The organism is Teichococcus coralli (genome assembly GCF_009829925.1).
Classification (GTDB): domain Bacteria; phylum Pseudomonadota; class Alphaproteobacteria; order Acetobacterales; family Acetobacteraceae; genus Pseudoroseomonas; species Pseudoroseomonas coralli.
Genome location: NZ_SNVJ01000013.1, coordinates 57,672 through 145,128, shown reverse-complemented (window position 1 = coordinate 145,128; position 87,457 = coordinate 57,672). Strand labels below are relative to the sequence as shown.

Here is an 87,457-nt window from a genome sequence, read left to right as displayed (position 1 = left end):
CGGAACGGCTGCCGGCGCGGCCGCGGCGGGTGCGGCGGCGGGCGCCGCCAGCGAGCCCGCGCCGCCGGCCTCGCCCGCCCCCACCCCGCGCGAGCTGGAATCGCCGAATGTCGGCAGCGTCACCGGCCTGCCGCTGCCCCGCTTCGTTTCGCTGCGCAGCGACGAGGTGAACCTGCGCATCGGGCCGGACACGCGCTTCCCCATCGAATGGACCTTCCAGCGGCGCGACCTGCCGGTGCAGATCCTGCGCGAATACAACAACTGGCGCCGCATCCGCGACATGGACGGCACGGAAGGCTGGGTGCACCAGTCCACCCTGGCCGGGCGCCGCACCTTTCTGGTGCGTGGGCCGCAGGAGCATATCCTGCGCAGCAGCGAAGGGGACGCGAGCGGTGTCGTTGCCAAGCTGATGCCGGACGTGGTCGGGCGCATCCGCAATTGCCGCGCGAACAGCAACTGGTGCGAGGTGCAGGTGGGCGACTATCGCGGCTACCTCAAGCGCGGCGAGGTGTGGGGCGTCGCGGCCGATGAGGAGGTGAACTGAGGCCGGCCGGAGTCCGGGGCTGCGCCGGGGTTCGTGGCCGAAGCCAGGTCGGGGGAGGGAACGCCCCCCGGGCCCCCTCCTTCCTCTGTTGGCTCTTCGCTGGCGCCTGGCGGCGAAGGGGAGGGCCGGCAGGCGGGGCCGCCGGTCAGTGCAGGCGCTGGCGCAGTTCCGCCGCCATGACGCGGGCCCGCTCGGCTGCCTCGCCCCCGGGCACCAGTTCCAGGAAGCGGTCCAGGCAGGCCAGCGCGGCGCCGATTCGGTCGAGCCGCTGGTTCATCAGCGCCGCCTCGCGCCAGAGCGCCGCGGTGTCGGGGGCCAGGCGCAGCATGTCCTGCGTGCAGACCAGGGCGCCCTGGAGGTTGCCCGCGCGCAGGCGGCGCAGCTTGATGTTGTTCTGCAGGCGCAGCAGCACGGCGCGCTTGCCGACGGGCGTCAGGAATTCGGGGCGCAGCTCCGCCTGCGGCCCCTGCACGCCCTTGAGCAGGGCGCGCAGCTCCGGCGCTTCCAGCGGGCGGCCGAGCTGGAACGGGTCCACCACCGCGGCGCCATGGCTGCCCTCGATGCCCAGCAGGAAATGGCCGGGAAAATCGAGCCCTGAGGCGCCCCAGCCCGCCGCCTCCGCCGCGTGCAGCCAGAGGATGCCGAGCGCCACCGGCAGGCCGCGCCGCCGCTCGACCACGCGGACCAGGTTGGCGTTCTCGGGCGCCTCGTAGGTCTCGGTGTCGCCGGCATAGCCGAACTGGTCCTGCATCACGCGGCGCAGCACCGCGGTGCGGCGGAGGCCATCGCCCGCATCGGCCGCGGGATCGGCGGCGGCGGCGGTGACGGTGGCGCGGGCCAGTTCCGAGAGGTGCTGCGCGGCCGCGCCCCAGTCGGCCTCCGGCGCGTCGATGCGCGCGAACTGCAGGGCGACGGAGGCGAGGTCCAGCTCGGCCTCCGGCAGCCGGCCGGCGGCCTCCAGCGCGGCGCGGGCCTCGGCCTCGGAGGTGGTTTCGGTCATGCCCTCTGGATGGCGACGCGGCGCGGCGCGATCAAGGGCGGCGCGGCCTCAAGGCTCCGACAGCATGGGGCCGAGCGCGCGGCCGCCGAAGATGTGCACGTGGAAATGCGGCACCTCCTGCCCGCCATCCGGCCCCATGTTGGTCAGCACGCGGTAGCCGGGGCCTTCCAGGCCGAGCTGGCGGGCCACCTCGCCGACCGCGCGCCAGAAGCCCGCCACCGCCTCCGCCCCGGCCTGGGCGGAGAAGTCGGCCACCGAGACGTATTCGCCCTTCGGGATCACCAGCACATGCACCGGCGCCTTGGGGGCGATGTCGTGGAAGGCCAGGGCGTGCTCGTCCTCGTAGATCCTCTTGGCGGGGATCTCGCTGCGCAGGATGCGGGCGAAGACGTTGCCGGGGTCGTAGGGCGGCAGGCCGGAGACGGGCATGGCGGTCCTCCTTACAGGGAAGCTTGCCTCAGGGCAGCTTCGTGGTCTCGGCGGCGCGCAGGATGGCCTTGGGCCGGGACGCCTTCTCGGCGATGCCGGAAATGCCCTCGCGCCGCACCAGCTCGGCCCATACTTCCTCCGGCCGGATGCCGGCGTCCACCCACAGGACGATCAGGTGGTAGAGCAGGTCGGCGCTCTCCAGGATGGTGGGCTGGCGGTTGCCGAGCGTCGCCTCGATGACGCATTCCACCGCCTCCTCGCCCAGCTTCTGCGCCACCTTGGCGGTGCCGCGCGCCATCAGCCGGGCGGAGTGCGAGTGGGTGGCGTCCCCGGCGAGGCGGCGGGCCTCCACCGTTTCCCACAGCCGGCGCAGCACCGCGATATCGCCGGCGGCGGGCACTTCCAGCGGCGCCAGGTGCCGCGCCTCGGCCCTCAGCACCCGCTTGCGCGGCCCGGCGGCGACGGGCAGGTCCGGCGGCGCCGGCAGCGCGGCGCGCAGGGCCTTCGGCTTGGCCACCTTCTTCACGCCTTTCTTTGCGACCGGCTGCTTGGCCTTCAGCGGCTTCTTCTTCGCGTCCTTGCCCATCAGACTCAGGCTGCCTCCCGGAGGGGGTTGGGGCGCACCGGCAGGCCGGCCGCGGCCAGCGCGGCCTTGGCCTCGCCGATCCGCATCTCCCCGTAGTGGAACACACTGGCGGCCAGCAGGCCGGTCGCGCCGGCCTGGGCCCCCTCGACGAAATGCTGGGTGGTGCCGACGCCGCCCGAGGCCACCAGCGGCAGCCGCACCCGGCTCCGCAGCGCGCGCAGCAGGTCCAGGTCGAAGCCGGACTTGGTGCCGTCGCGGTCCATCGAGGTGACCAGCAGCTCGCCGGCGCCGAGGGCGGCCATGCGCCCGGCCCAGTCCAGCGCGTCGATGCCGGTGGCGCGGCGGCCGCCATGGGTGAAGATCTCCCACTTCCCCGGCGCCACCGCGCGGGCGTCGATGGCGACCACGATGGCCTGGCTGCCGAAGGCCTCCGCCGCGCGGCGCACCAGGTCGGGGTCGGCGACGGCGGCGCTGTTGATGCTGGCCTTGTCGGCGCCGGCCAGCAGCAGCTTGCGCACGTCCTCGACGCTGCGCACGCCGCCGCCGACGGTCAGCGGGATGAAGACCTCGGCGGCGGTGCGCGAGACCACGTCGTACATGGTGTCGCGGTTCTCGTGGGTGGCGCCGATGTCGAGGAAGGTGATCTCGTCGGCGCCCTCGGCGTCATAGGCGCGGGCCTGCTCGACCGGATCGCCCGCGTCGCGCAGCGCGACGAAGTTGACGCCCTTGACGACGCGGCCTTCCTTCACGTCCAGGCACGGGATCACACGCAAGGCCAGCATGGCGGCGCCTCCAGACCTTTGACTTCCACAGTAAACGGGGGCGATGCGCCGGGTTGCGGCCGGGGTCAAGAGCGGTTGTCGCGAAGGTTGCCGGTGAAAAGGCCGGGGGGAATGAGGACCTGTCCTCGAATCCGCCCAGGGACGGCAGTACGGGCAAAACTGGGGGAGAATGAATTCTCCCCCAGGCCCCCTCTTCTTTCTTTTCCATCCAACTGTTGCGCCGGTGGGGCGGATCGCCGGCGGGACCCTTGCCTCAAGGCGGAGCCGGAAACTGACGGAAAAAGGGAGGGGGTATGAATTTCCCCCGGCCCTTTACTTCAGCGTCACGCTCACCGCGACCGGCTTCTCCAGCAGCCCCGTATAGGTGACGGTGTAGGTGCGCCCGGCCTCCGCCGGCAGCGCGGGGGAGAAGCCGCCGAGCGAGATCAGGTCGCCCGCCTTCAGCGCCGTGCCGCGCGCCTTCAGGTCCTTCACCAGCCAGGGGATGACGTTCAGCGGATGGCCGAGCAGGGCGGTGCCGGGGGCGGTGGCCAGTTCCTTCTGCTCGGTGGCGAAGCGCACGCTCATGCTGCCGAGGCGCCTGGCGAAATCCTCCGTCGCTTCCGGGGTGATCGGATCGCCCACCACGCCGAGGCGGGCGCCGACGCCGATGGCCAGCAGGTTCGGCCCGTCCATCTGCTTGAGGTCGGCCAGCGCCCGGTCGGGCAGCTCGATGAAGGGGATGACCTGGTCGAGGTGCCGCAGGATGGCGACGTGGTCCTCGCCGGCCTCGGCGATGCCTTCGTCCTTGACGCGGACGATCAGGTCGGCCTCGGCCACCGGCACGGCGGCGAAGTCGGCCGGCAGGGTGTCGCCGGAATGCGCCTTGACCGTGGCCTGGTAGATCGGACCGGCGAGCGGGTGGTCCACGCCGAAGCGCTTCTGCGCCGCCTCGTTGGTCAGGCCGACCTTCCAGCCGACCACCGGGCCGAGCTGCTTCTCCATCGCCGGCACCAGCTTGCGCTGGGCGCAGAGCCCGTCCGCCAGGCTCAGGCTGCGGCCGAAGGGCTGCACCGGCGCCTTGGCCAGCAGCGAGGCGGCGAGCGCCTGCATGGCGGCGTCGTCCGGGCAGGTGGGGGCGGCGGCGGGGGTGGGCGCGGGCGAGGCGGGAGCGGCCGCGGCGGCGCCGGCCAGCGGCAGCAGCAGGGCGACGGCGGTCAGGGCTCGGCGCATGGGCGGGCATTCCTCCAGGGCTTCGGGGAAGGATGCTAGCGGGGGAGGCGCCGGCGCGACAATGCGCCGCGTCCGGGCGGGCGAAGGCTTCCCCTCCCCCGCCCGGCCGGGGGTTCAGTCCAGGCTGGCGCCGGACTCGGCGACCAGCTGCTTCCACACCGCTTCCTGCGCGCGGATGTAGTCGCCATAGGCCTTGGGGGTGGCGTCCACCACGGTGGTGAAGCCGTTCGGCTCCATCTTCGCGCGGAACGCCGGGGTGTCCACCACGCCCACGATCGCCTTGTGCAGCAGGGCGATGCGGTCCTCCGGCGTGCCGGCGGGCACGTTGACGCCGTACCAGGACTGCATGTCGATGCCGGAGCCGGGCAGCAGCTCCTTCATCGCCGGCACGTCCTTCAGCTCCGGCGCGTAGGTCACGCGGTCGGCGCTGGCGGCGGCCAGGACGCGCAGCCGGCCCTCGCGGACATGCGCCATGGAGAGCGGGATGACGTCGAACATCATGTCGATGTTGCCGGCGATCAGGTCCTGCAGCGCCGGGGCGCCGCCGCGGTAGGGGACGTGGGTGATGTCGGCGCCGGTCGCCTTGCAGACCTTGCTGATCGTCAGGTGGCTGATGGTGCCGGTGCCGGAGGAGCCCATGGTGAGCTTGCCCGGATCCTTCTTCGCCGCCGCGATGACCTCCTGGAAGGACTTGTACGGGCTCTTGGCGTTGACCGTCATGAACACCGTGCCGGTGGTCACGCGCGTCACCGGAGCCAGGTCGGTGACCGGGTCGATCGGCATGGACTTGGCGTAGAGGAACTTGTTCGCCGCCAGGATCGAGGCGGAGCCGAGCAGCATCGTGTACCCGTCCTTCTCGGAGCGGGCCGCCTCGGCGGCGCCGATGTTGCCGCCGGCGCCGCCGCGGTTGTCCACGATGACGCTCTTGCCCAGCACGGGCTCCAGCATCTGCGCCATCAGCCGCGCGGTCATGTCCACCGAGCCGCCCGGCGCGTAGGGCACGACGATGCGCAGGTTGCGGGCGGGGAAGGCCTCCTGCGCCCGCGCGGCATGCGGGGCGAGGAGCGCCGAGGCGGCGGGAAAGGTGGCGGCGGCACCGAGCAGGGTGCGGCGGCGGAGCGTCATGGTCTTGGGAGCCTCCGGTTGGGTCCGGGGCGGGTTCTGATCGTTCCGGGACAGGGGGGCAAGCCCCGCGCGGCTTCTTTACACCCTTGCGCCCAGGCTGTGCATCAGCACGGCCGCCGCAACCGAAACGTTCAGGCTTTCCACCGCGCCCGAGCCGGGCAGCGTGACCCGCGCCGCGCAGGCGGCGACGGTCGCTTCCGGCAGGCCCTGCTCCTCATTGCCCAGCACCAGCGCCACCGGGCGGCCGGTGGGCAGCGCGGCGGGAGGCACGCCCTCCCGCGCCACCGCGGCCACGGTCAGGTAGCGGGCGGAAAGGCGCCGCAGCGCGGCCGGCAGGTCGGCGGCGCGGAAGAGGGCCAGCGCCTCCAGCCCGCCCTCGCTGGTGCGCCAGGCGGCGTCCGACAGGCCGGCCTGGCGCGGGTCGCCGGAAAGCAGCATGGCCCGGCAGCCGAAGAAGGCGGCCGAGCGGGCGATGGCGCCGAGGTTGTGCGGGTTGCCGATGCCGTCCAGCACCGGCAGCAGGCCGGGCGGCAGCGCCTCGGGTCCCGGCAGCTCGGGGATGGTCCGGGGCGTGGCGATGGCGACGATGCCGCCATGGTGCGCGGTGCCGGCGACGCGGGCCAGCTCCTCCGGGGGCACCTCGCGGTAGGGCTTCCGGGCGCGGGCGAGCTGGGCGCAGAAGGGACCGGCCTCGGCGCGCCGGGCGGCGACGTAGAACAGCCGCAGCACCGCCTGCGGGCGGTGCGCGAAGGCGGCGGCCACGGCGGCGGGGCCGCAGAGACGGTCGGGTTCGGGCTGCGGCGGGCGGGGCGGTCTCATGCGGCAAGGCAAGTAGCGCCGGGGAAGGGCCGGGGGAAGGCGTGGCGGGTGCGGGCCGGGATGGCGCTGGAGGGAAATGGATTCTCTCCCAGGCGCCCTCTGCTGTTTTTCCGCCGGCTTTTGCGGCGCTGGCGGCATGCGCCCGCGCCGGAGCGGGCGCCGTCCTCGGCCACGAGCGCGGCCGCGACCTGCGGAAAAAAGAAGGGGGGGTCGGGGGAATTCCTTCCCCCGACCTTGTCGTCCCGATCAGCCGGCTTCGGCGAGGCTCTGCCGCTCGCGCTCGCGCAGCCGCGCCGCCGGCTCGTCGTAGAGGAAGGGCAGGAAGGCGTAGCGCCGGCCCTGCGTCACCGGCCGCACGGCGTGCAGCAGCGAGCAGGAGAAGACCACCGCGCCGCCGGTCGGCGCGCGGTAGGTGCGCGGGCCGAATTCGGGGAAGTTCAGCTCGCCGCCCTCGTACTCGCCGGCGTTGAGGTTGACCGTGACGGCGAAGCGGCGGTGCGCGGTGGCGGGGGTGGTGTTGTCGCGGTGGGGGCGGAAATGGCCGCCCTCCGCGGCGTCGTAGCAGGCGACGACGTAGCGCTCGATGCGCGTCGCCTGGAACTGGAAGGCCCAGCGCAGCGCCGGCGCCACCTGGGCGGCCAGGCGGTGGCGGAGCGCCTCCAGCAGCGCCGGGTCGCGCAGGGCGAGGTCGGAGCGGCGCTTGTGCGCGGGGTCCTGCACCAGCACGGTGCGGCCCTCCACCGCGCGCATGAAGCCGGAGGGGCTGCCGCCGGCGGCCTCGTAATGGGCGATCAGGCGGCGGCAGAGGGCGGGCTCCAGCACGCGCGGCAGCACCAGCACGGGGGCCGGCGCCTCGATGCCGGCATGCCGCTCCGGCGGCGGCAGCGCGGCGAGGCGGGCCAGCAGCGCCGCCGCGCCTTCCAGCGGGGCCACCTCCAGCACGCGCAGCATGGGGTCGAGCAGCAGCAGGCCGCCGCGCTCCGGCAGCAGGCCGCAGGCGGCGAAGGCCGCCCCCTCCGGCGCGGCCAGGACGCGCAGGCCGGGGAGCTGGTCGCGCAGGCCGCCTTCCGCCAGGTCCTCCACGCGCGGCGTGACGAGGAAGAGCGCGGCGTGGCGGTCGTCCAGCCGGGCGCGGTGCGGCGCCAGCGCCGCCTGCAGCGGGCCGGCCGCGCCGGCCACGGGCAGAAAGGCCAGCAGCAGCCAGCGGCCGGCGGCGATATCCAGCACGTAGTGCGGGTTGGCGGCGCTGCGCAGCGGCAGCGGCGGCAGCATGGCGCCCGCCGGCAGGCCGCCGCCGGGGCGGGCCTCCGTCGCCGGGAGCGGGTTGTCTGGGAGCATGGGGTGCGGGTGCCCTTCGGGGCGGCGTGGGAGGGTCGTCCCGTCGCGGTCGCGCGGGCGGGGCCGGCATGATGCCGCAGCGGCGATGACCATTGTCTGAACGCCGGACCTGAACGCCGGACCTGAACGCCGGACCTGAACGCCGGACCTGAACGCCGGACCTGAACGCCGGACCTGAACGCCGCCGCGGCCGATTTGGCACCCACCGCCGGCGGGCCTAGGGTGCGGCGCGGCCACAAGACCTGGAGGAACCCGCCCCATGAACCTCGCCCGCTTTCCGCGCATCCGGCTCGGCCACCTGCCGACGCCGCTGGAGCCGATGGAGAACCTTTCGCGTCATCTCGGCGGCCCCGGGGGCGGCCCGCGCCTCTGGATCAAGCGGGACGACGCCACCGGCCTTTCCACCGGCGGCAACAAGACCCGCAAGCTCGAGTTCCTGATGGCCGAGGCGCTGGCGCAGCAGGCCGACACCGTGATCACCCAGGGCGCCACGCAGTCCAACCACGCGCGGCAGACGGCGGCGGCGGCGGCGAAGCTGGGGCTGGCCTGCCACATCCTGCTGGAGGACCGCACCGGCGACCACAGCCCGGCCTATGCGCAGTCCGGCAACGTGCTGCTGGACAAGCTGCACGGCGCCAGCATCGCCCGCCGGCCCGGCGGGGCGGACATGCAGGCGGAGATGGAGGCGCTGGCCGCCGAGCTGCGCGCCAAGGGCAAGCGGCCCTACGTCATTCCCGGCGGCGGCTCCAACCCGGTGGGCGCGCTGGGCTACGTCAATGCCGCGCTGGAGCTGGTGAACCAGGCGGCCGAGATGGGGCTGCGCATCGACCACGTGGTGCACGCCACCGGCAGCGCCGGCACCCAGGCCGGGCTGGTGGCCGGCCTCGTGGCGCTGAACAGCGGCATTCCCGTGCTCGGCATCGGCGTCCGCGCGCCGCGCGAGAAGCAGGAGGCGAACGTGCTGGCGCTGGCGCAGCGCACCGCCGAGCATCTCGGCCTGCCCGGCATCGTCAAGGCGGAGCACGTGGTGGCCAACTGCGACTATGTCGGGCAGGGCTACGGCATCCCGACCGAGGGGATGGTCGAGGCCGTCAAGCTGCTGGCGGAGAAGGAGGGCATCCTGCTCGACCCGGTCTATTCCGGGAAGGGCATGGCCGGGCTGATCGACCTGATCGGCAAGGGGCGCTTCGGCAAGGACGAGAACGTGGTGTTCCTGCACACCGGCGGCGCCGTCGGGCTGTTCGGCTACCCGGACGCCTTCGGGGTGGCGCAGGACTGAGGGCGGGACAAGGCCGGGGGAGAATGAATTCTCCCCCGGACCCCCTCTTCTTCTTTTCTATCAGTTCGGTCGCGCGTCCTGCACGCGCTCGCGCCGGGACGGAAACCGCCCCGGCGACGGCCAACGACCAGCCACCGGGCGAGGCGCCGCGGCTGGCGGAACCTGAAAACTGGCAGAAGAAGGAAGGGGTTCGGGGGAGTTCCCTCCCCCGCTCTTTCCGCCGCCTGCCGCCCTTCAAACCGGCGGCGAGGCGTGCCACTCTCCGCGCCCTCCGTTGCAAAAGGGAAGGAGAGTTCTCCATGGCGGGCGTCTTTTGGCACGACGGCAAGTGGATGACCGAGGAGCCGAAGGTGCTCGGCCCGATGGACCACGCCTTCTGGCTGGGCTCGATGGTGTTCGACGGCGCGCGCGCCATCCGCGGCCTGGTGCCCGACCTCGACCGGCACTGCGCGCGGGTGATCCGCAGCGCCGAGGCGATGATGATGCAGCCGACGCTGGCGGCCGACCGCATCGAGGCGCTCTGCCGTGAGGGCGTGGCCAAGATGCCGGCCGATGCCGAGCTCTACATCCGCCCGATGTTCTTTGTCCGCCGCGGCATCGGCGCCGCCTTTCCCGACCCGGCGAGCACCGAGTTCATCCTCTCGGTCTATGACGCGCCGCTGCCGGACGTCTCGAAGGGCTTCTCGGCCTGCCTGGTGCCGTTCCGCCGCCCGGCGGCCGACATGGCGCCGACCGACGCCAAGGCCTCCTGCCTCTACCCGAACTCCTCGCGCGCCGCCGCCGCCGCCCGCGCCCGCGGCTTCGACAACGCCGTGCTCTGCGACTTCGAGGGCAATGTGGCGGAGTTCGCCACCTCCAACATGATGCTGGTGAAGGACGGCGTGGTGATGACGCCGGCCGTCAACGGCACCTACCTGGCCGGCATCACCCGCTCGCGCGTGCTGACGCTGCTGCGCGAGGCCGGCATCGAGGCGCGCGAGTGCGTCGTGACGCCCGCGATGCTGCGCGAGGCGGACGAGATCTTCGCCACCGGCAATTTCGGCAAGGTGCAGTACTGCACGAACTTCGAGGGCCGCACCCTGCCGATCGGGCCGGTCGCGCAGAAGGCGCGGCAGCTCTATTTCGACTGGGCCGAGCGCACCAGCCGGATGCTGCCCAAGGCGGCCTGACCTTTCCGGGGGCACTGCCCCCGCCACCTTGTCCCGGGACTCCTGTGATGGGAGATCCAAGAACCTCAGGTTCTTGGCGGGGAGAGTTTGAGAGGGGCGGCGCCCCTCTCAAGATCCTCCTGCAAACCGACGCGGTGCTGATCATCGACAAGCCCGCGGGCCTGCCGGTGCATGCGGGTCCGCGCGGCGGCCGCAGCCTGGAGGATCTCCTGCCGGCGCTGGCCTTCGGCAAGCGGCGCCTGCCGCAACCGGCCCATCGACTGGACACCGACACCGCCGGCTGCCTCGTGCTCGGCCGCACCAAGCCGGCGCTGGCGGAGCTTGGCGCCCTGTTCGCCGCCGGCCGGGCGCGCAAGACCTACTGGGCGGTGGTGCAGGGCGGCCCGGCGGCGCAATCCGGCCGGATCGACCTGCCCTTGCGCAAGGTGAGCAGCGCCGCCGCCGGCTGGCGCATGGAGCCGCACCCGGAGGGCCAGCCCGCCCTCACCCGGTGGCGGGTGAGGGGGCGCGGCGAGGGGCTTGCCTGGCTGGAGCTGCGCCCGGAGACCGGCCGCACCCACCAGTTGCGCGTGCACTGCGCCAGCCAGGGCTGGCCGATCCTCGGCGACCCGCTCTACGGAAAAACCGCGCCGGCCGGGCTGCATCTGCTGGCGCGTGCCATTGTTCTGCCGCTGGCTTCGCCGATTGAGGCCACGGCCCCGGTGCCGGAGGCCCTGCGGCCGGCCTTCCGCGCCTGCGGCTGGAAAGAAGAGTGAGGCGATGACCCCGATCCACCGCTGGCTGCGCCGGCGCTTATCCGTTCCCTGGCGCAAGGCGGTGCGGCAGACCGAGCTGGGCATCCTGGGCCTCGGCGTCGTGGCGGGCGCGGCGAGCGGGGTGGTGGCCTCCCTGCTCGGCCTGGCGGCGAAGGGGCTTCACCTGCTGCTGTTCGGCGCCGACAGCGAGCATGGGCTCAGCGCGCTGCGCGACGCCGACCCGCTGGTGTTGCTGCTCTCCCCCGCCGTGGGCGGCCTGCTGCTGGCGCTGCTCGGCATGGCGCTGGCGCGCTGGTGGCCGCGCCAGCCGATCGACCCGATCGAGGCCAATGCGCTGCATGGCGGCCGCATGTCGCTGATCGACGGCATCGTGGTGGGGATGCAGAACCTGCTCTCCAACGGCTTCGGCGCCTCGGTGGGGCTGGAGGCGGCCTATACCCAGGCCGGCGGCGGCGTGGCCTCGCGGCTCGGGCGCGCCTTCGGCCTGCGGCGCGGCGACCTGCGGGTGCTGGTGGGCTGCGGCGCCGCCGGGGCCATCGCCGCCTCCTTCCAGGCGCCGCTGACCGGCGCCTTCTATGCCTTCGAGCTGGTGATCGGCGCCTATTCCATCGCGCAGCTCGGGCCGGTGGTGGCGGCGGCGGTGGCGGGCACGGTGGTGGCCCGGGCGCTGGGCGGCACCACGCCGGTCTTTTCCGGCGGCATCGCGCCGCCCGACTGGAACGACGGCCTCACCGCCCTGTTCATCGGCCTGCTCTGCGGCCTGGCGGCCATCGCGCTGATGCGCGGCGTCACCCTGGCCGAGGCGGTGATCCGCCGGGTGATTCCCTGGAGCTTCCTGCGGCCGGCGACCGGCGGGCTGATGGTGGGGGCGCTGGCGCTGGTGACGCCCGCGGTGCTTTCCGCCGGGCATGGCGCGCTGCACCTCACCTTCGTGGTGGAGGGCTCGGCCGTGCCGGTGCTGATGCTGCTGCTGCTTAAGGCGCTGGCCTCGGCCATCTCGATCGGCAGCGGCTTCCGCGGCGGGCTGTTCTTTGCCTCGCTGCTGCTGGGCGCGCTGTTCGGCAAGCTGCTGGCGGTGCCGGCGAACTGGGCCGGCTTCGGGGTGGACCCGCTGCTGACCGCCGTGGTGGGCATGAGCGCCTTCGGCGCCGCCATCATCGGCGCGCCCTTCGCCATGACCTTCATCGCGCTGGAGACGACCGGGGACTTCGCCGTGGCGGGGGTGACGGTGGCGGCCGTCATCGTCTCCTCGACCACGGTGCGGCGCCTGTTCGGCTACTCCTTCGCCACCTGGCGCTTCCACCTGCGGGGCGAGGCGATCCGCAGCGCGCACGACATCGGCTGGCTGCGCGAGCTGACGGTGGGCAAGCTGATGCGGCGCGAGGTGCGGACGGTGAAGACCGACCTGCGCATCTCCTCCTTCCGCCGCGACTTCCCGCTGGGCTCCGTCACGCATGTCGTCGCGCTCGACCAGGCCGACCGCTACGCCGGGCTGATCCTGGTGGCCGAGGCGCACGCGCCCGAGGCCGCGGAGAACGACACGGTGGCGACGCTGGTGCACCTGCCGGACAGGGTGCTGCTGCCGGCGCAGAACGCCAAGCAGGCCATGGCGATCTTCGACGCAACCGATGCCGAGGCGCTGGCGGTGGTGGACAAGGGCGACACCTCCCGCGTGCTCGGGCTGGTGACGGCCTCCCACCTGCTGCGGCGCTACAGCGAGGAGCTGGACAAGCGGCGGCAGGACGAGCTGGGCATCATGCCGGCCTGAAGCCCCCGGGAGGGGAGGCAGGGCGACGGAACCGGGAGGACAGGACCGGGAGGACGGAACTGGGGGAGAATGAATTCTCCCCCGGACTCCCACTTCTTTTTTCTTTTTTCTCCGTTCGATGCGCGGGCGGCGCCCCGGGCGCTGGAGCAGCCCCGGCGACCGTTGTCACGCGGATCGCCGGCGGTGCCGGAAGGCGACGGAAAAGGAGCGGGGTCCGGGGGGGAGTTCGCCCCCCCCCCGGGGCCTTTCTCGCCGGCCGGGCGAAGCCGACGGGCCGGTCACAGGCTGGCAACAGACCTCTCGTTAGCGTGAGCCTCCCGGCCGGAAACAGCCCGGCCGGCGGGCAGCAAGGGCAACGAGAGCAGGACCATGCGCTATTCGGAGCAGGCGGGAGCGGAAGCCGAGCTGGACTACGCGATGGGCTTCGTTGAGCGGGGCTTCGGCGCGGAATCGCCGGAAGCGCGCTTCACCACCCTCTGCGTCATGGCCGTGATCGTCTCGCGCTACGCGCCCGGGCCCTGGCAGGAGGAGGCGGAGGACCGGCTCGCCGCGCTGGCCGGCTAGGTGCCGCTCGCGCCGGAGGACCTGGCCATCCTGCGCCAGTTCCGCGCGCACGGGCTGCGGGTGGACCCGCGCCAGGTCCGCCGGCGGATGGCGCAGGCGGCGCTCACGGCGCCCGCGTCCCGCCGGGAACCCAGAGCACGTCACCGCCGGCATTGAGCGCGCGCGACAGCACGAAGAGGTGGTCCGAGAGGCGGTTGAGGTAGCGCAGCGCCGCCGCGTTGACCGCCTCGGCCGCCGCCAGCGCCACCACCACCCGCTCGGCGCGGCGCGCGGTGGTGCGGGCGAGATGCGCATGCGCCGCCGCCGGCGTGCCGCCGGGCAGCACAAAGGAGCGCAGCGGCGGCAGGGCGGCGTTCATCGCGGCGATCTCGGCCTCCAGCCGGGCGCACTGGGCGTCGGTCACGCGCAGGCGGTCCCCGGCCTCGTCGCCGGGCACGCAGAGGTCGGCGCCAAGGTCGAACAGGTCGTTCTGGATGCGCGCCAGCATGGCGTCCACCTCGGCTTCCGTGTGCAGGCGGAGCAGGCCGAGCGTGGCGTTCGCCTCGTCCACCGCGCCGATGGCCTCGACGCGAAGCGCGTCCTTGCGCACGCGGCTGCCGTCGCCGAGCGAGGTCTCGCCGCGGTCGCCGCCGCGGGTGGTGATGACGTCCAGCCTGACCATCGGATGCAGCCCCTGCCCTAGAGCATATCCCGATCAGGTGGAATCACCTGATCGGTGAAGATGCTCGTCAAAACAAAAGTCTAGAGCGGCTGAAGTGAGCCCATGCGAACGGAAGCCGCGCTAGAGCACCAGCACGCCCTGGTGCTTCGCCTTCATCTCCGGCTCCACATGGATGGTGATGACGGTGGTGCCAAGCATCCCCTTCAGCGCCGCCTCGATGCGGTCGCAGATCTCGTGCGCCTCGGCCACGCGCATGTCGCCGGGAACGACGAGGTGGAACTCCACAAAGGTGGTGCTGCCGGAATGGCGGGTGCGCAGGTCATGCGCCTCGATGGCGCCGGCCGCCTCCTGCGAGACCAGGGCGCGGATGCGGTTCAGCAGCTGCGGCTCCACCGCCTCGTCCATCAGCCCGCCGACGCTCTCGCGCATCAGCCGCCAGCCGGAGAACAGGATGTTCAGCGCCGTCAGCGCCGCCAGCAGCGGGTCGAGCCAGAGGATGCCGGTGAGCGCCACCGCGCCGACGCCGACCACCACGCCGGCCGAGGTGACGACGTCCGACAGCAGGTGGCGCGCGTCGGCCAGCAGCGCCGGGGAGCGCAGCCGCCGGCCGGCGCGGAACAGCAGCCAGGACCAGGTGCCGTTGGCCGCCGTGGCCAGCGCGGAGATGGCGAGGCCGGTGGTCGGCAGGTCCGGCATGTGCGGGTTGCGCCAGGCCTGCCAGGACTCGTTCAGGATCAGCAGCGCCGCGACGACGATCAGCGCCCCCTCCAGCACCGCCGAGAAATATTCCGCCTTGGCATGGCCATAGGGATGGTTGGCGTCCGGCGGCGCGGCGGAGAGGCGGACGGCCAGCAGCGCCGCGAGGGCGGCGGCGACGTTGACGATGGATTCCAGCGCATCGGCCAGCAGCGCCACGCTGCCGGTCAGCCACCAGGCCAGCGCCTTCAGGCCAAGCACCGCCACGGCCACGCCCACACTGCCTGCCGCCAGCGTCGTCGCTCGGCTCATCTCGAAGCATCCCATTCCCGATCGTGCCGCGGCGGTTCCCCGCCGGCCGGGGCGCCGGTCCGTCAGGCAGCACCCGGCGGCGGCCCGCCGTGAGGGGGGCCGCGCCGTGCTGCTCCTAAGCCCGAAGCATGGTGTGCGGGCAACCCAAAAAAGGCGCAACCCGGAGGTGCGGCGGGGGCCGCAGGGATGAGGCACCGGCCACGCTGCGCCCGGCCCGGAGCGCATGCTATGCGAAATCCACTCCGGCCCCGGGACGGCTGCGCGACAGGCGGCGGGGCGGGGAAGGCTTCGAGCAGGGTATTCCAGAATGCCGACGCGCCGCGAATCCGCGATCTCTCCTGCGCGCCCGCCCGGCGGAGGCAGGCCCCGATGAGCACCACAACGGCCCGCGAAGGGCTGGGCTCGCCGCCGCGGCGCGCCCGGACGGCGGTGCGCCGGCTGGGCCGCCTTGCGAAAGTTTCCGGCGCGCTGGGCATCCTGGCGGCCGGCGCCTACGCGATCCGCACCGAGGCGGGCTATGTGGCCACCGACACCGCCGTCGTCTCGGCCTATCTGGTCGCCCTGCGCAGCCCGGTGGAAGGGCAGGTCAGCGGGTTGCAGGCGGATGTCGGCACCACCCTGCCGGGCGGCGCGGCGCTGGCGGAGATCCGCAACCCGCGCCTCGACCTTTCGGGCGCGGAAATCCTGGCGGCGCAGAGCGCGCGGCTGCGGGGCGAAGGCGCCGCGCTGGAAGCGGAGCGCGCGGGGCTGCAGCGGCTGCGCGCCACCCTGCAGGCGCGCGCCGCCGGGCATGCGCGCCTGACCAGCCGGCGCCTGGCCAGCGCGGCGGAGGAAGCGGAGCGCGCGCTGGAGGCAACCCTGTTGCGGCGCGACCGGGCGCGGCGCGAGGCGGAGCGGCGGTCCGGCCTTGCCGCCGCGGGCTTCGCCCCCGCCGCCGAGCTGGACCGGCTGCGCAGCGAGGCGGAGGAGGCCGGGCGCGAGGCCGCCGCCCAGCAGCTGCGCCGCGACGCGCTGCGCCAGCAGGCGGAGGAGGCGGCGCAGGGCGTGCTCGTCGAGAGCGGCGCCGGCGACGTGGCCTATTCCGCCCAGCGCATGGACGAGGTGGACATGCGGCTCTCCGCCCTCGCCCGCGAACTGCTGGCGCTGGAGGCGCGGGGCCTGGAGCAGGAGGCCCGCCTGGCCGCCGAGCGGCAGCGGCTCGCGCAGTTGCGGCGGGCCAGCCTGGCGCTGCCCGCCGCCGCGCCGCTCACCGTCTGGCGCCTTGGCGCGCTGGCCGGGGAGCGGGTGGCGCCGGGCGACACGGTGGCCGAGCTGGTGGATTGCCGCGCCGCCTTCCTGGTGGTGCACGTGCCGCAATCCCGCCTGCCGGAGGTGGCGGTGGGCGGCACCGCGCGGTTCCGGCTGGCGGGGGAGACGCGGGAGCGCGCCGGCACCGTGCTGGCGGCCGGCGGCGCGGCCGGGATCAGCGAGCAGAAGCTGGCCGTCGCCTTGCCGCCGCCGCCGCTGCCCATGACCACGGTGCGCGTGGCGCTGCCGCCGGAGGCGGGCTGCCTGATCGGGCGCACGGCGCGGGTGCTGCTGCCGGTGGCGGAGGGGGAGCCTGCCCTGGCGCGCCTCACCGGCTGGCTGGCCGCCCTGCGCGGCTGGCTGGGCTCCGGCATGGCGGCCGCCACCCGGCTCGCGCTGGCGGAGTGAGGCCGCATGGTGGAGCTGGCCGCCGCGGCGCCGCTGCTCTTCTCGCTCGGCCTGCTGCTCTCGGCGGCGCTGCTGCTGGGGCGCGAGTCACGGCTGGCGCGGGCGCTGGGCGCGGCGGTCGGCGCCGCGGTGGCGCTGCGCTACGCCTGGTGGCACGCCACGGCGGCGATGCCGGAGGGGCAGGCGGCCTGGCAGACCGTCTATGCCTGGGCCTTCCTGCTCATCGAGACCGGCGCCATCGCCAGCGCGGTGTTCGGCTACCTGTTCATGTCCCGCCGGCTGGACCGCTCGGCGGAGGCGGATGCGCGCGCCGGCTCGCCGCTGGCCGGGGCGCCGGTGGACGTGCTGATCGCCACCTACAACGAGGGGCACGAGATCCTGGAGCGCACCGTCGTTGGCGCGCTGCACCTCGACCATCCGGACCTGCGCGTCTTTGTGCTGGACGACGGCAAGCGGCCCTGGGTGCGCGAGCTGGCGGGCGAGCTGGGCGTGCGCTACGTCGCCCGCGCGGACAACCGCCATGCCAAGGCCGGCAACGTGAACAACGGGCTGCGCGTGGCGCTGGAGGAGGGCCGCAGGGCGGAGTTCGTGCTGCTGCTGGACGCCGATTTCGTGCCGAACCGCCGGCTGCTCCGCCGCACGCTGCCGCTGTTCGAGGCGGCCGATGTGGGCATCGTCCAGACGCCGCAGCACTTCTTCAACCCCGACCCGCTGCAGGCCAACCTGTTCTGCGCCGAGGTCTGGCCGGACGAGCAGCGGCTTTTCTTCAACGAGCTGCTGCCCTGCAAGGATGCCTGGGACGCCGCCTTCTGCTGCGGCACCTCCGCCGTGCTGCGCGTGGCCGCGATGCGCGACAGCGGCGGCCTCGCCACCGAGACGGTGACGGAGGACATGCTGACCTCCTTCAAGATGCGCGAGTTCGGCTGGCGCACGATCTTCCTGAACGAGGTGCTGAGCCTCGGCCTCGCCCCGGAGAGCCTGAAGGAATACATCTCGCAGCGCTCGCGCTGGTGCCTGGGCGCCGTGCAGCAGGTCTACACGCGCTGGTCCTTTCTCGGGCGCGGGCGGATCGGGCTGCTCAACCGCCTGGCCTGCCTCGACACCTTCCTCTACTGGGCCTGCGGCTTCCCCTTCCGGCTGCTGATGCTGCTGACGCCGATCCTCTACTGGTGGAGCGGCACGGCGGTGATCCGCGGCTCGCTGGAGGACATGCTCTACTGGCTGGCGCCGCATGTGCTCTGCGGCATGGCCTTCACCGCGATCTTCTCGCATGGCCGCGCCTTCCCGATCATGACCGACGTCAACCAGCTGCTGCCGAGCATCGCCATCACGCGCTCGGTGATCACCGGGCTGCTGCGGCCGCACGGGCATGCCTTCAAGGTGACGGCCAAGGGGCTCTCGACCAGCGGCGTCACGGTGCAGTGGCGGCTGATGTGGCCCTTCCTCCTGCTGGCGGCGGGGCTGCTCGGCGGGCTGCTGCTGAACATCTCGCCCTACAGCGCGCAGAACGGCGCGCCGGGCTATGCCATCAACGTGCTGTGGAGCCTCTACGGCCTCACCGTGCTGGCCATCACCATCGCCGCCTGCGTGGAGGAGCCGAAGCGGCGCACCGAGGAGCGCTTCCCGACCGACGAGGCGGCGGTGGCCGTGCTGCCGGACGGGCGCCGCTGGCCCTGCCGGGTGGTGGACCTTTCGCTGACGGGCGCGCGCATGCTGCGGCCGGCGGGCTGGGAGGGGCTGGAGGGCGAGGGCGTGCTGCAGCTCGATGCCGGCGGGCTGGTGCTGCCCTTCCGCACGGTGCGCAGCGCCGGGCCGCATTGCGGCGTCGCCTTCATGGCCGGCGCCGAGGGGCGGCGCGCGCTGATCCGCAAGCTCTACACCGGGGGATACCATCGCGAGGTGCGGCGGATCAGCCTCGCCGCGACCATGGCCGGCATCCTGCGCAAGGTCTTCGCCTGAGAAGGGCGCGGCCTCCTCCCGCCGGGAATGCGGCCTCTCCGCGCATCCCGGGGGAAGCAGGGCCGGAGAGTGAGCTCCCCCGGACCCCCTCCTTCTCCTGTCAGTTCCGGCTTGTGCCAAGGGCGAGGCCGCGCCGGCGCAAGCGCGCATCGCCAGGCACAGGCCACTGACGGAAAAGGCAGAGGAGGCTCCGGGGGAGAATCCATTCTCCCCCGGTTCCGCTGGCGGGGCGGGTCAGACGGAAAAGTACTTGGCGCCCGGGTGGTGCAGCACGATGGCGCTGGTGGACTGCTCCGGGTGGAGCTGCCACTCGTCGCTGATCGAGACGCCGATGCGCTCGGCCTGCAGCAGCTTCAGCAAGGGCGCCTGGTCCTCCAGCCGCGGGCAGGCCGGATAGCCGAAGGAGTAGCGGCCGCCGCGATAGCCCTGGGCGAGCATCTTCTCCATGTCGCGCTCGTCCTCGGCGGCGAAGCCCCATTCGGCGCGGATGCGCTTGTGGACGTATTCCGCCATCGCCTCGGCCATCTCCACCGAAAGGCCGTGCAGGTAGAGGTAGTCCTGGTAGCGGTTGCCCTCGAACCATTCGCGCGCCACGTCGCTGGCCTTCTGGCCGACGGTGACGACCTGCAGGCCGATGACGTCGCGCTTGCCCGGCCCGTCCTCGATGTCGCGCAGGAAGTCGGCGATGCACTCGCCATCCTGCCGGGGCTGGCGCGGCAGGGTGAAGCGAGCGGCCTCGGTGACGCCGTCCTCCTCGAACAGGATGACGTCGTTGCCCTGGCCGGCGCATTTCCAATAGCCGTAGATCGCCTGCGGCCTGAGGATGCGCTCCTGCTCGGCCAGCGCCAGCATGCGCTTCAGCACCGGGCGCAGCTCCTGCTTGGCCCAGCCGATGAAGTCCTCCAGGCTGCGGCCCTGCTTCCGGAAGCCCCACTGGAACTGGTAGAGGCTGCGCTCGTTGACGAAGGGCACGATCGCCCTGGGGTCGGCCTCCATGACGCGGGCGCCCCAGAAGGGCGGGGTGGGCACCGGCTCGTCCCGCGTCAGGCGGTGGCGGCGCTCCCGGGCGTAGTTGACATCGACGGGGGCGAAGCCGCGCGGGTCGGCGGTGCCCAAGGTGCGCGCGGCGTTGCGCGACTTGCCCTCGCGCTTCTGCTGGACGGTGGCGAGGTAGCCGTCGAAGTCGTTGCCCATCACCTTGTCCATCAGGTGCAGGCCGTCGAAGGCGTCGCGCGCATAGGCGACGCGGCCGGAGGCATAGGCGCGGACGCAGTCGTCCTCGACGAAGTTGCGCGTCAGCGCGGCGCCGCCGAGCAGCACCGGCACCTCGACGCCCTGGCGCGACATCTCTTCGAGATTGTCCTTCATCACGACGGTTGATTTGACGAGGAGGCCGGACATGCCGATGGCGTTGGCGCGGTGCTCGCGCACGGCGGCGACCATGTCGTTCAGCGGCACCTTGATGCCGAGATTGACCACCCGGTAGCCGTTGTTGGTGAGGATGATGTCCACCAGGTTCTTGCCGATGTCGTGCACGTCGCCCTTCACCGTGGCGAGCACGATGGTGCCCTTCTCCTGGCCCTCGATCTTCTCCATGTGCGGCTCCAGGAAGGCGACGGCGGCCTTCATGGTCTCGGCCGACTGCAGCACGAAGGGGAGCTGCATCTTGCCGGCGCCGAACAGCTCGCCCACCACCTTCATGCCGTCGAGCAGGATGCCGTTGATGATGTCGAGCGGGCGGATGCCCTTGTCCAGCGCGTCCTGCAGCTCGGCGTCGAGGCCCTTGCGGTCGCCGTCCACGATGCGGTCCTTCAGGCGGCCCTCGACGGTCTCGGCCTTCTGCTTCGCCGCCGCGTCCGCCGCCTTGCGGCCGGCGAAGATCTCCAGCAGCTTCTGGAGGGGGTCGTAGCCCTCGCTGCGGCGGTCGAAGATCAGGTCCTCGGCGACGCGCACCTCCTCCGGCGGGATGGCGTGCAGCGGCTTGATCTTGGAGACGTGCACGATGGCGCCGGTCATGCCGGCCTTCACCGCGTGGTCGAGGAAGACGCTGTTCAGCACGTGGCGCGCGGCCGGGTTCAGGCCGAAGGAGATGTTGGACAGGCCGAGGATGATCTGGATGTCCGGGAACTTCTCCCGGATCATGCGGATGCCCTCCAGCGTCCAGAGGCCGAGCTTGCGGTCGTCCTCGTTGCCGGTGGCGATGGTGAAGGTCAGCGGGTCGATCAGCAGGTCGCTCTGCGGCAGGCCGTGCTTGTTGCAGGCGAAATCCACCAGCCGCTCGGCGATGCGGAGCTTGTCCTCCGCGGTCTTGGCCATGCCCACTTCGTCGATGGTCAGCGCGATGACGGCGGCGCCGAACTTCTTCGCCAGCCTCAGGCGGTCGGTCGCATGGCCCTCGCCGTCCTCGAAGTTGATCGAGTTGATGATGGGCTTGCCGCCATGCAGCTTCAGGGCGGCCTCGATCACCGGGGTTTCCGTGCTGTCGATCACCAGCGGCGCGTTGACGGAGCCGGTGAAGCGGCGGACCACCTCGCTCATCTCGGCCAGCTCGTCGCGGCCGACGAAGGCGGTGCAGATGTCGAGCGAGTTGGAGCCCTCGCCCACCTGCTCGCGGCCCATGGCGACGCAGCCATCCCAGTCATGCGCGGCCTGCCGCTCGCGCCAGGCCTTGGAGCCGTTGGCGTTGCAGCGCTCGCCGATGGAGAAGTAGCTGTTCTCCTGGCGCAGCGTGGTGGCGCCGTAGAGGCTGGCCACCTGCGGCACCCAGTGCACGCGGCGCTCGACCGGCGCGGGGCGGAAGCGGCCGCCATCCACCCGGCGCAGCATGGCGTCCAGCGCCTGGATGTGCGGCGTGGAGGTGCCGCAGCAGCCGCCGATCAGGTTCACGCCGTCCTCGGAAACGAAGCGCTCCATCCAGAGCGCCATGTCCTGCGGGGCGAGCGGGTAGTGCGTGCGGCCGTCCACCAGCTCGGGCAGGCCGGCATTGGGCTGGCAGGAGATCAGGCCGGGCCAGTTCCGCGCGAGGTAGCGGACGTGCTCGGCCATCTCCTGCGGGCCGGTGGCGCAGTTCAGGCCGATCAGCGGCACGTCGAGCGCCCGCACCACGGTCGCGGCGGCGGCGATGTCGGCGCCGACCAGCAGCGTGCCGGTGGTCTCCACCGTGACCTGCACGAAGATGGGCACATCCTTCCCGGCCTCGCGCAGGGCCGCCTTGGCGGCGTTCACGGCGGCCTTGATGAACAGCGTGTCCTGGTTGGTCTCCGTCAGCAGCGCGTCGGCGCCGCCGGCGATCAGGCCGCGGCACTGTTCGGTGAGCGCGGCTTCCAGCGTGTCGTAGTCGATATGGCCGAGGCTCGGCAGCTTGGTGCCGGGGCCGATGTCGCCGATCACCCAGCGGTCGCGGCCGTCCGCGAAGCTTTCCGCCGCCTCGCGCGCCAGCTCGACGGAAAGCCTGTTGATCTCGAAGGCGCGGCTGCCGAGCTCGAACTCCTCCAGCGTGATGGGCGAGCCGCCGAAGCTGTTGGTCAGCACCATGTCCGCGCCGGCCTCGTAGTAGCCGCGATGGATCTCGCGCACGAGGTCGGGCCGGGCGAGGTTCAGCACCTCGGTGCAGTTCTCCTTGCCCCAGTAGTCCTTCTCGACGTCGAGGGTCAGGGCCTGGACGCGGCTGCCCATGCCGCCATCGCAGAGCAGCACACGGTCGGCCAGGGCATCGAGCAGGGCGGGACGGGCCATGGGGAGGGCCTTCCTTCAGAAGTTCAGCGTGGTTTCAGGCAGGGCGGCGACCGGCACGGCCAGGCGGCGGGCGGGCCAGAGGCGGACCGGCAGCGGGCCGGCGATCTCGACGGCGGGCAGCGGCGCGCAGCCGGCGGCGCCGAACCAGCCCGCGAGCGCCGCGTCGTCGAAGCCGGGCCAGCGATGGGCGCTGCGCGCCAGCAGTTCCTGCCGGGCATGCGGGGCGAGGTCGATCACCACCAGCAGGCCGTCCGGGCGCAGCAGGCGGGCGGCCTCGGCCAGGGCGGCGGTGGGGTCCTCGGCGTAGTGCAGCACCATCTGCAGCGTGACGGCGTCGAAGCCGGCATCGGGCAGCGGCAGGCGGTACATGTCGGCCAGCCGCACGGAGGCGTTGCCGATGCCGCGCTCGCCGAGGCGCGCGCGGGCCAGCGCCAGCATCTCGCGGCTGGCATCCAGGCCGAGCACGGATTCGGCGCGCGGGGCCATCACCTCCAAAAGGCGGCCGGTGCCGGTGCCGATATCGGCCACCCGGCCGAGCCGCTCCGGCAGCAGCGCCAGCAGGGCCATCTCGATGGCGCCGGCGGGCAGGCCGAGGGCGCGCATCTCGTCCCAGTCGGCGCCGTCGCGGCGGAAGGCCTCGGACGCCGCGCGCGCCCGCTCGGCGGCGATGCGGGCGGCGGCGCGGCGGTCGGCGGCGATGGTGGGGTCCTCCTCCGGCAGGCGGGCCAGGATCTGGCGGGCGAGGTCGGCCATCGGGGGGAGCTGGAAATAGACGTTGGCGCCCTCGGGCAGCCGCTCCAGAAGCCCGGCCTCCACCAGCAGCCTCAGGTGGCGCGACAGGCGCGGCTGGCTCTGGCCGAGGATGGCGCACAGCTCGGACACGCAGAAGGCGCCGCGGGCGCAGAGAGCCAGCAGGCGCAGGCGGGTCGGTTCGGCGGCGGCGCGCAGTTGCGCCAGCAGGGGCTCCATGGGCTTGCCAATGACATAAAGACTTCTTTATGTCTAGTGGATGAGCTGGTCCCTCGACGCCCGAACCCCCGTCCACGCCCTCGATGCCGCCGAATGCCCGCCCGGCGCGGTGGTGCTGGCGGAGGATGGCGCGCCGCTTCCCGCTGGTGCCGCGCGGGTCGAGCGCTTCGCCGCGCCACCGGTTGGGGCGCACCCGATCGGCTGCGCCTGCTGCCAGCCGCGCAACCCGGTGGCCATCGCGCTGGACCGGCTCTTCCTGGCGCGGACCCGTGGGGATGCGCCCTGGTTCAACGAGGTGATCGCCATCACGCGGAGCGAGGCGGGGCGGCAGGCGCTCGCGGCCTCGCTGGAGGGGGACAGCGTCACGCAGGCGCGGTTCCGGGCTGGTTAGCTCTTCCAGGGGGGCGCCGCCCCCTGAAACCCCCGCTGGGGGGACAGTGTCCCCCCAGACCCCGCCATCCGTGGCCCTCGTGCGGCAGGAGCACAGCGACAAACCCTCGTTGACGGATGTTCGGGCAGGCCACTAACGTCTGCCCCATGGGTTGCCTTCGCCTCCGCACCGCGAACCGACGCCGTCGCTCCTTCCCAGCGGCGGCTTTCGTGGCTGCGTGCAGACAGGCCCCTCCCCGGTGAGGCCCGCTCCCTAGCGGCCCACCCACGAGGCGGCATCAGCCCGCGCCCTCCGAACCCCCGCAGCCCCTGGCTCCGGGGGTTTTTCTTTGCCCTCACTCCAGCAGCAGGACACCACCATGAGCATTCGCGTCGGCATTGTCGGAATCAGCGGTTTTGGCGGCGGCGAGGCGATGCGCCTGGTCGCGGGCCACCCGTCCTTCGAGCTCGTCTACGCGGCCGGCGAGGGCAGCGCCGGCAGCCGGTTGGGGGACCGCTTTCCCGGCGTGCCGGCCAGGCTGGCCGGCCTGGTGATCGAGAAATGGGACCCCGCGACCCTGCCGAAGCTCGACGTGCTGTTCGCGTCGCTGCCCACGGGCGCCTCGGCCGGGGCGCTGGCCCGCATCCCCAGGGAGGTGAAGATCGTCGATATCGGCGGCGACCACCGCGACGCCGAGGGCTGGGCCTACGGCCTGGCCGACGTCTGGCCGGATCAGATCCAGGGCCAGCCCCGCGTCGCCAACCCCGGCTGCTTCCCCGCGGCGACGCTGACCGCGCTGGCGCCGCTGCTGGCCCAGGGGCTGATCGAGCCGGGCAACATCGTGATCGACGCCAAGACCGGCATCTCCGGTGCCGGCCGGGGCGGCGCCGACAGCAGGTTCGGCTATGCCGAGAGCAACGAGAACCTGGTCCCCTACGGCCTGCTCAAGCACGTCCACATGCCCGAGATGGCCAGGACGATCGAGCGGCTGAGCGGCGGCAGCGCGGCCGGGCTGGTGTTCACGCCGCATTTGGTGCCGATGACCCGCGGCATTCTCGCCACCGTGTACTGCCGCGGCCGCGCCACCACGGAGCAGTGCCTGGACGCGGCCCGGCGCTTCTACGCCGGGCGGGCCTTCGTCCGCGTGACCGACAAGCCGCCGCAGACGAAGTGGGCGACCGGCTCGAACCTCGCCTTCGTCAGCTATGCGGCCGATCCGGAGCGCGACCTGGTGATCGCGATGGGCGTGGTCGACAACCTCGGCAAGGGAGCGGCCGGCCAGGCGGTGCAGAATGCGAACCTGATCTGCGGCCTGCCGGAAACCGCGGGGCTGGATGGCGCACCTGTCTGGCCGTGAGATCGCTTGCGGGCCCATGTTGTCCGTCGTTCGCCCGCCCGAAGCGGAAACCGACCCATTTCATGGACTGCACCATCCCGGGTTTCGCGGAGGCTCGTCCGAGGGAAGGTGACGATCGAGGAGCGGATCGTGGCTCCGGCCATCGCCCGGGGCCCGGCCGAGAACCGGCGCGGGGCTTGCGAACCCCCCATCCCTGCCCTCCCGCCAGGGCTTTCTCCGTTGCCACCGCCCCGGCGGCTCCAGCGCCAAAAACGAATGGCGGGGTCCGGGGTAACACGGTCACCCCGGCGGGAGGGGTCTGGGGAGGGCGGCGCCCTCCCCAGGGGATGAGCCCCCTTCCCTTTCGCGTGTTGAACAGGCAGCCTGGAGGTGGCTGTTTGTGCAGAGGCGCGGGTCGGGCCCGCCGGCTTCCGGATGGCCATTCCGAAGCTTTCCGCAGGAACGTCTTTCCATGTTGTTGCTCATTCCCGGTCCCGTGCAGACCCGTCCCGAAGTGCGGGCTGCGATGGCGGTGGACATCGCCCCCTGGGACAACGACTTCGCGCCCGAATACATCGCCATCCGCGAGACGCTGCGCGACGTGGCGGGCGGGATCGCCGGGCGGCATGTCTGCCTGCCCTTGCAGGGCGCGGGCCATTTCATCACCGAGGCGGCCATCCGCACCTTTATCCCCGCCGCGGCGGCGGGCGGCGGCAAGCTGCTGATCCCGATGAACGGCACCTATGCCGAGCGCATGGCGCGGCTGGCGCGCGAGGCGGGGCGGACGGTGGTGGAGCTGCCGGCGCCGGACAGCCGCGGCGTGACGCCCGAGGCGGTGGCGGCGGCGCTGGCGGCGGACCCGGCGATCTCGCATCTCGGCGTGGTGTATTCCGAGACGGGCAGCGGCATCGTCAACGACGTGCCGGCGCTCGGCGCCGTGGTGCGCGCGGCGGGGCGGCGGATGATCGTCGATGCCGTCTCGGCCTTCGGCGCGCTGCCCTTCAGCCTGCAGGCGCAGCCGGAGGTGGACGCGGTGCTGTTCACCTCCAACAAGTGCATCGAGGGGCTGCCGGGCATCGGCTTCGCCATCTGCCCGGCGGAGCGGGTGGAGGCCGCGGCGGGGAATGCGGGCTCCTGGTCCTTCGACCTGGCGGACGTGTACTCCACCGCGCAGCGCGCGGGCTGGGGGAGCTTCCGCTTCACGCCGGCGGTGCAGGCGCTACACGCCTTCGGGGTGGCGCTCGACATCTTCATCGCCGAGGGCGGGCAGCCGGCGCGGCTCGCGCGCTACCGCGAGAACTGCCGCATCCTCTATGAGGGCGGCAGGGCGCTGGGGCTGCGGCCGTATCTCGACTGGGAGAACCAGGGGCCGGTGATCGTGCTGTTCCACCAGCCCGAGCATCCGGACTTCACGCTGCAGGGCTTCGTGGACGCGCTGAAGCGGCGCGGCGTGCTGATCAGCAACTTCCACAACACCGCGGCGCCGACCATGCGGATCGGCTGCATCGGCCATGTCGGGCCGGACGAGATGCGCTTCGCGCTCGGCGCCCTGCGCGGGGCGCTGGAGGAGCTGGGCATCCGGCAGCGCGACGCGGCCTGAGGGCGGGCCTGAGGGGGCGCTGCCCCCTCAAACTCTCCCTTCATCCCCCCGGGCAGGGGACACGGTCCCCCGCACCCGCGATTCGAAAGAATGGGTTTCCAAAGGCCCCGGGCCTTTGGCGGGGTGGGTCCGGGAGGGGCGGCGCCCCTCCTGGCCCTCACTCTACGGAAATGCCGGCCTCGCGCACCAGCTTGGCCCAGCGCGTGCGCTCCTCCGCCATGAAGCCGCCGAAGCGGGTGCCGCCGAGGCGGGAGGGCTCGGCGCCTTCCTCATGCAGGCGCTTCACGACGGCGGGGTCGGTCAGGCAGTCGGCGATGGCGCGCTCCAGGCGGGTGCGGATTTCCGCCGGCGTGCCCTTCGGCGCCAGCACGCCGTACCAGGCGGAGCTGCGATAGGCCGGCAGGGCGGCCTCGGCGACCGTGGGGACGTCCGGGAGGGCGGCGATGCGGGCCTCGCCGGTCACCGCCAGGGGCCGCACCAGCTCGCCCTGGATCAGCCCGAGCACGGAGGGCAGCGTGGTGATCATGAAGGGGACATGCCCGGCGACCACGTCGTTCAGCGCCGGGCCGGCGCCGCGGAAGGGCAGGTGCTGCGCCTCGATGCCGGCCATCTGGAACATCAGCGCCGCCGCCAGGTGGCTGGCCGAGCCGTTGGAGGCGGAGGCGTAGTTGAAGTCGCCGTTGGCGGCGCGCGCCTCGTCGAGCAGTTCGCGCAGGGTGCGGGCCTTGCTGCCGGGGCCGACCACGGCGACCAGCGGGGCGTCGGCCAGCAGGGCGATCGGCTCCAGCGCCTTCAGCGGATCCACCTTCATGTTGGGGAAGAGCGACTGGTTGACCGTCATCGGCCCCTGGTTGCCCACCAGCAGGGTGTAGCCGTCGGGCCTGGCGGCGGCGACGGCGTCGGTCGCCAGGTTGCCGCCGGCGCCGGGGCGGTTCTCCACCACCACGGGCTGGCCCAGCGCGCCCTGCAGGCGGGCGGCGACCACGCGGGCCACGTTGTCGGTGCCGCCGCCCGGGGCATAGGCGACCAGGAGGCGGATCGGCCGGTCGGGCCAGGCCTCCCCGGCGCGGGCGGCGCCGGGCAGGGCGGCGGCCAGTGGGGAAAGGGCGAGCAGTTGCAGCAGGCTGCGGCGCGAGGTCATGGCTTCGGTTTCCTCCGGGACTTTATGAGCGGGCGGGTTCAGGCGGCGGCGGCGACGGGGCGCGTCGCCGGCAGGGCGGTGGCGGGCAGCAGCAGGTGGCCCTCGAAGATGCGGCGCGCGGTGCGCAGCACGCTGGCCCAGCGCACCGCCTCGCCGTCCAGCGAAAGGCCGATCTCCAGCAGCCCGGCGGGGTGGGCGATGCGGACGGCTTCCTCCCCCGGCCCCTCCCCCGGCCCCTCCCCCGGCGCGGCGAGGCGGTGGGCGAGCGTGCCTGGCAGCCGCGCGGCGATGGCCAGGGTGATGCCGCCGGTCACCGCCATGGCGCGGTGCACCGCGTGCGGCGTCAGGTAGCGGGCGGCGAGGGTGGCGCCGTCGCGGCCGGGGCCGAGCAGGGCGGGCTTGGGGACGACGCTGTCGGACACGTCGCCGAGGCCCATGCGGCGGCCGGCCTCGCGGCGCAGCGCCTCGATGCGGCGGAGCAGCGCGGTGTCGGCCTCGATCGCCTCCGGCGGCAGGGTGGCGTCGGTGCCGAGCGCGGCGGCGTCGAGCAGCAGCATCGGCATGGCGCCGTCGATCAGCGTGGCGGCGGTGCCGTCGAGGATCTCCTGGCGCAGGCCGGTGGGGAAGAGCGTGCCGGTGCGGCTGCCGGCGACGTCGCGGAAGCGCAGCTCGACCGGGGCGGCGGTGCCGGGCACGCCGGCGATGGCGGCGGCGCCGTCATAGGTGACCTGGCCGTCCGGCGTCTGCACCACCGCCTCGATCAGCGCGCCGGTGTTGCGGTTGCGGATGCGCACCAGCGTCTCGGGGTGGCGCGGCGCGACCAGCCCGGCCTCGATGGCGAAGGGGCCGACGCCGGCGAGCATGTTGCCGCAGTTCGGGCGGGTGTCCACCACGCCGCGGTCGGTGGCGACCTGGGCGAAGAGGTATTCGACATCGGCCGCCGGCTCGTTGGCGGGACCGACGATGGCGACCTTGCTGGTGAGGCTGTTGCCGCCGCCGATGCCGTCGATCTGCAGCGGGTGCGGCGAGCCGAGGGCGGCCAGCAGCATGGCGTCGCGCCGCGCCGGGTCGGCCGGCAGGTGGCTGGCGAGGAAGAAGGGGCCGCGGCTGGTGCCGCCGCGCATCAGCACGCAGGGGAGGCGGATCTGCATCGACGTTTCCGGGCTTTGATCTTGCGGAAGAAGCTCTGCGCCCGAAACGGCTCTTGCTGAAGTGCAAAGATCGGCAGAATTCTTGCGTGACACGCAAGGATGGCCGCGCCATGGCGATTGATCTCGACCAGCTCCGCACCTTTGTCGCCGTGGCCGAGGCGGAAAGCCTGACGCGCGCGACGGAAACGCTGCACCTCTCGCTGCCGGCGGTGTCGCGCCGGCTCTCGGCGCTGGAGGAGGAGCTGGGCGTGGCGCTGCTGGCGCGCTCGACGCGGCGCGTGGCGCTGACGCCGACCGGGCGCGAGTTCCTGCCGCGCGCGCGGCGGCTGCTCGACGAGCTGGAGGAAAGCCTGCTCGGCATCCGCGAGACGGCGGCGCGGCGGCGCGGGCTGGTCACCATCGCCTGCATCCCCACCGCCGCCTACTACTTCCTGCCGGCGACCCTGGCCGACTTCGCCCGCCGCTTCCCCGCCGTGCGCGTGCGGGTGATGGACCTCTCGGCCGACGGGGTGGTGGACGCGGTGGCCAGCGGCGGGGTGGAGTTCGGCATCGGCATGGAGGGCGCCGGCCAGCCCGAGGTGGAGTTCCGCCCGCTGCGGCGCGACCCCTTCGTGCTGGCCTGCCGGCGCGACCACCCGCTGGCGCGGCGGCGCAGCCTGCAATGGGCGGACCTGGCGGGGGAGAAGCTGGTGGGGGTCTCGCGCCGCTCGGGCAACCGGCTGATCCTGGACCGCGCGCTGCTGCCGCAGGGCATCCAGCCGAACTGGCACTACGAGGCGGAGCACCTCTCGACCAGCCTCGGGCTCGCCGAGGCGGGGCTGGGGCCGGCGGTGGTGCCGCGGCTGGCGCTGCCGCGGGCGCCGCACCCGGTGCTGGTGGCGCGCCCCATCGGCGGGCCGCGGGTGGAGCGGGCGACGGGGGTGGTGCTGCGGCGCGGCGCCGCGCCAGGGCCGGCCGCCCGCGCGCTGCTCGACCTGCTGGAGCGGCGGATGGCGGCCGGGTGAGGCCCCCGGAGGTGCGGCGCCAGGGTGCGGCCCGGGATGCGCTCCTGGGGCGAAGCCGGCCTCAGAACAGCCAGCCGAGCGCCCGCAGCCCCATCCAGCACAGCGCCAGCAGCACGCCGCTGGCGAAAAGGCAGCCGGCCAGGGTGACAACAAGGCCGGCGGCGGTGACGCGGCTGTCCTGCTCCACCACGCCAAGCGCCATGATGATGGTGCCGAAGGCTGGCGGCCCGTTGGTGCCGGGGCCGGGCAGGATCAGCATCAGCGCCGCGTAGACCGTCAGCCAGCCGACCATCCGGTCGCCCAGCGGGCCGGCGCACCAGCCCGGGCGGGGGCGGACGAAGCGCTCGACGAAGCGCAGGCCGCGCGAGGAGGCGGAGGCCAGGCGCAGCAGGTCGGTGCGGCGCACCGTCTTGCGGGCCAGGAAGCCCGGAAGCTGCGGCTGCCGCCAGCCCAGGCCCATCTGCAGCCCGAGGAGCAGCATGGGCAGGCCGAAGACGCTGGCCATGCCCGGCAGCAGGCTGGGCAGGCAGAGCAGCAGGATCAGCAGGCCGAAGCCGCGGTCGCCGAAGGCCCCGGCCATCTCGCCCAGGCTGATCCGCTCGCCCGGGAAGGTGGCGGCCACCTCGGCGATGATGCGGGTGATCGGCGCCCCCTCGGAGGCGCCATGCCCCCCCGGACCAGGCGGCGGCACAGCCTGCGGCGCCGCGGGCTGCCGAAGCCTCTCCATTCCGGTTCGCGGCGCGGGCGCACCGGCGGTTCCATCCATCATCCTGCCTCGTCGCCTGGCGCCGCCGCCGGCCATGCGGGCTTCACACCACCGGACCCGCCGCCTGCGCGCGAAAGAAGAGCAGCCTGCCTCCGCCCATGCAAAGGAAAAGCCGTCCGGCACGGCGCGCCTTGCCCGCGAAGCGGCAGGACGCAGCCCTCGCAGATGAGGACGCGGCAATCCGGATCAATGGGTGGCGCGGAAGATTGCGCCGGCGCGGCGCTCAGGCCGGGGACCGCCTGACGCCGGGCGGGCGGGCGTCGCCCTCCAGGCGCTGCGCGCCCAGCACGCTCAGCGTGCCGTCGGTCTCCAGCACCACCGCGCTGACCTGGTCGGGCCGGGCGAAGCCCTGGCCGCGCAGGGCGGAGAGCACCTCATCCCGCGTGACGCGCTGCGCCCGCAGCGCACCGTCCAGGAAGCGGCCCTGGTGCAGCAGCAGCACCGGCTCCGACTTGACCAGCGCATCGAACCGCTCCGAGCGCACGGAAAGCCAGGCCACCAGGAATTGCAGCCCCGCGAGCAGGGCGAAGGCAAGGATGCCTTCCACGAGGGCGACGGACTTGCTCAGCAGCACCGTGGCCAGGGTGGAGCCGAGCGCCACGGTGACAATGAAGTCGAAGGCGTTGAGCTTGGCCAGGGTGCGCTTGCCGGAAACGCGCAGCAACACCACCAGCGCCACATAGGCCAGGGTGCCAACAACCAGGACCCGCGCCAGCCCGGCCCAGGAGTCAAAGAACATGGTGGGTCAGTTCCCGCTGTGGAGGGCGGAGGGGGCACGACGCCCCCTCCGCCCGGCTTCGGTTCAGCCGCCCTGGCCGTGCTGCTGCCAGAACTTGTCGATCTGCTGCGTCTGGGTGGAGTAGCCGCTTGCGGAGGCGAAGCTCTCCGGGTCCACCTTCGGCGCCTGCTCCAGCGTCTCGGGCTTGGCCTTGAGCACGAAGGCGTCCATCTGCGGGGTGGCGCTGAGCTGCTTCCACGGCACCGCCACATAGTCCTCGCCAAGGCCCAGGAAGCCGCCGCGCTCGACGACGACGTAGCTGATCTGGCCGCTGGAGGGGTTGACGATCACGTCCCTGATGTTGCCGAGGTACTGATCCTGCGGGTTGCGGAGATCCGTGTCGGTGATGTTGTCGGCGCGGAAGCCGCCCTGCATCTGGGCCACCGGCCTGGCCGCGGCCAGCTGCTGCGTGCGATAGGAGTTGACCTCGCCGGGCTTGACGCCCGCGTCGCGCATGTCCTTCGCGTACTGGTCGTAGCTGCCGCGAAGCTCGTTGAGCACCACTTGGCAGCCCTGCTCGTTGCCGCGCTGCGCCATGACGACGGCGGCGTTCTGCAGGGCGTTGAGCGCCCGCGCCGGCGCCATCCGCCAGTTGACGTTGCCCCAGGGGGCGGCGGCGGTGCTGCCCGGCGTGGCGCCGGCGACGGCACCGCCCGGCGTGGTGGCGGAAGGCGCCGCGGCGAGGCCGCCGGTCCAGCCCCAGCCATAGCCGCGGCGATAGCCGCTGAGCCAGTAGCCATCCTGGCCCACCTGGTCGCGGAAGGCCTGCAGGTCCTTCAGGCACTGCTGCGCCACGTCCTGCTGGCCGGCGCGCGCCTGCTGTTGCGCGGCGCCGCCGGACGGCCGCGTCGCCGCCGCGTTCGGCTGGGAAGCGCCGGGGGCCGTCTGGGCGGCCGCCATCCAGGGCGCCAGGCAGAAGGCTGCGAAGGCGGTGCGGGAAATCAGGCTGGTGGGACGCATGGTGTCTTCTCCCGTGCTTTGTTGAGCGGCCACGCCGGGAGGGCGCGGACCCGGCGCGAGGCCGTGGGGACTGAACACGCCGCCCGCCGGAAGGTTCGAAATTTCGCCCGAAATTCGCCCTTTTTATGCCTTTTTTCGTTCTAGCCTTCAGGAGAGAACATCCATGCAGCCGGTTGACCTCGCGCTTTGCCTCGCCGTGGATGTCTCGGCCAGCGTCGATTACGACGAGTTCGGGCTGATGATCGGCGGGCTGGCAGGCGCCTTCCGGGCGCCGGACATCGCCGGTGCCTGTGCCGCCGGGCCGCGGGGCGCGGTGGGGGTCGCGGTGCTGTTCTGGTCGGGCGCGCAGGATGTCGCCGTGCCCTGGATGCGAGTTGGCGGCGTGGCCGAGGCCGGCGCCCTGGCCGATGCCATCGAGAACGCGCCCCGGCTGCCGGCGCCCGGCGCCACCGCCCTTGGGCCGGGCATGGCGGCCGGGCTGGCGCTGCTGGGACGCTTCGCCGGCGAGGCGAGCCGGCTGGTGCTCGACGTTTCCGGCGACGGGGCGCACAACCAGGGGCGCCCGCCCGGGCCGGTGCGCGACATCGGCGTGGCCGCGGGCGTGACCATCAACGGCCTGGCGGTGCTGAACGAGGAGCCGGACCTGCTCGGGCACTACGAGGCCGAGGTGATCGGCGGCCCCGGCGCCTTCGCCATGCACTGCGCCGATTACGCCGACTTCGCCGATGCCATCCGGCGCAAGCTGCGGCGGGAGATCATGGGCGGGATGGTGGCCTGAGCCGCGCCCGGGGCGGAAAGAAGCCGGGGAAAGGAATTCCCCCGGACCGCCATCTTCGTTTTGTCAGCCTTGGCGCCGGCCGCCGGCGCGGGAAACCCCGAAGGAGAATGAAGGGATCGAACGCGTGGGCTCGATGGGGGGGAAATTCATCGCTCCAGCCTTGTTCAGTTCCCGGCGGCCACGGCACGCTCGCCGGCCCAGGCCGCGCCCTTCGGCAGGCGGTCGATCTCGGCGCGCTGGCGCGGCAGCGCGCCGGGGTGTTCCGCCTGCAGCCAGGCGATCATCTTCTCCCGCACCTCGCAGCGCAGGTCGAAGGCGCGGCCGGCGTTGCTGGCGGAAACCAGCATGCGCACCTCCATGACGTTTGGGCGGAAATCGGTGACCTGCATGTTTACCACGCGGCGGTCCCAGAGCCTGGAGGCGCGGGCGACCTCCTCCAGCTTGCGCCGCATCGCCTCCACCGGCGCGGTGTAGTCCAGGTAGAACATCACCGTGCCGATCAGCGAGGAGCTCTCGCGCGTCCAGTTCTGGAAGGGATGCTCGATGAAGTAGCTGAGCGGCAGCACCATGCGGCGCCAGTCCCACAGCCGCACCACGACATAGGTGGAGGTGATCTCCTCCACATTGCCCCACTCGCCCTCAACGATGACGGCATCCTCCAGGCGGATCGGCTGGGTGACGGCGAGCTGGATGCCGGCGATCAGGTTCTTCAGCAAGGGCTGCAGCGCGAGGCCGACGACCAGGCCGGCGGCGCCGGCGGAAGCCAGCAGCGAAACGCCGTATTGCCGCACGCTGTCGAAGGTCATCAGCGCCGCGGACGCGGTGATGAGCACGATCAGCGTGCCCGCCACCCGCTTCAGGATGCGCGACTGCGTGGCATGCTTGCGCGCCAGCAGGTTGTCCTCGGAATCCAGCTTGAAGCGCCGCAGATAGACTGTGGTCCAGATGTGCAGCGTGATCATCGCCACCCAGCCGACCAGGCAGATGAAGCAGATCGCCAGCACGTGGCGCAGCGCGCCCGCCTGCGCCACGCTCAGCGGCGCGATGGTGGCGGCGACGCTGAGGAACAGCACGATCAGGGCGAGCCGGCTCAGCCCTTCCGTGCGCTGCACCAGGGAGCGCCAGAACAGGGCGTGCTTCTGCGCCATCCGGTTCAGCACCCGGTAGATCACCCGGTTGACGCCGACGGCAAGCAGCAGCGCAGCCGCCAGGATCAGCAGGCTGATCAGCCAGGACGGCGCCCAGTCCAGCGAGGCGACGACGCGCCGGGCGGCGGCGTCGAATTGGTGGAGCACGGGCCTCTCCCTTTTCGCACTGCACACTGCAATGCCGGGCAGCGCGAAACGTTTCCGCCGCCGCGCAGCCGAAGCGGGAGAATACGGCCCTAAGTTCCTGTTACGGCGGCATCTTGTCGCCCACCCCCAGGCTGCGCTGCATGTACACCACATCCAGCCAGCGGCCGAATTTCAGCCCCGCGCTGCGCAACAGGCCGACCTGGCGGAAGCCCAGGGAAAGATGCAGGCCGATCGAGCCGACATTCTCGGAATCGCCGATCACGGCGAACATCTGCCGGAAGCCCGCCTGCTCGGCGCGCTCCAGCAGGCCTGCCACCAGGCTCTTGCCGAGGCCCTGGCCGTGCACGTCGTGCCGGACGTAGATCGAGTCCTCCACCGAGAAGCGATAGGCGGAGCGCTCCCGCAGCGGGCTGAAATAGCCGTAGCCCAGCACCTCGTCCCGCTCCTCGGCCACCAGCCAGGCGCAGTTGGCCTGGCGGATGCGGGCCATGCGGGCGGCGATCTCCTCCTGGCCGGGGGGAACCTCCTCGAAGGTGCCGGTGCCGGTCAGGACATGATGGGCGTAGATCGCGGTCATGGCCGGCAGGTCGTCAGGGGTCGCTTCGCGTAGCGGCATCCAGGGGCTCTCCGCAGGGGGCAGTCGTCTCTCGCCCCAGGGGTAGGCGGGGCGGCGGGGGACGGCAAGCGCCGGGACGTTTCCGCCGCACCGCCATGGCTCCGCTGCGCGGGAACCCCCCGCCCCCCGCGAAAGTTGCCGCCGCCCGCGCGGCGGGCGCGCGGCAGCTCCGGCACGTGCGGCGGGACCGGATTGTCGCCGGCCGCGCGGAGCGCCGGGCGGCGACACGGCCATGGCGTGGAGGGGGCGGCGTGGAGGGGGCGGCGCGGCGTGGCCGGCGCGCCGGTCCCGCGCCCGCGGCCCCCCGGAACTCGGCCCCCCGGCCCTCGGCCTGGGCGGGGCCGCCAGGCGCGACGGCCGCATCACGGCATCGCAGCGGCGCAGCAGCACAGCGGCGCAGCAGCACAGCGGCCGGGCGGGATCAGCTCTTGGCCACGGTGTCCGCCATCCGGGCGCCGCGCTGGCCCATGCGCTGTTCCGGGCCGGTGGTGGTGTCGCTCGCGGTCTGGTGCTCCATCTCGGCGTTCAGCTCGGCCCCAAGCAGCACCACGATGCCGGAAAGCCACATCCAGGTCATGAAGCCGATCACGGCGCCCAGCGAGCCGTAGGTGGCGTCGTAGTTGCCGAAGTTGCTGACGTAGAAGGAGAAGCCGAAGGACAGCAGCGCCCAGAGGATGGCGGCGAAGCCGCTGCCCCAGGTCACCCAGCGCCAGCGCGCCTTCTCGCGGCTGGGCCCGAAGCGGTAGAGCGCCGCCAGCAGCACCGTGATGCCCAGCAGCAGCAGCGGCCAGCGCGCGATCCGCAGCAGCCATTCGGCGGCGCTGCCCAGGCCGACGAAGTTCAGCACCACCGGCACCACCACGATGGCGGCGATGGACAGCAGGGTGAAGACCAGCGCGCCCAGGGTGAAGGCCAGCGTGGTCACCGTGAGGAGGATGAAGCTGCGCTTCTCCTTCTCCTCGTAGACGACGTTCAGGGCGTCGAACATCGCCTTGGTGCCCTGGTTGGAGCTCCAGAGCGCCACCAGCAGGCCGGCGATGGCGCCGAAGCCGAGCGCGCCGGTCTGGCTCGTGGTCACGCGCTGGAGCTGCTCGTTGATGATGTCCATGCCACCGCCGGGCACGAAGCCGGCCAGCATGCTGACATGCTGCTGCACCGTCTGCGGGTCGGCGAAGAGGCCGTAGATCGAGACCATCGCCGTCAGCGCCGGGAACAGCGACAGCAGCGCGTAGAAGGTGATGCCGGCGGCCTCGGTCATCACCCGGTCGTTGTTGGCCTCGATGGCGCTGCGCTTCAGGATGCTCCACCAGCCGCGCCGCGGGATCTGCGAGGGCTCGCGGGCCTCCCGCCCAAGCGCGCGGCGGTCCTCCGGGCTTTCCTCGGCGCGCTGCTCGGCCGGTTCTCTGGAAGTTGCGCGTGGTGCGCCGCGGGCGGTCTTTGACCGGCTGAAGAACGACATGACAGGGTCCCCGTCGCTGAAGGGTGGCGGGCGCCGTTCTGGCGCGCCACCGTAACGTCGGCAGTGCAACGGCGCAGGCGGGCCGAAGTTCCCGCGCCGCAGCGTCCGCAGGTCAGCCTTTGGGCCGCGGCGCCCCTTCTCCGGCGCGGAGCGGCTGCCGCGCCACACCCTTGTGGTCGAAATTCCCATCCGCCAGCCAGGCGGCGATGGCGTCGCGCCGGGCGGGCCATTCGTCCTCCAGGATGGAGAACCAGGCGGTGTCGCGCCGCCGCCCCTTCACCACGAGATGCGCCCGGTGCAGGCCCTCCGGCACGAAGCCCAGCCGTGCCGCCGCCCGCTGCGAGGGGGCGTTCAGGGCGTTGCACTTCCAGACCAGGCGGCGGTAGCCGAGGTCGTCCATGGCGTGGCGCATCAGCAGGAACATGGCCTCGGTGGCGGCGCGGGTGCGCTGCATGCGGGGGCCGAACCAGATGTTGCCCAGCTCGATGGCGGCGTTGGCGGGCTGGATCTCCATCAGCGTCAGCCAGCCGGAGGCGCGGCCGGAGACATGCGGCCGCACCGCCCAGGCCATCGGGTCGTGCGTGGTGGCGAAGCCGGCGATGAAGCGGCGGAAGGCGGGGAGGTCCGGGAAGGGGCCGTAGCCCAAATAGGCCCAGCTGTCCTCGGCGCCGCGGGTGGCCTCCCACAGCTCCTCCGCATGGCGGAGGCCGAGCGGCTCCAGCGTGACGGTCGTGCCGCGGTGCGGGACGCGCGCGGGCAGCGGGCGGGGGGTGGGATCGACCTCGGGCCCCACGGGAGGGGCGACCGGCGGAACCTGGGGTGTGGCGTCGGGGGCGGTTGTCATGATAGGCGAGGCTGGACCGCAAAGGCGCCGTGGCGCAAGCCGCGCCGTTCTCCCCCCCACGCCCCCATTTCCCGGCGCGGAGCCGCTTGTTCCGCGCGCGGGCGAGACAAATCTTTCCGCCGATGAACGCACCCGCCCCCAACGCCGCCTTCTTCACCGAGACGGTCGAATACGTCCACCACTGGACGGACCGGCTGTTCACCTTCCGCTGCACGCGCGACGACGCCTTCCGCTTCCAGGCCGGGCAGTTCGCGATGATCGGGCTGAAGGTGGACGGCAAGCCGCTGCTGCGCGCCTATTCCATGGTCTCGGCGCCCTACGACCCCTACCTGGAGTTCCTCTCCATCAAGGTGCCGGACGGGCCGCTGACCAGCCGGCTGCAGCACATCCGGCCGGGGGACCAGGTGCTGATCGGCCGCAAGTCGGTCGGCACGCTGCTGCCGGACAACCTGCTGCCCGGGCGCACGCTGTGGATGTTCGGCACCGGCACGGGGCTCGCGCCCTTCATGTCGCTGGTGAAGGAGCCGGAGGTCTATGACCGCTTCGAGCGCGTGGTGCTGCTGCACGGCGTGCGCGAGGTGAAGGAGCTGGCCTACCACGACTGGCTGAGCCAGGAGCTGCCGCGGCACGAGCTGCTGGGCGAACTGGTGCGGGACAAGCTGGTCTATTACCCGACCGTGACGCGCGAGCCCTTCCGCAACCAGGGCCGCGTGACCGACCTGATCGAGAGCGGCAGGCTTTGCGCCGATCTCGGGCTGCCACCGATCTCGCCGGAGCAGGACCGGGTGATGCTCTGCGGCAGCCCGGAGATGCTGGCCTCGATGAAGGCGCTGCTGGAGGCGCGCGGCTTCGAGGAAGGCTCGAACAACCGGCCGGGCCACTATGTCATCGAGAAGGCCTTCGTCGAGAAGTAGGCGCCACACTCCGTTGCGAAGCGTGCGACACCGTCACGCGCCGGCGCGTTAGCCTCCCCGCAGGAGGGCGGCCCCCGCCGGCCCTCCCGAGAGCCAAGGGAGACCCTGATGCGCAAACTGCTGATCCCGGTCATGGGTGCCGCCTTCCTGGGGCTGGCCGGCCTGGCCGCCGCGCAGCCCGCCCCGCCCCCCGGCCCCGGCAATGGCGGCCCGCCCGCCGCCGGCAACGAGGCGCCTCCGGGCCCCCCGATGCGCGGGCCCGGCGGCCATGGCCACCCGGATGGCGGGCGCGGCCCGGGCGGCGGGATGATGGGCCCGCACCATCCGCCGCCACCGCCCGGCGCGGCCTTCATGCTGCGCCGCGGCAACGATTCCATCGCCATCCACTGCTCCGAGCGCGAGTCGATGCAGGCCTGCGTGAACGCCGCCTCGGCGATGCTCGACAAGATGGGCAGCGCCCTGCGCTGAAAGGGAGAAAGGCTGGGGGAAGGAATTCCCTCAGGCCCCCTTCTTTTTTCTTTGCGTTTTGTGCGGGATGGCGGGCAGCGCGGTCCAGGCCCGGAGCGCCGGATGTGGTCGCCAGGGCTGCTTCAGCCGCGGCGTGAGCGCGCTTCACCGGCACGACAAAGCTGGCAGAAAAACGAAGTGGGGGGTCGGGGGAGAGAATTTCTTCTCCCCCCGGTTCCGCCGCCGGGGCGTTCAGCCCTGGAAGGGGGGGAAGCTGGAAGGCGAGAGCTGTTCGATGTTCCGCCCCGCCCAGTCGCGCTGCTTCATGCCGTTCCACATGGCCTCGGCGCCCTCCTGCACGGCGCGGCCGAGTTCCACCGGGTCGTAGCCCGGCACCACGCCGTCCCGCATCACCACGCGGCCGTCGATGATGGAGGTTTCGAGGTCCTCCGCCGTGGCGGAGAAGACGAGGTTGCGGATCGGGTCGCGCAGCGGCGTCATGAACATGGAATCCGCCTTCCAGACCAGCAGGTCCGCCTTGGCGCCGGGGGCGATGCGGCCGAGGTCGTCGCGACCGAGCGCCCTGGCGCCGTTCAGGGTGGCGGCGTTGAACACGTCGACGGCGGTGGCGACCTGGGTGCGGCGGTCCACGATCTTGCTGACCACCGAGGTCCAGCGCATCGCCTCGATCATGCTTTGCGGGCAGGTGTCGGTGGCCAGCGTCATGTTGACGCCGCGCGCCTGGTAGCGGGCGAAGCTCTCCATGGCGATGCCGCGGCGGGCGAAGACCCAGACGGCATGGGCCACGTTGGCGCCGGTATCGGCCAGGATGCCGATGTCGTCGGCCTGGTAGTTGGCCCAGCTGCTCTCGCCGGGAATGATGCAGTGGCCGAGGATGCAGTTGGGGCCGAGGAAGCCGATGCCGTTTAGCCACTCAATCGGCGTGCAGCCGTTGCGCCGCGTCATCTCGTGGAACTCGGGCACGGATTGCGAGACGTGCAGCGCCAGCGGCACGCCCATGGCGCGGGAGGCCTCGGCGGAGCGGCGCAGCAGCGCCTCGGAGCAGGTATCCACCTGCATCGGCGTGAGGAAGCCCTTGATGCGGCCGTTCTCGCGCCCGTCCACCTGCTCGATGAAGCGGATGGCGGCGTCCATGGCGCCGAAGCCGTCATCCTCGGACCACTCGTATTCCACCGCGCGGCCGTTGGCGGTGAACCAGCGGCCGGAGCGGTAGCCCTGGCCGATATAGGCGCGGAGGCCGCAGCGGGCGGCATGCTCGGCCACCACGTCGCCGTGCCAGCCGATCTCCATGATGGTGGTGGTGCCGGTGCGCAGCAGCTCGGGCATCGAATAGGCGATGCAGGCGCGGCGCGCCGCCTCGGTGATGGCGCCGTCCCGCGCCGAGAGGAACTCGAACAGGCCGGAAAGGTAGAACTGCCGCGGGCCGCGGTCCTCGACGAAGCTCTTGTCGAGCGGGCTCTCGGAGAGGTGGGCGTGGGTGTTGATGAAGCCGGGGGTGACGACCTTGCCGGTGGCGTCGAGGGTGGCGTCCACCGGGCCGTCGAAGTCGCGGCCGACATGGAGGATGCGGTCGTCCTCCAGCACCACCACCCCGTCCCGCAGGTGGCGGTGGCCGCCCTCCTGGTAGGCGATGACATGCGAGGCGCGGATCAGGGTGCGGGCCAAGGGAGGTCTCCTCAGGGAGCGGCGGGCGGTCGTGCTGCGATGGCGCCAGCCTTCCCCAGGGGTCCGGCCGGGTCAACCGCCGGCGGCGCGCTCAGCCGCCGCCGAGATGCGCCAGGGCGAAGGCCACCAGGAAGCCCGCCACGGTGATCAGCCCGGCATAGTCGTGCGCCGTCTCGAAGGCCTCGGGGATCATGGTGTCCGCCAGCATGGCGAGGATGGCGCCGGCGGCCACGGCGTTGGTGGCGGCGGTGACTTCGGGCGGCGCGTCGGCCAGGGCCAGGTTGCCGATCAGCGCGGCGAGCCCAGAAGCCAGCGCGATGCCGCCCCAGACGCCGAAGACATAGGAGGCGGGGCGCCCGGCGCGGCGCATGCCGGCGGCGCTGGAAAGGCCTTCCGGCATGTTGGACAGAAAGACCGCGGCCACGGTGGAGATGCTGACCCCTGCCCCGCCCAGCAGACTGACGCCGATCACCACCGATTCGGGGATGCCGTCCAGCAGGGCGCCCACCGCGATGGCCAAGCCGCCGGAGCCGGCTTCCGGCTGCTGCGCTCCGGAGGCGTGGCCGGAGCGCTTGCGGTGGCGGGCGCCGTGGCGGGCGAGCGCGACGTTGGCGAGGGTATAGACGAGGGCGCCGGCCAGGAAGCCGCCGGCGGTGGGGAGGAGGCCGCCCTCGTTGAAAGCCTCGTCCATCAGGTCGAAGGCCACGGCGGAGATCAGCACGCCGGCGCCGAGCGCCATCACCCCCGCCACCAGCCGCTGCGGCAGGGAGGCGAACCAGGCGATGGCGGCGCCGAGCACAAGCGCGAGGCCGCCGAGCAGGCCCCAGAGGCCGGCCTGGATCGAGAGGGGCATCGGCGGGAACTCCCGGAACGTGGCGGACAGGGGATGAAGGACGTGCGCGAGGGCCGGTTGCGCGGGGCGCACGGGCTTGTGTGGCATGGGCGCCGTCCATTCCCGTCATGCCCCGGCCCCGACTGGCGGGCCGGTCCCGCTGCCCCTATGTTCCGCCCAGTTCCGCTCCCATCGTCCTGCCCCAGCACGGGAAACCAGCCATGCGCGACCCGAACCTGACGCAATACACCCCGAAGGCGCTCGCCGGCGTGACGCCGGAGGAGCTGATCGAGGTCCACAGCCGCGTGGTGGCCTGCGACGGCGGCGAGCGGGCGCTGGGCCATCCGCGGGTGTTCCTGCGCATCGAGGACCGGCAGGTGACCTGCCCCTATTGCTCGCGCACCTACGTCCTGGCCGAGGGCGCGGGCGACGATGGCCACCACTGAGGCGGCCAGCGTCACCCCCGAGATCCTGGCGGAACCGCCGAAGGAAGCCGAGCCGCACCTGATCCTGGTGGACGGCTCGGGCTACATCTTCCGCGCCTTCCACGCCCTGCCGCCGATGAACCGGCCGGACGGGACGCCGGTGAACGCCGTGTTCGGCTTCACCAACATGCTCGCGCAGTTCCTGACCAAGCATGCGAGCTCGCATATCGCGGTGGTGTTCGATGCCTCCCGCGTCACCTTCCGCAACGCGATCTACGACCAGTACAAGGCGCACCGGCCGGAGGCGCCGCCGGAGCTGGCGCCGCAGTTCGGGCTGATCCGCGAGGCGACCGCCGCCTTCAACGTCGCCTGCGTCGAGCGCGAGGGCTTCGAGGCGGACGACCTGATCGCCGCCTATGCCCGCGCCTTCGAGGGCAAGGGCGGGCAGGTCACCATCGTCTCCTCCGACAAGGACCTGATGCAGCTCGTTCGTCCCGGCGTGCAGCTGCTCGATCCGATCAAGCAGAAGCCGATCCGCGAGCCGGAGGTGCTGGAGAAGTTCGGCGTCAGCCCGGACAAGGTGGTGGACGTGCAGGCGCTGGCCGGCGACAGCACGGACAACGTGCCGGGCGTGCCGGGCATCGGCATCAAGACCGCCGCCGCGCTGATCACCGAATACGGCGACCTGGAGGGGCTGCTGGCCGCCGCGCCGCAGATCAAGCAGCCGAAGCGGCGCGAGGCGCTGATCGCCCATGCCGAGCTGGCCCGCATCAGCAAGCGGCTGGTGACGCTGGACGCCGCGGCGCCGCTGCCGCATCCCGTGGACGAGCTGGTCGCCAGGCCGCCGGAGCCGGGGCGGCTCGCCGGCTTCCTGCGCGAGCAGGGCTTCCGTTCGCTGCTGCACCGGATGGGGCTGGATGGCGACGCCCAGCCGGAAACGGCGCCGGTCAGCCGGCCGCGCTACAACGCCCCTTCCCCTTCCCTTGCCCCGGCCGCGCCGGAGCCGGAGGCCGCGCCGGCCGCCGATGCGGCGCCCTTCGGCGGCTACGAGACGATCACCGAGGCCGCCGCCCTCGCCCCCTGGATCGCCGCCGCGCGCGAGGCGGGGGTGATGGGGCTGGACACCGAGACGGACAGCCTGGACGCGCTGCACGCGAAGCTGGTCGGCATCTCGATCGCGGTGGCGCCGGGCCGCGCCTGCTACATCCCGCTCGGGCACGGCGCGCCGCCGGGGAACGGCGACATGCTGCAGGAGGCGCCCGCCGCGCCGGTGCAGATGTCGCAGGCGGAGGCGGTCGCCGCGCTGAAGCCGCTGCTGGAGGACCCCGCGGTCCTGAAGGTGCTGCACAACGCGAAGTACGACCTGGAGGTGCTCTGCCGGGCGGAGAACGGCGGCATCGCCGTCGCGCCGGTGGATGACACCATGCTGATCTCCTACAGCATGGAGGCCGGGCGGCACGGGCACGGGATGGACGAGCTTTCGGCGCTCCATCTCGGCCACCAGCCCATCACCTATGACACGGTGACGGGCACCGGGCGCGCCCGCATCCCCTTCGGGCAGGTGGCGCTGGACAAGGCGACCGCCTATGCCGCCGAGGATGCCGACGTCACGCTGCGGCTGTGGCAACTGCTGAAGCCGCGCCTGCGGCCGGACCACGCGCTGGCGCTCTACGAGCAGGTGGAGCGGCGGATGGTCGCCGTGCTGCGCGACATGGAGCTGGCCGGGATCAAGGTGGACGGCGCCGAGCTGGCGCGCATCGGCGAGGATTTCTCGCAGCGCATGGTGGAGCTGGAGAAGCAGATCCATGAGCTCGCGGGACGGGCCTTCAACATCGGCTCGCCGAAGCAACTGGGAGAAATCCTGTTCGACGAGCAGAAGCTGCCCGGCGGCAAGCGCGGCAAGGCCGGCGCCTGGGGCACCGACGCCGCGGTGCTGGAGGAGCTGGCGACGCGCGGGCACGCGCTGCCGCGCCGGGTGCTGGACTGGCGGCAGCTCGCCAAGCTGAAGTCCACCTATGTCGAGGGGCTGGCGGCGCAGATCGACCCGCGCGACCGGCGCGTGCACACCGACTTCTCGATGGCGGTGACCTCGACGGGGCGGCTCTCCTCGACCGAGCCGAACCTGCAGAACATCCCGATCCGCACCGAGGAGGGGGCGCGCATCCGGCGCGCCTTCGTGGCCGAGCCCGGGCATGTGCTGCTGGCCGCCGACTACTCGCAGATCGAGCTGCGGCTGCTGGCGCACCTGGCCGACGTGCCCTCGCTGCGCGATGCCTTCGCCAAGGGGGAGGACATCCACAGCCGCACCGCCGCCGACATCTTCGGCCTGGCGCCGGACAAGGTGGACCGCGAGGCGCGGCGGCGCGCCAAGACCATCAACTTCGGCATCATCTACGGCATGTCGGCCTTCGGGCTGGCCTCGCGGCTGGGGATTCCCCCGGCCGAGGCACGCTCCATCATCGACGCCTACTTCTCCCAGTATCCCGGCATCCTGGAGGAGATGGAGCGGCTGAAGTCCGAGGCGCGGGAGAAGGGCTACGTGCTGACGCCCTTCGGGCGGAAGCTGTGGATCGACGGCATCCAGGCCAAGGAGCAGGCACGGCGCGGCAACGCCGAGCGCGCGGCGATCAACGCGCCCTTCCAGGGGGGCGCGGCCGAGATCATCAAGCGCGCCATGGTGCGGATGCCGCGCGCGCTGCAGGAGGCCGGCCTGAAGGCGCGGATGCTGCTGCAGGTGCATGACGAACTGCTGTTCGAGGTGCCGGAGGGCGAGGTCGAGGCCACCGCCGAATGCGTGCGGACCGTCATGGAGGGGGTGGCGGCGCTGCGGGTGCCGCTGAAGGCCGAGATCGGGCACGGGGCGAACTGGGGCGAGGCGCACTGAGAGCGCCGCGAGGGGCGCCGCCCCTCCCGGACCCGCCCCGCCAGGACCCTGAGGTTTCCGGACTTCCCGACTGATGGCGGGGTCCGGGGTGGCACCGCCACCCCGGCGGGGGTGCAGGGGCAGCGCCCCCTGCCCTCCTCCCGCAGAACGCCCTCAGCCGACAGGGACACGCCTTCTCCCCCCGGTCGGCGCGCTCCGCTCCTCCGAAGGGGTAGGCGCGGTATCCCTGCCCTGCGCCGCTTCCGGTTGAGCCGCGCGCCGCGAGGGTCTATCCCGCGCGCCAGCAGACTGCTTGGAAGGCTTGCCCGCCATGGCCGACATCGTGACCCTTCGCCGCGCCCTGATCTCGGTGCATGACAAGACCGGATTGCTGGACTTCGCCCGCTTCCTGGCGGGCCAGGGGGTGGAGATCCTCTCCACCGGCGGCACCGCGCGGATGCTGCGCGAGGGCGGCATCACGGTGGTGGACGTTTCCGACCATACCGGCTTCCCCGAGATCCTGGACGGGCGGGTGAAGACCCTGGTGCCGCAGATCCATGGCGGCCTGCTCGGGCGGCGCGCCGACCCGGAGCATGTGGCGCAGATGGAGCAGCACCGGATCGCGCCGATCGACCTGCTGGTCTCCAACCTCTACCCCTTCGAGGCCACGGTGGCGAAGGGCGCCTCCCATGAGGAGACGGTGGAGGAGATCGACATCGGCGGGCCGGCGCTGACCCGCGCGGCGGCCAAGAACCACGAGGATGTGGCGGTCATCACCGACCCGGCGCAGATGGCCGGGGTGCAGGCCGAGATCGAGGCGCAGGGCGGCACCACGCTCGCCACCCGCAGGCGGCTCGCGGCGGCGGCCTTCGCCCGCACCGCCGCCTATGACACGGCCATCGCCACCTGGTTCGCCGGCAGGCTGGAGCAGGACTTTCCCGCGCGCCTGGCCGTCGCCGGCGCGCTGAGGCAGACGCTGCGCTACGGCGAGAACCCGCACCAGCAGGCCGCCTTCTACACCGACGGCTCGAACCGGCCGGGCATCGCCACCGCGGCGCAGGTGCAGGGCAAGGAACTGTCCTACAACAACCTGAACGACACCGACGCCGCCTTCGAATGCGTCGCCGAGTTCGAGAACCCGGCCATTGTCATCGTCAAGCACGCCAATCCCTGCGGCGTGGCGGAAGGCGGCTCGCTCGCCGCCGCCTGGGACCTGGCGCTGCGCTGCGACCCGGTCTCGGCCTTCGGCGGCATCGTCGCCGCGAACCGGAGGCTCGACGCCGCCGCCGCCGAGCGGATCTCCGCCATCTTCACCGAGGTGGTGATGGCGCCGGATGCCGACGAGGAGGCCAAGGCGATCTTCGCCAGGAAGAAGAACCTGCGCCTGCTGCTGACCGGCGGCCTGCCCGACCCCGCCGCGCCGGGGCGCATCATCCGCTCGGTCTCCGGCGGCTTCCTGGCGCAGTCGCGCGATGCCGGGCGCGTCACCGAGGCGGCGCTCAAGGTGGTGACGAAGCGCGCGCCCACCGGGCAGGAGATGGCCGACCTGCTCTTCGCCTTCCGCGTGGGCAAGCACGTGAAGTCCAACGCCATCGTCTATGCCAAGGGCGGCGCCACCGTGGGCATCGGCGCGGGGCAGATGAGCCGGGTGGACTCCGCCCGAATCGCCGCCTGGAAGAGCGCCGAGGCCGCCAAGGCCGCCGGGCTGGAGGCGCCGCTGGCGCACGGCTCCGTGGTGGCCTCGGACGCCTTCTTCCCCTTCGCGGACGGGCTCCAGGCCGCGGCGGCGGCCGGCGCCACCGCGGTGATCCAGCCGGGCGGCTCGATCCGCGACAAGGACGTGATCGCCGCCGCCGACGAGGCGGGGCTCGCGATGGTGTTCACCGGGATGCGGCACTTCCGGCACTGAGGAAAAGCCGGGGGGGGGGGAATGAATTCTCCCCCGGAACCCCCTCTTCTTCGTTTTTGCCGGTTTTTTCAGCGCTGACGAAGCGCGCGCATGCCGGGGCTGAAGCAGCCCTGGCAATGGCCGCGGGGAACCGCCGCCTCCACGGGCGCGACCGAAAACTCGCAAAAGAAAGATGGGGGTCTGGGGGAATTCATTCCCCCAGCCTTTTGTACATGAAGGTCGTGCTGACGCCCGAGCCGTCATTGTCCAGCGCGTAGCCCGGCACCTGCCCGGCGGGCCGCCAGCCGAGGGAGCGGTAGAGCGCCTCGCCGGCGTCGCCGCTGCGGGTGTCCAGCACCAGCATCGGGCGGCCGAGGTCGCGGGCGAGCGCCTCCAGCGCCAGCATGACGGCGCGGCCGATCCCCTGGCGGCGGGCTTCCGGGTGGACCATCACCTTCGAGATCTCCGCGCGGTGGCGGCCGTTCGGCATGCCGGCCAGGGCCAGCGCCCCGGTGCCCAGGATGCGGCCGCCCTGGCTTGCCCCACCGCGCGCCACCAGTACGCGGCGGGAACCCTCGCGCAGCGCCGCCGCCTGGCCTTGCCAGAAGCCTTCCGCCTCACCCTCCCGCATCGGCAGCAGGAAGCCGATGCTGGCGCCGTCGCCAACACAGGCGCGCAGCAGGGCCGCGAGCGCCGGCACCGCCGCCGGCAGGGTTTCCGCGGTGAGTTCCTCGATCATCGGCTGTTCCTAGGGTTGGCAGAGGGCCAGGACGTAGCGGGCGGCGCCGCCGCCCGGCGGGCAGTGGAAGCGCGTCGCGCCATGCAGGCGGTAGCGCAGGCAGTCGCCGGGCGAGAGGCGGTGGGTGACGCCCTCGACGGTCAGTTCCAGCGCGCCTTCCAGCAGCCAGAGGTGGTGCTCCAGGCCGGGCTGCGGCGAATCCGCGTAGGCGATGGCGGCACCGGGCGGCAGGCGGCCCTCCAGCATCTCGCCGCGCAGGCCGGGGCCGGGCGGCGAGACGGTGCGGCGGCGGAAGCCGGTCTCGGGGTCGGTCCAGCAGGGCTGCGCGGCGGCGGGAACCAGGGGCGGCGCGCTTTCCTCCACCTCGCGCATCAGCCAGGAGAGCGTGCGGCCATAGGCGGCGCAGAGGCGGCCGAGCATGGCGGCGGTCGGGCTGGCCTCGCCGCGCTCCAGGCGGGACAGGGTGGCACGGCTGATGGCGGTGCGCTCGGCCAGGACCTCCAGGGAGAGACCCTGCTCGGCGCGGAGCCGGGCGAGGCGGGTGGCCAGGCGGCTTTCCAGCGGGTCGGGCGCGAGTTCATCTCTCATGGGAGATAAATTCTCTCATAAGAGAAATGACGTCAAGCGTCCGGCGGCCTCCTCCGCCATCGCCCTGGGGAAGCGGGGAAGCGGGGAAGACTGGATGCTCCCCATCGGACGTATCCGTCCGATCCCCCTTTTCTTCTTGCCTGTCCGTTTTGCCGCTTTGGCCGCGCGCGCCCGCAGGCGGCTGTCAGGAATGCCCCGCGCCACGGGCGCATCGAAAACTGGTAGAAGAAGGAGGGGGTCTGGGGGAGCTCACTCCCCCAAGCTTTCTGCGGACCCACCCTCCGTGCCTGAGGAATGGTGTCCTTCGCTCCGGAGCCCTGGATGTCCGACTGGATTCTGCCGCTTGCCTGTGTCGCCGTGCTGATCACGCTGGGCCTGCTCGCGCTGGCTCTGCGGCGGCGCCCCGCTGGTGACGGCGGCGCGACCATGGAGGGCTTCGCCCTGCTGGCCGGCAAGCTGGAGGCGCTGGCCGGCACGCAGGAGCGGCTGGCCGGCATGACCGCCGACCGGCTGGCGCAGCAGGACCGGCTGCTGGCCGAGCGCCTCGCCGCCACCACCGAGGCGCTGAACCGCGGCATCCTGGCGCAGAACCAGCGGCTGGACACGGCGCTGGCGACGCAGAACGAGCGGCTGGCGCGCAGCCTGGCCGATTCGGCGCAGCGGACGCAGGAGACGGCGGGGCAGATCCAGGAGCGGCTGGCGGTGATCGACGCCGCGCGGCAGAACATGGAGGCGCTGGGCAGCCAGGTGAGCACGCTGGCCGGCATCCTCGGCAACAAGCAGTCGCGCGGGGCCTTCGGGGAGATGCAGCTCCGGCAGCTCATCGAGGACCGGCTGCCGCCGGACGGCTTCGCCTGGCAGCACACGCTCTCGACCGGGGTGCGCTGCGACTGCCTGATCCGCCTGCCCTATCCGCCCGGGCCGGTGGTGGTGGACAGCAAGTTCCCGCTGGAGGCCTGGCAGGCGCTGCGCGACGCCGAGGACGCGCCGGCCCGCACCGTCGCCGCCCGGCAGTTCAGCGCCGACATGCGCAGGCATGTGGACGACATCGCGCGGAAATACCTGATCCCCGGCGAGACGGCGGAGGGCGCCATCCTGTTCGTGCCCTCGGAGGCGGTCTTCGCCGAGCTGCACACCGGCTTCGCGGCGGTGGTGGACGAGGCGCAGCGCAGGCGCGTCTACGTCGCCTCGCCGACCACGCTTTGGGCCATGCTCTCGGCCATGCGGGCGCTGATGCAGGACATCCGGATGCGGGCGCAGGCCGGCCGAATCCAGGAGGAGGTGGGCAAGCTGATGGGCGATATCGGCCGGCTGAACGACCGCGTCGGCAAGCTGAAGGGGCATTTCGCCCAGGCGCAGGACGATATCCGGCAGATCGACATCAGCACCGACAAGATCCTGCGCGTCGGGGCGCGGATCGAGGCGGTGGAGGTCGAGGAGGAACCCGCGGCGCTGCCCGCCGCGGAAGGCACGGCACAGGCGCCGGTCCTGTGGCCGGCTGGCGGCGGCCCTGGAGACCCGCCGGGAGGGCCGTGACCCCCCCTGCCCTCGCCGTCAGGGGCGGTGCAGGTCCTTGCAGTCCACCCACCACTGGGTCGTGGCGACGGCGTCGGTGATCGCGCCGACAATGCCGCCCGACTGCTGCGCGAATTCCAGCACGCAGAGCGGGCCGGCGGGGGAACCCACCTCCGTCACCGTGACGGTCCGGCAGCCGTCCGGCGAAAGCCTGCCGCCGCTCTGAAGCGTCTGCTCCATCTTTTCGCGCGAGGGGCAGGCGGCGATCCGCAGGGGCTCGGCCGCGCTGGCCTCCCCCAGGCAAAGGAGGGCGGCGCCCATGGCAGCGCCCAGGGCGGCGGCGGCGGCAACGAGACGTGGCATGGCGTGGGTCCCTCAAGGCCGTTCAGCAGGGAGACGCGGGAGCCTGCCGGCCGGTTTCACCGCGCCGGGCGCGGTTCGGGCCTGAAAATGGGCAACGGAGTCGCCCTCCCCCATGTTCTTCAGACTTGTGAGGGAGGTTGCAATGCTCCTGGAGCCCGAAGCGCGAGGCGGCCGCGCGGCCGCCGGCCAGCGGGGGAGCCGCTGAACATGGCGCTCCGCATCGAGGACTACGCCCTGATCGGCGACACCGAGACGGCCGCGCTGGTCGGCCGGGACGGGTCGGTGGACTGGCTGTGCTGGCCGCGCTTCGACAGCGGCGCCTGCTTCGCCGCGCTGCTCGGCTCGCCGGACCACGGACGCTGGCGGATCGGGCCGGCCGCCCGCGAGCCGCAGGTGCGCCGGGCCTATCGCGACGGCACCATCATCCTCGAAACCTGCTTCGAGACGCCGGAGGGCGCGGTGATGCTGGTGGACTGGATGCCGGTGCGCAACGGCGCGCCCCATCTGGTGCGGCAGGTGATCGGGCAGCGGGGGCGCGTCCCCATGCGGATGGAGTTGACGCTGCGCTTCGACTACGGGCGCGACGTGCCCTGGGTGACGCAGCTCCCGGACGGGGATGAGGGCATCTGCGCCATCGCCGGGCCGGACATGGCGGTGCTGCGCTCGCCCGTGCCGCTGCGGGGCGAGGACATGCGCACGGTGGCGGAATTCGAGGTGGCGGAAGGGCAGTCGCTCACCTTCACCCTGGCCTATGGCCCCTCCCACCTCCCCGTTCCCCCGCCGCTGGACGCCGAGGCGGCGGCGGCCGAGACGGAGGCGGCCTGGCGGGATTGGGCCGGAAAGGTCGAGGAGGCGGGCCCCTGGACGGAGGCCGTGCGGCGCTCGGCCGTCACGCTGAAGGCGCTGACCTACCGGCCGACCGGCGGCATCGTCGCCGCGCCCACCACCTCCCTGCCGGAATGGCCGGGCAACGAGCGCAACTGGGACTATCGCTACTGCTGGCTGCGCGACGCGACCTTCACCCTGCTGGCGCTGCTGCGCACCGGCCATGTGGAGGACGCCCGCGCCTGGCGCGACTGGCTGCTGCGCACGACCATGGGCAGCCCCTCGCAGGTGCAGATCATGTATGGCATCGCCGGCGAGCGGCGGCTCTCCGAGTGGCAGGTGGACTGGTTGCCGGGCTTCGAAGGCTCGAAGCCCGTCCGGGTCGGAAACAACGCGCACAGGCAGTTGCAGCTCGACATCTACGGCGAGCTGATGGACGCGCTGCACCAGGCGCACCGGCGCGGGCTGGCGATCACCCCGGCGGCCTGGGACCTGCAGCGGTCGCTGATGGACCACCTGGAGAAGGTCTGGGAAGAGCCGGACGAGGGGCTGTGGGAGCCGCGCGACCGCCGGCGCTGCTTCACCCATTCCAAGGTGATGGCCTGGGCCGCCCTGGACCGCGCCGTGCGCGGCATCGAGGCCTTCGGGCTGGAGGGGCCGCTCGACCGCTGGCGCGCGCTGAGGAAGACCATCCACGCGGAGATCTGCGACAAGGGCTACGACGCCGACCGCGGCAGCTTCGTGCGCAGCTATGGCTCGCGCGAGGTGGATGCGAGCCTGCTGCTGCTGCCCACCATCGGCTTCCTGCCGCCGGAGGACCCGCGAATCCGCGGCACCATCGCCGCCGTCGAGCAGGACCTGCTGACCGACGGGCTGGTGCGGCGCTACCGCACCGAGCATGTCTCGGACGGCCTTTCCGGCCGCGAGGGCGCCTTCCTGGCCTGCAGCTTCTGGCTCGTGGATGCCTATGCGCTGACCGGGCGCCGGGCGGAGGCGGTGGCGCTGTACGAGCGGCTGCTGGCCTTGCGCAACGATGTCGGCCTGCTCTCGGAGGAGTACGACCCGCGCGGCGGGGCGATGCTCGGCAACTTCCCTCAGGCCTTCTCGCATGTCGCGCTGGTGAACGCCGGCTACACCCTGGCCGACACCGGGCCCGAGGCGCGCCAGCTGCGGACCGGCACGCCGGCCGGCCCGGACCCCGAGGCGGGCCGCGCGCACGCGTGAGCGGCGCCGCAGGCGGGCGGGGCGCGCCGCCGGCATCCCGGGGCGCCGGCTGCCGTTAAGAGGCGGCGGGAAGCGGTTCCCGCCAGCGAGAAGGAGGCAAGCCATGGTGGACACCACGCGGATCCGCGAGCACATGCCGGTGCAGGACTGCAACGGGCTGCCGATCGGCACGGTGGACAAGCTGGACGCCGGCCGCATCAAGCTGACGGCCGCCGGCAGCGCGGACGGCCAGCACCATTTCCTGCCGCTTTCGGAGATTTCCGCCGTGGACGAGGAAAAGGTCACCACCCAGTTGAGTCGTGACGAAGTCCTGCGCCTGCTGCACAGCGGCGCGCAGCGCCGGCACACCGAGGCCTGAGCGGAGCGGGCGGCCGGAGACGCGCCGCGCCGCCCAGGCGGCCAGCGCGGCGCGAGGCCCGGCGGCCTGCCCACTTCGTGAGACGATGAAACCCCGGGTTGCATCGACCATGCAGAAGCTTCGCATGGAATGCGCGGAGGGCCGTCCGCGCCTGTCAGTAACCTGTGAGCGTTCGGCTCAGCACCTTGCCTCGCCGAAGGCAAAGACCGAAGAATGCGCCACGCAGCGCAAAAGCCGCTGGCTGCGAGGAAACCCAAGCAAGACCGAGCGGTTATAGCTGGCATTCTTCGGGGGCCGGCCGCAAAAAACACTTCCCCTGCGGCCCAGAAGACGGCAATCAGAAATCGCACCGCTGCAGCGCAGCAAACAACCGTGAGTATACACCTGCGGTTGATAATCGGTGTTTCGGCTCAACTTCACTCCGACGCGGACGCACAGATAGTTTATGAGATTTGGTTAACTAAAGGGAAAAACGTTCTACCAAACGTTTTTTTTGTGTGTATTTTTAGACGTCATCGCACGGATATTCCAAGCCGCCTGTGACCGGAGTCCCTCTATGACCCATACAAACTGGTTGAACAATATCCAGATCGACAAGACTACGAGTCTGGACGAGAGACTGTATGGATCCACTGCTCCGGTCCGGCCGGCCTGGCACCATGCCGGCAAGCGTGTTCTTGATGTGACAGCTTCAGGCGCGGCGCTTCTTGTGCTGGCGCCGCTTTTTATTCTGCTCTCCCTCATCATCATGCTGGATGGCGGACCGCCGGTCTTCGGCCACCAGCGCATCGGCCGCAACGGCCGCACCTTCCGCTGCCTGAAGTTCCGCAGCATGGTGCCCAACTCCTCCGAGGTCCTCGCCCGGCTGCTGCGCGAGGACCCCGAGGCCGCACATCTCTGGGCCACGACGCGCAAGCTGCCGAAGGACCCTCGCGTCACGCCGATCGGGCGCTTCCTGCGCGCGACCAGCCTGGACGAGCTGCCGCAGCTCATCAACGTGCTGCGCGGCGAGATGAGCCTCGTCGGCCCGCGGCCGGTGGTGCAGGAGGAGCTGACCGAGCACTACGGCATCGCCGCGGCCAGCTACATGTCCGTGCGGCCGGGCATCACCGGCCTGTGGCAGATCAGCGGCCGCAGCGACACCAGCTATGCCGAGCGCGTCGCCCTCGACTGCCGCTACGTGCACGAATTCTCCTTCTGGTCCGACCTCAACATCCTCTGGCGCACCATTCCGGCCGTGCTCGCCGGGCGCGGCGCCTACTGAGCGAAACCGGCGGCGTGAGCCATCCGTGCATGCGAACCCCGCCGTGACGGCGGGGTTTTGCATTTCCGGCAGCCTCGTGAGGGCCCTCGGGTCCGCGCCACCCAAGGAACCACGGAAACAATGATCGCGCGCAACGTCCTCGCCAACCTGATCGGCATGGCGATTTCCATCGGCGTGCAGGCGGGGCTCGCCTTCGGGGGATACCGTCTCGCGGGCGCCGAGCAGTACGGGCTGATCGGCTTCTTCACGGTGATGCTGATCGCCGCCGCGATCTTCGACAACGGCCTCGGGCAGACCGTCACGCGGGCCGTGGCGCGCAACCAGGTGGAGGCGCCGGCGACCACCAGCACGCTCGTGTTCAGCTTCGCGCTGATCTATCTCGCCCTCGCCTGCCTGCTGATCCTGGCGGTCTGGGCGGCCGCGCCGCTGCTCGCCGCGTACTGGCTGAAGCCGCAGCACATCAGCACGGCGGAGGTGCGCGAGTGCCTGGTGCTGATGGGCTTCGCCATCGGCATCCAGCGGGTGCGCGGCATCTTCCAGGCCACGCTGGAGGGGCTGGAGCGGCAGGTGCTGAGCAACCTGCTGCTTTCCGCCTCCGGCCTGCTGCGGCTCACCCTCGGCCTGGGCGCGCTGGCCTTGGTGGCACCGACGGCGGAAGCCTTCTTCTGGGGGCAGGTCATCGCCAGCGTCTGCGAATCCGTCACCTTCGCCTGCGTGGTCGGGCGGGTGGTTCCCGGCGCCTTGCGGCCGCAGCGGCCGGAAGGCGGGCTGATCTGGCAGAGCCTGCGCTTCGCCGGCGTCAACATGGCCGCCGCCGCCACCGGAACGCTGGTGCAGATCGCCGATTCGCTCGTGGTCAGCGCCGTGCTGCCGCTGGCGGTCTTCGGCAAGTACTCGCTGGTGTCCACCATGTGCTCCGCCATGGTGCGGCTGACGGCGCCGCTGATCACCGCCTCCTTCCCCCGCATGGCCGCCTATGTGCGCGCCGAGCGCGTGGCCGAGCTGCGGCGGCTTTTCTTCACCGCCTCGCAGGCGACCTTCGCGCTGATGCTGACCGCGGCCGGCGCGCTGGTGTTCTTCGGCGAGGCCTTCCTGGAGCTGGTGAGCGGCGACCCCGCCGCGAGCGCCGACTTCGCGCCCGTGCTTGCCGCCCTCGCCATCGCCTACGCGCTGAGCGGCCTTTGCCGGCCCTCGCACGCGCTGCAGATGGCGGAGGGCGACCCGGCCACCGCGCTGCGGATCAACCTGGTGACCGGCGCGCTGTATCTGCCGGCGATCCTGCTGCTGACGCCGCGCTTCGGCGTCATGCTGCCGGCGCTCTGCCTGACGGGCGCCAACCTGCTCGCCTTCGTGCTGTTCACCGCCACGGCCTTCCGCGGGCGCCTGCGCGGCGAGGCGCTGCGCTGGCTGCGGAGCAGCGTGCTGCCGCAGGCGGCGGCGGTCGCCGCCACCTATGCCGCCCTGCGGCTGCTGAGCGAGCCGACGCTGCCGCTGGCCGCCCGGCTGGCCATCGCCGTGGCGGCCTCCGGGGTGGCGCTGGGCGCGGCCGCGCTGGTCAGCAACCACGTGCGGCCGCCCCTGCTGCAGGCCTCACGGCGCATCCTGTCGCGCCCGCGCCCTCGCCCGGACAGCGCCTCCGCCACGCTTTCCTGAGCCGTTCCCCGCCCCGGGGGAGCGCGCGCCGCACGGAAAAGCGGGGCCGGTGGATCGCTCCACCGGCCCCGGTCACGCGTCAGGCGGAGGCGGCCCCTTGGGCCGCCTGCTCACAAAGGGTGCGCGCTGCTGTTGCCGCTGCGGGTGCGCGCCCGTTCGAGCTGCGCCAGCGTGCGCACCACCGGCGCCATCAGGGGCAGGCGGTACTTGGCATACATCAGCATCTGGATCGCGTTGCGGCGCATGATGGCGCCGCGGCAGGCGCGCCAGACCTCGGGCGGCAGGCGGTGGCGCAGCACCTGCGTCATCGGCAGGTGCGGCAGCCAGCGGTAGAGCGCCTTCGGCTGGTTGCGGACCAGCGTGCGGTGGTAGTGGTCCTCGGTATGCGCCTCGCGGGTGAGCAGCACCTCCGGCAGTTCGAGATGCTCGCCCTCCAGGAGGTTCAGCGCCATGACGATCCAGTCATAGCCGAAGACGTCGATGTCGGCGGGGAAGCTGCGCTTCAGCGCCTCGGTGCGGAACACGCCGTAGAAGCGCGACACCTCGCCCGGGTCCCAGAAGAAGCGCGCCAGGCGCTCCCGCTGGTCGCCCCGCAGGGCGAAGGTGCCGTTTGAGAGCTCCTGCGGCCCCTCGGGCAGGGCCATGATGACGCGCGAGGTGCTCGCCACGGCGGCCGGATTCGCGGTCAGGTTCGCGAGGTTCTTGCGGACGAACTCCGGCGCCCAGACATCGTCGTGGCAGGCCCACATGAAGTAGGGCGATTCGGCCTGCATCAGGACGAAGCGGAAATTGCCGCAGATGCCGAGATTCTCCGGCTGCCGCACGACCGTCACGCGGGAGTCCTCGCGCGCATAGGCCTCGCAGATCGCGACGGTGTCGTCGGTCGAGCAGTTGTCGGAGATGATCAGACGCAGATTCCGGTGCGTCTGGGAAAGCAGGGAATCGATAGCCACTCTGATCTGATCACCACCATTGCGAACAGGCATGCCGATCGTGACTAGCGGTTCATCCATCATGCTGAGCATTCCCGGTCGGGCGGTGGGTTTCCGGAGTGCCGCAGGCTGCAGCCCTCTCGCAGGTCTGCAGCATTGTGTAAAAAAAACTGCTCCATGCACGCGGAAATAATACAAATTTCTGAGATTGCGGGCAGGTGCGCGAGAGGCCTCCGGATTTCGGTCGAAGGGCGGCGTGCGGTGAGCGCCGGCTCAGGCGACGAGGCCTTCATGCCATGTTGCCAAAATCTTGAAAATCACGAAGCAGTTGAAGTAACCAATCAGTGATGATCGTCATTCTGTACAAAACGCGAATAACGCACCAGAATGAGAAACTGTCGCGGGAATAAGACAGTTCCCATAATATCGGTTTCGCCCAGAGCGAGGGTTCGCAGAATGAAGGCAGTAATCTTGGCCGGTGGACTTGGCACCCGACTTTCGGAAGAAACGACCGTGCGGCCCAAGCCCATGGTCGAGATTGGCGGGAAGCCCATCCTCTGGCACATCATGAAGATCTACAGTGCCCATGGCATCAACGATTTCATCGTTTGCCTGGGGTATCGTGGCAATGTCATCAAAGAATATTTTAAAAACTACTTCATGTATATGTCGGATGTCACCTTTGATCTTCGTGAAAACAAGGTCGAGATCCACAATGCCCGGGCTGAGCCTTGGCGTGTGACCCTGGTTGACACAGGCGAGGCCAGCATGACTGGCGGTAGAATTAAGAGGGTACTTCCTTACCTTCGTGGCGATGACGCCTTCTGCCTGACCTATGGTGACGGGGTTGGCAATGTCGACATCGCTGCAACCGTCGCGCTGCACCGCAAGGAAGGCCGGCTGGCCACCATGACGGCCACGCAGCCGGCCGGGCGCTTCGGCGCGCTGCGGATCGAGGGCAACCAGGTGAAGGCCTTCAAGGAGAAGATCCAGGGCGACGGCGGCTGGATCAACGGCGGCTTCTTCGTGCTGAGCCCGCAGGTCGGCGACTACATCGAGGGCGACAGCACGGTGTGGGAGGACGCGCCGATCGAGCGCCTCGTCGCCGACAACCAGATGAGCGTGTACCAGCACAACGGCTTCTGGCATCCAATGGACACCATCCGCGACCGCGCCCATCTCGAGGGCCTCTGGGCCTCGGGCAAGGCCCCCTGGCGTATCTGGGAGTGCTGACCACCATGCGAATCCTCATCACCGGCAACATGGGCTATGTCGGGCCCGTTCTCGTCGCGCATCTGCGCCGCGCCATGCCGGAGGCCTATCTGGCCGGTTTCGACCGTGGCTGGTTCGGCCATTGCCTGACCACGCGCGACCCGCTGCCCGAGACCCTGCTGGACGAGCAGCGCTTCGGCGACGTGCGCGACCTCGGCGTGGAGGACCTGCGCGGCTTCGACGCCGTAGTGCACCTCGCCGCCATCTCGAACGACCCGATGGGGCAGCGCTTCGAGGCGGTGACGGACGCCATCAACCACCGGGCCAGCGTGCAGGTGGCCAAGGCGGCGGCCGAGGCGGGCGTGAAGCACTTCGTCTTCGCCTCCAGCTGCAGCGTCTACGGCTTCGCCTCCGAGGGCCGCGCCCGCGTGGAGGAGGACACCCTCAACCCGCTGACCGCCTATGCGCGCTCCAAGATCGACACCGAGAAGTCGCTGCGCGCGCTGGACAACAGCGGCATGGTGATCAGCTGCCTGCGCTTCGCCACCGCCTGCGGCATGTCGCCGCGCCTGCGGCTCGACCTGGTGCTGAACGACTTCGTCGCCGGCGCGCTGGTCAACAACGAGGTCAGCGTGCTGAGCGACGGCACGCCCTGGCGGCCGCTGATCCATGTGCGCGACATGGCGCGCGCCATCGAGTGGGCGATCCAGCGCCGGCCGGAGAATGGCGGTGCCTTCCTGACCGTCAATGTTGGCAGCGAGCGCTGGAACTACCAGGTGCGCGACCTGGCCGAGGCCGTCGGCCAGGCCATGGAGGGCGCCACGGTGTCCATCGCCACCTCCGCCCCGCCCGACAAGCGCTCCTACAAGGTGGACTTCTCCCTCTACGAGAAGCTGGCGCCGAACCACCAGCCGCAGGAAACGCTGGAAGGCGCCGTCGCCGAGCTGCGCGACCGCCTGCGCGAGCAGGGCTTCGCCGACCGCGACTACCGCAAGTCCGCCGCCATCCGGCTGGTGACGCTGGAGAAGCTGATCGCCTCCGGCACGGTGGACGGCAATCTGGAGCCGGCGGGCGCGCGGCGCGAGCTGCAGCGGGGAGAGGCCGCATGAAGTTCCACAAGGCACCGCTGCAGGATGCCTATGTGATCGAGATGGAGCCGCGCGGCGATGAGCGCGGCTTCTTCGCCCGGGCCTTTTGCGAGAACGAGTTCCGCGAGGCGGGGCTGGTCAGCCGTTACGCGCAGGTCAACAACTCGCTCAGCGTGCAGAAGGGCACGCTGCGCGGCATGCACTACCAGCTCCCGCCCGCCGCGGAAGTGAAGCTGGTGCGCTGCCTGCGCGGTGCGCTCTACGACGTGATCCTCGACCTGCGGCCCGATTCGGCCACCTACGGCAAGTGGTTCGGCATCGAGCTGAGCGAGGACAACCGCACCATGCTCTATGTGCCGCGGGGCTTCGCGCACGGCTTCGTCACGCTGCGCGAGAACACCGAGGCCTTCTACATGGTGAGCGACGCCTACATGCCCGGCGGCGAGCGCGGGTTGCGCTACGACGATCCGGAATTCGGCATCGAATGGCCGATTCCGCCTGCCGTCATCTCGGAGAAGGACCAGAACTGGCCGGCCTTCGACCCCGAGTTCCACGCCATTGAACGCCTGCGCGGCGTCCGCTGAAGGCGCAAGAGAACATCCATGATCTATGACAGGCTGCTCCGCGAGCGCGCCCAGGCTGGCAAGCCGGTGCGCGTCGGCATGTTCGGCGCCGGCTTCATGGCCCGCGGCATCACCAACCAGATCCTGAACTCCGTGCCCGGCATGGTGCTGGCGGTGATCTGCAACCGCAGCCCCGAGCGCGCCCGCGCCGCCTATGAGCAGGCCGGCGCCGGCGAGGTGGAGGTGGTGGAAAGCAAGGCGGCGCTGGAGGCCTGCATCCGCGATGGCCGGCCGGCGATCACCTCGGACCCGATGCTGCTCTGCGAGGCCGAGGGGCTGGACTGCCTGATCGACGCCACCGGCGCCATCGAGTACGGCGCCGAGATCAGCCTGGCGGCGATCAGGAACCGCAAGCCGATGGTCTCGATGAACGCGGAGCTGGACGGCACCGTCGGGCCGCTGATCAAGCGCAAGGCGGACGAGGCGGGCGTCATCTTCACCGGCGCCGACGGCGACCAGCCGGGCGTGCAGATGAACCTCTACCGCTTCGTCGTCTCGATCGGGCTGACGCCGCTGGTCTGCGGCAACATCAAGGGCCTGCAGGACCCCTACCGCAACCCGACGACGCAGGAAGGCTTCGCCAGGCAGTGGGGGCAGGACCCCTACATGGTGACCAGCTTCGCCGACGGCACCAAGATCAGCTTCGAGCAGGCCATCGTCGCCAACGCCACGGGCATGACGGTCAACAAGCGCGGCATGATCGGCGCCGACCACCGCGGCCATGTGGACGAGCTGACCCAGGCCTATGACATCGACATGCTGCGCGAGAAGGGCGGCATCGTGGACTACGTGGTGGGCGCCAAGCCGGGCCCCGGCGTCTATGTGCTGGCCACGCATGACGACCCCAAGCAGAAGCACTACCTGAACCTGTACAAGCTCGGCACCGGGCCGCTCTACAGCTTCTACATTCCCTACCACCTCTGCCATTTCGAGGTGCCGCTCTCGGTGGCGCGGGTGGTGCTGTGCCAGGATCCCGTCATCCAGCCGATCGCCGGCCCGCGGGTGGACGTGGTGGCCACCGCCAAGGTCGATCTCAAGGCCGGCGACGAGATCGACGCGCTGGGCGGCTACAAGACCTATGGCCAGTGCGAGACCTATGCCGAAACCCGCGCCGGGCGGCTGCTCCCGATCGGCATCGCGGTCGGCTGCCGGCTGAAGCGGGACGTCCCCAAGGACGCCGTGCTGACCTATGACGACGTGGAGATCCCCGCCGGCCGGCTGATTGACCGCCTCCGCGCCGAGCAGGACGAGGTCTTCCCGGCCTGATCTCCGGCCGCTCCGGGCGGGCGGCCAAGTTCGCAAAGCCCGCCGGCCAGGCAGGCGCGCGCAGACCCCGGCGTGCCTGCCGTCCCCCCCCCAAAGGCCGGCGGACCTGATGCCGTGCCCCCGCCCTCCCCAGCGGGTGCACGGCATCACCATGGCAGAAATCCCACAAGTGGTGACTTCCTGGCCGCGGCTCTACCGGACAGCCTTGATTAAGTCGCTTTTCGTGAGACAATCCGATGCCGCGTCCATTCCGGTGCGGGTCAGGGGCAGAATCGGATAAGGTCGCCATTATGTTTCTGCGAAACGGTTCCGCTGGGAAAGAAACGACTTCCGCTGCCCGCGGCCGCGTGGCCTCCCCGTCAACCCGCGAGCCCTCCCGCGCTTCCCGCCTGGCCGCCTGCCTGCCGCGCGTGGCGCTGCCGGGCGCGCTGCTGCTGCTGCCCGGCCTTGCCGCCGCGCAAACCCAGACCATCGGCCCCGAGGCGACGGCGCGCGGTGTCACCGTGCAAACCCGCCCGCGCCCGGATTACGACCCGGCCGGCGTGCGCCTGGGCGCCTTTCGCATCGACGGCTCGGTCGAGGCGGGCATGGGCTATGACGACAACATCCAGCCCTCCCTCCAGAGCGAGCCTTCGGACGGCTTCTTCACCGAAAGGCTGAATGCCTCGGCCGCCAGCCAGTGGACGCGCCATGCGCTGGGGCTCAACGTCACGCAGAGCACGCGCCAGTACCTCCAGTACAACGACCTCAACTGGAACGACTACAGCGTCGGGCTGAGCGGCCGCTACGACATCGGCCGCGCCTCCTCGCTGAACGCGAGCTACACCCACCTGCGCAGCCATCTCGACGTCGATGACTTCGAGCTGCAGCAGGGCGGCATTTCGCGCCCGCTGCCCTATGACAGCGACGTCTTCCAGGTGGGCGGCACGGCCACCTTCAACCGCCTCGCGCTGTCCACCACCCTGAACTACACCACCATCCGCTACGACCGTCAGCAGAACAGCGGCGGCTTCCAGAACGACGCCCAGGACGACTACGACTCGAAGGCCGCCGAGATCCGTGGCGAGTACAGCCTGGTGCCGGGCCGGCGGATCGTCGCGCTGGTCCGGCTGCAGGACATCAGCCACACCGAAAGCAGCCAGAGCGGCAGCGACTCCTTCACCTGGGAGGGCCAGGGCGGCTTCGACTACGACTTCGACGGCCTCTGGGCCGCCCGGCTGCTGGTGGGCTATCGCCAGCGCGACTACGAGCAGCCCGGCCGCAAGTCGCTGACCGGCCCCGCCTTCGAGGGCCAGCTGATGTGGATGCCCACGCAGCTCACCACCACCACGCTTGCCATTCAGCGCACCATCGAGGAATCGATCCGGAACGACAATGTCAGCTACACCCGCACGGCGGCGAGCCTGACGGTTGACCACGAGCTGCGGCGCAACCTGATCCTCACCGGCAGCCTGCGCGCCGAGCACCGCGACTACCCTGACGTGGGCACGGTGACGGATGGCATCGTGCTGGTAGGCGCCCAGCTCCTGCTCAACCGGAACATGGCGCTCACCGCGGACTACCAGCACACCGAGCGGCTGAGCGCGCCGGAGGGCTACCGCGAGTACGGCATCAACCAGGTGGCGGTGCGCCTGCGCTTCGCGTTGTAACGATTTGGCGAATTCGGCGGGCCGCCTGAACCCTTCGCGTTCACGGCCAAGCTTCGCTCGGATACAATATGTTGGCTCGTCCAAAGATTTATCATCCGGGGGTTCGCCCATGTCCCGTTTTCGGTCTCTAGCCTCAGCCGCGCCGGTGGCGCTGCGTGGAGTGGCACTTGGCGTTTCGCTCCTGGTGGCCGCCTGCGCCTCGCCGGGTGCCGGCCTGCCGCCGCTCCCGCAAACAGCCAGCAGCACAACCACCACCTATAAGCTCGGGCCTGGCGATCAGGTGCGCGTGACGGTGTTCAACGACCCGCGGCTGACCGGGGAGTTCCGCGTCAGCGACTCGGGCGTCATCGCCCTGCCGCTGGTCGGCGCCGTTCCGGTCGTGGGGCGCACCACCACCGAGGCGGAGCAGTCGATCGAGCGGGCGCTGCGCAGCCGCAACCTGTTCAACGATCCCTCGGCGGCGGTGGAGGTCCTTCAGTACCGCCCCGTCTTCGTGCTCGGCATGGTCGAGCGCGGCGGCCAGACGCCCTACCAGCCCGGCATGTCGGTGCTCTCGGCGGTGGCCACCATGGGCGGCTTCAACTACCGCGCCATCGACGACTACGTCTCCATCACCCGTCTCGACCAGAACGGCGTGCCGCAGGAGTATCGCGGCGAGCGTGATTCGCTGCTGCAGCCGGGCGACGTCATCACGGTGTTCGAGCGCCGCTTCTGAGCCTGCCGATACCGGCAAGGCTGGCTTGAAGGGCCGGGGAGCGGAAGCTCCCCGGCCCTTTCGCTTGCGCGCCGGGACTTCGGGGCGGTTCACGCGGGCGGAGCTGGGGGAGAATGAATTCCCTCCCCCCAGAACCCCCCTCTTCTTTTCCAGCAACTCTCCAGGGCTGGGGGCCCGAGGCCCGCGCCAGAGGTGAAGCCGCCTCGGCGGCCCCGGCCACGGGGTGGTCGGGACCGACTTCGCCGCATGCGAGGCTGAAAGCCGGCGGAAGAACCAGGGTTCGGACGCGCTGCCGCCGGTGGGGCCTTCCCTCCTCCCGGCATGTCCTGCGCCGCGAGGAGGCGTTGCGCTGGCGGCAGGCGAACCCGCCGCAGGCCCGCCGGATCAACGTGACAAGGCGGAAAAAAGAGGGGGCGGGGAGAATTCCTTCTCCCCGCCCCCTCCAGCACGATCCAGGAACAGCCTCAGGCGGTCGGTGCCGGCAGGCGCTTCAGGTCGGGCGAGCTGCTCTTGGCATAGCCCTCGTAGTAGCCCAGCGGGTCCAGGCGGCCCGGGCGCACCCGGGTCATCACGGTCGCCACGCGGGCGCGCATGGAACGCGGCAGGCGCCGCATCGCCTCAATGACGACGGTGCGGGAAGCCCGTTCCCAGCCCACGGCGAAGAGCACGGCATCGCTGTGCTGCGAGAGCACCACCGCGTCGGCCACGCGCATGATCGGCGGGCTGTCGAGCACCACCAGGCGGTATTCGCGGCGTGCGCGGCTCACCAGCTCGGCGAACTGGCGGGACTCGATCAGCGCCTGGGGGTTGGAGGAGGAACGGTCGGAGAGCAGCACATGCAGCCCCGAGCGCTCATCCACCTGCACCGCGTCCTCGAAGCGGGTTTCCCCGTTCAGCACGGCCTCGATGCTGCGGCCCGGCGGCGGCGCCCCGAAATGGGAGGAAAGCTGCGGGCGCCGCATGTCGGTCTCGATCAGCAGCACACGCAGCCCGTCCGCGGCGGAGAGGCGGGCCAGGGAGGCGGCGACGGTGCTCTTGCCGTCACCGGCCTCCGAGGAGGTGACCAGCACGGTGTTGGCCGGCCCCCCGCCGGCGACCGCCTGCATGCTGAGGCGCAGCGCGCGCAGCGTCTCGGCGATGCCGGACTGGCCCTGGTCGAGCACCACGGCCGGCATCCGGTTCTTCCGGCTGCGGCCGAGCGCCGGCAGGCTGCCGACATTCTGCACGCCGGTGATGGTCACCAGGTCCTGCACCGAGTTGATCGTGCCGTGCAGCAGGCGGCGCAGCACCAGGAAGCCACCCACCAGGAAGAGCGCGGCGAAGCCGGTGAAGGCAGCGACAACGGAGGCGGGCGGGCCGCTCGGGCGGAAAGGCGCCACGGCCGGGGAGATCACGCGCGCCATCGGGAACTGCGCCGAGGCGAGGCGGGTCTGCTCCGCGCGGGTCAGGAAGGCCTGGTAGATCTGCCGCTTGGCATCGGCCTCGCGCTGCAGCTGCATCAGGCCGACCTCGGCCGTGGCGCTGGTGCGGGCGGTCTTGACCGAGCTGTCGAGGGCGGACTGCGAATCGGCCAGCCGGTCGCGCGCGGCATCCACGTCACGCCGCAGCGAGGCGACGATCTTGTTGATCTCGGCGCCGATCTGCCGGCGGACGTCGCGCAGCTCGGCCTCGGCGGCCAGCCGGTCGGGATGGCGGGAGCCGAGGCGCTGCGCCAGGCTGGCGGCGCGGGAGCCGATCTCGGCCTCGCGGTCGCGCAGGCTCTGGATCACGTTGGAGCTGAGTGTCTCGCTGGCGGCATTGCCGTTCTGGCCGGAGCGGAGCGCGCTGTCCAGCGCCGCCTGGGCGCGGGACAGTTCCTGCCGGGCCACGGCCAGGCGGCCCTGCTGCTCGCTCACCTGCACGCTGGTGACGGCGCCCTGGGCGGTCTCCAGCAGGCCGCTCTGGCGGCGGTAGTCCTGCACCTTGCGGTCGGCGCCCTCAACCTCCTCGCGCAGGGCGTTCAGGCGCTCGGTGAGCCAGACATTCGCCTGCAGCGTGGTGTCGCGCTTGGCCATCACCTCCTGGGAGATGTAGCGCTCCATCAGCGTGTTGACGACGTCGGCCGCTTCCTTCGGCGAATCCGCGAAGTAGCGCACCGCCACCACGTTGCTGTTCTCCGTGGTGCGGATCTCGATGTTCTTCTGCAGCTTCTCGACCGCCACGCCGACCCGGTCGGTGGGGCGCGCCGGCTCCTCGCCGGCCCCGCCGAGCGGGACGGAGGTGCCGAGCGTCTCCCCCGCCCAGCCGTTCAGCGAGGTGACGGCGGAATGCACCCAGGCGGTCACCGGCGTCAGCAGCGCCGCCAGCATGCCCGGCGGCTCGTCCGGCTGCTCGTTGAGCCCCAGCGAGCGGACCACGTCCTCGGCCAGCTGGCGCGAGCGGAGGATGTCCGCCTCGGTGCGGACCCGCGCGGGGCCGGGGGCGTTGAGCGCGGCCATCTGGTTCAGCTCGGGGATGGCCTGCTCGCGGCTCTCCACCAGCAGCAGGCCCTCGCTGGCGAAGCGGTCGGGCAGTGATTTCGTCATCGCGAAGCCGAGCAGCGCGGCGACGATGACGGAAAGGGCAAGCGTCAGCTTGCGCCGCCACAACAGACTCAGGAGATCAGTCAGGCGCATATCGTTTGCCTCATGAGGCCACTTCGACAATCTCGGTGCTGGTCACCCGGAGCCGTGCAGAACAGCCATGCAGGGCATGACAACGGCGCAGCCAGGGGTCCTATGTGCTTTCACTAAACATGAACGGAGCAAGCCTGTCCAAATAATCATCTCACGCTCACACGAACGTGGCTGGAGATCGAAAAACTGCCTCGGTACACAACCAGAGGCGTGTTCGAGGATCACGGATCGGCTTTCTTTGCTTGTTTGCGCCGTGGGCAACCAGGCTGCCGCTCAGTGCGACAAAAGGAAGCGAACCTGATGCGCCGAGTGCCTGGAGGACGGAATGCTCGTGTTCTTGGCTGCGTTTCCGTTGCACGGAACGCGGTTCTCCCCGGCTCGCGGGGAGGCCCGCTCCTGGGGCCGAATTTGCCGGTTGCGGGGGGCTGAGGCAATGGCAGCTCACGCAACTTTTGGTGCGGCCGGTCTTGGTGTGACAGGTTTGGGTGCGGCGGCTTTGGGCGCGGCGGGGCGCGCAGGCCGATGATGCCGCCCCTTGCCATGGATGGCGCTGGGCTCCACCAGGGCCTTTCCGCCGATGAGGGCGAGGCGGCGGTGGTCCGGCGTTGCCTGATCACCGCGCTGTTCGCCTCCATCTTCCTGCAGCGCTTCGCGCTTCCGATTGGGGATGACGGCCTCGCCATCAACCTGCTGGTGACGGTTTTCGCGCTCATGGTGATGGCGGTGCGCGGGGCGATCACCCTCGACCCCGTGCGCACCGTGCTGTTCTTCCTGCTGGCCGCGGCGGCCTCGCTGAGCACGGCGATCAATGCCGGCTTCGCCTCGGTGCCCTCTCTGGCGCTGTTTCTACTGATTTACGCGCCCTTCATCCTTTCCCTGCGCAACAGCGAGGGGGTGTTCGAGGCCTGCGTGCGCGCCTTCCAGGCGATGGTGCTGGTTTGCGCCTTGTTCGGCATCCTGCAGTTCGTCACGCAGTTCGTCATCGGCAACCCGATTCCGTTCAGCTTCAAGGGGATCGTGCCGGACTGGCTGCTGCTGCCGGGGTTCCACACCGCCAACCCGCTGAGCTGGAACTCGCCCTACTTCAAGAGCAACGGCTTCTTCCTGGTCGAGCCCTCGACCTTCTCGCAGTACCTGGCGATGGCCGTCATCCTGGAGCTGCTGTATTTCGGGGTGACCTGGCGGCTGCTGGTCTTTGGGCTGGCGCTGCCCACCTCCTATTCCGGCACCGGCCTGGTGCTGCTGCTCTTCATCCTGCCCTGGCTGCTGCTCCACCTGCGCGCCTATGGCGCCATCGCCGGCGGGCTGGTGCTGCTGGTGGTGGCCCTGGTCACCGGCAGCCTGTGGAACCTGGACGCGCTGCTCAGCCGCGTGAACGAGTTCGGCTCGGAGGGATCGAGCGCCAATGCCCGCTTCATTGCCGGGGCCTGGGTGGTGGGCGCCTTCCTGCTGGACTCGGCGAAGGACGTGATCTTCGGCTTCGGCCCCGGCGCCTACCCCCAGTATGTCAAGCTGGTGCCCTATGAGGCGCATGACCCGGCCTGGGTGAAGATGGTCTTTGAATACGGGCTGCTCGGCTCGGCGGTGTTCTGGCCCTTCTTCCTGATCTCGCTGTTCCGCGGCGTTCCGTCGCGCTGGGTGGCCTGGTCCGTGCTGATCGGCTATCTCACCTTCGGCGGCATGCTCCTCGACCCACGGCTGCATGTCTGGATCCTGATCTTCTGCGTGCTGCCGAAACGCCCGTCCGCCGCCTCCGTCCAGGCCCGGGACGACTGGACCTCACCCCTGATGCGGCCGGTGTCATGACGCTTCCCACCCTTTCCCTCGGGCCACGCAGCGGGCTGCGGGCCTCCGCCATCGGGCTTGGCTGCAGCCGCCTCGGCTCGACCCTCGGCGGCTGCACCGACGCCGCGGCCGAGCGGCTCGTGCGGCATGCGCTGGAGTCCGGCGTCACCCTGTTCGATACCGCCGACATCTATGGCCAGGGCGAGAGCGAGCGGCTGATCGGCGCCGCGCTGCGCGGCCGGCGCGAGGAGGCCGTGATCGTCACCAAGGCGGGGCAGCGCTTCACCCCCGCCCAGCGGATGGCGGCGCTGGCCAAGGCGCCGCTGCGGCAGCTCGCGCGGCGCCTGCCCGGGTTGAAGGAGGCGATCGCCAGCCGCCGCGCCGCGCCGTTGCCGCGCGACTATTCGCCGGCGCACCTGCAGCGGGCCATCGAGGGCAGCCTGCGGCGGCTGCAGGTGGAGCGCGTCGATCTCTTCCTGCTGCACAGCCCCTCGGCCGCCGTGGTCGAGCGCGCCGAGTTCTCCGGGCTGCTCAACCGCCTGGTGCAGGAGGGCAAGCTGCGCGCCTGGGGCGTCTCCTGCGACGACGCCGAATGCGTTCGCGCCGCGTTGCGCCTGCCCGCCGTGGCGGCGCTGCAGGTTCCGCTGGAGCTGGCCGAGGCCCTGCGGCCGGAGATGGAAGCGGCGGCGCGGCAGGGCGTCGGGCTGATGCTGCGCGAGATCTTCGCCGGCCGGCCGGCCACCGCCGCCGCGCGCGAGGCGGCGATCCGCGCGGCGCTGGCCTTGCCGCAGTCGCTCGCGCTGGTCGGCACAACCTCGGCGGCGCATCTGGACGAGGCGCTGGGCTTCGCGCAACGCACCCGGACGGTGGAAGCTGCAACGTGATCCTTGACGCTCTCTCCCTTCCCCCCGGCGCCGTGCTGGAGGCGGATCTCTGCATCGCCGGCGGCGGCGCGGCGGGGATTTCGCTGGCCTGCGCACTGGAGGGCTCCGGCCTTTCCGTGCTGCTGCTGGAGGCCGGTGGCCGCAAGTTCGACGCCGCCGCGCAGGATGGGCTGAGCGGCGAGGTCGCGGAAGGCAGCGTGCATTCGCCGCCGCACATGTACCGCCGCCGCGTGCTGGGCGGCGCCACCTCGATCTGGGGCGGCCGCTGCGTGCCGTTCGATCCGATCGACCTGGAGCGCCGCGCCTGGGTGCCGGAAAGCGGCTGGCCGATCGGCTGGGAGGCGCTCAGCGCCTGGTACCCGAAAGCGCAGGCGTATTTCGAGGCCGGTGCCTATGCCTATGGCGTGCCGGAGGCGCTGGGGCCGGAGGCGCCGCCCACCATCGCCGGCTTCCACGACCCGGACATCACGGCGGACCGCGTCGAGCGCTTCAGCCGGCCGACGGATTTCGGCAAGGCCAATGCCGCGCAGCTGGCGGCCTCGCCGCGGGTGCGCGTGCTGTTGAACGCCCATGCGGTGCGGCTGGTGGCGGATGGCGGGCCGGTGGAGGTGCTGGAAGGCGCCAGCGCGCCGGGGCGCGGCTTCACCGTCAGGGCGCGGCGCTACGTGCTGGCCACCGGTGGCCTGGACGTGCCGCGGCTGCTGATGGCTTCCGATGCCTCCCGCCGCGGCGGGCTGGGCAACGAGGGCGGCGCGCTCGGCCGCTTCTACATGTGCCATGCCGAGAACACGCTGGGCCGGCTGCGCCTGCTGCCGGCGGACCGACCCGTCGCGCTGGATTTCGAGGTCACCGCCGACGGCACCTATGTCCGCCGCAAGTTCGGCCTTTCCGAGGCGGCGCAGCGGCGCGAGGGGCTGCTCAACACCATCTTCCGCCTGCACTACCCGCTGATCGCCGATCCCGCGCATGGCAGCGGCGTGCTTTCCGCCATGTACCTGGTGAAGGACGCCATCCTGCCGGAATACCGCCGCAAGCTGGCGACCATCGAGATCGCCAATCGCGGCCGCATGACGCGCGATACGCGGTTCTGGCTCGCGCATGCGGCGAATGTGCTGCGGGACTCGCCGGGCGTGCTCAACTTCGGCCAGAAATGGCTGCGCAAGCGCACCTTCGCCAGCCGCAAGCTGCCCTTCGTGGTGGTGCGCGCGCGCGACGGCAGCTATCCGCTCGACGTGAATGCCGAGCAGGTGCCGAACCCGGACAGCCGCGTCACCCTCGGGCAGGAGAAGGACGCCTTCGGCCTGCCGCGCCTGCGGGTGGACTGGCGGCTGCACCCGGCGGATGTGGACAGCCTGGTGCGCACCATGCGCCTGGCGCGCGACGCCTTTGCCCGCTCCGGCGTGGCGCGGCTGGACTTCGACGACGCCACCCTCGAGGCCGAGGTGCGCGCCTCCACGCCTGTCGGCGGCCACCATATCGGCACCGCGCGCATGGCGGAGTCGCCGCGCCAGGGCGTGGTGGACGCCAACTGCGCCGTGCATGGCGTGCCCAACCTCTACATCGCCAGCTCCGCGGTGTTCCCGACCTGCAGCCATGCCAACCCGACGCTGACCATTGTCGCCCTGGCGCTGCGGCTGGCGGACCACCTGAAGGCCGAGGCGGCGCGGGATGCCGCGCCGGCGGCCGGCCGGCTGGCGGAGCTTGCCGAATGACCCGTTGCCTCTGGCTCGCCCGTGCCCTTCCCTTTCCCTGGACCGCGGGGGACCGCATCTACACGGCCAAGCTGGCCGGCGCGCTGGCCGGCGCCGGCGTGGAGGTCACCTTCGCCGGCTACGCCGCCGAGGTGCCGCCGCAGCCGATGCCGGGGATCACCTGGCACACCGTGCCCGGCGCGCCGCGCGCGCGGCTGCCGGCGCTGGCCAGCCGGATGCCGCTGGTCGCCGCGCGGCACGACACGGCCTCCTATCGCGCCGAGCTGGCGAAGCTGGCGCGGCAGGGGCCCTGGCAGGCCGTGGTGGTGGACCAGTACGGCATGGGCTGGGTGCTGCGGCACCGCCACCTCTTCGCCGGCAGCAATCCGGTCTTCGTCTTCGTCACGCATGACCATGAGGAAAGCGTGACCGAGATGCAGTGGCGCGATTCCGGCAACTCGGCCGGCAAGCGCCTCTACCTCGCGCAGAACTGGCTGAAGACGCGCTGGTTCGAGCGCTGGATCGCACGGCAGAGCGACCTCGTCACCACCATCACCCAGGCGGATGCGGAGCTCTTCGCCGCCAACGCGCCGGGCGTCGCCATGCTGCCGCTGGTGCCGGGCTACGACGGCGTGCGCGTGGCCGCGCGCAGCATCACGCCGGAGACGCCGCGCGCGGTGGTGCTGTTCGGCTCCTATCGCTGGTCGGCCAAGCAGGCGAACCTGCGCATCTTCCTGGACAAGGCCGACCCGGTGCTGGCGCGCGCGGGCGTGGCCATCCAGGTGGTCGGCGACATGCCGGACGAGCTTCGCCGCACGCTGGAAGGCCGCTACAAGGCGGCGCGCTTCACCGGCTTCGTGGAGGATCCCGCGCCGCATCTGGCCGGTGCGCGCATGGCGGTGCTGGCGGAGCCGATCGGCGGCGGCTTCAAGATGAAGCTGCTGGAATACGTGTTCAACCGCGTGCCGGTCGCGGCGCTTTCCGTCTGCGCCAGCGGCCTGCCGGACGCGGTGCAGGCCGAGATGCTGCTGGAGCCGGACCTGGACGGGCTGCTGGAGCGCGTGCTGCGGCGGATCGACGACATGGCGACGCTCAATGCGCAGCAGCAGCGGGCTTTCAGCGCGGCCGAGCACGCCTTCGACTGGCGTGAGCGCGGCCGCTGCCTTCGTGATGCCATTCTCGCGCGGCAGGAAGGGCCGCAAGCGGGCGCCGAAGGCGCCGCGGCGATCCATGGCAGTCCTACCCGTGTCAAGGAGACGGTCAGCGGCGATCGAGCCTGACCCCACGACTTCAGCAGGATAAACCGCAATGACGGAACCGAGGCCCGAGCCGGCCGCGCGCGCCCTGCGCCCTTCCTTCGGGGCGGCGGGCGCCGCGTGTCCGGCAAACGGTGCGTGGCGATGAGTGGCGCGCCCCTCACCGACCCCGCGCTCTCCGCACTGGCCGCCCTTTCGGCGCGGCTGGGGGCGGAGCGCAGCCTCATCCAGGGCGCCGGCGGCAATACCTCGCTCAAGCGCGGCGACGCGGAGCTGTGGGTGAAGGCCTCCGGCACCTGGCTCGCCGCGGCGGAGCGCCAGCCGATCTTCGTGGGCCTCGACCTGGCCGAGCTGCGGCGGCGCATGGCCGCGGACGAGGCGGAGCCGGCCATGCCGGCGCGGCTCGACCCCGCCGGCGCCCTGCGCCCCTCGATCGAGACGACGCTGCACGCGCTGCTGCCGCATGCGGTGGTGGTGCACGTGCATTCCGTGAACGCCATCGCCTTCGCGGTGCGGCGCGACGGGCCGGAGCTGGTGGCGGAGCGGCTGGAGGGGCTGCGCTGGGCCTGGGTGCCCTATGCCAAGCCCGGCCTGCCGCTGACCCGCGCGGTGCAGGCGCGGCTGCAAGGGGCGCCGGACGTGCTGGTGCTGGGCAACCACGGGCTGGTGGTGGGGGCCGGGAGCACCGAGGCCGCCGAAGCGCTGCTGGCGGAGGTCGAGCGCCGGCTGGCGGTTCCCGCCCGCCCGGCGCCGGCGGCGGACCTGCCGGCCCTGGAGCGGCTCGCCGCCCGCTCGGCCGGGCGATACCGGCCGGCGCGGCTGGCCGAGGCGCATGCCGCCGCCACCGATCCGGCCAGCGCCGCGGCCGCGGGGCGCGGGTCGCTCTACCCGGACCATGTTGTGTTCCTGGGAGCCTCGCCGCTTCCCGTGCTGCCGCCGGAGCGGGCCGAGCCCTGGCTGGCGGCCGCCGGCGGGCACCTGCCTGCGCTCCTGCTGGTCGAGGGCGCCGGCGCGCTGTTGCGCGCCGATCTCGGGGCCGGCGCCGAGGAGATGGCGGCCTGCCTCGGCCTGGTGCTGCCGCGGCTTGACCCGGCCGCGCCGCTGGTCTTCCTGAGCGCCGGGCAGGAAGCCGAGCTGCTGGACTGGGACGCCGAGAAATACCGCCAGTCGCTCAACACCGCCGAACAGTGACGGAACCACCCCCCATGCAGATCGTCATCCCGATGTCCGGCTTCGGCGAGCGCTTCCGGCGCGCGGGCTATGCCGTGCCGAAGCCGCTCATCGAGGTGGACGGCAAGCCGATCATCGCCCATGTGCTGGACCTCTTCCCGGGCGAGGCCGACGTCACCTTCATCTGCAACGCCGACCACCTCGCCGAGCCCTCCTACCGGATGGAGGCGATCCTGCGGCAGCTCTGCCCCACCGGGCGCATCCTGGGCATCGCGCCGCACAAGCTCGGCCCGGTGCACGCCGTGCTGCAGGCGGCCGACGGGCTCGACCCGGACCGGCCGGTGGTGGTGAACTACTGCGACTTCACCTGTTTCTGGGACTGGCAGGACTTCAAGGCCTTCGTGCAGGAGACCAACTGCGCCGGCGCCATCCCCGCCTATCGCGGCTTCCACCCGCACTCGCTCGGCTCCACCTTCTACGCCTATCTGCGCGAGGAGAACGGCTGGGCGAAGGACATCCAGGAGAAGCAGCCCTTCACCGACCGGCCGATGGAGGAATACGCCTCCAGCGGCACCTACTACTTCGCCTCCGCCGCGCTGATGCGGAAATACTGCGAGGAGACGATGCGGCAGCAGATCCAGGTGAACGGCGAGTACTACGCCAGCCTGGTCTACAAGCCGATCTTCGCCGACGGGCTGCCGGTCGCGGTCTATCCGCTGCAGCACTTCATGCAGTGGGGCACGCCGGCCGACCTGGAGGAGTACCAGCGCTGGTCGCGCGCCTTCGCCGGCCTGGTGGACGCGCCGATGCCGCCCGCCCAGGAAGGCACCGTGCTGGTGCCGATGGCCGGCGCCGGGCAGCGCTTCCGCGATGCCGGCTACGACGAGCCGAAGCCGCTGATCGCCGTCTCCGGCCGGCCGATGGCGGTGCAGGCCGCCGCCGACCTGCCCTTCGCGCCGCGCACGCGCTTCATCCTGCGGCGCGACCTGCCCGCGCTCGACGCCATCACCGCGGCGCTGGCGGCCGGCGTGCCGGGCTGCGAGACGGTGCTGCTCGACACGCTGACCGACGGCCAGGCGCGCACCTGCCTCGCCGGGATGGAGGGGCTGAACCCCGAACGGCCGCTGACCATCGGCGCCTGCGACAACGGCGTGCTGTTCGACGCCGACGCCTTTGCCGACCTGATGGCCGAGGGCGGGCCGGACGTGCTGGTCTGGGGCGTGCGCGGCCATCCCGCCGCCAAGCGCAAGCCCACCGCCTACGGCTGGATCGAGGCCGGCGAGGAGGGGCGCATCCGCCGGGTGGCGGTGAAGGAGCCGCTGAGCGACCCGGCAACCGACCCGATCGTCATCGGCGCCTTCACGTTCCGCCGCGCGCGCGACTTCGTCGCCGCGGCGGAGCGGATGATCGGCCGGGAAGCGCGGGTGAACGGCGAGTTCTACATCGACACCTGCATCAACGACGCCGTGGCGCTGGGGCTGGACTGCCGCCTCTTCGAGGTGGCGCACTACCTCGGCTGGGGCACGCCGGACGAGTTGCGCACCTTCGAATACTGGCAGTCCTGCTTCCACAAATGGCCGCAGCACCCCTACCGGCTGGAGCGCGACCGCCGCGTGCCGGCGCCGGCCGTGGCAGCGCTGGAGGCGCGCCATGCCGCGACCCGGCCGCCGCGCCCGCCGCGCGCCGCCGCCTGGCAAGCATCCTGACGACCGCGCCACCGCCGGAGCACGACCGATGATCCTGATCGCGCATCGCCGCAACACGCTGGAGCAGCTCGCCGAGACGCCGACCGAACACGGCGTGGAGGTGGACATCCGCAGCCAGGGGCCGAAGCTCGTCATCCACCACGACCCCTTCGTGGCGGATGCGCTGGACTTCGAGGAATGGCTCGCCGCCTACCGCCACGGCACGCTGATCCTCAACGTCAAGGAGGAGGGGCTGGAGGACCGGCTGCTGGCGCTGATGGCCGCGCGCGGCATCGAGGACTTCTTCTTCCTCGACCAGTCCTTTCCCTTCCTGGTGCGCACCGCCAGGCGCGGCGAGCGGCGCTGCGCCGTGCGCGTCTCGGAGTTCGAGTCGATCGACACGGCCCTGACGCTGGCCGGCAAGATCGACTGGGTCTGGGTGGACTGCTTCACCCGCTTCCCGCTCGACCGGCGCGACGCCGCGCGGCTGCAGGAGGCCGGCCTGAAGCTCTGCCTCGTCTCGCCCGAGCTGCAGGGCCGCACCGGCGAGGACGAGATCCCCGCCTTGCGCGCGCTGCTGGCGCGCGAGGGGATCACCGCCGAGGCGGTCTGCACCAAGCGCCCCGAGCAGTGGCGTTGATCCCGACCGATCTCCGCCGCAACCCCTGGTTCCATCTCGGACTGGCGCTGCGGATCGCGGCGATCCTGCTGCTGGTGCCGGCGCTGCAGGCCGGCTGGTACACGCCGTTCATGGCGCGCAGCCTTGCCGCGCCGACGCTGGACCCCTGGAGCCGCTACCTGCAGCAGGTGGGCGAGCTGCCCGCCTTCTTCGCCGGGCCGGTGATGTACCTGTTCCACGCGCCCTTCGTGGCGGTGGGCATGCTGTTCGACTGGGTGGCGGGCAGCGGCTCGACGCTGGCGCAGATCGGCCTCGGCCTCAGCCTGCTGGTGGCGGATTACGGGCTGCTGCTGGCGCTGCGGCACATGCAGCAGGGCTCGGAGGACCGCCTCCTCCTCGCCTACTGGCTTTCCCCGCTGGTGCTGTTCATCACCTACTGGCACGGCGACACCGACGTGGTGCCGACGGTGCTGATGGTGCTCTCGCTGGTGCTGCTGCGGCAGGGCCAGCCCGGGCGGGCGGGCGTGATGCTCGGGCTCGGCATCGGCGCCAAGATCAGCATCCTGGCCATCCTGCCCTTCCTGGTGGTGTTCCTGTGGAGCCACCGGCGCCACCGCGACACCCTGCCGCGCTTCCTGGTGAGCACCGGCCTCGTCTCGGCGGTGCTGGTCGGGCTGCCGCTGCTCTTCTCGCCGGCGGTGCAGCAGATGCTGCTGGTGAACCCGAAGCTGCTGGTCGCCAATCCCGGCATGATCTCGATCCTCGACGTCGACATCACCGCCGGCGCCGGCCACAAGCTCTACATCATGCCGGTCTTCTACCTGCTCGGCCTCTACGGCGCCTGGCAGGTCGGGCGGATGAACTTCAACCTGCTCTACACGGTGCTCGGCGTCGTCTACCTCGCCGTGCTGCTGCTGACCCCCTCGGCGGTCGGCTGGTACATGTGGGTGGTGCCCTTCCTGGTGGCCTACCGCCTGCGCGCCGGCCGGCGGGGCGCGATGCTGGTGATGGCCTTCGCCACCGCCTTCATCGTGCACAAGCTGATCGTCACGCCGATGCCGGGCATCCCGCTGCTCGGCCTGGCGCCGGGGCTGACGCCGCTGATGCCGGAGGACGCCACCTGGGCGCTGCGGCTCACCTCCTTCGCCTTCTCGGTGCTGACCGGCATCGGCATCGTGCTGGCGCTGAACATGCTGCGCCGCGGGCTGGAGGAGAACGACTTCTTCGGCCTCTCGCAGCGGCCGCTCGCCATCGGCATCGCCGGCGACAGCGGCACCGGCAAGGACACGCTGGCGCTCGCCATGGCCGGGCTGTTCGGCGAAGGCGCCGTCACCGGCATCTCCGGCGACGACTACCACCTGTTCGAGCGGCGCGGAAAGCTGTGGCAGGCCTTCACCCACCTGGACCCGCGCGCCAACGACCTGGAGGCCTTCACGCGGGACGCGCTGCAGCTGATCGCCTGGCGGCCGATCCTTTGCCGACACTACGACCACGCCACCGGCCTCTTCACCCCGCCGCGGCGCATCCAGGCCAGCGACCTGGTGATGGTGACGGGGCTGCACGCGCTCTATCCGATCGCGCTGCGCGAGCGGCTGGACGTCGCCATCTATCTCGACATGGACGAGGCGCTGCGCCGCTTCTTCAAGCTGCGGCGGGACGTCCTGCAGCGCGGCCACAGCCAGGAGAAGGTGCTGGCCTCGATCGAGCGGCGGGTGCCCGACTTCCAGGACTTCGTCCAGCCGCAGCGGGAACATGCCGACGTCGTCTTCTCCCTGCTGCCGGCGGACCCGGAAGCGATCGAGGACCCGGGCTATCTCGGCCCGGTGCCGCTGAAGCTGCGGGTGCAGATGCGCCGCGCCACCAATCTCGACCGGCTGGCGCGTTACCTGATCGCGCTCTGCGGCGCGCAGGTGGACGTCTCGCAGGCAAGCAGCCAGGGGATGGCGGAGCTGGTCGTGGACGGCAGCGACGTGCAGCCGGAAGATATCGACATGACCGCGCGCCAGCTGGTGCCGGAGCTGGAGGAGCTGCTCGCCCGCAATCCCGCCTGGCAGGCGGGGATGACCGGGATGATGCAGCTTGTCGTCCTGCTTCAGCTCGCCGAGCTGACGCCGAAACGCCGCTGAGGAACGAGGATGCGACTTCTGAACCCCGACGCCACCCGTGAAAGGCCGCGGGCCATCCTCTTCGACCTGGACGACACGCTCTACGCCTATCGCCAGCCGCATGAGCGGGCGATGGCGGCGGTGCGCATCAAGGTGGAGCGCTCGCTGCGCGTCAGCGCGCCGCAGTTCGATGAGGCCTTCGGCCAGGCGCGCAAGGCTGTGAAGGCGGCGCTGGGGGAGACCGCCAGCGCGCATAGCCGGCTGCTCTACTTCCAGCGCACCATCGAGATCCTCGGCCTGAGCAGCCAGCCGGCCATGGCGCTCGACCTGGAGCAGACCTACTGGCGCACGCTGCTCACCACCGCCCGCCTCTACCCCGGCGCGGAGGACACGCTGATCGAGTTGCGCGCCGCCGGCCTGCCGCTGGCGCTGGTCACCGACCTCACCGCGCAGATCCAGTTCCGCAAGCTGATCTACTTCGGCATCGACCGCTATTTCGACGTTGTCGTCACCTCGGAGGAGACGGGGGTGGACAAGGTCGGGCTGCGGCCTTTCGAGGCCGCCGCCGCCAAGCTCGGCATCACCCGGCAGGACCGGGTCTGGTTCATCGGCGATGCCGAATGCGACGTGGTGGCGAGCAAGCAGGTGCTGAACGCCGCCACCTTCCAGAAAGTGCATGACCGCAGCGGCCACAACCAGCTTCACGAGGGCATCGACGGCACCTTCCACGCCTTCGCGGATTTCCGCGACTGGGCGCGCGGCATCGTCGGTCCGGCCTGAGGAGCGGCGGGCATGCGGGCGCCCCATCCAGCGCGGAGCAGAATCCCATGAGGGAGTTCGTCGTCACCGGCCGCGAGGACCTGTACCGCCTCAAGGCGATGCACGGTCTCTCGCGCGTGGTGGTCGAGACGCGGCGGCTGATCTACCGCAACCTGCTGCCGCATGCGCTGAAATATGCCGCCTGGGCGCTGGTGCCCGGCGGCACGCTGCTGGTGCGGGACGCCTCGCCCAACGTCTTCGACCTCTGGCCACGCTTCGTCTCGGGCAAGATGGTCCGGCAATGGACCTTCAAGCTGCTGGCGGGCGAGGCCGAGCTGGTGCGGCTGGACAGCGCCGCCGGCGAGATCGAGCTGCGCCGGATCCGGCCGCCGACACCGCCGGGCTGGGGCGCGGGGGTGGTGTTCTCCGGGCAGGAGGCGGAGTTGCCGCGGCTGCGGCAGTGCCTCGACGCGCTGCTGGGCCAGCCCGAGCTGAGCGCGGAGCGGCACGGCGAGATCGTGGTCTGCGGCCCGGCGGCGGCGGGCGACAGCATCAGCGGCTACCGCCAGGTGCGCTACCTGCCCTACGAGATGCCGCCCGGACCGCGGGTGATGATCTGCGGCAAGAAGAACGCGCTGATCCGCGCCCTGCGCGGCCCGCGCGTGCTGGTGCTGCACACCCGCGTGCTGCTGGCGCCCGACACGCTGCGCCATGTGCCGGAGGAGTTCGAGATCATCGCGCCCCGGGTCTTCGCTGACGGGCCGGGCGGGCGGGAGGACTACCTCTCGCTCGGCGTGCATGACCCGAGCCTGCCCGGCCAGGCGCCGCGCCTGACCCCTTCCAGCCTGCGCCGCGTGCCGGCCGAGCGCTATCTCGACCTCTACGCCGAGGGCACGCCCTATGTGGATGGGGGGGTGTTCATGGTGCGCAAGGACGTGCATGCGCGCTGCCCGCTCAACGAGGACGTCGCCTGGGACGAGGTGGAGGACCTGGAGTGGTGCACCCGCGCCCTCGCCGCCGGCTTCCTGATCGACCTGGCGCCGGAGGCGAACGCCATCTCGGTGGTGGCCAAGCTGCGCTCGCCGTCGCTGCCGCCGCAGGTTGTGAAGTGGCTGCGCAGCGGCAAGTTCGCCGCCCATGCCGGGCGCCACCGCCTGCGCGACCGGATCGAACGCCTGCTGGAGCGTCGCTGATGCTGAGCAAGAAGGCGGCCCGCAAGTCGCTCACCTTCTTTGTCCTGAAGGCCGCGAACACGGGCCTCGCCACGCTCTGGAGCTTTCTGCTGGCCTACAGCCTGGTGCGCATCGTGGGGCTGGAGAGCTACGCCTTCTTCGCCACCGTGATCGCCTTCGCCTCGCTGATCCTGCAGGCCGACCTGGGCATCTCCATCCGCCTGTTCGGCCAGTTGCGGGAGAACTACCTGCACCCCGAGAACAGCTCGCGCGCCGATCTCGGCAGCGCGGTGGCGGCGGCGCTCTGGTCCTATGCGGCGGTGGCGGTGGCGGCCACCGGCATCTTCGCCGCCGCCGTCTGGGGCTTCGGCCTGGGGGACGCGCAGTACCGCCCCATCTACCTGCTGCTCTTCGCCGGCTCGGTGCTGCCGCTGCCCTGGATGGTGCTGCGCCTCGCCACCAACGCCTTCGACGCCTATGTGCTGACCGAGGCGATCGACTGCGCACGCCGCACCCTGCTGCTGGCGCTGACCGCCGCGCTGGTGGTCGGCCTGCCGCTGATGGCCTATGCGGCGAGCTTCGTGGTGCTCTGGCTGTCCGGCCTGGTGGTGCTCTTCGTCGTCGCGCGGCGGCGGCTCGGCTTCCTCAGCGGCGCGCGGATCGGCCGCGGCTTCCGCACGCTGCGGGGGGACCTGCACGGCATCGCCGCCTCCGCCGCGCTGTCCTTCTCCGAGTTCCTGATCCTGATCTTTCCCTACTACGCCATCCCGCTGATGCACGGGGACGCGCTGGCGCTGGTCGCCTTCGACATGTTCTACAAGGTGACCCGCTTCGCCACGACGGCCTACTTCACCGTCACCGAGACCATGCTGCCGCACCAGACCCGCGCCTGGCACGCCGGGGACGCGGCGGCGCTGCGCCGCTGGACGCGCATGGCCTTCGCGGTCGGCGCCATCCCGGCGCTGGCGGGCGCCGCCGTCATCGGCCTGTTCGGGGACCAGTTCTTCGGCGTGCTGCTCGGCCATCCCGGCGTCGTCTCGCCGGGGATGCGGGCGGCGATCTGCGCCATGCTGGCGCTGATGCTGGTGCAGGTGTCGAGCGGCATGGTGCTGGCCGGCATCGGCCGCCTCGCCGCGCTGGCCCGCCGCGCCTCGCTCACCCTCGCCGCGATGCTGGTCTTCTCGCTCGTCACGGCGCTGCAGGGCTGGTCAATCGAGCGCTTCATCGCCGGCTACGTCTTTCTCTACGGCTGCGAGGCCTTCTCCTACCTGCTGCTGCTGCGGCGGATGTTCCAGGAAGCCGACCGGACGCCGGAAGGCGTGCCCCAGCGGGCCTGAAGGGCAGAGCCGGGGGAGAATGAATTCTCCTCCGAGACTCCCTCTTCTTTTTTCTGTCGGTTTGAAAGCGCTGGCGGCGCACGCCCGCGCCGGGGCTGGAGCAGCCCCGGCGACTGCGACCACAAACTTGCAGAATAAAGATGGGGGTTTGGGAGAATTCCTTCCCCCAATCTTTTTCCACCAGAAGGCGAAAAAATTCCGGTTGCCGCGGCGTGGGTTTCGGCGTTCACCCCCGTATCAGGGGCACGAAGCGAGCCCCATGCCGAACGCCCTCACCCTTTCCCTCCGCCCCCTTGTCCCCTGGGAGGCCTCCATCGCCAAACGGTCCACGCCTGCTCCGGGCGCCGAAGCCCCGCTGGCGCGCGACCTGTCGGCGGCGGAGGACGCGGTGCTGCTCGGCTGGGCGGCGGAGGGCGACCGGCGCGCCTTCGACGCGCTGGCGGGGCGGCATCTGCCGCTGCTCTACCGCGTGGCGCTGCGTGTCACCGGCCAGCCCGCCGAGGCGGAGGAGGTGGCGCAGGAGGCCATGCTGCGGCTGTGGCAGAACGCCGCCAGGTTCGACCCCGGCCGGGCGCGGCTCGGCACCTGGCTCTACCGGATCACCGCCAACCTGGCGATCGACCGTGTCCGCCGCGCCCGCTTCCAACCGCTCGCCACGGTCGCGGAGGCGCCGGACCCGGCACCCGGCCCCGAGGCCACCCTGGATGCCCGCCAGCGCCATGCCCTGCTCGCGGCGGCGCTGGAGGAACTGCCGCCGCGCCAGCGCGCCGCCCTCGCCCTCGCCTACGACCAGGGGCTGAGCGGGGCGGAGGCGGCGGCGGCGCTCTCGGTTTCGACCCGCGCCCTGGAGGGGCTGCTGCGCCGCGCGCGCCGCTTCCTCGCCGCCCGGCTGCGCGGGGAGGAGGAATGATGCCGATGCGGCTCGACGACTTCGCCCGGCTGCTGGACACCCACGGCGCCGAACCGGCCCGCTGGCCGCCCGAGGCCATTCCCGCGGCGCGGGCGCTGCTGGAACGCTCCGCCACGGCGCGCGGCCTGCAGGCCGAGGCGCGGATGCTGGACGCAGCGCTGCGCGACAGCCTGCCCGGCCCCAGCCCGGAGGCGCTGGCGCGGATGCGCGCCCATGTCGGGCGCGCTGTGGCCCGCATGCCCGTGCCGCCGCAGGCGGGGCGCGGCGGCGTGCTGCAATGGCTGCGGCCCTGGCTGCCGGCGGGCTGCGGCGCGCTGGTGACGCTCGCCGCCTGCGGGTTCTGGCTCAGCCGCATGCCGCAGCCCGCACCGGAGGAGGTGCTCGGCGCCCCCCGGATGCTGGCGATGATGGAAACCGCCGAATGATCCGTGCCGATGGTTCCCCCGTGCTGCTGAAGGGGCTCCTTGGCGCGTCCCTGGCGCTGAACCTGGTGCTTGGCGGGGTGCTCTGGTGGCGCTCCGGGCCCGACCTGCCGCCGGTGAGCCGGATGCAGGCGCATCTCGAGCGCATCCTGCCCGAGCCCGACCGCAGCGTGTTCCAGCGCAGCATGGAGAAAGGCAGGCCAGGCTACGAGGCGGCCCGCGCGGCGGTGCGGGAGAGCCACGCGGCGGTGCGCGCCGCGCTCACCCGCGAGCCCTTCGACCCCGCCGCGCTGCGCGCCGCCATGGCGGCGTCCCGCGAGCGCTGGGGCGAGTTCGGGCGGCTTTTCGAGGACAGCCTGGCGACGGGCCTCACGGCCGTCTCGCCCGAGGGGCGGCGGCTGATCGCCGAGGACATGGCGCGCGACTCGCGGCGCCACAGGGGTGAGCGGGACTAGCATGACGGCTTCCTCGACGACGGGTGCGGCGCCGCGCGGGCGGGCCGGATGGGCGCTGCTGCTGCTCGGCGCCCTGGCGGCCTGCGGGCCGCGGCCGGAGCCGGTGCTTTCGGGGCTCGACGCCACCGCCCGCTTCCGCAACGCCGATGCCGCCGCCCCCGCCCGCTGGCCGGACCCGGACTGGTGGACCGGCTTCAGCGCGCCGGAGCTGGACCGGCTGATGGCGGCGGCCATGGCGGGAAATTTCGACCTTGCCGCCGCCGCCGCGCGGGTGCGCCAGGCCGATGCCCAGCTCCGCGTCGCCGGGGCCTCGCTGTTCCCGACCGTCGTGCTGGACACCGGCGTCACCCAGCAGCGCAGCGTGGCGAGCAGCCTGAGCGGGCGCAAGCGCAGCTCCACCGGCTATGACGCCACCCTCTCGGCCGGCTACGAGGTGGATTTCTGGGGCCGCATCCGCTCGCTGACGGAAGCGGCGCGGCAGAACCTGCGGGCCAGCCGGTTCGACGTGGGCACCGTGCTGCTCACCACCGAGGCCTCGATCGCCAACACCTATTTCGAGGTGCTGGCCGCGCGCGAGGAACTGCGGGTGCAGGAGCAGAACCTGGCCGCCGCACGCCGCATCCTGGAGGTGATCCGCCAGCAGGTGCGCTTCGGCACCGCCACCGGGCTCGACCTGGCGCAGCAGGAGACGGTGGTGGCGCAGCTGCAGGCCGGCATCCCCAGCCTGCGGCAGACCGCCGAGCAGGGCGCCAACGCGCTGGCCGTGCTGACCGGCCAGCCGCCGAGCGCGCTGGCCCTCAGCCCCGATGCCTTCGACCGCCTGCGCATCCCGGTCGCCGCGCCGGGCCAGCCGGCCGACCTGCTGGCCCGGCGGCCGGACGTGCAGGCGGCCGAGGCGACCCTCGCCGCCGCCAATGCCGACGTGGCCGCCGCCCGCGCCGCGCTGCTGCCGGCGGTGACGCTGAGCGCCTCGGGCGGCGTGCAGTCGGCGGCGCTGGGCATGCTGCTGCTGCCGGAATCGCAGTTCTTTTCCCTGGTGGCCGGGCTGGCGCAAACCATCTTCGATGATGGCGCGCTGCGCGGCCGGGTGGCGCTCAGCCGCGCCCAGGCGGAGGAGCTTCTGGTGGAGTACCGCCGTGCCATCGTCACCGCCCTGCAGGACGTGGAGGATGCCCTCGTGGCCCTGCGCGAGACCACCGCGCAGGAGACCCTGCGCCAGGAGGCGGCCGCCCGCGCCCAGCGCGCCTACGACATCGCCGAATCCCAGTTGCGGGCCGGCACGATCACGCTGATCACCCTGCTGAACACCCAGCAGACCCTGTTCTCCGCGCGCGTCAGCCTGGTGCAGGCGCGGCTCGCCCGGCTGCAGGCCGCCGTCGCGCTGTTCCGCGCGCTCGGCGGCGGCTGGCAGCCGCAGCCCCAATGAACCCGGATCGCATGATGGCCCGCTCCCGCACCCTGCTCGTCACCCTGGTCGTCCTGGCGCTCGGCGCCGGGGCGGGGGCCTATGTCTGGCAGCAGCGCCAGGAGGCGGCGCCCGCCGGGCGCAGCGCCGCGCAGACCACCCCCGGCCAGCCCGGCGGCCGCGGCCGCGGCGGCACCGCCGTGCCGGTGACGGTGGCCGCGGCGCAGCAGAGGGAGCTGCGGCTCACCCTCGACGCGCTGGGCACGGTGCAGGCGCTGAACAGCGTCACGGTGCGCTCGCAGGTGACCGGCCAGCTCACCGAGGTGCGGTTCCGCGAGGGGCAGGAGGTGCAGGCCGGCGAGGTGCTGGCCCGCATCGACGACCGCACCTATGTCGCGGCGCTCGCCCAGGCGCAGGCGAAGCAGGCCTATGACCAGGCGCAGCTGGAGAACGCCCGCACCGACCTGAAGCGCTACCAGGGGCTGCTCGCCGCCAACGGCGTGACCCGCCAGCAGGTGGACACCCAGCGCGCCCAGGTGGCGATGTACGAGGCGCAGGTGGCGCAGGACCAGGCCAGCATCGACACGGCAAAGGCCCAGCTCGACTACACCACCATTCGCGCGCCGTTCGATGGCCGCGTCGGCCTGCGGCAGGTGGACCCGGGCAACCTGGTCGGCTCCGGCGACGCCACCGGCATCGTCAGCATCACGCAGATGCGGCCGATCGCGGTGAACTTCACCATCCCGCAGGCCGAGCTGCCGCGGCTGCGGCGCGCCATGGCCGCCGGGCCGGTGGCGGTGGAGACCGTGACGGACAGCGGCGGCACCGCCAGCCAGCCGGTGGCGCAGGCCGAGGCGCCGGCGCGCGGCACGGTGATGACGGTGGACAACCAGGTGGACCCCGCCACCGGCACGGTGAAGGTGAAGGCCGTGTTTCCCAACGAGGAGACCCGCCTCTGGCCCGGCGCCTTCGTCAGCCTGCGGCTGGGGATCGAGACGGTGCCGGACGCCACCGTGGTGCCGCTGGTGGCGGTGCAGCAGGGGCCGAACGGCGCCTTCGCCTTTGTCGCCAAGGCGGACGACACGGTGGAGCAGCGCCCGCTGGTGCTGGGCGCGGTGACGCGCAGCGAGGCCGCCATCCGCGAGGGGCTGCAGCCCGGCGAGCAGGTGGTGACCTCCGGGGCGCTGCGGCTGAACCCGGGCAGCAAGATCGCCATCGCCGAGGGCAACGCGCCCGGCGCCGCGCCGCCCGGCGGCAGCGCGCCGCGCGAGGGGCAGCCCGGCGCGCAATCCGGGCGCGGGCGGCAGCGGCAGGCGGCGGAAGCCAACCGGAGCGCGCCGTGAACATCGCCGCCCCCTTCATCGCGCGGCCTGTCGCCACCACGCTGCTGTCCATCGCGGTGCTGCTGGCGGGGCTGATGGGCTACCTGCGCCTGCCGGTCTCCTCCCTGCCGGAGGTGGACTTCCCGACCATCGAGGTGACGACGCAGCTGCCCGGCGCCTCGCCCGACACCGCCGCCGTGCTGATCACCGCGCCGCTGGAGCGCAACTTCGCGCAGATCTCGGGGCTGCAGGTGATGTCCTCGGTGAGCGGGCCGGGGGTCAGCCGCATCACCCTGCAGTTCCGGCTGGACAAGAGCATCGACGAGGCGGCGCAGGACGTGCAGGCGGCGCTCGACGCCGCGCGCGGCACGCTGCCCTCAACGCTGCCCTATCCGCCGGTCTATTCCAAGGTGAACCCGGCCGACCCGCCGGTGATCACCCTGGCGCTGACCTCCGACACGCTGCCGATCATGCGGCTCTCGGACACTGCCGACACGCTGCTGGCGCAGAAGCTCTCCCAGGCGACCGGCGTCGGCCGCGTCACCGTGCAGGGCAACATGCGGCCCGCCGTGCGGCTGCGCGTCGATCCGCTGCGGCTGGCCGCCTACGGCATCGGGCTGGACACGGTGCGGACGGCGATCACGGCGGCCAACCAGAACTCGCCGAAGGGCTCGCTGGACGGGCCACGCCAGGCCTCCTCCATCCTGGCCAACGACCAGATCACCACGCCCGCCGAGTTCGGCGACATCATCCTGACCTGGCAGAACGGCGCCCCGGTGCGGCTGCGCGACGTCGGCGAGGCGGTGGAGTCGCTGGAGAACGAGCGCAACGGCGCCTGGTTCAACGGCCACCCCGCCGTGCTGATCGACGTGCAGCGCCAGCCCGGCGCCAACATCGTGCAGACGGTGGAGCGCATCCGCACCCTGTTGCCGCAGCTGGAGAGCGCCATCCCCGCCGGGGCGCAGCTCACCGTGGTGTCGGACCGCACGGAGACCATCCGCGCCTCGGTGCGGGAAGTGCAGTTCACGCTGGTGCTGGCGGTCGCGCTGGTGGTGGGGGTGATCTACCTCTTCCTCGGCAGCGGGCGGGCGACGCTGGTGCCCGCCGTGTCGCTGCCGCTCTCCATCGTCGGCACCTTCGGCATCATGGCCGTCATGGGCTACTCGCTCGACAACCTCTCGCTGATGGCGCTGACCATCGCGACGGGCTTCGTGGTGGACGACGCCATCGTCATGATCGAGAACATCGTCCGGCTGATCGAGAAGGGCGAGAAGCCGCTGGCGGCCGCCTATGAGGGCTCGCGGCAGATCGCCTTCACCATCGTCTCGCTGACGCTGTCGCTGATCGCGGTGTTCATCCCGCTGCTGTTCATGGAGGGGGTGGTGGGGCGGCTGTTCCGCGAGTTCGCGGAAACGCTGACCGCCGCCGTGCTGGTCTCCATGGTGGTTTCCCTGACGCTGACGCCGATGATGTGCGCGCTGGTGCTGCGCGCCGGGCACCGCCCCTCCCGCCTGGCGGCCGGCTTCGAGCGTGGCTTTGAGCGGCTGCGGCTGGGCTATGGCCGGGCGCTCGCGGTGACCATGCGCCACCAGGGGCTGATGCTGCTGGTCGCCACCGCGACGGTGGCGCTGACCGCCTGGCTCTACGTCGTCGTGCCCAAGGGCTTCCTGCCGGTGCAGGACACCGGCCTCATCCAGATCATGACCGAGGCGCCGCAGGACACCTCCTTCCCGCGCTCGGCCGAGATCCAGCAGCGGGTCGCCGCCGTGGTGCGGGCCGACCCGGCGGTCGCCGCCGTCACCGCCGTGGCCGGCGCGGGGGCGCTGAACCCGGCGCAGAACACCGGGCGCATCACCGCCGTGCTGCGCCCGCGCGATGAGCGCGACCTGGACGCGCAGGGGGTGATCGCCCGGCTGAAGCCGAAGCTCGACGCCATTCCCGGCGCCGTGGCCTATCCCGTGGCGGTGCAGGACATCCAGATCAGCCCGCGCGTCAGCACCACCCAGTACCAGTACACGCTGACCGACGCGGACGCGGCGACGCTCTCGCTCTGGGCGCCGCGCGTGCTGGCCCGGCTGCGCGCGATCCCCGGCCTGCGCGACGTCGCCACCGACCAGCGCGAGGACGGCGTGCGGCTCGCCGTCCAGGTGGACCGCGACCGCGCCGCGCGCCTCGGCGTGACCATGCAGGCGGTGGACAACGTGCTCTACAACGCTTTCGGGCAGCGGCAGATCTCCACCATCTACGGCCAGAGCAACCAGTACCGCGTGGTGCTGGAGGCCTCCGACCGGCTGCGCCAGGACCCGACGGCGATCGGCCAGCTGCGCGTCGCCGGGACCGACAACGCGCAGGTGCCGCTGGCCGAGATCGCCCGCTTCACCCGCACCAGCGGCCCGCTGCTGGTGACGCGGGAGAACCAGTTCCCCGCGGTGACCATCAGCTTCAACCTGGCGGAGGGCATGTCGCTCGGCCAGGCGGTGGACGCCATCAAGACCGCCGAGCGGGAGATCGGCCTGCCGGACAGCGTCGCCGGGCGCTTCGCCGGGGACGCGGCGGAGTTCAACGCCTCGCTCGCCGGCCAGCCCTGGCTGATCCTGGCGGCCGTCGTGGTGATCTACATCGTGCTGGGCGTGCTCTACGAGAGCCTGATCCACCCCATCACCATCCTCTCCACCCTGCCCTCGGCCGGCATCGGCGCGCTGCTGGCGCTGCGGCTCTGGGGGCTCGACCTCTCGGTGGTCGGGCTGATCGGCATCATCCTGCTGATGGGCATCGTCAAGAAGAACGCCATCATGATGATCGACTTCGCGCTGGAGGCGCAGCGCGACCACGGCATGGCGCCGCGCGCGGCGATCGTGGAGGCGGCGCTGCTGCGCTTCCGGCCGATCATGATGACCACCGCCGCGGCGCTGCTCGGCGCCCTGCCGCTGATGCTGGGCTCCGGCACCGGCTCGGAGCTGCGCCTGCCGCTCGGCGTCTCCATTGTCGGCGGGCTGCTGCTCAGCCAGCTGGTGACGCTGTTCACCACGCCGGCCATCTACCTGGCGCTGGAGGCGGTGCGGGCGCGGGTGCAGCGCTGGTGGCATGGCCGTGACCCCCAGGGCGGTGACCCCCAAGGCCGTGACCCCCAAGGCCGTGACCCCCAAGGCCGTGACCCCCAGGGCCGCGACCCGCACGCCGCGCCGGCGGAGTAGGAGGACAGGAAATGTTCTCGATCTCCGGGCCTTTCCTGCGGCGGCCGATCGGCACCATGCTGCTGGCG

Annotated in this window: 75 protein-coding genes (1 of these 75 running past the window's edge); 47 read left to right on the top strand and 28 right to left on the bottom strand. The window is 71.8% G+C overall.

Annotation, left to right across the window (positions count from 1 at the left end; genetic code table 11):
* The coding region (locus E0493_RS15380) for an SH3 domain-containing protein (RefSeq protein ID WP_202397145.1) at positions 1-544 on the top strand (544 nt) is incomplete at its 5' end.
* 145 nt (positions 545-689) lie between these two features.
* On the opposite strand, the gene E0493_RS15375 is transcribed toward E0493_RS15380, so the two are convergent.
* From E0493_RS15375 to E0493_RS15340, 8 genes are all read right to left on the bottom strand, one after another.
* Positions 690-1,544 (bottom strand): SirB1 family protein, encoded by an 855-nt coding sequence (locus E0493_RS15375; RefSeq protein WP_160938122.1) that lies wholly within the window; start codon positions 1,542-1,544, stop codon positions 690-692.
* A gap of 48 nt (positions 1,545-1,592) precedes the next feature.
* Positions 1,593-1,973: a histidine triad nucleotide-binding protein gene (locus E0493_RS15370; protein WP_160938121.1), complete on the bottom strand. Its 381-nt coding sequence runs from the start codon at positions 1,971-1,973 to the stop codon at positions 1,593-1,595.
* A 28-nt stretch (positions 1,974-2,001) separates the two neighbouring features.
* Entirely contained in the window at positions 2,002-2,559 is a 558-nt protein-coding gene (locus E0493_RS15365; RefSeq protein ID WP_160938120.1) for a phosphoribosyl-ATP diphosphatase, read from the bottom strand.
* 5 nt (positions 2,560-2,564) lie between these two features.
* Positions 2,565-3,341, bottom strand: a complete 777-nt coding sequence (gene hisF, locus E0493_RS15360) for an imidazole glycerol phosphate synthase subunit HisF (RefSeq protein WP_160938119.1) — start codon at positions 3,339-3,341, stop codon at positions 2,565-2,567.
* 312 nt (positions 3,342-3,653) lie between these two features.
* On the bottom strand, positions 3,654-4,553 hold the full coding sequence (locus tag E0493_RS15355; protein ID WP_160938118.1) for a 2-keto-4-pentenoate hydratase: 900 nt from the start codon (positions 4,551-4,553) through the stop codon (positions 3,654-3,656).
* A gap of 114 nt (positions 4,554-4,667) precedes the next feature.
* Entirely contained in the window at positions 4,668-5,678 is a 1,011-nt protein-coding gene (locus E0493_RS15350; protein ID WP_160938117.1) for a Bug family tripartite tricarboxylate transporter substrate binding protein, read from the bottom strand.
* A 78-nt stretch (positions 5,679-5,756) separates the two neighbouring features.
* Positions 5,757-6,497 carry a TrmH family RNA methyltransferase gene (locus E0493_RS15345; protein WP_160938116.1) on the bottom strand — a complete coding sequence of 247 codons (741 nt, stop codon included), beginning with the start codon at positions 6,495-6,497 and terminating at the stop codon, positions 5,757-5,759.
* Positions 6,498-6,743: 246 nt separating this feature from the next.
* On the bottom strand, positions 6,744-7,835 hold the full coding sequence (locus tag E0493_RS15340) for a 2OG-Fe(II) oxygenase (protein ID WP_202397144.1): 1,092 nt from the start codon (positions 7,833-7,835) through the stop codon (positions 6,744-6,746).
* A 259-nt stretch (positions 7,836-8,094) separates the two neighbouring features.
* Between E0493_RS15340 and cuyA the strand changes: the two genes are divergently transcribed.
* The 5 genes from cuyA to E0493_RS15315 all read left to right on the top strand — a co-directional run bounded on the left by cuyA (position 8,095) and on the right by E0493_RS15315 (position 13,370).
* Positions 8,095-9,114 carry a D-cysteate sulfo-lyase gene (cuyA, locus tag E0493_RS15335; protein WP_160938115.1) on the top strand — a complete coding sequence of 340 codons (1,020 nt, stop codon included), beginning with the start codon at positions 8,095-8,097 and terminating at the stop codon, positions 9,112-9,114.
* A gap of 299 nt (positions 9,115-9,413) precedes the next feature.
* The gene (locus E0493_RS15330) at positions 9,414-10,283 is read left to right on the top strand and encodes a branched-chain amino acid aminotransferase (protein WP_160938114.1); all 870 of its coding nucleotides are present in this window, start codon (positions 9,414-9,416) and stop codon (positions 10,281-10,283) included.
* A gap of 47 nt (positions 10,284-10,330) precedes the next feature.
* Complete coding sequence (locus E0493_RS15325) at positions 10,331-11,038, top strand: RluA family pseudouridine synthase (RefSeq protein WP_160938113.1); 708 nt, start codon at positions 10,331-10,333, stop codon at positions 11,036-11,038.
* Positions 11,039-11,042: 4 nt separating this feature from the next.
* Positions 11,043-12,806: a chloride channel protein gene (locus E0493_RS15320; protein ID WP_160938112.1), complete on the top strand. Its 1,764-nt coding sequence runs from the start codon at positions 11,043-11,045 to the stop codon at positions 12,804-12,806.
* 369 nt (positions 12,807-13,175) lie between these two features.
* Entirely contained in the window at positions 13,176-13,370 is a 195-nt protein-coding gene (locus E0493_RS15315) for a hypothetical protein (RefSeq protein WP_160938111.1), read from the top strand.
* A gap of 103 nt (positions 13,371-13,473) precedes the next feature.
* On the opposite strand, the gene E0493_RS15310 is transcribed toward E0493_RS15315, so the two are convergent.
* Together E0493_RS15310 and E0493_RS15305 are read right to left on the bottom strand one after the other, a co-directional pair.
* Complete coding sequence (locus E0493_RS15310) at positions 13,474-14,031, bottom strand: cob(I)yrinic acid a,c-diamide adenosyltransferase (protein ID WP_160938110.1); 558 nt, start codon at positions 14,029-14,031, stop codon at positions 13,474-13,476.
* Positions 14,032-14,151: 120 nt separating this feature from the next.
* Positions 14,152-15,039, bottom strand: coding sequence for a cation diffusion facilitator family transporter (locus E0493_RS15305; RefSeq protein WP_160938109.1), 888 nt, complete (start codon positions 15,037-15,039; stop codon positions 14,152-14,154).
* Between the two features lie 369 nt (positions 15,040-15,408).
* Here E0493_RS15305 and E0493_RS15300 point away from each other — a divergent pair, with 369 nt between their 5' ends.
* Positions 15,409-16,734 carry an HlyD family efflux transporter periplasmic adaptor subunit gene (locus E0493_RS15300; protein WP_160938108.1) on the top strand — a complete coding sequence of 442 codons (1,326 nt, stop codon included), beginning with the start codon at positions 15,409-15,411 and terminating at the stop codon, positions 16,732-16,734.
* Between the two features lie 6 nt (positions 16,735-16,740).
* The gene (locus E0493_RS15295) at positions 16,741-18,693 is read left to right on the top strand and encodes a glycosyltransferase (protein WP_160938106.1); all 1,953 of its coding nucleotides are present in this window, start codon (positions 16,741-16,743) and stop codon (positions 18,691-18,693) included.
* Positions 18,694-18,927: 234 nt separating this feature from the next.
* Here E0493_RS15295 and metH read toward each other — a convergent pair whose 3' ends face one another.
* A complete protein-coding gene (metH, locus tag E0493_RS15290; protein WP_160938104.1) occupies positions 18,928-22,428 on the bottom strand; it encodes a methionine synthase in 3,501 nt (1,166 codons plus the stop codon).
* A gap of 15 nt (positions 22,429-22,443) precedes the next feature.
* The gene (locus E0493_RS15285) at positions 22,444-23,397 is read right to left on the bottom strand and encodes an ArsR/SmtB family transcription factor (RefSeq protein WP_160938102.1); all 954 of its coding nucleotides are present in this window, start codon (positions 23,395-23,397) and stop codon (positions 22,444-22,446) included.
* A 40-nt stretch (positions 23,398-23,437) separates the two neighbouring features.
* On the opposite strand from E0493_RS15285, the gene E0493_RS15280 reads away from it, so the two are divergent.
* From E0493_RS15280 to E0493_RS15270, 3 genes are all read left to right on the top strand, one after another.
* Entirely contained in the window at positions 23,438-23,788 is a 351-nt protein-coding gene (locus E0493_RS15280; protein ID WP_160938100.1) for a hypothetical protein, read from the top strand.
* A gap of 358 nt (positions 23,789-24,146) precedes the next feature.
* Positions 24,147-25,124 carry an N-acetyl-gamma-glutamyl-phosphate reductase gene (argC, locus tag E0493_RS15275; RefSeq protein ID WP_160938098.1) on the top strand — a complete coding sequence of 326 codons (978 nt, stop codon included), beginning with the start codon at positions 24,147-24,149 and terminating at the stop codon, positions 25,122-25,124.
* Positions 25,125-25,575: 451 nt separating this feature from the next.
* Positions 25,576-26,703, top strand: a complete 1,128-nt coding sequence (locus E0493_RS15270) for a 2-aminoethylphosphonate--pyruvate transaminase (protein ID WP_160938096.1) — start codon at positions 25,576-25,578, stop codon at positions 26,701-26,703.
* Between the two features lie 157 nt (positions 26,704-26,860).
* Here the strand turns inward: E0493_RS15270 and E0493_RS15265 are convergent, their stop codons facing one another.
* Complete coding sequence (locus tag E0493_RS15265; RefSeq protein ID WP_160938094.1) at positions 26,861-27,844, bottom strand: Bug family tripartite tricarboxylate transporter substrate binding protein; 984 nt, start codon at positions 27,842-27,844, stop codon at positions 26,861-26,863.
* A gap of 38 nt (positions 27,845-27,882) precedes the next feature.
* A complete protein-coding gene (locus tag E0493_RS15260) occupies positions 27,883-28,995 on the bottom strand; it encodes a 4-oxalomesaconate tautomerase (RefSeq protein ID WP_160938092.1) in 1,113 nt (370 codons plus the stop codon).
* An 86-nt stretch (positions 28,996-29,081) separates the two neighbouring features.
* Between E0493_RS15260 and E0493_RS15255 the strand changes: the two genes are divergently transcribed.
* Positions 29,082-29,999: a LysR family transcriptional regulator gene (locus tag E0493_RS15255; protein ID WP_367614524.1), complete on the top strand. Its 918-nt coding sequence runs from the start codon at positions 29,082-29,084 to the stop codon at positions 29,997-29,999.
* A 61-nt stretch (positions 30,000-30,060) separates the two neighbouring features.
* On the opposite strand, the gene E0493_RS15250 is transcribed toward E0493_RS15255, so the two are convergent.
* From E0493_RS15250 to E0493_RS15240, 3 genes are all read right to left on the bottom strand, one after another.
* Positions 30,061-30,690 (bottom strand): exopolysaccharide biosynthesis protein, encoded by a 630-nt coding sequence (locus tag E0493_RS15250; RefSeq protein WP_367614523.1) that lies wholly within the window; start codon positions 30,688-30,690, stop codon positions 30,061-30,063.
* 298 nt (positions 30,691-30,988) lie between these two features.
* The gene (locus tag E0493_RS15245; RefSeq protein ID WP_160938090.1) at positions 30,989-31,504 is read right to left on the bottom strand and encodes a DUF421 domain-containing protein; all 516 of its coding nucleotides are present in this window, start codon (positions 31,502-31,504) and stop codon (positions 30,989-30,991) included.
* Positions 31,505-31,567: 63 nt separating this feature from the next.
* A complete protein-coding gene (locus tag E0493_RS15240) occupies positions 31,568-32,503 on the bottom strand; it encodes a PRC-barrel domain-containing protein (RefSeq protein ID WP_160938088.1) in 936 nt (311 codons plus the stop codon).
* 163 nt (positions 32,504-32,666) lie between these two features.
* Between E0493_RS15240 and E0493_RS15235 the strand changes: the two genes are divergently transcribed.
* Positions 32,667-33,281 carry a DUF1194 domain-containing protein gene (locus E0493_RS15235; RefSeq protein ID WP_160938086.1) on the top strand — a complete coding sequence of 205 codons (615 nt, stop codon included), beginning with the start codon at positions 32,667-32,669 and terminating at the stop codon, positions 33,279-33,281.
* 164 nt (positions 33,282-33,445) lie between these two features.
* Here E0493_RS15235 and E0493_RS15230 read toward each other — a convergent pair whose 3' ends face one another.
* The 4 genes from E0493_RS15230 to E0493_RS15215 form a co-directional block, all read right to left on the bottom strand.
* Complete coding sequence (locus tag E0493_RS15230) at positions 33,446-34,576, bottom strand: mechanosensitive ion channel family protein (RefSeq protein WP_367614522.1); 1,131 nt, start codon at positions 34,574-34,576, stop codon at positions 33,446-33,448.
* A gap of 100 nt (positions 34,577-34,676) precedes the next feature.
* A complete protein-coding gene (locus E0493_RS15225) occupies positions 34,677-35,192 on the bottom strand; it encodes a GNAT family N-acetyltransferase (RefSeq protein ID WP_160938082.1) in 516 nt (171 codons plus the stop codon).
* 421 nt (positions 35,193-35,613) lie between these two features.
* A complete protein-coding gene (locus tag E0493_RS15220; RefSeq protein ID WP_160938080.1) occupies positions 35,614-36,651 on the bottom strand; it encodes a YihY/virulence factor BrkB family protein in 1,038 nt (345 codons plus the stop codon).
* Between the two features lie 112 nt (positions 36,652-36,763).
* Complete coding sequence (locus tag E0493_RS15215; protein ID WP_160938078.1) at positions 36,764-37,495, bottom strand: GNAT family N-acetyltransferase; 732 nt, start codon at positions 37,493-37,495, stop codon at positions 36,764-36,766.
* Between the two features lie 122 nt (positions 37,496-37,617).
* Here E0493_RS15215 and E0493_RS15210 point away from each other — a divergent pair, with 122 nt between their 5' ends.
* Positions 37,618-38,409 carry a ferredoxin--NADP reductase gene (locus tag E0493_RS15210; RefSeq protein ID WP_160938076.1) on the top strand — a complete coding sequence of 264 codons (792 nt, stop codon included), beginning with the start codon at positions 37,618-37,620 and terminating at the stop codon, positions 38,407-38,409.
* A gap of 108 nt (positions 38,410-38,517) precedes the next feature.
* Positions 38,518-38,877, top strand: a complete 360-nt coding sequence (locus tag E0493_RS15205; protein ID WP_160938074.1) for a hypothetical protein — start codon at positions 38,518-38,520, stop codon at positions 38,875-38,877.
* A 231-nt stretch (positions 38,878-39,108) separates the two neighbouring features.
* Here E0493_RS15205 and E0493_RS15200 read toward each other — a convergent pair whose 3' ends face one another.
* Both E0493_RS15200 and E0493_RS15195 read right to left on the bottom strand, forming a co-directional pair.
* Positions 39,109-40,542, bottom strand: a complete 1,434-nt coding sequence (locus E0493_RS15200) for a chlorohydrolase family protein (protein ID WP_160938072.1) — start codon at positions 40,540-40,542, stop codon at positions 39,109-39,111.
* A 91-nt stretch (positions 40,543-40,633) separates the two neighbouring features.
* A complete protein-coding gene (locus E0493_RS15195; protein ID WP_160938070.1) occupies positions 40,634-41,395 on the bottom strand; it encodes a ZIP family metal transporter in 762 nt (253 codons plus the stop codon).
* A gap of 200 nt (positions 41,396-41,595) precedes the next feature.
* Here E0493_RS15195 and E0493_RS15190 point away from each other — a divergent pair, with 200 nt between their 5' ends.
* From E0493_RS15190 to purH, 3 genes are all read left to right on the top strand, one after another.
* Positions 41,596-41,820 carry a zinc-finger domain-containing protein gene (locus E0493_RS15190; protein WP_160938068.1) on the top strand — a complete coding sequence of 75 codons (225 nt, stop codon included), beginning with the start codon at positions 41,596-41,598 and terminating at the stop codon, positions 41,818-41,820.
* Positions 41,807-44,683: a DNA polymerase I gene (gene polA / locus E0493_RS15185; protein WP_160938066.1), complete on the top strand. Its 2,877-nt coding sequence runs from the start codon at positions 41,807-41,809 to the stop codon at positions 44,681-44,683. The genes E0493_RS15190 and polA overlap by 14 nt, the downstream gene beginning before the upstream one ends.
* Before the next feature lie 310 nt (positions 44,684-44,993).
* The gene (purH, locus tag E0493_RS15180; RefSeq protein WP_160938064.1) at positions 44,994-46,571 is read left to right on the top strand and encodes a bifunctional phosphoribosylaminoimidazolecarboxamide formyltransferase/IMP cyclohydrolase; all 1,578 of its coding nucleotides are present in this window, start codon (positions 44,994-44,996) and stop codon (positions 46,569-46,571) included.
* A gap of 190 nt (positions 46,572-46,761) precedes the next feature.
* On the opposite strand, the gene E0493_RS15175 is transcribed toward purH, so the two are convergent.
* Together E0493_RS15175 and E0493_RS15170 are read right to left on the bottom strand one after the other, a co-directional pair.
* Positions 46,762-47,289: a GNAT family N-acetyltransferase gene (locus E0493_RS15175; RefSeq protein WP_160938062.1), complete on the bottom strand. Its 528-nt coding sequence runs from the start codon at positions 47,287-47,289 to the stop codon at positions 46,762-46,764.
* Between the two features lie 9 nt (positions 47,290-47,298).
* Positions 47,299-47,877 carry a helix-turn-helix domain-containing protein gene (locus E0493_RS15170; RefSeq protein ID WP_160938060.1) on the bottom strand — a complete coding sequence of 193 codons (579 nt, stop codon included), beginning with the start codon at positions 47,875-47,877 and terminating at the stop codon, positions 47,299-47,301.
* 321 nt (positions 47,878-48,198) lie between these two features.
* Between E0493_RS15170 and E0493_RS15165 the strand changes: the two genes are divergently transcribed.
* Positions 48,199-49,413 (top strand): DNA recombination protein RmuC, encoded by a 1,215-nt coding sequence (locus E0493_RS15165; RefSeq protein ID WP_160938058.1) that lies wholly within the window; start codon positions 48,199-48,201, stop codon positions 49,411-49,413.
* An 18-nt stretch (positions 49,414-49,431) separates the two neighbouring features.
* Here E0493_RS15165 and E0493_RS15160 read toward each other — a convergent pair whose 3' ends face one another.
* Positions 49,432-49,755, bottom strand: coding sequence for a hypothetical protein (locus E0493_RS15160; RefSeq protein WP_160938056.1), 324 nt, complete (start codon positions 49,753-49,755; stop codon positions 49,432-49,434).
* A gap of 207 nt (positions 49,756-49,962) precedes the next feature.
* Between E0493_RS15160 and E0493_RS15155 the strand changes: the two genes are divergently transcribed.
* The 4 genes from E0493_RS15155 (at position 49,963) to E0493_RS15140 (ending at position 55,079) form a co-directional block, all read left to right on the top strand.
* The gene (locus E0493_RS15155; protein ID WP_160938054.1) at positions 49,963-51,804 is read left to right on the top strand and encodes a glycoside hydrolase family 15 protein; all 1,842 of its coding nucleotides are present in this window, start codon (positions 49,963-49,965) and stop codon (positions 51,802-51,804) included.
* A 103-nt stretch (positions 51,805-51,907) separates the two neighbouring features.
* A complete protein-coding gene (locus E0493_RS15150; RefSeq protein ID WP_160938052.1) occupies positions 51,908-52,162 on the top strand; it encodes a DUF2171 domain-containing protein in 255 nt (84 codons plus the stop codon).
* 556 nt (positions 52,163-52,718) lie between these two features.
* Positions 52,719-53,426, top strand: coding sequence for a sugar transferase (locus tag E0493_RS15145; protein WP_160938050.1), 708 nt, complete (start codon positions 52,719-52,721; stop codon positions 53,424-53,426).
* 120 nt (positions 53,427-53,546) lie between these two features.
* Positions 53,547-55,079, top strand: a complete 1,533-nt coding sequence (locus E0493_RS15140; RefSeq protein WP_160938048.1) for a lipopolysaccharide biosynthesis protein — start codon at positions 53,547-53,549, stop codon at positions 55,077-55,079.
* A 110-nt stretch (positions 55,080-55,189) separates the two neighbouring features.
* On the opposite strand, the gene E0493_RS15135 is transcribed toward E0493_RS15140, so the two are convergent.
* Positions 55,190-56,065 carry a glycosyltransferase family 2 protein gene (locus E0493_RS15135; RefSeq protein ID WP_235913804.1) on the bottom strand — a complete coding sequence of 292 codons (876 nt, stop codon included), beginning with the start codon at positions 56,063-56,065 and terminating at the stop codon, positions 55,190-55,192.
* A gap of 402 nt (positions 56,066-56,467) precedes the next feature.
* Here E0493_RS15135 and rfbF point away from each other — a divergent pair, with 402 nt between their 5' ends.
* The 6 genes from rfbF (at position 56,468) to E0493_RS15105 (ending at position 62,564) form a co-directional block, all read left to right on the top strand.
* Complete coding sequence (gene rfbF / locus E0493_RS15130) at positions 56,468-57,244, top strand: glucose-1-phosphate cytidylyltransferase (RefSeq protein WP_160938044.1); 777 nt, start codon at positions 56,468-56,470, stop codon at positions 57,242-57,244.
* Between the two features lie 5 nt (positions 57,245-57,249).
* The gene (locus tag E0493_RS15125; RefSeq protein WP_160938042.1) at positions 57,250-58,332 is read left to right on the top strand and encodes an NAD-dependent epimerase/dehydratase family protein; all 1,083 of its coding nucleotides are present in this window, start codon (positions 57,250-57,252) and stop codon (positions 58,330-58,332) included.
* Entirely contained in the window at positions 58,329-58,895 is a 567-nt protein-coding gene (gene rfbC, locus E0493_RS15120; protein WP_160938040.1) for a dTDP-4-dehydrorhamnose 3,5-epimerase, read from the top strand. Before E0493_RS15125 ends, rfbC begins: the two co-directional genes overlap by 4 nt.
* A gap of 18 nt (positions 58,896-58,913) precedes the next feature.
* On the top strand, positions 58,914-60,200 hold the full coding sequence (locus tag E0493_RS15115) for an NAD(P)H-dependent oxidoreductase (protein ID WP_160938038.1): 1,287 nt from the start codon (positions 58,914-58,916) through the stop codon (positions 60,198-60,200).
* A gap of 347 nt (positions 60,201-60,547) precedes the next feature.
* Entirely contained in the window at positions 60,548-61,849 is a 1,302-nt protein-coding gene (locus E0493_RS15110) for an outer membrane beta-barrel protein (RefSeq protein ID WP_160938036.1), read from the top strand.
* Positions 61,850-62,009: 160 nt separating this feature from the next.
* Complete coding sequence (locus tag E0493_RS15105) at positions 62,010-62,564, top strand: polysaccharide biosynthesis/export family protein (protein WP_367614521.1); 555 nt, start codon at positions 62,010-62,012, stop codon at positions 62,562-62,564.
* 464 nt (positions 62,565-63,028) lie between these two features.
* Here E0493_RS15105 and E0493_RS15100 read toward each other — a convergent pair whose 3' ends face one another.
* A complete protein-coding gene (locus E0493_RS15100) occupies positions 63,029-65,218 on the bottom strand; it encodes a GumC family protein (RefSeq protein WP_160938032.1) in 2,190 nt (729 codons plus the stop codon).
* Positions 65,219-65,740: 522 nt separating this feature from the next.
* On the opposite strand from E0493_RS15100, the gene E0493_RS15095 reads away from it, so the two are divergent.
* The 18 genes from E0493_RS15095 to E0493_RS15010 form a co-directional block, all read left to right on the top strand.
* A complete protein-coding gene (locus tag E0493_RS15095; protein WP_160938030.1) occupies positions 65,741-67,024 on the top strand; it encodes a hypothetical protein in 1,284 nt (427 codons plus the stop codon).
* The gene (locus tag E0493_RS15090; RefSeq protein WP_160938028.1) at positions 67,021-67,887 is read left to right on the top strand and encodes an aldo/keto reductase; all 867 of its coding nucleotides are present in this window, start codon (positions 67,021-67,023) and stop codon (positions 67,885-67,887) included. Before E0493_RS15095 ends, E0493_RS15090 begins: the two co-directional genes overlap by 4 nt.
* Positions 67,884-69,599, top strand: a complete 1,716-nt coding sequence (locus tag E0493_RS23920; protein WP_160938026.1) for an FAD-dependent oxidoreductase — start codon at positions 67,884-67,886, stop codon at positions 69,597-69,599. Before E0493_RS15090 ends, E0493_RS23920 begins: the two co-directional genes overlap by 4 nt.
* Positions 69,596-70,858 carry a glycosyltransferase gene (locus E0493_RS15080; RefSeq protein WP_160938024.1) on the top strand — a complete coding sequence of 421 codons (1,263 nt, stop codon included), beginning with the start codon at positions 69,596-69,598 and terminating at the stop codon, positions 70,856-70,858. Before E0493_RS23920 ends, E0493_RS15080 begins: the two co-directional genes overlap by 4 nt.
* A 120-nt stretch (positions 70,859-70,978) precedes the next feature.
* Complete coding sequence (locus E0493_RS15075) at positions 70,979-72,025, top strand: class II aldolase/adducin family protein (RefSeq protein WP_160938022.1); 1,047 nt, start codon at positions 70,979-70,981, stop codon at positions 72,023-72,025.
* 14 nt (positions 72,026-72,039) lie between these two features.
* Positions 72,040-73,710, top strand: a complete 1,671-nt coding sequence (locus E0493_RS15070; RefSeq protein WP_160938020.1) for an NTP transferase domain-containing protein — start codon at positions 72,040-72,042, stop codon at positions 73,708-73,710.
* Positions 73,655-74,329: a phosphatidylinositol-specific phospholipase C/glycerophosphodiester phosphodiesterase family protein gene (locus E0493_RS15065; protein ID WP_235913797.1), complete on the top strand. Its 675-nt coding sequence runs from the start codon at positions 73,655-73,657 to the stop codon at positions 74,327-74,329. The genes E0493_RS15070 and E0493_RS15065 overlap by 56 nt, the downstream gene beginning before the upstream one ends.
* Positions 74,326-76,434, top strand: coding sequence for a nucleoside/nucleotide kinase family protein (locus tag E0493_RS15060; protein ID WP_160938016.1), 2,109 nt, complete (start codon positions 74,326-74,328; stop codon positions 76,432-76,434). The genes E0493_RS15065 and E0493_RS15060 overlap by 4 nt, the downstream gene beginning before the upstream one ends.
* A gap of 9 nt (positions 76,435-76,443) precedes the next feature.
* Positions 76,444-77,193 carry an HAD family hydrolase gene (locus E0493_RS15055; protein ID WP_160938014.1) on the top strand — a complete coding sequence of 250 codons (750 nt, stop codon included), beginning with the start codon at positions 76,444-76,446 and terminating at the stop codon, positions 77,191-77,193.
* A gap of 47 nt (positions 77,194-77,240) precedes the next feature.
* The gene (locus E0493_RS15050) at positions 77,241-78,365 is read left to right on the top strand and encodes a hypothetical protein (RefSeq protein ID WP_160938012.1); all 1,125 of its coding nucleotides are present in this window, start codon (positions 77,241-77,243) and stop codon (positions 78,363-78,365) included.
* Positions 78,365-79,681: a hypothetical protein gene (locus tag E0493_RS15045; RefSeq protein ID WP_160938010.1), complete on the top strand. Its 1,317-nt coding sequence runs from the start codon at positions 78,365-78,367 to the stop codon at positions 79,679-79,681. Before E0493_RS15050 ends, E0493_RS15045 begins: the two co-directional genes overlap by 1 nt.
* A 259-nt stretch (positions 79,682-79,940) precedes the next feature.
* Positions 79,941-80,591, top strand: coding sequence for a sigma-70 family RNA polymerase sigma factor (locus tag E0493_RS15040; protein WP_160938008.1), 651 nt, complete (start codon positions 79,941-79,943; stop codon positions 80,589-80,591).
* A gap of 5 nt (positions 80,592-80,596) precedes the next feature.
* Entirely contained in the window at positions 80,597-81,016 is a 420-nt protein-coding gene (locus E0493_RS15035) for a hypothetical protein (RefSeq protein ID WP_160938006.1), read from the top strand.
* On the top strand, positions 81,013-81,468 hold the full coding sequence (locus E0493_RS15030) for a periplasmic heavy metal sensor (RefSeq protein ID WP_160938004.1): 456 nt from the start codon (positions 81,013-81,015) through the stop codon (positions 81,466-81,468). The genes E0493_RS15035 and E0493_RS15030 overlap by 4 nt, the downstream gene beginning before the upstream one ends.
* Before the next feature lies 1 nt (position 81,469).
* Positions 81,470-82,894 (top strand): efflux transporter outer membrane subunit, encoded by a 1,425-nt coding sequence (locus E0493_RS15025; protein ID WP_160938003.1) that lies wholly within the window; start codon positions 81,470-81,472, stop codon positions 82,892-82,894.
* An 11-nt stretch (positions 82,895-82,905) separates the two neighbouring features.
* A complete protein-coding gene (locus E0493_RS15020) occupies positions 82,906-84,216 on the top strand; it encodes an efflux RND transporter periplasmic adaptor subunit (RefSeq protein WP_160938001.1) in 1,311 nt (436 codons plus the stop codon).
* Positions 84,213-87,389 (top strand): efflux RND transporter permease subunit, encoded by a 3,177-nt coding sequence (locus E0493_RS15015; RefSeq protein ID WP_160937999.1) that lies wholly within the window; start codon positions 84,213-84,215, stop codon positions 87,387-87,389. Before E0493_RS15020 ends, E0493_RS15015 begins: the two co-directional genes overlap by 4 nt.
* 11 nt (positions 87,390-87,400) lie before the next feature.
* A protein-coding gene (locus E0493_RS15010) for an efflux RND transporter permease subunit (RefSeq protein WP_160937998.1) crosses the window boundary here: on the top strand, positions 87,401-87,457 show its beginning. It continues 3,048 nt past the right edge of the window; the window shows 57 of its 3,105 coding nt (coding positions 1-57); its start codon is at positions 87,401-87,403; the stop codon falls past the right edge of the window.

What these genes read in the sequence shown, in the direction of transcription:
- E0493_RS15375 (WP_160938122.1), bottom strand. Translation starts at nt 1,544, where the DNA reads ATGACCGAAACCACCTCCGAGGCCGAGGCCCGCGCCGCGCTGGAGGCC.
- E0493_RS15370 (WP_160938121.1), bottom strand. Translation starts at nt 1,973, where the DNA reads ATGCCCGTCTCCGGCCTGCCGCCCTACGACCCCGGCAACGTCTTCGCC.
- E0493_RS15365 (WP_160938120.1), bottom strand. Translation starts at nt 2,559, where the DNA reads ATGGGCAAGGACGCGAAGAAGAAGCCGCTGAAGGCCAAGCAGCCGGTC.
- hisF (WP_160938119.1), bottom strand. Translation starts at nt 3,341, where the DNA reads ATGCTGGCCTTGCGTGTGATCCCGTGCCTGGACGTGAAGGAAGGCCGC.
- E0493_RS15355 (WP_160938118.1), bottom strand. Translation starts at nt 4,553, where the DNA reads ATGCGCCGAGCCCTGACCGCCGTCGCCCTGCTGCTGCCGCTGGCCGGC.
- E0493_RS15350 (WP_160938117.1), bottom strand. Translation starts at nt 5,678, where the DNA reads ATGACGCTCCGCCGCCGCACCCTGCTCGGTGCCGCCGCCACCTTTCCC.
- E0493_RS15345 (WP_160938116.1), bottom strand. Translation starts at nt 6,497, where the DNA reads ATGAGACCGCCCCGCCCGCCGCAGCCCGAACCCGACCGTCTCTGCGGC.
- E0493_RS15340 (WP_202397144.1), bottom strand. Translation starts at nt 7,835, where the DNA reads ATGCTCCCAGACAACCCGCTCCCGGCGACGGAGGCCCGCCCCGGCGGC.
- cuyA (WP_160938115.1), top strand. Translation starts at nt 8,095, where the DNA reads ATGAACCTCGCCCGCTTTCCGCGCATCCGGCTCGGCCACCTGCCGACG.
- E0493_RS15330 (WP_160938114.1), top strand. Translation starts at nt 9,414, where the DNA reads ATGGCGGGCGTCTTTTGGCACGACGGCAAGTGGATGACCGAGGAGCCG.
- E0493_RS15325 (WP_160938113.1), top strand. Translation starts at nt 10,331, where the DNA reads ATGGGAGATCCAAGAACCTCAGGTTCTTGGCGGGGAGAGTTTGAGAGG.
- E0493_RS15320 (WP_160938112.1), top strand. Translation starts at nt 11,043, where the DNA reads ATGACCCCGATCCACCGCTGGCTGCGCCGGCGCTTATCCGTTCCCTGG.
- E0493_RS15315 (WP_160938111.1), top strand. Translation starts at nt 13,176, where the DNA reads ATGCGCTATTCGGAGCAGGCGGGAGCGGAAGCCGAGCTGGACTACGCG.
- E0493_RS15310 (WP_160938110.1), bottom strand. Translation starts at nt 14,031, where the DNA reads ATGGTCAGGCTGGACGTCATCACCACCCGCGGCGGCGACCGCGGCGAG.
- E0493_RS15305 (WP_160938109.1), bottom strand. Translation starts at nt 15,039, where the DNA reads ATGAGCCGAGCGACGACGCTGGCGGCAGGCAGTGTGGGCGTGGCCGTG.
- E0493_RS15300 (WP_160938108.1), top strand. Translation starts at nt 15,409, where the DNA reads ATGAGCACCACAACGGCCCGCGAAGGGCTGGGCTCGCCGCCGCGGCGC.
- E0493_RS15295 (WP_160938106.1), top strand. Translation starts at nt 16,741, where the DNA reads ATGGTGGAGCTGGCCGCCGCGGCGCCGCTGCTCTTCTCGCTCGGCCTG.
- metH (WP_160938104.1), bottom strand. Translation starts at nt 22,428, where the DNA reads ATGGCCCGTCCCGCCCTGCTCGATGCCCTGGCCGACCGTGTGCTGCTC.
- E0493_RS15285 (WP_160938102.1), bottom strand. Translation starts at nt 23,397, where the DNA reads ATGGAGCCCCTGCTGGCGCAACTGCGCGCCGCCGCCGAACCGACCCGC.
- E0493_RS15280 (WP_160938100.1), top strand. Translation starts at nt 23,438, where the DNA reads ATGAGCTGGTCCCTCGACGCCCGAACCCCCGTCCACGCCCTCGATGCC.
- argC (WP_160938098.1), top strand. Translation starts at nt 24,147, where the DNA reads ATGAGCATTCGCGTCGGCATTGTCGGAATCAGCGGTTTTGGCGGCGGC.
- E0493_RS15270 (WP_160938096.1), top strand. Translation starts at nt 25,576, where the DNA reads ATGTTGTTGCTCATTCCCGGTCCCGTGCAGACCCGTCCCGAAGTGCGG.
- E0493_RS15265 (WP_160938094.1), bottom strand. Translation starts at nt 27,844, where the DNA reads ATGACCTCGCGCCGCAGCCTGCTGCAACTGCTCGCCCTTTCCCCACTG.
- E0493_RS15260 (WP_160938092.1), bottom strand. Translation starts at nt 28,995, where the DNA reads ATGCAGATCCGCCTCCCCTGCGTGCTGATGCGCGGCGGCACCAGCCGC.
- E0493_RS15245 (WP_160938090.1), bottom strand. Translation starts at nt 31,504, where the DNA reads ATGTTCTTTGACTCCTGGGCCGGGCTGGCGCGGGTCCTGGTTGTTGGC.
- E0493_RS15240 (WP_160938088.1), bottom strand. Translation starts at nt 32,503, where the DNA reads ATGCGTCCCACCAGCCTGATTTCCCGCACCGCCTTCGCAGCCTTCTGC.
- E0493_RS15235 (WP_160938086.1), top strand. Translation starts at nt 32,667, where the DNA reads ATGCAGCCGGTTGACCTCGCGCTTTGCCTCGCCGTGGATGTCTCGGCC.
- E0493_RS15225 (WP_160938082.1), bottom strand. Translation starts at nt 35,192, where the DNA reads ATGCCGCTACGCGAAGCGACCCCTGACGACCTGCCGGCCATGACCGCG.
- E0493_RS15220 (WP_160938080.1), bottom strand. Translation starts at nt 36,651, where the DNA reads ATGTCGTTCTTCAGCCGGTCAAAGACCGCCCGCGGCGCACCACGCGCA.
- E0493_RS15215 (WP_160938078.1), bottom strand. Translation starts at nt 37,495, where the DNA reads ATGACAACCGCCCCCGACGCCACACCCCAGGTTCCGCCGGTCGCCCCT.
- E0493_RS15210 (WP_160938076.1), top strand. Translation starts at nt 37,618, where the DNA reads ATGAACGCACCCGCCCCCAACGCCGCCTTCTTCACCGAGACGGTCGAA.
- E0493_RS15205 (WP_160938074.1), top strand. Translation starts at nt 38,518, where the DNA reads ATGCGCAAACTGCTGATCCCGGTCATGGGTGCCGCCTTCCTGGGGCTG.
- E0493_RS15195 (WP_160938070.1), bottom strand. Translation starts at nt 41,395, where the DNA reads ATGCCCCTCTCGATCCAGGCCGGCCTCTGGGGCCTGCTCGGCGGCCTC.
- E0493_RS15190 (WP_160938068.1), top strand. Translation starts at nt 41,596, where the DNA reads ATGCGCGACCCGAACCTGACGCAATACACCCCGAAGGCGCTCGCCGGC.
- polA (WP_160938066.1), top strand. Translation starts at nt 41,807, where the DNA reads ATGGCCACCACTGAGGCGGCCAGCGTCACCCCCGAGATCCTGGCGGAA.
- purH (WP_160938064.1), top strand. Translation starts at nt 44,994, where the DNA reads ATGGCCGACATCGTGACCCTTCGCCGCGCCCTGATCTCGGTGCATGAC.
- E0493_RS15175 (WP_160938062.1), bottom strand. Translation starts at nt 47,289, where the DNA reads ATGATCGAGGAACTCACCGCGGAAACCCTGCCGGCGGCGGTGCCGGCG.
- E0493_RS15170 (WP_160938060.1), bottom strand. Translation starts at nt 47,877, where the DNA reads ATGAGAGATGAACTCGCGCCCGACCCGCTGGAAAGCCGCCTGGCCACC.
- E0493_RS15165 (WP_160938058.1), top strand. Translation starts at nt 48,199, where the DNA reads ATGTCCGACTGGATTCTGCCGCTTGCCTGTGTCGCCGTGCTGATCACG.
- E0493_RS15160 (WP_160938056.1), bottom strand. Translation starts at nt 49,755, where the DNA reads ATGCCACGTCTCGTTGCCGCCGCCGCCGCCCTGGGCGCTGCCATGGGC.
- E0493_RS15155 (WP_160938054.1), top strand. Translation starts at nt 49,963, where the DNA reads ATGGCGCTCCGCATCGAGGACTACGCCCTGATCGGCGACACCGAGACG.
- E0493_RS15150 (WP_160938052.1), top strand. Translation starts at nt 51,908, where the DNA reads ATGGTGGACACCACGCGGATCCGCGAGCACATGCCGGTGCAGGACTGC.
- E0493_RS15145 (WP_160938050.1), top strand. Translation starts at nt 52,719, where the DNA reads ATGACCCATACAAACTGGTTGAACAATATCCAGATCGACAAGACTACG.
- E0493_RS15140 (WP_160938048.1), top strand. Translation starts at nt 53,547, where the DNA reads ATGATCGCGCGCAACGTCCTCGCCAACCTGATCGGCATGGCGATTTCC.
- E0493_RS15135 (WP_235913804.1), bottom strand. Translation starts at nt 56,065, where the DNA reads ATGCCTGTTCGCAATGGTGGTGATCAGATCAGAGTGGCTATCGATTCC.
- rfbF (WP_160938044.1), top strand. Translation starts at nt 56,468, where the DNA reads ATGAAGGCAGTAATCTTGGCCGGTGGACTTGGCACCCGACTTTCGGAA.
- E0493_RS15125 (WP_160938042.1), top strand. Translation starts at nt 57,250, where the DNA reads ATGCGAATCCTCATCACCGGCAACATGGGCTATGTCGGGCCCGTTCTC.
- rfbC (WP_160938040.1), top strand. Translation starts at nt 58,329, where the DNA reads ATGAAGTTCCACAAGGCACCGCTGCAGGATGCCTATGTGATCGAGATG.
- E0493_RS15115 (WP_160938038.1), top strand. Translation starts at nt 58,914, where the DNA reads ATGATCTATGACAGGCTGCTCCGCGAGCGCGCCCAGGCTGGCAAGCCG.
- E0493_RS15100 (WP_160938032.1), bottom strand. Translation starts at nt 65,218, where the DNA reads ATGCGCCTGACTGATCTCCTGAGTCTGTTGTGGCGGCGCAAGCTGACG.
- E0493_RS15095 (WP_160938030.1), top strand. Translation starts at nt 65,741, where the DNA reads ATGATGCCGCCCCTTGCCATGGATGGCGCTGGGCTCCACCAGGGCCTT.
- E0493_RS15090 (WP_160938028.1), top strand. Translation starts at nt 67,021, where the DNA reads ATGACGCTTCCCACCCTTTCCCTCGGGCCACGCAGCGGGCTGCGGGCC.
- E0493_RS15080 (WP_160938024.1), top strand. Translation starts at nt 69,596, where the DNA reads ATGACCCGTTGCCTCTGGCTCGCCCGTGCCCTTCCCTTTCCCTGGACC.
- E0493_RS15075 (WP_160938022.1), top strand. Translation starts at nt 70,979, where the DNA reads ATGAGTGGCGCGCCCCTCACCGACCCCGCGCTCTCCGCACTGGCCGCC.
- E0493_RS15070 (WP_160938020.1), top strand. Translation starts at nt 72,040, where the DNA reads ATGCAGATCGTCATCCCGATGTCCGGCTTCGGCGAGCGCTTCCGGCGC.
- E0493_RS15065 (WP_235913797.1), top strand. Translation starts at nt 73,655, where the DNA reads ATGCCGCGACCCGGCCGCCGCGCCCGCCGCGCGCCGCCGCCTGGCAAG.
- E0493_RS15055 (WP_160938014.1), top strand. Translation starts at nt 76,444, where the DNA reads ATGCGACTTCTGAACCCCGACGCCACCCGTGAAAGGCCGCGGGCCATC.
- E0493_RS15050 (WP_160938012.1), top strand. Translation starts at nt 77,241, where the DNA reads ATGAGGGAGTTCGTCGTCACCGGCCGCGAGGACCTGTACCGCCTCAAG.
- E0493_RS15045 (WP_160938010.1), top strand. Translation starts at nt 78,365, where the DNA reads ATGCTGAGCAAGAAGGCGGCCCGCAAGTCGCTCACCTTCTTTGTCCTG.
- E0493_RS15040 (WP_160938008.1), top strand. Translation starts at nt 79,941, where the DNA reads ATGCCGAACGCCCTCACCCTTTCCCTCCGCCCCCTTGTCCCCTGGGAG.
- E0493_RS15035 (WP_160938006.1), top strand. Translation starts at nt 80,597, where the DNA reads ATGCGGCTCGACGACTTCGCCCGGCTGCTGGACACCCACGGCGCCGAA.
- E0493_RS15030 (WP_160938004.1), top strand. Translation starts at nt 81,013, where the DNA reads ATGATCCGTGCCGATGGTTCCCCCGTGCTGCTGAAGGGGCTCCTTGGC.
- E0493_RS15025 (WP_160938003.1), top strand. Translation starts at nt 81,470, where the DNA reads ATGACGGCTTCCTCGACGACGGGTGCGGCGCCGCGCGGGCGGGCCGGA.
- E0493_RS15020 (WP_160938001.1), top strand. Translation starts at nt 82,906, where the DNA reads ATGATGGCCCGCTCCCGCACCCTGCTCGTCACCCTGGTCGTCCTGGCG.